The following is a 115343-nucleotide window of genomic DNA, read 5'->3' on the forward strand; positions in this document are numbered from 1 at the left end:
TATGGCTGCATCAAACGCGTGATGACTGATCTAGCCTTTATCGAAATAAAAGACGGCGCATTCCACTTACTTGAACGCGCACCAGGTGTATCGGTTGAAGAAATTATTGCCAAAACGGCCGGTAAATTAATCGTGCCAGAACATGTACCAGAAATGGTGTTCTAAACGCTGATTTATACCTTTGAATGATTTTAAAAGCGTACTTTATTAAAGTGCGCTTTTTTATTACAGATATTTGGATGACCTTTTTATACTGCCACCTATAAAAAAGCCCATCTGGCTTTAAAACTAGATAGGCTTCAATTAATCATCAATAAAAAGGCTATCACTCTTTGGCGGGATCTTTTGATAAAGCGTTGTTCACTAAGCTAGTTTGATATCTCTGCGTTAAACTGATCAATTGTTCGGTCAGTAAACTCATGCTGTAACCCAGCATAGCGCCAATCATTAACGGGGGAACAATAGCCGCGATATCAGCATTCATTGCAAAGGTAATACAACAGCCGATAAATGTGCCTGGAATAAATGCCAATCGTTTATGGCTGGCTTGTAAACACATCAAACTAGTGACAATCCCAGTGAGTGCGTAACTGATAATCGGTGAAACAAAAAAAGTACTGCCAGCGATAATAAGCCAGCCCCAGAAAACACCAGACAAGTTAGTGGCCATTGCCATTAACATGCCTTTAAAGCCACTGTCAGTTTGGGCAAAGAAGGTACTACAACCTAAAAAGCCAATCCAGGTCAGTAGCTGAAATACATCTGCAACACCTGCCCATAAAGCAGCTAATAAACCTGCAGAAAGTGCAATTTGCCAACGATACGGCATAAACGCCCCTAGATTTAGTCATTTTTAAGAATTTATAATCCTTAATTTAACACAATTATATTGGTAAATTGTATTTTTAATGCCAAAAATCAACCTTAGTCGTAATAAATCATGAAATCCAAAGCAAAGCCAACAAGCCGTTGAACGATAATGAATTGAACAGTAATGAAGCGGTCAAGGGTCCTTATTGTTAATTCAGTGCCCCTTTCACCATTTTTGATTATTGAATAAGTAACCCTACCGCTTTCACTAAATTAGGATCATCTGGATTGGAGGTGCGTGTAACCCACACCACATCGCCTTTTCTATCTATAAATATTGTTGTTGGGGTGCCTGTAACATCGTATTGTTTTGCAACAGCATCCCCTAAAATAAGTGTTGGCATACCTATGCCACGGTCAGTTAACGATTGCGCGGGGGTTGCACCGTCATCCTCATTAAAGCTTATCGCCATCATGACCAGATCAGTTTGTTTATTTTCCAGCCTTAAACGTTCTAGTCCGGGTTGTAATTTTTTACAATAAGGACACCAAGTGGCCCAAAAATGTAGCACTATCGGTTTACCTTTATGCTCGCTTAAAGTAAATACCTGCCCTTTTGCATCTTGTAGACTAAAATCATTAGCGGGAGTAGATCCAACCGCCGCCGACATCAGTATCAGAGGTAAAACAATGAATAATTTACCACGCCTTAACCAATTAGAAATCACCGGGATTGGCAAGAATGATCGAACGAATATATTCATAATAATGGCCTTTTCAAAAATAATGCATTTATAAAATCTTGACTGTCACGCTGGGTATATAAAGCATATTAAAAGTGTTTAATACTAGACCGCCAATCTAGTAATTTGTATTCAAGCTATAGCAGCCAATTCTCAACCAAAAAAGAATCAGCGATGGTTTACCACTAATGATTTACTATTAGAATAGCTTAAATTTGCTGAGATGATTTCGGGTATGTTTGCCTGACTTGATTAAGGCCTGTCAGCCATGAAGGAAGTTATGCTTAACCACTATATAGAAGAACTCAATACCCAAAGTCAATGGCCGACACAATGGCATCAAACAGGCTTTTTTTATCAATTTGTCGATACCAAAGGTATTCAAAGACAGATTTATATTAATCAAGCTAAAAGTGATAAACCTTGCCTGTTGTTGATCCATGGGTTTCCGACTAGCAGTTATGACTGGCATGCTCTTTGGCCTAGTTTAACCCAACACTTTAATCTGTTGACGTTAGATTTGATAGGTTATGGTTTATCAGATAAACCCAGCGATATTGATTACTCTTTTGCTTTACAAGCAGACATTATTGAAGCGGTATTGGATTATCTTGGCATTCAACACTTTCACATTCTGGCCCATGATTACGGCGACACAGTCGCACAAGAGTTATTAGCCCGCCATGGGGACACCGGCCTTGATAGCGGTTTCTCAATCGACAGTACGATATTGTTAAATGGCGGGTTATTTCCTGAAACGACTCAGCCTATTTTGATCCAACGTTTATTAATGGGCTCATTTGGATTTGTTATCGCTAAGCTGTTTTCATTTAAAAAGTTTACGCAAAACTTTGCTTATATTTGCTATCAACCGATACCTGAAGCAGAACTGGCAATTCATTGGCAATTGATAACAAAAAATCAGGGTATTAAAGTGATACATAAGATTATTCAATATATTCGCGAACGCAAACTACATCGAGAGCGTTGGGTAAGTGCATTACAGCAATATGAAATGCCGCTGCGGTTTATCAATGGGATTTGTGACCCAATATCAGGTCAAGATACCCTTATTCGTTTTGAACAACTGATTGAGCAAGCAGACACTATAGCATTAGTCGAAACAGGTCATTACCCTCAATTAGAAAAACCGCAAGCCGTTTTGCAGCACTGTACCCATTTTTGGCTACAGCATAAAATCATTGCTTAACACAGCGATAAACTTCCCAGTTAGCATCTGATTTTAAAGCGTTAAATTGATTGTTAAATAATGATGCTTGGTGACACACAAAGCGATTAAATAATTACTGAGTTTTTACTCAAATTAGGTTAATGTAGAAAATATCACCATTAAAAATCAGTTAGCATTAGCTTTTTCTGTTGTATTTATGCAATACGCTAAAGACTAATTGAGTCATAATAAGCACTGACAAGGAACGACCTCATGCCAATTTATCAAGCCCCTATTCGTGACTATCAATTCATTCTTTCTGAGCTACTGAATATTTATCAATATCAAGATTTAACTGGTTTTGATGAAATAGACCCAGAGTTAGTTGATGCTATCTTACAAGGCGTAGCTGACTTCGCTACCGACATAATGTTGCCGTTAAATGCCGTGGGTGATCACCAAGGTTGTAAACTCATTGATGGTAAAGTCACTACACCAGATGGATTTAAAGATGCCTACAAGCAGTATGTTGAGAATGGCTGGGCAACATTAACCTGCGACCCTAAATATGGTGGACAAGGTTTACCTGAGGTGGTTGGCACCTTTGCTACCGAGATGAAAACCGCAACCAATATGGCATTTGCTATGTACCCTGGTCTGACCCATGGTGCATATTCGGCTATTCACGTGCATGGGAGTGAGGCATTAAAGCAAAAATATTTAGCTAAACTCGTTAGCGGTGAGTGGACTGGTACCATGAACCTCACAGAGTCTCATGCGGGTACCGATTTAGCATTACTGCGCACTAAAGCCAAACCATTAGGCAATGACACTTTTGCGATTAGCGGCGAGAAAATCTTTATTTCATCGGGCGATCATGATTTAGCAGAAAACATTGTTCATCTGGTGCTGGCTCGTTTACCCGATGCACCAGAAGGTGTTAAAGGTATTTCACTTTTTGCTGTGCCTAAATTTTTAGTCAATGCTGATGGTAGTTTAGGTAAAGCAAATACCTTAGCGGCGACCGGACTTGAACATAAAATGGGTATTCATGGCAACTCAACTTGTGTGATGCTATTTGATAATGCTGTGGGCGAACTTGTCGGCGCTGCGCATCAAGGTTTACGCGCCATGTTCACCATGATGAACCAAGCCCGTTTAGGGGTGGGAATTCAAGGTTTAGGCGTATCAGACATTGCCTATCAAAATGCCCTAGTGTATGCCAAAGACCGCATTCAAGGCCGTGCTTTAAGTGGGGTAAAACATGCCGATAAAGCTGCCGACTCTATTTTGGTGCATGGTGATGTGCGTCGTATGCTGTTGTCACAAAAATCATTTAATGAAGGCACACGTGCTTTAATGGGCCAGCAAGCGCTTTGGCTTGACCAAGCTGAACGTGAAACCGATCCTGCAAAAGCAAAACAAGCGTCAGCTTTAGCGGCATTATTCACACCTGTAGTGAAAGGTTTTGTTACTGATCAAGGTTTTAAAGCCTGTGTTGATGCACAGCAAGTCTATGGCGGACACGGTTATATTAATGAATGGGGCATGGAGCAATTTGTTCGTGATATTCGTATTGCGATGCTTTATGAAGGAACCAATGGCGTGCAAGCATTAGATTTAGTCGGGCGTAAATTACTCGCAGATAAAGGCGCCACCTTAAACCTTTGGTCTGATATGGTGAAGCAGTTTATTGGTCAACACAGTAGCAATGAGCAAATGAAACCTTTCATTGCTGGATTGATGGATGCAGCTAGCGATCTTGAACGTGCCACTGGCTACATTGCTAAAAGCGCTGCAACCAACCCTGACCTTATTGGTGCAGCCTCTATGGCATATATGCAGTTATTCGGCATCAGTGCATTAGCGTGGATGTGGGCTCGAATTGCAGCAACCTCTTTAGCTGCATTAGAAAAAGGCACCGATGAGGCTAGTTTCTATCAAGCTAAACTGAAAACAGGTGCATTTTATATGGGGTACTGGGTAAGTCAAACCCGCAGTTTACGTAAGCAGATTGAGGCCAGCAGTGAACAAATTGTCGATTTTGATGAAGCTGACTTTTAATCTTAAATGACTCGATAAAAATGACTGAGTTAATTATCTTAGCCAGTTTATTCTAGTAAAATTGACTTAGTACAACATTAATTGAATACACATTGACTAGATACAAAAATGCCGCTGAATTCAGCGGCATTTTTAATGTTAGCACTCGAGCATGTTAAGCATATTCAGCCATAAAATCATCTAAACTGTCATTAACAATTTCAATCTCATCGCCTTCAAATTGGGCAATATGAAATAGCGCTTCACCTTCATTGGTCACAGGTATATTACTGTTACCAATAATAATACCATCGGTCGGAGCACGCAGCGCATAAGGCTCACCACCGTGGGGGTTAACAATATAAGCCAAGATATTGCCTTTATTAACCCGCTCGCCTAATTTCAGTTTAATGTTAATCAAACCATCGGCTTCACTTCTGACCCAATAACTGCGACTAGCATTAACACTGTTACCTTTGATGCGAATACGGCCTTTAATCATTTCTAAGTGACGCATGACATTTAACACGCCATTAAGACCTGATCTAATCGACATTTCGCTAAAGCGTAATGCTTCACCTGCCTCGTATAAAATACAAGGAATACCTTTACCGTTAGCATAACCACGCATCGAACCGGTAACATTTTTTGAGGTCATAATGACAGGTGCACCAAATGCGTTCGCCATGCCAAACATCACTTCATCATCGGTATCGCAACGAATTTGCGGTAAATTATCACGGTGCACTGCACCTGTATGCAAATCAATAATATGTGTTGCTCGGTCAACTAAGGTATGTGACACCAAATGCGCTAAACGACTCGCTAATGCACCTTTTGATGACCCAGGAAAACATCGGTTCAAATCACGACGATCCGGCAAATAACGTGATTGCTGAATAAAACCAAACACGTTAACAATAGGCACAACAAGTATGGTGCCAGTTAACGACTTAGCATTTATTTTGCTGAGCAAACGTCGACAAATTTCAATGCCATTTAGCTCATCACCATGAATAGCTGCACACACAAGTAAAGTCGGGCCCGCTTTTATCCCATGGAAAACCTCAACATGCAACTCCATAGGTGTGTCGTTATAAAGTCTTGCCGCAGGTAGCTTAACGCTCTCTTGCGTGCCAGCTTTAACGCTCACTTCACCTAAAGTGAAAGCTTCGCGTTTTTTTACCATTTAGCCTGTTCCTTTGGTTTTTGCACTGCTTTTTGTCGAGTTCTTTTCAATAAACTGGATAATCTTATCGGCAACATCAATACCCGTGGCTTTTTCAATGCCCTCTAAACCTGGTGAAGAGTTAACTTCCATCACGAGTGGACCATGTTTTGAGCGTAAAATATCAACACCTGCAACATTCAACCCCATGGTTTTAGCAGCTCGAATCGCGGTAGAACGCTCTTCTGGCGTTAACTTAACTACCGTTGCCGTACCACCACGGTGTAAATTAGAACGGAACTCTCCAGCCAATGCTTGACGTTTCATTGCCGCTATCACTTTATCGCCAATCACGAAACAGCGAATATCTGCGCCACCCGCTTCAGCGATATATTCTTGCACCATGATGTTAGCTTTAAGACCCATAAAGGCTTCAATAACGGATTCAGCTGCCTTACGCGTCTCAGCAAGAACAACACCAATACCTTGGGTGCCTTCTAGTAATTTAATCACACACGGCGCGCCGCCAACCATGTCTAATAAATCAGGTACATCCGCTGGCTTATTTGCAAAACCAGTAACAGGTAAGCCAATGTTTTTACGAGACAATAACTGCAAAGAACGCAATTTATCGCGTGAACGACTAATCGCCACTGACTCGTTTAAAGGATGTGTTCCCATCATTTCAAATTGACGTAAAACCGCTGTGCCGTAAAAGGTTACTGAAGCACCAATACGAGGAATAACGGCATCAAATCTTGGCAATTCAACACCGCGGGCATGAATACTCGGTGAATTCATATTGATGTTCATATAACACTTTAATGGGTCGATAACTTTAACTTCATGCCCACGGGCTTCTGCAGCTTCTTTTAAACGGTTGGTGGAATAAAGGTTCTTATTCCGTGACATAATTGCAATGTGCATTTTACTCTCCAGTTATATAAGATGCTGCTGAATCCACTAAAAAACGCCCTTCCAGTGCTCTGCGACCTAACAACATACGAAATTTCATGTTATCTCTATTGGTTAAAGTGAGTTCTATATCGAACTGCTTCCCCCCCATAATAATAGGGGTTTTAATTACATATCGTTTGGTAATATGTCCACCAGAATCACTAACATTACGGCGATCAAAAATGGGGAATTCACATACAACTTCACGATCAGAGTCTTGTTCAGGATGCAACCATACCCGCACCCATTTTTCTTTTTCTTTTTGGAACGGTTTAATTTTAAAAGCATGTAGACATGAGGTTTTAGCCCCCGTATCCACCTTAATTTTGACTTTTTCATTGCCAATTTCAGGAAATGTGCCCCATTCTCGCCAGCCCACAATATCGAGGGTTTGTTTAGTCATGGTCAGTCCTTACGTTTAAAGGAAATAAGTCTTTCTCTAATAAACTTGTCCGATGCTAGTGTTCAAATATTTTATCATCTACTGCATACTCAAGCAGTGAGAAAGTCATTTAAGCATAGCTAATATCAATCAATTTCGGCGCAATATACACTGCATTTTTAATAAAACAAATTTTTTTAACTAGAATTTTTACGTTAGAATGACTAACCATAACACTTTACCAATACGCCCCCTATACACTGATACTAACTCATTAATAATAAAAGAGTTAATTATTAAGGCACAATAATGTTCACAGCGAATAGTTTCCAATTTTTAACCGAACTAAATCAGCATAATAACCGTGATTGGTTTAAAGCGAATCAAGCTCGTTATGAAGCTCAAGTCCGCACGCCTGCATTACAATTTATTGAGGCCATGCAAGGACCTATTCTAGCCTTGTCGCCGCGTTTTAATGCGGTGCCCAAAAAAGTAGGCGGCAGCCTAATGCGCCCCCAAAGAGACAGTCGTTTTAGTAAAAACAAAAGCCCTTATAAAACTAACGTTGGGATTCAATTTAAACATTTTCAGGCTAAAGATGTCCATTCTCCAGGGTTTTATGTGCATTTAGCTAATAACGAATGTTTTATCGCTGCGGGTATTTGGCATCCAGAATCCACAGCCTTAAACGCCATCAGACACTGTATTGATGAAAATCCTAATGGCTATAAAAAAGCATTACAAGCCGTCACAAAAGCAGGTTTTGCTATGACAGGTGACAGCTTAATTAGACCACCTAGAGGATTCGAAAAAGACCACCCGTTACTTGATGAACTTAAAAGAAAAGACTTTATCGCGATCAAAACGCTAACAGAAGAACAAGTTTGCCAAGGTGATTTTGTCAAATACTGCCAAAAGGAGTTTCAACACACTGCACAATTAATGGCCTACTTGTGCTTTGCACTGGAGTTAGATTATTAAGTGACAATGTGTCAAAAAATGGCTATAGAAGTTGTTTAACTGTTTTGCAGCTTTAACGTGTAGAGCCAGATGTATTGATTTGTTGACTTTTAAATAGCTGAAAATTTATCTCAAAAATTCAACAGCACCTATATTAACACTTGTTTCAATGCGGCGATAAAAGTATCAATATCATGGCGTGAAATATCAGCATGGGTGACTAAGCGCCATTTCTTGCTGGGACTCACTTTTATCCCTTTATGCAGTAATGCATGGCTTAGTTGATGTGGGTCAATATGATCCGCTAACGTGGCAAATACCATATTGGTTTGCACTGCTGAAGTATCCACTTCAAATTCGCTTAGTTTGGATAACGCTTCAGCTAAAACTTTAGCATTGTGATGGTCTTCAACTAATCGCTCAACTTGATCGGTTAAAGCCAATTTGGCCGCTGCAGCAATAATACCCGCTTGACGCATTCCACCGCCTAACATTTTACGCCAGCGAGTAGCTTTACCAATAAGCCGCTCATCGCCCAACAAAATAGAGCCTATAGGCGCACACAAACCTTTTGATAAGCAAATAGAAACCGAATCGAAATACTGGGTAATGTCTGCAATGCCAATATTTTGAGCAACCGCAGCATTAGCGACTCTTGCGCCGTCTAAATGAATTTTTAAACCACGATTAAAAGCCAAAGTTTGTGCTTGGGCTAAATACGCTTGCGGTAAGACTTTGCCACCAATAGTATTTTCTAAACTCAACAAGCGGGTTCTAGCAAAATGAACGTCATCAGGTTTAATTGCGGCGTCGATATCAGACAATAAAATACTGCCATCATGTTGATTATTTAAAGGTTGTGGCTGAATACTGCCGAGCACCGCAGCCCCGCCACCTTCAAATTTATAATTGTGCGCTTGTTGACCGCATAAATACTCGTCTCCACGCTCACAATGCGACATTAATGCCAATAAATTCGCTTGAGTACCTGAGCTAACAAATAAGGCCGCATCAAAGCCATACATTTCAGCAGCCATATCTTGTAAGTTGTTGACTGTCGGGTCATCACCATAAACATCATCACCCACAACGGCATTAGCCATTGCTTGACGCATTGCTGTTGTAGGTTGAGTAACAGTATCGCTTCTAAAATCAATCATAATAAATCGTCATTTATCCAAACCATGGCCGACAGTGTAACGGATTAAGATTTAGCTGCAGCAATTTTTGTTAATGCTGCTATCGCCGCATCATAATCAGGGTGGCTACCGACTTCTTTAACAAGCTCTTGGTACTGTAACAGACCATCCGCATCGATAATAAATATCGCCCGCGCCAGTAAGCCACGGTTTTCAATCAATAATCCATATTGGTCAGCAAAGTTACGCCACACTGAGTCAGACAATACTTTAATTTTATCAACGCTTTCAGTTTGACAAAAACGCTTTTGAGCAAAAGGTAAATCTGTGCTGATGGTCAACATAACAACGTCGGCATCAAAGTGAGCAAATTCACTGTTAAAACGTTTTGTTTGCAATGCACATACACCGGTATCTAAGCTTGGTACGGCACTGATTAATACTGTTTTGCCTTTGAAATCACTTAAATTAACCGGATTAAATTTATCATCAACCACTTTAAACTCAGGTGCTGGCATATTATTAGCGGGTAAATCACCTTTTAATGTTACTGGATGCCCACCCATGGTGACTTCAGCAGCTTCTGTAAAGTTAATAAATGCTGGACTGGCAATTAACACCAAGGATAACCCTATATTTAGTAAAGGTTGTTGAAATTTCATTATATTCTCCTGATTAATAATAAAAAACCAGCCTTGTGGCTGGTTTTTGCTATATGCAGTTAATCAAATAATTGATTAACTTGCTGCTAATTCTTTAACATGTAAATCCATTTGTGGAAATGGTATTTCAATCTCAGCGGCATCAAGTGCATTTTTGATTTGCTCTAAAATTTGAAAACGCGCTGGCCAGTAATCACCTGTGCTAACCCATGGGCGAACGACAAAGTTAATTGATGAATCAGCGAGCTCAGCTAAACCAATGGTATAACTTGGATCTTTTAAAACAAGCGGATGGTTATCTAATACTTCAGCTAATACTTTTTTGGTTTTAGCGATATCAGAGGTATAACCCACACCTATTATTAAGTCGATACGACGCTTTTCAAGTGCTGAATAATTGGTAATAGTGCCGTTCATAATCGCTGAATTTGGTGCGGTAATCATTTTATTATCACCCGTACGCAGTTTAGTAGAGAAAATTGTAATTTCATCAACAACACCTGCAACGCCTGCGGCTTCAATATAATCACCAACACGACATGGACGGAATAACACCATTAATACGCCTGATGCAAAATTTGACAGTGAACCTTGTAGCGCCAAACCAACAGCAAGACCTGCAGCACCAATTACAGCGACCAGTGACGCTGTTTGTACACCTATCTGACCTAGTGTCGCCACAATAGTAAATACAAATACAATTGACCACGCCAAGTTTGCCACAAACGACACAACCGTTTGATCAACTTTACGGCTAGTTAATACTTTATCAGTAACGCGTTTTGCCACACCCGCAAAATACTTACCAATAAAAAACATCGCCAAAGCAGCTAATGTTTTAAGCCCATAAGCCATAACAAACTCAGGTGCTTGCTTTATTAACTCTTCTAAACCGTCAAGGTTTTCCATTGTTTTACTCCCTAAAGTGGCAGGTTATTCTGCCGAAATGATAAATTCTACCCGTCGATTGCGTTGACGTCCTTCAGATGTGGCGTTATCCGCAGCAGGTTGTGTGTTACTCATCCCTTTTACAAAGATGTTGTCAGGATTAAAGTTAAAATCGGTGACTAAAATGGCTTTTACGCTGTTTGCCCTTGCTAATGAGAGCGCTTGATTTAACGCATCGCTTCCCAACAAGTCGGCATGTCCAACTAGCTGTAAGGTCACATTATTATTTTGAGCTATTATGTTGTGAATACTATCTAACACAGGTCTTTGCGATAGCATCACCTCTGCTTTGGCAAACTCAAAATAAATAGGTTGTATTACTTGCTGTAAACAATTTACTACGTCATTAGTGCCCAACTGCTCGCAACGGTTAACATATTCTATCGTGTTAATGAGTTCATCAGCAACTGCGGTTGTAGGCGCTTCAATAGTAGGGGCTTCATCAGAATTGAGTTCGGTTAAAACCAAGGCGGGATCTTTACAACCATTAGCCATAACCTCCACACCTTTAGGTGTATCAGCACAGGCATCTTTTTTATCTGGCACACCATCCATGTCGGTATCAACCCATGCCAAGGCAGGGGAACTCAGCAAAAAAAAACATAATATTTGTATCGTAATGAATAAACGCATGTTATCTCCAATCATGTTGTTTTAATGCAGTCAGGCAACACTGTTGAGATTAACACTCGTTCCAGCAACTTTAACTTACACACATTTTAACTTTTAGCGCCAGATTTGCAATCAAGCAAACCTATATTGCTACAAACAAGTTAATGCTTTATGTATTATCGCTCAAAATAGCATCATCTAACACTGTTCAAATCCATCAATATTTATCGGCAATAACCCGACAAACTTAATAGCAGCAACCACAATCCACATATCGCCATTAAAGAAAGGCTTGCCAGCATAATAAACAGGCAAGCCGACTTAATCGATGAGATATGTTTACAAATTAGCAACTAGCAAAGTGCACCTGACACCCGCATAAACATTGACTTAAGCGTTCAGAAAAAGGTATATAAGATGGGATTTTTGATGTTTTAAACAAATTAAACATCAAGTAAATAATATTTATTATAAGAAATGAACAATAAATCGGCCAAGATTGCACAGAAAAAAAGCACAACATCGTATTGATGCAATGCCTAATCGCAATACTCGGCCTAAATTTGCAAACAATTATTCTGTGGTACAACTTGTGCCGCAGCCAATCACAAGCTTTAAGGTGGAAAACTTAATGAGTGAAGCAAAAGCACCAGGAACGATGCTTGGGCATCCGAAAGGATTGTTCCTTCTCTTTACAACTGAATTGTGGGAACGATTCAGTTATTACGCAATGCGTGCCATATTGGTCCTTTATTTGGTTGATAAAGTTCAATCAGATGGCGGCAGTGGTTTAGGTTGGACTCAGGCAGATGCGTTATCTTTGTACGGAACCTTTACCGGTTTAGTTTATTTAACCCCACTAATTGGTGGTTGGTTAGCAGATAATTATCTTGGCCAACGTAAGTCGATTTACATTGGTGGTGCATTAATGGCAATAGGGCAATTTACCCTTGCTGCGCCGCATAGCTGGTTTCCTGGCTTAGAAACCACACTGTTTTATATTGGTTTAGGTACCTTGATATTTGGTAATGGACTGTTTAAACCTAACATCTCTACCATGGTAGGTGACTTATACGAAGAAGGTGATCACCGTCGTGATGGTGCATTTACTATTTTCTATATGGGTATCAACGTTGGTGCTGCACTATCGGGTATTATTGTAGCTTGGGCTTACACCGCTTTTGGTCATAGTGAAGTGGTTGCTGGACAAGAAGTCTTTGTTAATAACTGGCAGGCTGGTTTCTTCTGTGCTGGTGTTGGTATGGTTGCATCGTTAATCATTCAATTCTTTTTTGCTCAAAGATTACTTGGTGATATTGGTACTATCCCTGCTGCACGACTTGAAAAAGAAAGAAATGCACTTAAAGGACAAGTGCGTAGTGAGCCTCTTACTAAAATAGAACGTGATCGCATTAAAGTGATCATGATTATGGGTTTATTTACCATTATTTTCTGGGCTGGTTTTGAGCAAGCCGGTGGATTAATGAATTTATTCACCAATAACTTTACCGACCGTATGATTGGTAGCTGGGAAGTACCAACAACTTATTTCCAATCATTAAATGCTATTTTCATTGTTGTTTTTGCGCCTGTGATAGCGTCAATTTGGATACGTTTAGGTAAAAATGAACCTAACTCACCGGTTAAGTTTGCCCTTGGCTTAGTGTTACTTGGTATCGGCTTCTTATTCATGATTGGTGCTGTGTTACAGATGGATGGTGATGCTTCACTTAAATCAAGCATGTGGTGGTTAGTCGGCGCGTATTTTTTCCATACTATGGGTGAATTATGTTTATCACCTATTGGCTTATCAATGGTCACTAAACTGGCTCCGCTGCGCATTGCATCATTAATGATGGGCGCATGGTTCCTATTTATCGCAATCGCTAACAAAGTAGGTGGTCTTGTTGGCTCACTTATTGGCCATGGCGGCAGCGTTGAAGATCAACTAGCAAATGCAATGTCTATCTTCGCAGGTATCGCTATTACTGCGGCGGCTTCAGGTATTATTCTATACTTCATGGCTGATAAATTAGTAGATTGGATGCACGGTGCTGAAGGCCATAATGATTCTGAAGAAGAAGCATTAGCTGAAGAAATTGCTGTGACAGCTGAACATGAAGCGATTAAGCGTTAATCGCTTGTTTATTATTGAAGTTATCAAGATAACGTCATAAATAAGCTATTTATCATTATGTAGATGATATGAAAATGGGCCTTAGGTGAAAATCTAAGGCCCATTTTGTATATACAATGTTGATTAAATAATCAGTGCGATATGGCCACTAACTAAAATTTATTCGTGTTTCCTAACCATGGTTAACTGATACTTGCCAACCCACTAACTTATCTAATTGCACTTGCAGCGATGGGTGATAGCCAGCCCTTGCTTTAGCATATATCTGTTCGACTTCTTGTTTATATCCAGCGACTAATAACTCGCTATAAAGTGGTTTAACAAACTTAGCTCGTCCGACTGAAGTTAAAAATACCGATAATGGTGCTAGCACTGGGTCATAATGATTGCGAATAGCGACCCTAAACCAATCACAAACAATTTCTGAATTTTTGCTTTGACTAAATAAAAACGTGTCATCTAAATCAAGTAACAGCTGTTGGCTAACAACTTGAGGTAATTGATTTAAAAAATACTGCCAATGATGCACCCGCCAACCACTCACCTTTAACTCGCTCGGCGGTTTTTTATGTTCAATGTGGACAAGCGCCAAATGCACTTTGTCTAGGCTGCGTGACGCTGGAGGCACAAACCAATGGGGCAATCCTTCACCATATACCCACTCTGTTAATTCAACTTCAGTTAACTTATCCGGAAAGTGGGGTAATACATGTTGCAGCATATAAGCCATAAATACTTCGGTAGTAATGGCTTTGAAAGCAAAGTGAGTCACATATTCAAATAGAAAAGCGTCGAAGGCTTCACGGCCAAAGCGGTGTTCTAGCTCATGAACAAACATTGATGCTTTATCATAGGTGAAACGATTAAATGCCAAATTTGGATCTCGTGTTTGTACATTGGCTGGTAAGGTTTGATCTATCAAATCAGTAGACAGCATTTCAGCTTCTAAACGTGTATATTCATTGACCCACTCTAAATCAGCTTGTTCTTTACCGTATATCGCTTCAACGATACGATTCGTAAAGTAAGTGGTAAACCCTTCATTAAGCCATAGATCACGCCATGTCGCATTACTGACCAAGTTTCCGGTCCAAGAATGTGCTAGTTCATGCGCTACCGTAGACACTAAACTTTTATCACCTGCTATTAAGGTTGGTGTCATAAATGCCAGCATAGGGTTTTCCATGCCGCCAAATGGAAAACTGGGTGGCAATACAATCATATCGTACCTCTGCCATGCATAAGGGCCAAGTAATGACTCTGCAACCTTAATCATCGCTTCCGTATCTTCAAACTCTTTAACCGCACTGGCTAACATTGCCGGTTCGGTATAAATGCCACTTCTAGGTCCTGTGGCTTCAAACGCTAAGTCGCCCACTGCCAAAGCCAGTAAATGAGTCGGTATAGGCTTATCCATCACAAAATGAAAAATGCCATCTGGAGGCATCTGCGGATCATTAATCGCGCTCATGACAGCACGCAAACCATTATTGACTTTTATGGTGGCATCAAATGTCACCCGCGCTTTAGGCGTGTCCTGCAAGGGGATCCAGCTTCTAGCGTTAATCGGTTGTGACTGACTGAATAGATAGGGTTGTTGCTTACCTAAAGTTTGTTCGGGGGTTAACCATTGTAGACCTTGTGCCTGTGGTGATGTGGCATAATGAATGGTGACAGCACTAATTGATTGATCAATTTGTATCACCAATTTTTGCCCTAATATATCGCCTACATCAATCAATGAAAAATCTAGTGATTGCCCTTGTAAATCGGTAACACTAAACAAGGTTAGATCTCGGCAATCTAAAATAAGTTGCCCATGGTCACGGTCTGCTCCCTTAGCTAAGGCAAAGTGTAAAGTCACCTGCCCCATTAATTTTTTAGCAATAAAATCGACTTGTAAATTAAGATCTAAATGAGAAACACAAACAATGTCAGTATTAGCACTTGAATGATAATCATGCTGATAATCCCAAGATGAAGTTACAGTGGTAGCCACTTTAGTATCCTTAATTGCTGTTTTAGTTTTGATGGTTCAGCGCGCCTAATAATTGCCCTTAAAGATAACATTTAAAAGGCTTATTTAGTATCTGCCCACCAGAACTTCATCAGGTTTGTAGCCTTGAATAATAGAATAATAAAAATAATTAACTTTCGTTGGAACTTTTATAAAAAACGCCAGTCTGAATATATGAACCGAATTTGATATAGCTACTTTTACTGAACGTTTGAGCTTGTAAATGATTTTGTTCATCATCATCTCCCCACTCGATAGTGAGTTATCCTATCAACAGAATTGCACATTGCAGTTACAGCAACCTTAATAGGTTGCTTTTTTTTAGCTGTTTTTTACGACGGTTTGAGCATTAGGCCGCCACTACGTTTATAGCAATCATTGTTTAACAGTCGTTTTCTAGAAAGCACTTTCTAATAAGCACGTCTAACAATACTAGTGAGATAAACGCTTAGAATAATTATTTTAATTTTTTTATCTTTATTTGGAACTTTTATCAATAAGGCCTGTCTGAATATATGAACCGAATTTTGTACACCCCAATTTATTGAAAGTTTGAGTCTGTAAATGATTTTGTTCATCATCATCTCCCCACTCGATAGTGAGTTATCCTATCAACAGAATTGCACATTGCAGTTACAGCAACCTTAATAGGTTGCTTTTTTTTAGCTGTTTTTTACGACGGTTTGAGCATTAGGCCGCCACTACGTTTATAGCAATCATTGTTTAACAGTCGTTTTCTAGAAAGCACTTTCTAATAAGCACGTCTAACAATACTAGTGAGATAAACGCTTAGAATAATTATTTTAATTTTTTTATCTTTATTTGGAACTTTTATCAATAAGGCCTGTCTGAATATATGAACCGAATTTTGTACACCCCAATTTATTGAAAGTTTGAGTCTGTAAATGATTTTGTTCATCATCATCTCCCCACTCGATAGTGAGTTATCCTATCAACAGAATTGCACATTGCAGTTACAGCAACCTTAATAGGTTGCTTTTTTTTAGCTGTTTTTTACGACGGTTTGAGCATTAGGCCGCCACTACGTTTATAGCAATCATTGTTTAACAGTCGTTTTCTAGAAAGCACTTTCTAATAAGCACGTCTAACAATACTAGTGAGATAAACGCTTAGAATAATTATTTTAATTTTTTTATCTTTATTTGGAACTTTTATCAATAAGGCCTGTCTGAATATATGAACCGAATTTTGTACACCCCAATTTATTGAAAGTTTGAGTCTGTAAATGATTTTGTTCATCATCATCTCCCCACTCGATAGTGAGTTATCCTATCAACAGAATTGCACATTGCAGTTACAGCAACCTTAATAGGTTGCTTTTTTTTTGCTTAAAAATTACATAACGCCAAGCATAAAAAAAGACCTCTCAATGGAGGTCTTTAATTATGCAGTCTAATTTAGGTTAAAGACGGATACCGGCTTTTTCTAAATCTTTGGCTATTACAGTGCGAGGTAATGGTACATAACCATCTTTTTCAACAACTTGCTGACCTTGCTTAGATAATATAAAGCGAATGAATTCACGATCCATTGGCGACAAATCTTTGTTTGGGTGCTTGTTGATGTAAACGTACAAGTAACGAGAAAGTGGGTAAGTTCCATTAGCGGCATTGGCAGCTGATGCTTCGATAAACTTATCGCCTTTCTTAGATACTGCAACCGCTTTTACACCCGCTGTTTTATAACCAATACCTGAGTAACCAATTGCGTTAAGGCCCTGTGATACTGACTGAACAACAGATGCAGAACCTGGTTGTTCGTTCACGTTTGGACGGAAATCGCCTTTACATAAGGCTTTTTCTTTGAAGTAGCCATAGGTACCAGAGACTGAGTTACGACCGTACAATTGCACATCTTTTGCAGTCCAGTTACCGTCTAGGCCTAAGTCACCCCAACGTTCAACTTGCTTCCCGCCACACTTGTTTGTTGAAGAGAAAATACTATCGATTTGCTCGATGCTTAACCCCTTAATTGGGTTATCTTTATGAACAAACACCGCAAGTGCATCAATTGCTACGCGGATAGCAGTTGGTTGGTAACCAAAATGCTTTTCAAATGACTCAACTTCATTAGGCTTCATTTTACGGCTCATTGGACCGAACTGTGAAGTCCCTTCAGTTAATGCTGGTGGCGCTGTAGAAGAGCCTGCAGCTTGAATTTGGATATTAACGTTAGGATATATATGCTTAAATTCTTCAGCCCATAGCGTCATCATATTAGCTAACGTATCAGAACCTACAGAAGACAAGTTACCAGAAACACCACTTGTTTTTTCGTACATAGGTAAGGTTTCATCAATTGCAGCCATAGATGCTGCCGAGAACACACCAGCGGCTGTTAAGGTAATTGCGCCGACAAGTTTTTTCAGTTTCATTGTATTGCTCCAAATTAAGCGTGCTAAGTTTTTAAAACGCAGTCAGTATCAACTCCAATGATGACAAGTCTATGACTATAATGTGACAGTTAAGTGACAGGCGAAGTATATTTGATCATTTATAACCATGACTGAATCCTCACTTAAATGCATAACCTCTATTCGGGTTAATAGATGGGATCAATAAGCTAAATTCAACAAATTTAGCTTATTTCATAGCAAACTTGTCATTTTTTTGAAAACAAGGGGGGTTAACACGTCAATAGCTGGCCTATTGCACGTTAATGAAACGACGTTCGCAATAAAAATAGCTGTTTAGTAAGCGTTTATTATCCCGTTCTGAGGTTAATTAAGTCACAAAAATGAAAATGCCGTCGATATGACGGCATGTGGTATCCCCTAAAAATTAATTTTTCCTATCAATTAAATGGGTAGGAATAATAAAACTGAAAGTACTGCCTTTACCAAGCTCACTCGATACTGCTAGTTCACTGTCATGATGGCTTAATGCATGCTTCACAATCGCCAAACCTAAACCACTGCCACCGGTTTTACTTGAGCGCGCGTTATCTACCCGGTAAAAACGCTCAGTTAAACGGTTGATATGTTGAGAAGCGATGCCTACACCGGTATCGGTCACCGAAAATTTTGCACCACTGGCAACACTTTGCCATGTTATAGACACTTTCCCTCCTGGCGAGGTATAGCGAATCGCATTTGAGATTAAATTAGAACAGGCACTTCTAAGCTGTTGCTCTTGACCATGAATATTTAATCCTGGCTCGCACAAAAATACCAGTTCATATTGTTCAGCCGCTAATGCTTGTGCTTCAACTTTAAGCTGACTGAACATAGTATCCATATTGACAGTATGCGACAGATCAATACTGGCGCCAGCCTCAATACGCGACAATGCCAGTAACTGCTCAACCATAGATTGCATGCGGCTAGTTTGCTGCTGCATCATGTTGAGCGGTTTTTGATTCGGTGAGTTTTCATCTTCCATGGTTTGCATGATCTCTAAATACCCTTGTAACACTGTTAACGGGGTTTTGAGCTCATGGGATACGTTAGCCACAAAGTCTTTACGCATGCTTTCTAATTGATGAATTCGGGTAATATCACGGGCCATTAATAACAGCTGACGATCACCATAGGGCATCAGCCGAATTTCTAGCAAACGTCTTTCTGATACCGGAGATGGGATCTCTAAAGGTTCACTAAAATTATGTTTTCGCAGGTAGGCTGAAAAATCAGGGTGACGAATAAGGTTATCAATTCGCTGGCCGTTATCTTGTGGCCAGACAAAACCTAATATTAATTGAGCCAGTTTATTACACCATAAAATATTGTGCTCTGAATCAAGCACCACCGCGGCATCAGGCAATGCTTCTGCACCCTGCCTGAAACGTCCAAGTAACGATGCTAGCTGACCCACTCGACGACGATTTTTTCCTTGAAGCCGATAAATACCATTAAAAATATCTTCCCAGCTGCCTCGCCCTTGTGGCGGTGTTAACTTTTTATCTTTCCATAGCCAATGGCTTAATCTAGACAATTGACGGTAATGCCAAAACAGTAGTGCCGCAGATCCAAGTAATACCGTTAACATTATGTAGTCAACAATCCAGCCCACCAGCACTAATAGCAGTACCATTAATCCAAGGCGAGAAAGTAGACGAAAGCCTGAATAAGAGTTCAATATACGTTACCTAAATCGCAGTATGGCAGTTAAATTATTCACTAATGATAATTTAACTGCCATACAGTGTGACTTGACATTTGAGTCGCTAGAGTAGCACTTTTTGCCACTGCAAACATCGTGATATGAATATTCAAACAGTGAATACCCATTACATCCTTGTTGAAAATCGGTAACCCGCTCCACGAACCGTTTGGATTAGCTTATCGTGCCCACCTTGCTCTATGGCTTTACGTAAACGTCGAATGTGTACATCGACGGTACGGTCTTCAACATAGACGTTGGTTCCCCAAACATTATCAAGTAATTGTTCACGGCTATAAACACGCTCAGGGTGCGTCATGAAAAAATGCAGCAACCTAAATTCAGTTGGCCCCATATCAAGCACCCCATCACCTGCTGAAACACGATGACTAACAGGGTCTAATTGCAAACCTTGTACATCTATTGTTTCCTCAAGTCTTGTTGGCGCACTGCGTCTTAGTACAGCTTTAATGCGTGCAACAAGCTCTTTAGGGGAAAAGGGTTTAGTGATGTAATCATCTGCGCCCACTTCCAAGCCTTTAACCTTATCTTCCTCTTCGCCACGGGCGGTAAGCATGATAATCGGTATTTGACGGGTAAACTCATCTTGCTTTAACCGTTTAGCTAACTGGATACCACTACCACCAGGGAACATCCAATCCAATATAATTAAGTCTGGATAAGGTTCCGCTAATAACGCAATGGCGGAATCAAAATCTTCAGCTGCAGCGGTTGTAAACCCGTGTTGGTCCATCACAAATGTCAGCATCTCACGGATGGCTGATTCATCTTCTACAATTAAAATCCTTGCTGTCATATTCGCTTCTATCAGTAATTTGCCACGATGACTATTATTGGTCAGTTTTGTTACAGAATTATGATCTTGAAGATATTTAACCATATTCATTGATAAACAGCTTCAAAATGCTTGGCTTAATTGCATATAAAACCTGTTCCAATAACACTTTATAACACAAAGCAAAAAGGAGCCGCAGCTCCTTTTGTGTATTTAAAGCATAAACTTAAAACTTATGCTCTAAACCTAGACCCAAATATGAATCATCAACATCGCCAGAGTCATACATTGCATTAGTCGTGTAATAAGCAAACAACTTAGTTGGCTTAGCCAATGTGTAATCTGCACCCACTGACATTGAATCGCCTTTATTATCCATGTCTTGGTATTGCGCTTTTAATGTCACTGCATCTATGTCATATGCTGCGCTCAATAAGTAACCATTGTCTGTTACGTCAGAGTTAAGCTTTTCTTGCTGCTGATACATACCACCTAGTACGAAACCAGCAATTTTACCTTGCACAGTTGCACGTGCAGTATCATAACCTTTAACTTCAGAGTCATAAGCAATTGCAGCATAAAATGGCGTTGTCTTTAAGCCTGAGTCACCATAAGTCGCGGCCATACTCACGCCTGTGTTTTCGCTTTGCTCTGAATCACCGTCAGCAACATATGTTAAACCGAACTGAAAATCACTAAACATAGGTGTCATATACGTTGCGGTCTGTGCCATACGGTTTTCACCTTTGAACACATTTTTTACATCGCCAACTAAGTCATTAAATTGATCAACTTTACCTTGCGATATCTTTAAAACCGTATCGTTACGACCCACAGACACAAGACCGAAATTGCCCTGCAAACCCACAAACTGGTTACGCGCTTTAAAGTTCTCTTTTACATCATCACCCGTGTCAACTTCATATTCGATAGTATAAAAAGCTTCAAGATCATTACCTAATTCAAAATTACCTTTCACGCCAAAACGTGAAGCATTACTTTGAATCGTTGTTTCAGTTTCACCGGCTACATCGTTAGATTGCGCTGATACATTTAACTTACCATAAACTTGTAATGGGTCAGCGGCGTAGGCTGTTGATATTGTTGCAGCTGTTACAGCGCAAGCCAGTAGAGTTTTAGCAAATAAGTTCATCATTTCATCCTTTCAACGTTTCTAATCATCATGTGTTTACTGCTTGGGAACGAGCCGAAGTTTGCCTTGCTAATGTTTCAGAAATATTTCAGTGATTCAGTAAAAACAAAAACACAAGATTAAGTCACAAGCCAATCAAGAGTTAGCCATTGAATTAAAGCAATAAAGTGAAATTAGATTACTTTATGACAGTTTTGTGAAACCTGTCATGGCAATCAATTGGTCGATTAAAAAGGCCTGTTTACCCAATCAATCAGATGCCGTAAACTGCTTGACCAACTATTTATTCAATAATGAGTGTCTCTTTATGTGGTTTAAAAATCTCACCTTGTACCGTTTCAATAAACCGTTTTCCACCGACACAGAAACGTTAGAACAAGCCTTAGCTGATTTCACCTTTTCTCCTTGTGGTAGCCAAGACATCAGTAAATTTGGTTTTTCAAATGCACTAGGCAAAAAAGGCCAAGCTTTAGTTCATAGTGCCGAAAATCGTCATCTTATTTGCGTCACTAAAGAAGATAAAATATTACCTGGACAGGTTATTAAAGAAGCACTTGATGAAAAAGTGGCGTTAATTGAAGACGCAGAAAACCGCACGGTGACGAAGAAAGAAAAAGACGCCATGAAAGATGACATCACCACCACATTACTGCCAAGAGCCTTCACTCGTCGCAGTCAAACTCGGGCGCTAATTTTGCCAGAGTTAGAAATGATGCTAGTTGACAGTTCAAGTGCCACTAAAGCAGAAGAAATGTTAGCCTTATTGCGTAAAGCTTTAGGCAGTTTACCGGTTATTCCACTGAGTTATACTAAGCCTATTGAGCAAACCTTAACTGAATGGCTGCAAGCGGGTGAAGCACCACAACCTTTTGTAATGCAAGATGAAGCAGAATTAAAGTCTGAGTCGGATGAAGGTGGCATTGTGCGCTTTAAGCAGCAGGTACTTCAAGAAGATGAAGTACTGGCACATTTAGCTACTGGTAAACAGGTACATAAACTCGCACTGCATTTTGCTCAGTCTGTCGCATTTGTGATGCAGTCTGATGCGAGCGTAAAACGGATTAAATTCTCTGAAGAATTTAGAGCGGGTAATGACGAAGTTGGCAATGAAGATCCTATGGCGCGTTTAGATGCTGATTTTGCCTTAATGGGCAGTGAGCTTATCGCCTTTGTGCAAGCCTTGCATGGTGCATTTGGCCCAATGGAACAAAGTATTTAAGCTGAAAAATCTATTTAACCTCTAGTTCATTAGTCGAACTGAGGTGATTAAATATCTTTTTAATAAAGAGAAGGATTGAAAATGAAGCTATATGGAAGTTATACCTCACCGTTTGTGCGCCATTGTAGAATAGCATTGATGGAGTCTGGTCAAGATTTCGAGTTTATCGAAACCGATCATGCCAGTAGTGCCCTGCAATCTCCAACCAAACGAGTGCCATTTCTGCAGCATGGTGAGACTTTTTTAACCGACTCAAGTGCAATCTTGTTTTATATTCGCCAGCAGGCTGGACAGCCGTATTTAAGCACACCAGCTGAGCTGGATATGTTTTGTATGGTAAATACTGCTTTAGACAGCACTATTAATCTATTTTTTTTAGAAAAAGATGGCGTTGATCTTAACGCAGTAACTTACACCCAACGTCAAGCGGCTAGAATCAACTCAAGTATTGCGCAATTTGAGCAACTCACTTTGCGTGATAGCGCTCCCTACAGTGACTCTGAGCTACGTTTAGCGTGCTACTTAGATTGGGGGCTATTCCGTAACCGTATCAATATAGACCAGTGCGCTAATTTGAAAAGTTTTCTCAGTGGTATAGCAAAATATGCGCCTTTTGCTAGCACCAAACCACCGCAGTAAAGATTAATAAAATGCCCATCAAGTTGATGGGCATTTTATGTCTTATTAAGCGACGTCTCTGCTTAAGCTACTTCTCAGCCTTTATATATTGACCTTTTGTATCAAAAGGCCAATCGATACCTAACCATGCTTTTAAGAATGCTTTATGCTCAGCAGTCACCTTTTTAACAGGGGATATCGTTAGCTCACCTTTTGGTTGCTCAGCTAAAGTAAGGCTTCGCTTAACTAGCTGATCATTATTAAATACGGTCAACTCAATAGTGTCACCAGGGTTAAAGTCCGCTAACCGTTTATCCCAACTTGCGGCACTCACTTTAAGCCCGTTTACCGCAACAATTTCATCCCCCGCATTAATGCCCGCTTGCCATGCTGGGCCTTCACGAGTGACAAATAAAATCGTTAAATCATCAAACAGTCCTGTTAATGTTAAACCTGCTGCGACTTGTGTTTTGGCGTCTTTGCCGTACCCCAGTTTTAAACCCGCTTGTAATAACATGGCGTCAAAGTCTAAGGTGACTGGTGAAGTCACATTTTTAGTCCACCACGCTTGATAATCTGTTCCTGATAAACCTTTTAAAATATTTTTAATGTCGCTGACGTTATAGCCCATCGGCACTTTAAAATCTTGATAAAGCTTTCTGTGCACATCACGGAAGGAATGCTTCAACTTAGTTTGTGCAAGTAAATCAAAATCTAATGATAGTGATGTCATATAGCCTTCAGCATAAATGTTCACACTGTGATTAACGGCATAATCTCCCCAGGTACTACTCCACTGCCCTAAACTGGCTTCAGCAATGGATTGAATTTCACGGCCTGGATTATGTTGATTACTGCTAATACGTTTGCTCAGATCATCAAAAAACTCTTCGGCTGTAATAATACCAGCCCGTAATAACAGTTGGTGCTGAAAATAACTGGTTGAACCTTCTGCAATCCACAACAATTCAGTCATATTTTCTGACTGGTAATCATAAGGCACTAAACCTTGTGGACGATATGCTTTAACGTTCCAACTATGGATAAACTCATGTGAAGCGGTGCTGATAAAACGTAGGTAATCACTGCGTTCTCGAAAACTAAAACGCGGTAGTTGGATAACGGTTGAGTTTAAATGCTCTGTTGCACCACTTACACCACTGGTGGCATGTACCATATAAACATAGCGTTCAAATGGATAGTCATCCCAAATAACACTCGCTTGATGACTGATTTTTTCTAAATCGGTAATAATTTGTTTCGTGTCATAATTACCCTCGCCCCAGAATACAACCTCATATTCCCGACCATCCGCATTAAAACTAAAATGCTGATTAATACCGGTTTCTATTGGTGAATCAACTAACACATCATAATTGTCAGCCACAAAGGAATGCGCTTTTTGACCACTGTGCATACCTGAGTAACTGTTCCACTCTTTAGGCACAGACAGATTAACTTTCACAGCTTCATCACGAAATGCTGGGCTATACATAAAGATACCACTGGCATCTAAATAAGCATGACTGCGATCAATATGGCGTAAACGATCGCCAAGCTCATTAGCATAAATTTGATATTCAACGGTAACACTTGAAGGTTTATCTAGCTTAACCTGCCATTCACCACTGGCGGTGCGATGCCAATCTAATATTTTTCCTAGGCTATCTGTTGCTTTAAATAATCTCACCCCATCGGCAACAGGCAAAACTTGATATCGACCAGTGCGCCACACGGGCATATTAACAGTCAAATAACTTGCATCTGTCTGTGGAAAAGTCACCGCCACTTTGGCTAAATGATGCTGTGGCTGCGTTAAATCTATTTGATATTCTACATCGGCTAACGCAGGCGTCGCCCAACTGGCGACAAAAATAGCACTAGTTAACATTATTGCTAAAGAGGTAGGTTTCACTGTGGCATCCTTCTGGTATGATTCTATTATTGTTTTTATCTTGATTTAGTTTTGCTTTATCTGAAAAATTATAACAACCTATTGCCAGAGTCTCAGCAATAAACAACATATGTTTACATATTATTACTCATCATGTTTTTCCGGCGGTTGTCGGCTTATCAAGGAAGGTCTAGCTTTTATGCGACATATTATCGCTTGGTGTTTACTGGTTGTTATTATTTTTTCTGTATCGGCAAATGCTGAAGATCTTGAATTACAGGAAATTACTTTCCGCGAAACCCCACAAGAACTGTACCTTGAACTTAAATCTAGTACTAAATTTCCATTAGTATTTAGCAATAAAAGTCAATTTGATCTAATTGCTAAAAACCTTGACCTGTCACCCGATGACTTGATCCAAAAATTAATATTGCTGACAAGGCTTAACCTTGAATCGAATGTGAATTCAGACACTAAAAATGATGATGCGCTAACGCTCATTAATCAATTAAAAATAGTGGCCAGCACACAGTTAGATAGAGCGGTCATCATTATGCTAGACGGACGCTTAAACGCTCGAAAAACCCAAGATTATAACTATGCTATAACCCAGTATAACGATGCATTAAATAAAATCAGCTCTGACTTATCGCTGCAAGCCACCTTATGTCGATTTTCAATTCATGAGCACTTAAGTGGCTTATATCAAATGGTTTTACAACCATCAGCCAACCTTACTCACTTAAATCGTTATCGTGAAATAGCTTATCAATTGCGTAATGACTATTTCATCGCATTAGCAGAGTTGGAGTTGGGTCGTTATTACAATAGAAGAAATGAACCTGCAAAGTCATTGCAATATTATACTGAAGCATTTCGGGTTGGTAACCGTATTAACTACCCAGGAATTAAAGCACATGCCCAACTTAATTTAGCTCGCACCTATCGCGATTTGGAACAGTGGGATGAAGCACTTAAACACGCCCATGATGCCACAACAAGCTTTCAAACCTTTGATCAAGGTTCATATACAGCTGAAGCCTTGACCGTTATTGCAATGATTTATGCCGCTCAGAAAGAGTGGAATAAAGCCATTGACTATTATCTCAATGCGCTACAAGTGAATGAACGTCTTGATAATGAAATAGGTCAAGGTTTAAACAATCATAATATTGCAGAGGCCTACTTAAACCTTAACAATGGCCCCGCTGCATTGAGTGCGATAATGAGAGCCAACAGTATTTTTACTGCTAAAAATATCACTCATTACTTAGTTTATAACGAAGCCTTGTACACTGAGATCCTTATTAAACAAGCAATGTGGCCAGAAGCCATTGAACATGCTAAAAAGTCACTCGCTCTGGCAACAGAAAAAAACTTAACAGACCAAAAGTTAGAAGCATTAAAATATCTCTCAATAGCTTACCGAAAAGTGGGCGATTTAAATGCTGCCATTGAGGTTGTTGATGAGATTATTGAATTATCCAATATCATCAACACGGTAGAACAAGATAATTCTGATAATTCAGGGCTCACTGAACAAAAATTAAAGTTCGATTTAAGCTTACTGCAAACAAAAGTAAACGAGCAAAAGACAGCGCTTAACGACAATCAGTTGATAACTATTTTATTACTATGCTGTGCGATTCTGATTGTTATTGTATTGCTAGTAACCATCAGTCGTTCTCAGAAAATCATTCGAGCACAACGAGAGTACAAACAACAGTACCTATTAGAACCTATAAGCCAACTGAATGGATTTAGAGCCTGCATACAGCGTTTACAAAATGACACATCATCTGAGATATCAACTTTTGCATTACTTAAAATAGAAGCGCTGACTCATAGCGACACCCAAATGGGTTTAACTGAATCAGCTAAAATTATTCAGGCATTTATTAATGAATTAAGCCAATTGTTAACTGCGGATATCTACGTTATTAAACCGGGACAATTTGCTTGTTGTTTTAATCATACGATTAACCCGCAAGATCTATTATCGACAATAGAAGATTATGTCGCTAAAACAAGATTATTTAATCCCGTAATACCCAGCTTTAATAGAGAAAAAAGATTATCACGTATTTATATCGGTCATATTCATATGCCACTGCTGGCCAATCCTGATGTATCTGTATCTGCAGAACTGCATTTCGAGACCGCGCAATATGCTATTGCAGCCGCCATGACTCAAGCTCAAAATACCTATGTTTCAATCAAAACCCTTAACTTTGCGCCAGCCACTATTTTTAGCAAGCCACTCTATCTTAACCTCACCCAAGCATTGAAAAGGGGCATAATTAAGGCCGACAGTAATCAAATTATTACTGAAGAGTCTTGGCCAAGTTAAATCTTGTACAATTATTCAGCTAACATCTAAAATCAACACTTTTTATGCAGATTTTAGATACCCGTCTACAACGCTTTGTTATAACATTGCTACACTGTAGATATAGTCATGTGTCGTTATAGTTAGCTATTATCCATTTAATCTAAACTTTAGTGACCTGTGTTAATTGGCAATATATAATCATTCTCTTTTTTATTGGTTGAATTTAGCGGAAGCAACAAGGCATTTTATGAACGATTCTGAAATAGCGGTATCACAAATAGCGCTAATGAAACAAAAGCTTCATGCTGCCCGCACTGCTTTAGAGGATATCAATAAAGATCGTAATGATAAGCTTAAAACCTTGATTCAGTTTATTGGCCATTTAAGCTTGGCCTGTAAAGGACAAAACCTGGAACTGGATAATAAATTAGCCAAATTACGTCATCAACTGCATGATTATGAGCAAATTGACGAAGCACTGCCTGAATTAGTGGATATTGAAAGAATTTTGAAAGGTCAGTATCACCACACTATGACTCAGCTTGAAGAAAGCAGACTAGGCCTTGCTAGAGTAATAAGACAGATTCAACGGGTCAATTCAGCACCCGATAAAGTCAAAAAAGAAATCAACTATTTCAAGCAAGATCTCAACAAACCTTTTCACACTGTATGGGAATACATACCTAAAGTTGAAAAGCTTATTGGTTTTTACGAAGAGATTTTACAACAACAATTTACCGATGTAGACAATTACGACATATTACCCCAGCATATTCAACTTGCGCGAGAGCTAGCAATAAAAATATCTGAAATAGAGTTTCGTAAAGATCAACGCGATCAAATTTTGGTCATGAAAGAAGTATTACTAGGTGATATTACCTTAAATACCTTACTTGAATCGTATCAAACTATTTTAAGCTTATTATTAGATAATATTGCCAGAGAGAAATCAGCCTCCCAGGATTTTCTATACGCGCTAAATGATGCTTTAACCGTTGTCCGTGATGTCGTTAATAATTCGTATAATAACAACGAGCGAAGCCATCAACTGAAACAACAGTTAAATAAAGAAATTAACTTAAGAGTGGATAATGCCGGTGGCATTATCACCAAAGTTGACGACCTAAATGATTTAAAAACGCAGCTAACAGTGCAGTTATCCTCTCTTCGTGATGTGTTATCCCGTAAAGAAGCACTGGAACAACGTGAACAAACGATATTACGTAAGTCTATTGACGCTATGCGTAAAGAGCTTAACAGTATTACTCAAGAAGCAAACTGTTATAAAGAGAAACTGTTTGAACACCAAAAGCTTAATCTACTAGACCCTCTGACTCAATTGGCAAATAGAACCGCTCTTGAGGACAGAATGGATCAAGAGTACCGTAATCATATTCGATTTAAGACGCCTTTATGGATTGCAATAACCGATATTGACCATTTTAAATCAGTTAATGATAATTTCGGCCACAGTACAGGTGATAAAACACTGCAAGTTATTGCCATGGCACTTAAAAACTCATTACGCGACAGTGAATTTGTGGCAAGGTATGGTGGAGAAGAGTTTGTGCTGTTACTGCCTGACGTCACCGAAGAGCATATTGCAGCACTACTTAACCGTGTAAGAGAAAAAGTAAAAAACATTCCGTTTAAGTTTAAAAATCAGAGAATTACAGTTACATTATCTATTGGCGCTGCGCAAGTGATGGACAATGAGACCATCGAAGAAGCTTTTGAAAGAGCAGATACTGCACTCTATAAAGCAAAAAATAATGGCAGAGACAGAGTCGTAATAGACATATAAGCAGCACCGCCGCTTAAGTGTCTACACACTTAGGTCTACAGGAGTTGCTTATGATTATACGGATTAGCCCTCGAGGCAGTTTAGATCAACTTTCACAACTGGAAGTCGATCGTTTAAAGCAAGGCGCCAAAAGCGACCTTTATCAATTGTACCGCAGTTGTTCGCTGGCGGTGTTATCCTCAGGCCTTGTCAGTGACGATGCCGAAGCACTCTTCGATAGATTTGATACCTTTAATATCAATGTACTTCAACGTGAACGTGGGATTAAGCTTGAACTGATTAACCCTCCCGAACAAGCCTTTGTCGACGGTGAAATCATTACCGGTATTCAAGAGCATTTATTTGCTGTTTTACGTGACATCATTTATATCACCAATAAATACGATAATCTTAAACACATCAACTTAACAAATGCGAGCCACATTACTAATGTGGTTTTCGATATATTACGAAATGCCCGCGCTATCTCACCGATGAAAGACCCTAATGTCATTGTATGCTGGGGTGGACACAGTATTAATGCCATCGAATACCAATATACTCGAGACGTAGGATACCAGCTAGGCCTTAGGCAACTTGATATTTGCACTGGCTGTGGGCGGGTGCAATGGAAGGCCCAATGAAAGGCGCGGCTATTGGCCACGCAAAACAAAGGGTTAAAAATGCTCGATATATTGGTTTAACAGAACCCAGTATTATTGCCGCTGAGCCTCCAAATCAAATCGTCAATGAACTGGTCATTTTACCCGACATCGAAAAACGGCTAGAAGCCTTTGTTCGTATAGGTCACGGAATTATTATCTTCCCTGGCGGTGCGGGTACTGCTGAAGAGCTATTGTACTTTTTGGGTATTTTATTAAATATAGAAAACGCAGACACCCCTTTTCCATTAGTGCTTACAGGTCCTAAGGAAAGTGCAGAATACTTTGAAGAAATTGATAAGTTTATTGGTGCTACCCTTGGCGAGGAAGCACAAAATAAGTATCAAATTATTATTGATAATCCCGTCAAAGTGGCTCAAATAATGAAGCAAGGTATGGCGGAAGTAAAAACCTACCGCAAAACAAAAGGCGATGCTTATCAATATCAATGGTCGTTAAAAATTGAACCTGAATTTCAATTACCCTTTGATCCCAGCCATGAAGTTATGGCAAATTTAAATCTCTACTTTCAAAATAATAAAGCTGAGCTTGCGGCTAATTTACGTAAAGCCTTTTCTGGCATAGTGGCAGGCAATGTCAAAGGTGAAACCATCAAACGCATTAAAGAACATGGTAAATTTCACATTAAAGGCGACCCCAAGCTAATGAAAATGATGGATAAGCTACTTGATGCATTTGTAAAACAGCAGCGAATGAAACTTCCTGGCAGCGCTTACGAGCCTTGCTATAAAATCATAAAATAAAATAACAATATGAATAAATTACTTATTATTGATGGTCTCAATCTAGTTCGCCGTATACATGCGGTATTACCCGATGAGACTGATATTGACAGCGTTAAGGTTCGCTCTTTAGCCGCTTGTCATAAAATGTTGCAATACCACCAACCTTCCCATGTCATTGTCGTCTGGGACGGCGAGCAAGAGTCTTGGCGTAAGAAGCTTTATGCTGATTATAAAAAAGGTCGCAAACCAATGCCTGAGGCCTTACATAAAGGACTAAAGGGGATTAAATCAGCACTGGCTGCAGAGCATATTCATTCGCTAGATGCCGCATCAGAAGCCGATGATGTCATCGCGACACTCGCGCTTAAAATTACCGACAATAACGGTGAAGCAATTATAGCTTCTACCGATAAGGGGTTTAGTCAATTGCCCCAAAACCAACTTATTTTGTGGGATCATTTTAATCAAAAAGCATTTGATTTAATTGAACATGAACGCAAACTAGGCATAGTGCACAGCCAGTTTTTAGACTTTATTGCCCTAGCTGGTGACAGTGGCAACAAAATACCGGCATAGCAGGCATTGGGCCAAAATCAGCGGCCGATTTACTGAATAAGTTTCGCACATTAGCTAACATATACCGTTCACTTGAAAACCTTGGTCCCAAACAAGCACAAAAATTAGCTGAAGGAAAAGACATTGCGCGAATTAGCTACAAATTGGCTCAGCTACAATGTGACATACCACTCAATATCAACTTAAAACAATTTCGATATCAAGCTGAACTTTCGACACCACAAATGACGAAGTTAGCCGTTAAAAAACCATAAAAATCCATCAAGTTGAAAAATATTATAACTTAACACTACAACATATTCGGGTCTTTAAATGAAAGCTAAAGCAACTTACGTTATCGGTGGGGTTTTTATCGCATACCTCTTTTTTGTGGCTGTAGTGATGTTTGTTTACGAACCGCGACCAGAAGATAGAGAGTGGGATGACAGGCAAGCTTATAATAATCAAAAAATGAGTGAGCTCAGCTTTGGACAACCACGAGAAGCAATTTTAAAGCTATTTGGCAGCGCAGATTTTGTTGAGGCAAAAACAGCTATTGATGGTCAATACCAACTGTTATTTTATCGAACCCATCATGTCTCATCAGATGGGATTACAACTCGCGATGAATGTACGCCATTATTATTTAAAAATAATATCTTAATTGCCTGGGGCGCCGAAACCCTCCAACAATATTTAGCCAGCACTATTTGGGCGAGTAGCTCATCTCAAACTCAACAAGATTAATTCAACTCTTTAATCTGCGACTCATCGATATTAAATCGTTAGCCGCAAATAATGTCAACATTGGCCACATATATCCCATTTATCTAATATGTAATAAAAATGCAGGCCCTTGAGCCTGCATATTTGGGTTAACCTAATATGTATTAGTCAGCTGAATACTCTTGATAAGCTTCACCTTTTTTAAGCCACAATGGCGCTGATTTACCTTGCAAGTAATGATCAAAGTATTCACGCATTTTTATGGTGTAATCCAATTTGTTTGGGTATTTTTTCAAATGATGTGGTTCGCCTTCATACTGAAGAAATACCACATCCTTACCGGCACGGCGCATGGCCAAATACATTTCAATACCTTGCTCCCAAGGTACCGCATCATCAATATCACCAAACATAATCATCATAGGCGTTTGTATACGTTCAACATAAAAAATCGGTGAGTTTTCAATGTATTTCTGTGGTGCTTTGTACAAGCTTTCAGCCATTCTACTTTGGCCCATTTCATACTGAAATTGACGTGCAAGGCCGCTACCATGACGAATGCCGCTATAAGCGCTGGTCATATTAGAAACTGGCGCGCCCGCTACTGCTGCAGCAAACATATTGGTTTGAGTCACAGCATAAGCCGTTTGATAACCGCTCCATGAATGTCCATGCAGACCTATTTTATTAGGATCTGCTATGCCCATTTCAACTATTTTTTGCACACCAGAGGTTAATGCTTTTACCGCAGATATGCCGGGTAGCCAATTTCAAAACGAATATCCGGTAAGAAAATCGCATAACCATTATCGGTATACCAAGCAAAATTAGGTCTGTGGTTAATTTTCATATCTGGAAAAGCATGCAAACGATCGCTCATAAAGCGATAGTAGTACACCATAACAGGATAAGTTTTCCCCTCTTGATAATTGCTTGGTTTAATCAACACACCATCTATAGACTCACCATCAGCGCCGGTCCATTGCACTAGCTCTGCATTGCCCCAAGACAATCCTTGGCGCTGCTTATCAAGTTGCGTTAGCGCTTTAGCACTGCTTAGGGTGTCTAGCGTTGCAGTATAAATATCAGGATATAAGTCAAAACGCTGAGTTGAAAATAATAGCTGTTCACTTTGCTTAGCTCTGGCTAACACAGTTAATTTGCTTTTACTGTTAGTTAGCTTTTTTACCCCAGCAATACCGACCTTTGCTTGGTAAAACTCATCCTCTTTAGTGCGATGACTATAACCTTGTAATAACACCATTTGATCTTGCTTAAGCGTGGCAGGCTGTTTATCTTCAATTAACCCTTTAACGCGAAACTCAATACCTTGTTTACGCCCTTCACCATTAGATAACATGAAGCCGTTATGTGACTTGGTATTAAACTGCCAAGCATCATACTTATCATAAGCAATAAAACCTGAACCATCCGCTAACCATGGACCAAAACCATAACCAGGTGCTTGGCTTGGGTAATCATGATCTTCATCAGAAAATGGCACATCGTATTGACCACTTAAGTTGTAACTGATCGCTTGAGCAATATCATAAATATAAATATTTCCCTGCTGATAGTAACGAAGGTACTGGGCATTAGGTGATAAAGTCGCAACAGCGTCACTAGGTTGCTGTGCTACTACTAAAATTTTTCGCCCAGTGTTCACATCCACCAAATACACATCTTGATAAAAACCTGCCCAGGTAATCATTTTTTGGTAAGGCACATCTGATGTGGCTACCAAATAACGCTTCTGCTCGCCATAATTTACCGTTGGCACAGCTTTATCGGCTAATTGAACCATATGATCAGCTTCAATATGATAAACCGCTAAATAAGTACGCTTTAGCTCGTCTTGATATTCTTTCACTTCATGGGGTTTAATTTTAGGGTCATCACCATGCCAAACCCGTAGGTTTTTATTGTCAGTAATCACACCTTGATCAAATAGTGACTGTTCATCGGTATATTTAGATCGCGTTTGGGGTGCCGTAACTTGCGGTACTCTACCGACAAATAACCGCTCATTATCACGGGAAAACATCACGCTAGCATGTTGATTTAACGTCCATCCATTACTACTCGGTTGACGTTTTTTACCTGACTTAATATCAATAAGGTGTAATTTATATTGACGACTATCGCGCTTACTGGCCAAATTTCCCGTTGTAAATCCAATAAAACGACCATTATTACTTAAAGCCAGTTCGCCGATTTGCTCGTTTATCGCGCTATATATATTACGTTGCGCTTGATCTTTTAAATGAACTAAAGTGACATGGTGTTGATTGTTATCATGATCATTAACCGCAGCAACGAAGTGAATTCCTGACTCATCAAATGCATATTGGGTCACATTCGTCAGTTGGATTGTTTTTTGAGTGGCTAAATGGATTAATGTTAACGAAGTACCTTTATCTGCTTCATCAAGTTTGGGCTTTTTCTCCGAATCAGATTGCTCAGTATTATCTTCTGCTGGCTTACTGTCTGTCGCAGATTTATCTTCTTCAAACCAAATAGCTAAATACTGACCATTATCATTAAAACCAGCAGACTTAACATTTTCAAATGTTTGTTGTGTATTCGTACTCGTGTTAAGCAGTACTAAATTTTGGGTTAATTCGGCCTTCTTTTTAGTTTCTTTATCTAGCAAACTTGCTGGAACAGTGGCTATAACAAATTGGCCATTGGGTGTCACTTCAGGTTGGGTACCATGAGTGATTTCAAAACTTTTACTGCCATCGATTGATTTAACAATAACATCACTCTCACCTCTGTCAGGCTGAGCTTCAACAGCCATCATGCTACCATTATCTGCTAAAACCGGTTGTTGTAAGGTTTTAAAATGCATAATATCGGTCAGGGTTAATGGTTCTGCTGATATCAAGCTCGATGAGAGCGACAGCGCCACCAACACTGAATAGGTGGACAAATAAGATAATTTCACAATCTTCCTCTTTTATAATTATAGGGTATTGTTGACAGCTAACACCCAATTTGAAGTATTTACTTGTAATTGCTCATTTGTAATTGCTCATGAGTCTGTAGCAGCTGCATAAATATCACTATTTTCATTATGCGACTATGGTCGTCTAGTAAATAACCACAATTAATGGACAATATATCCTGCTTTAATCATGTTAACTCTTGCTGAAAAAAGCAGCCTGACTTATCGATTTGTTAATATTGAGTCGAATCGGTCATTTATTGAATTATTTTAATCGAAAACAAATTTAAATGACCTTTAAAAGGTCATTTGATTCACAGTTTTGTGTAAATAAAGATTTTAAATCGTTAAAATAGCATACCGAAACATAGAGTTTCGATCTTCATGCCACCGCTTAATGTAAGCCATATTAAAATCACCTTGCATTGGCGGTCAATATTAATCCGCTGTATTCATTGCAGTCACATCTCAGGTGTAAGGACTTTTCATGTCAAAACGTACAATAACTGTAATTCCAGGTGATGGAATTGGCCCAAGTATTATTGATTCTGCATTAAAAATTCTCGACAAGGCTGGTTGTAATTTTGAATATGAATTTGCCGATGCGGGTCTAACGGCGTTAGAAAAACACGGTGAGTTAATACCACAACGCACCTTAGACCTAATTGAAAAAAACCGCATTACCCTAAAGGGCCCATTAACCACGCCTGTGGGTGAAGGCTTTACTTCAATTAATGTTAGCTTGCGTAAAAAGTTCAGCTTGTATGCCAATGTTCGTCCAGTCAATTCATTCAAGGGCACGCAGGCCCGTTATGAAAACATTGATATTATTACGGTGCGAGAAAACACTGAAGGCATGTACTCTGGTTTGGGCCAAAAAATATCAGATGACGGTGAAACAGCTGAAGCGACCAGTATTATTACCCGCAAAGGCGCTGAGCAAATTGTGACCTTTGCCTATGAATTAGCCCGTAAAGAAAACCGCAAAAAAGTCACCATTGTGCATAAAGCGAATATTATGAAATCGACCTCAGGTTTGTTTTTGAAAGTCGCTCGTGAAGTCAGCTTACGTTATCCCGATCTGATTACGGAAGAAATGATTGTTGATGCCACGTGTATGAAACTGGTCATGAACCCTGAAAACTTTGATGTAATAGTCACAACCAACTTATTTGGCGATATCTTGTCTGATTTATGTGCAGGCCTCGTAGGGGGTTTAGGTATGGCTCCCGGTGCCAATATAGGACGTGACGCGGCTATTTTTGAAGCGGTACATGGCAGTGCACCAGATATTGCAGGTAAAAACTTAGCCAACCCAACATCGGTTATTTTAGCCTCAATTCAAATGCTAGAATATTTAGGCATGTCAGATAAAGCAGTAATGATCCGCAACGCGATAGCGGCAGTGATTGAAGAAGGCGACCGTACTACCCGCGATTTAGGCGGCACTTATGGCACAACTGACTTTACCCAAGCGGTATTAGAACGATTAGATTAATTTTTATAGCTGAAAATTAGAAAATTAACGCTGATAAATATGATGAAACAAAAAAAGCCCTATTATTGATTAGGGCTTTTTGTTTTATCCAGTGTTAACACCTAAAAATGAATGACTTACCTTTCACCCAATACGGCATAATTAACGCCTTTCTCTGGAAATAACCATAAATGCACAGTGACTTCATCACGGTCATGATATAAATGCTTACATTGCATGCGGTATTCAATATTATTTTCTTTAAATATTTCAGCCATAGTATCTAAAATAACCCGCACTTCTTTGTAACGGCTTTTCATTGGTAATTTCAGATTAAAAATCGCTTCTTTAAACCATGCATTAATGGCCCATGCTTCTATCAATTCAGCTACGCGCGAAGGTTTTTCAACCATGTCACACACTAACCAATAAATATTCTTTCTTGGGGGTTCAAATCGAAAACCGTCGGCACGGTAGTGCTTAACTTGGCCGGTTTCCATCAATTTTTCATTCATCGGCCCATTATCAACAGCGGCAACCATCATCCCTCGACGGACTAATTGATAAGTCCAACCACCAGGGCACGCACCCAAATCAACAGCATTTAAGCCACTACGACAGCGCAAATCCTGCTCTTCTCTGGTCAAAAATGCACTAAAGGCTTCGTCTAGTTTTAAACTAGAGCGACTCGGTGCATCAGCAACCATTTTTAAGCGCGGGATACCCATGAAATGGGGTGAACTATTATTGCTAAGAGAATAGCCAACATACGCTTTTCCCGGACCAATAAAACACACATGCACAATAGGACGGCTTTGGCTTTCTTTTGCCAATAAAATACCGGCTTTTTTCAAGCCCTGGCGTAATGGTACAGTAAATTTACGGCAAAATGCTGATAACTCTTTTGCTTCATTGGTGTCAGGTGTTTCTACCCGTAATTCACCACAGCGAGATATTTCACCTAAGGCTTCAACAATTGGACTCATTCTGTCTTGTTCTGGTAAGTCAATTAATAACTCACCAGCGGCAAACATCTGCCAGGTAAAAATGAGCGATCGTAATGCTAATTGCTCGGCTAACTTGTCGGCACCATTGTCTTCAAAACATTGATAAATAACATAAGCGTCATTGTTATTGGTTTTAACGAAACCGCCAATGTTGAGCTCTGCTGCACGTTGTTGAATTTCTGCTGCGCACTCTTTTTCATATCCAGCGCGGCAAAATAAGAATAGGTTTTTCATGTAAAGCCTTAGCAATAATCGATCTTGGAGCCAAATTTTGTCGGATTATAGCAAGAATATGGCGCTATAGCAGATTTAGATTTGATCAGTATTAATCTGTCTACGCCATGCCGCTATGGCAAATAATGCCCAACCTATGAGTAAGCAAAGCCCACCCACAGGAGTGATAGGACCAACCCATTTAGCCCCAATTAAGGCATATAAATACAGTGATCCAGAAAACAGGAATATGCCGATTATAAAGAAGCCCGCTGACCAATTAAGCCACTGAGTTGACAACCATTGAGCCGCAAAAGCCAAACTCACTAATGCGAAGGTGTGATAAAACTGATATTCAACCGCTAATTTAAAAATGTTAACCATTTCCACTGAGGCAATATTTTTTAATCCATGGGCACCAAAAGCCCCTAAAGCAACCGCGATAAAACCACTAATCGCAGCAACAAATAACAAACGATAGTTCATAACACACCTTTAATTGAGTCAGCTGACTTCTCATTTTAAAATAAATTAAGTGACAAATTGAGAAAATTTAACGATTTCTGCCACAGCAAGTTTTAAATTACTGTCCAATGTGGTGCCGGAGGACTTTCTTGGTGTAAAACTATGATCGCCATCAGGAATAGTGACAAAGTTAATTCCATCTCTAAACGTCCATCCTGTGATTTGCCCTGGCAAACCAAATTTATCACGCTCACCCTGTAACACTAAGGTTGGCATGTTCGAATCATTAAGGGGCGGCAATCTTGGCTCTCCGCCCTTGATAGGGACAAAGGGATAACCTAGACATATTTGACCAACAACCTGGCCTAAAATCGCTTGCGCCTCAGCTGCGTCACACGAATGCAGATTTGATGTTAATGTCGCCATCATTCTTGAGCCCATAGATTTACCGATAAACACTATCCGTTTAGCGGTAATGACTCCCTGTTGCTGTTTTTGATAAATATCGTTCAGCACAGTTTCAAGATGCTGCAATAACTTAGGGGCACGATCCGGTGGGCGTTTCTTGCCATCTAGCATATTGGCTTGCATGTATAAAAAATTAAATCGATATACAGCAAAACCTTGTAATACCAAGAGAGCTGCCAATTGCTGCATAAAAGCATGGTGCATATTAGCCCCTGCACCATGGGCAAGAACGATTAAGGTATCACTTTGAATATCGCCTTCTAGCAAGTAATCTGTTGCTAACAAGCTTGCTGGGCCATCTGTAAGCAAAGGACTGACTAGTAAACTATCCTGTGAGTAATTCACTGCGAGACTCCTCTGCAAACATATCGACCATCCATTCACGAAATGCACTGACTTTGCCTAATTCAGAATGATTCTGCTGACACACTAAATAGTAAGCATCTTTACTGACTAATACTTCTGGAAAAGGGCATACTAGACGACCCGCTTTAATATCCGGTCTAGCTAATACACTGTAGCCCAGTGCAACTCCTTGCCCGTGGGCAGCAGCTTGTAACACTAAAGATGAATGGCTAAATATGGGTCCTTGATTGACATTAATATCACTTACCCCACATTGCCTAAACCAGGCCTGCCAGTCGTGACGGCTTGAGTCGTGCAATAAGGTATGATATTTCAAATCACTTGGGGTACTAAGTGGCTTAGGCCCATTTAATAATAATGGGGAACAAACGGGGATCAACACTTCATTGCGAAGTTTATCCGCCCTAAGCCCGCCCAATTACCTTGACCATAATAAATTGCTACATCAACATCATCGGTTAATGAACCAGTATCACTGTCTACGGCCTTAATACGCACATCAATATCAGGATTTTTTTCGCTAAATTTGGCTAACCGCGGTACCAGCCATTGAATCGCAAAACTCGGTGACATACTCACAGTTAACGACCCTACAGCGCTGCGTGCAAGTAAGCGGTCGGTCGCTTCACCCAACTGAATGAAAATATCCTTGATGTCGAGAAAGTAACTTTGGCCTTCTTCGGTTAACAGTAATGATCGATTTTTACGTCTAAAAAGCTTTAACCCTAGAAAATCTTCTAATGCTTTAATCTGATGACTCACCGCAGCCTGAGTCACAAACAACTCTTCTGCAGCCCTAGTAAAGCTGAGGTTTCTCGCTGCCGCTTCAAATGCTTTAACGGCATTTAAGGGCGGTAATCGTCTGGCCATGATGATTAATCTCTTATTTTTTTAATTAGTTTTTCTAATGATTATCTCTATTTTTTACGGTTTGTAAAGAACAGGTTTTTTGATTAGATAAGCATATCGAAATAACATTAGCGGGTGAGTATTGTCCAGGGGGAATTAAGCTTGATAGTGGGGTATTAATCTATCCAAACCTAAGTATGACACTCACACTCACAAGATAGTATTGGCTATTGTTTGGCGATGTTGAAGATTATAATTTTACTTGCAACAAAAAAGGCTTGCACCGTTAAAGATACAAGCCTTTCTCATCGTTTTTTTAACGCTTTATGGGCGATAAACTTTTACATTCTGATAGCCTTGCTCAATTAAATATAAGGCTTGTAATTTACTCATCACACCACGGTCACAATATAATAGGTAAGTTTTGCTCTTATCTAACTCAGCAAATTTTGTCGCTAACTTAAAGAATGGAATAGCTGTAACCTCTACTCCCTCAATCGATAATGGTTTACGCTCTTCTTCTTCAGGGGCACGTACATCTATGACGATTTCGCCAGATGCGATATCAGTTACCGTTTCAGTCTCAGTAATTTGCTGATTCATTTCGGTTTCAATATCTCTAATATCCATCACTTTCGCCGAAGCTACAATGCGTTCAATCAAATCTTCATCAAACTTCAACTCTTCAGCTTCAATCTTAGACAACACCGCTTTTACAGTAGGTTTTTGCGAAATAACACCACAATATTCAGGCATTGTTTTAGCAAAGTCTTCGGTACCAATTAATCGACTTTGATTAATAATATCTTGTTTGTCCATGGCAATCAGTGGACGCATAATTAACATATCAGTACAGCGGTCTATCACATTCAAATTGGTTAATGTTTGACTAGACACCTGACCTAAACTTTCACCCGTGACTAGGCCTTGGATTTTAAATTTATGGGCAATACGTGCAGCAACACGCATCATCACACGTTTTAAAATAACGCCCATTTGGCCATTATCAATACGTTCTAATATTTGCTCTACAACAGGCTCAAACGGCACGGTAATAAAACGTACTTTGTGAGACTCTCCGTAGGTTTTCCATAAATGATAGGCAACTTGCTTAACGCCTATTTCATGCTGCGCGCCACCTAAATTGAAGAAGCAGTAATGGGTACGCGAACCTTTTTTGATAAATTGAAAACTCGATACGCCTGAATCAAAGCCACCAGAGATAAGGGATAACACATCCTCTTGGGTTGCCATTGGAAAGCCGCCTAAGCCTTCAATTCGACGCTCAACCATATACAGTTTGTCACGGTCGATTTCAAGATTAACGGTAACATCAGGATTGTTCAACTTAACGCCTAAGGCGTCGGCATGTTGATTTAACCCGCCACCGACATAACGTTCAACGTCAATAGAATTAAAATCATGGTTACCGGTACGCTTTACCCGTACACAAAATGTTTTACCTGCTATTTCATCACGATAGCGAGGTAGCGCTAATTGATAAATACTATCAATAGTATCAAACGGATACTCACTAACTTGCACCACATGGGCAATACCGGAATACACGCTAAGCGTTGTCCAAATATATCCTGCAACTCTGGTTTATTTTCAGGTACCTTGACGATGATCCGGTCAAATAAGCGCTGTACTTTAGCCTCTTCATCAACTTTTTTAAGTACGTTGCGAATATTCGTTTCTAGCATTTTAGTAAATCGCAATCTTACCGATTTACTTTTCATCATTATTTCAGGGTATAACTTTACAATAAACTTCATAGCGGTTCCGGCAACATTAAGCACTGGCTAAAAACAACAATGAGTTTAACCAACGTTATAGTTAATGATTTGAATTAATAGAATAAAGACTTAATTTTTCGTGGCAAAAAATATCGGCTCAGTTTAAGTGAGTCGAATAAATACATTACGTTACGTCAAACAAGCAGTAATTGACGGATTATATCAAATTTGTCATAGCTTGTAATAGCATTATCCGCTTAATCAAGTACTGCGGTATATTTAATCAAGCGTTAAACGCATAATAAAAAGCGCAATCACTGGATTGCGCTTTAAAAGTCAGTTATTTGTAAGAATTTGGATTGGTCTACGGTTCCTGAATCACTTTAATTTCATCAGATTCTTTCGGCTTGCCCTGTTCAATGGCAATTTCAACGCGACGATTTCGAGCTCGATTTCCGTTACTGTCATTAGGCACCAGTGGATTATTGGACGCCTCTCCCATCACTTTCATCCGTGTTTCATCAAAGCCTGTAACTTTCATCAACTCATGGGCTACCGCCACAGCTCGCTGGCTCGATAAGTCCCAATTTGAACTATAAAGTTCATTACTGATATGAGCACCATCTGTGTGCCCTGATACCGTAATAATACCGGTACATCTTTAAGTAACTCGCCGATTGAACGTACAACCGGTTTAAACTGAGGTTGTAAAAAGCCTGATCCTGAAGAAAATGATCCCTTTTCTCGAATTCGAATAATAATTTGTTGGCCTAATGATTCTAACTCAATGGCACCATCAACAATTTGCTCATTTAATTGTTCAGCCATTTTTTTAAGTTGTTCATTAATATTATCCTGTGAAGATGCCGCATCTTTTTTAACCGCTTCAGCTTCTTTTTGCGCAGTTGCACTGGCATTTCCACCACGTTGAGCGCCAGTTTGTTTTTGTACCCCGCCAGCACTGTCTTCTTCCCCAGCTTGATACTCAATGGTTGGTTGAGTCATTTCATTAGTTTGCTGATTAATTATTTCTATCGGAGTGGGGTCGGGTCTACCTGGGCGAAACTCTAATGCAATGACCGATGTTCCTTTGGGAATGTCTTTTACTTCAACTTTATTTTGCACGCCAAAGGCATATTTCATTGAGCCTGCAATTTGCTTAAACTTCATCACGTCCATTTCAGAGAACGCTAACAATAATACGAAAAAACACATCAACAAAGACATAAGGTCAGCAAAGGTTGCTAACCACATGGGCGCGCCGGCAGGTGGACAGTCACATTTTGCCTTGGCCATGGATTACTCCCCGTCCGTCGTATCTATTTTACGTTGTTTTTCAGCAATATAGTTTTTCAAAAAGCCTTCAATAACACGTGGATTTTGACCATCTTGAATTGCCAGAACAGCATCCATTATTAAATTACGGTTTAATAGCTCTTCATTCATTCTAAGCGATAGTTTATCTGCCATCGGGATCGCTATCATGTTGGCAATTACTGCACCATAAAGTGTGGTCAACAAAGCAACTGCCATTGACGGGCCTATCGATTTAGGGTCATCCATGTTTGATAGCATGGCAACCAAGCCAACAAGCGTACCAATCATTCCCATTGCTGGTGCTACATCCCCCATGGCTTTAAAAATATTAATCCCTGATTTGTGGCGTTCTTCCGTTAAAGCGATATCTTTTTCCAGGGCATTGCGTACCACATCGCCGTCATGACCATCCACTAACATATCGACCGCTTTTTGCATAAAAGTGTTGCTAATTTGCGCTTCTTCTAAGGCTAAAAAGCCGCCTTTTCGGGCAGCGTCGGCCATATTGACCGATTGTTCAATGAGGTCTTCTGGTCTATCAATTTTGAACATAAAAGCTTTTAGACCAATTTTAATCGCACCTAAAAACTGCTTTAAATTAAACTTCATCATAACGACAAATAAAGAGCCTGCGACAACAATCAAAATCGACGGTACGTCGATAAATAAGCCGATACCACCACTGGTAACCATGGCGCCTATGATAAATGCAAAAGCACCAATAATTCCTATCAGGGTTGCTAAATCCACAACGTCTCCTCAAATGCAGTTAAGTCTGCTTGAACATGCTAATGCTAAAATCGTTAAACTTAAACATCATCTTACTATGTTATCGGTCAAAATCATTTCTAGTTTAGCTCGAATTTCAATTTTCTAAACAAATTTCAGTAACAAAGCGTGCTATTGAGCAAATATACAGCGTCTGTATTTGACCCAAAAGCTCGGCTGATATACCTTGTCACACGCTAAACAAAAGGAAATATCAACGTGGCCAAAAAACCTGAAAATCTCAGTTTTGAGCAATCTTTAAATGAGCTTGAAACTATTGTAGCCAGTTTAGAGCAAGGTGAAGTATCCCTTGATGATGCATTAAAGCAGTTTGAACGAGGTATTAATCTCGTGCGCCAAAGTCAGGCTAAACTTGAACAAGCACAGCAAAAAGTATCCATTTTATTGGATGCCAAAGACACCTTAGCCCCATTAGAAATTGAACAATAAACAGCTTTGACAGCATGTTGAGGTAATACTGTGTTAACTGATGCAATAAAAACTTATCAGCAAAGAGTTGATCAAGTATTAGGCCAAAAATTAACTCATTTTGATGAGACGGCACCGACATTAAAAGCGGCCATGATCCATGGTGCGTTATTAGGTGGCAAACGTATCAGACCTTTTTTGGTTTACAGTATTGGACAAATGTTAAATGTCCCTTTAACAATATTGGATAACTTAGCCGCTGCAATTGAATGTATACACGCATATTCACTTATTCATGACGACTTACCGGCAATGGATAATGATAGTCTTCGTCGCGGCCAACCAACAGTTCATATCGCTTTTGATGAAGCCAATGCGATATTGGCCGGCGATGCATTACAAGCTTTAGCGTTTGATATTATCAGTGAGCCTATTGATGGTTTAACACCCTCACAGCAATTAGCCATAGTTAAGTCATTGGCTAAAGCCTCAGGTTATCAGGGTATGTGTGGCGGTCAGGCAATTGATCTTAGCGCAACAGATAAACACATCGAGCTGGCAAAATTAACCGAACTTCATAACAAAAAAACTGGCGCGCTTATCTGCTGTGCAGTAGAAATGGCGTTAATCGCCGCGAATGTCCCTGATAATGAATACCAAGCTTTAATGGTTTACGCTGGTAAAATAGGGTTAGCCTTTCAAGTGCAAGACGATATATTGGATATCGTGGCCAGCACCGAAGAGTTAGGTAAGCCACAGGGCAGCGACGAGCAATCGAATAAAAGCACCTTCCCTAAATTACTAGGATTAGAAGGGGCCAAGCAGACATCACAGCAGCTTGTTGATGATGCTCTATCAGAACTGACTAAATTGCCATACAATAGTCAGTTAATTGCAGACTTTGCTCGGTATATTATCGTGCGAAGAATATAATAAGACAGAATATCTCACTATGAGTTTCGATAATTCTCAATATCCTGTGTTAGCACAAGCTAACACACCAGAAGAACTTAGACAGCTACCTCAGGGTTTATTGCCGCAGGTGTCAGCTGAGCTGCGCCAATTTTTGTTGCAATCGGTAGGCATGTCTAGTGGTCATTTTGCTTCTGGCTTAGGCACGGTTGAATTAACCGTGGCACTTCATTATGTTTATAACACGCCTTTTGACCAATTGGTTTGGGATGTTGGCCATCAAGCTTATCCTCACAAAATTTTAACTGACCGCCGTGATCGCATGCACACCATTCGCCAAAAAAATGGCTTGCATCCTTTTCCTTGGCGTGAAGAAAGTCATTACGACACCTTTAGTGTTGGTCATTCTGGCACTTCTGTCAGTGCTGCTTTAGGCATGGCAATTGCTGCCGAAAAAGAAAATAAAGGCCGTAAAGTCGTTGCTGTTATTGGCGATGGCGCGATGACAGGTGGTATGGTTTTTGAAGCATTAAATCATGCAGGTGATTTACACAACGATATGTTAGTGGTGCTGAATGATAATGAAATGTCGATTTCAGAAAATGTTGGCGCACTGAATAATCACCTTGCTCAACTTATGTCAGGCCGCTTTTACACAACTATCCGTGAAGGCAGTAAAAAAGTACTTAAGGGCATGCCTGCCATAAAGGAAATAGCCAAGCGGACTGAAGAACATTTAAAAGGCATGGTGGTTCCTGGCACATTGTTTGAGGAGCTCGGCTTTAATTATATTGGTCCTATTGATGGCCATGATGTTGATGCCCTAGTTGAAACTATGCGTAATATGCGCAGTTTAAAAGGGCCTCAAATTCTCCACATCATGACTAAAAAAGGTCGTGGTTATGAGCCCGCAGAAAAAGATCCTATTGGTTGGCACGCAGTGCCTAAATTTGACCCAAGCCTGTTTAGAAAACCAGCCACTAAACCTGGGTTACCGACATTTTCACAGGTGTTTGGTAAATGGTTATGTGATGTCGCAGAACTTGACGATAAAGTGATGGGCATTACCCCTGCTATGCGTGAAGGTTCTGGTATGGTCGAGTTTTCACAACGTTTTCCTAAACAGTATTTTGATGCAGCCATCGCTGAGCAGCATGCGGTAACCTTAAGTGCAGGTATGGCAACCCAAGGCTTAAAGCCTGTTGTAGCCATATACTCTACCTTCTTGCAACGTGGTTATGATCAACTCATTCATGATGTGGCATTACAGCGCTTACCTGTGTTATTTGCCATTGACCGTGGTGGCATTGTCGGTGCTGATGGTCCAACTCATCAAGGCGCGTTTGATTTAAGCTTTATGCGTTGTATTCCCAATATGATAATTATGACCCCTTCAGATGAGAATGAATGTCGTCAGATGCTGTACACCGGCTATTGTTATCAAGACGGTCCAACTGCGGTGCGCTACCCAAGAGGTTGCGCAACAGGCGCTGAACAAGTTGAGACCATGACACAATTACCTATCGGCAAAGGCGTAATGAAGCGCCAGGGCAAAAAAATTGCCATCGTTAATTTTGGTACAACTTTACAAGCTGCCTTAATCGCTGCAGAAGCGCTAGATGCTTCCGTTGCCGATATGCGTTTTGTAAAGCCATTAGATACTGAGCTACTCACTGAACTGGCAAACAACCATGATATTATTGTTACCGTTGAAGAAAACGCGATTATGGGCGGCGCCGGTAGTGGGGTAATGGAACTATTACAAAAACTTAAAATCATTATGCCTGTGGTTCAAATCGGCCTGCCAGATGAATTTATCAAACACGGTGCTCCAGATGAAATCATCAATGAATTGAAACTAGATGCACAGGGCATTGAGCAGCAGATCAGAAACTACTTAGCTTAACCAGTTTAGTGGATTATTTATGTTAGCTGACATAAATAATCCAAAAGTTCTAAAAATAACCGACAAAAAAGGGCTGAATTATCAGTAATGCCGTTCACTTAAGGTGAGCGGCATTTTTTATTTTTGCGACTGGGTAGCCATTTTTACTGACTTTTAAGCACCTTGGATAACTTCTTTCTCGTTTTCCTTCCAGCTTAAACTGCTTGGCATTTCTCTCTATATCTAAAATAAACCTCGGAACATTTCCTGGTGCATATAACGGCATATTAGTGAGTTGATTGATAATATGAGATGAAGCATCTCGAAAACTCAGCTGATTTGGAAATACATTTTTAAGCGATTTCGCCATTAAAATCATTTTATAACGTATTAAATTATAAGCTAATAATAGTCCCCATAGCTCTTGATTTATTAACTCTGGAAGATTGCTTCTCAGCGTAAATCGACTTTCTAACATATATTGTTTCATTTCTCGATAACCCAGCTCTATCTCCCAGCGATGTGTATATAAATCAACTATTTCTGCACCCGGATAGGCCATAACATCAAGCATTGAACTCAGAATGTTGACCTGTTTACCTTTTATCTGACGAGTGGTTAATCTGGCTTCTATTGTTAATGGTAATTCAGGGCGTTTCTTTCTCGATTGAGGCGTTGTACTTAACCTGACAAGCTTATCGTGCTTACCTAAACTGCGGATTGTTTCATATTGAGTGCCTTTTTTTAACGGTAATAACCAATGGGTGTTGACGCCTTTAGCCTGCCAATCGTGTAATAAGCCTAGCGAGTAAAAGCCTTTATCAAACAAGGTTAAGCTGTTGTCGGGTACACTTTTGATAAGCTTAGCCGCTAAGTTCATTTCATTTTCAGCCACACTGTCAAAGACGCTATCAACCAGTAAATGACTACTCAGTTCCATCATACAAACCATGCGCACTTGAGGGTAACCAGACTCACTTGATTTGTTTGCTGTGCGCGCAAAAGCTGCACTATTCTCTTTCGTTTCAGGCGTTCTCCAGACTACGCCATCAACGCCAAAGAGGTTCAAACCGCACCAATGAGGATGTTCAGCACGTTGATGCCATGTGGCCGCTGAGCGATGAAATATATCGCGAACCACATCACTGCCAAGCTTTTTTCTGGCCTGTGTGACAGCACTTCTCGCCACATAATCAACCTCTTGTGGCAGCACAATATCAAGCTTGTTAATCAATTGACGAACGGATTCAGTGCGAAATAAAGACATCCCAATAACAGCCCAAACCATAGCGTCCATGGGGAGTTTTCGACGTCTTAATGTGGCAACACCATTGGAGTCTAGACAAGATTGAATAATATCGGGTTCAAGGACATCAGCAAGAGATGAAAATTCGGTGAGTCGGTTAATTGAAGTGCGAGCAAGTGCTTCTGAAAGTTCCATAAAAAAATCCGATAATAAAGATTATCGGATTTTGGCAGACTAAAAGGATCGGTCAATAGATCGGTATATTTTTTATCACTTCAGTTCTTAACTGATCGGCATTATGAATTATCAGCCCTTTTTTATTGATGACTTTGGGAAGGATAAAAGATGACCTTCCTAAGTCATTATGCCTGTGTATCTACACCTGGCCCGCCTTGCGATACCATCACCATAGCGGGACGCAATAAACGGTCATTTAAAATATAACCTTTCTGCATCACTAACATCACAGTATTTTCTGGGTATTCCGCACTTGGCTGCATACCTATTGCTTGATGATTGGCTGGATTAAACACATCACCTAATGGGTTAACTTGAACCACACCAAACTTTTCAACAGAGTTTAGGAACCCTTTCATTGTTAACTCAACACCCTCATAAATCGCTTTAGTGGCTTCATCCTCTGGTGAGGTACCTTGTAAAGCTCGTTCCATGTTGTCGATAACGGGCAGCAGCTCATTAGCAAATTTTTCTAGCGCAAACTTACGCGCTTGTTCTACGTCTTTAGCTGTACGTGTACGAATATTTTGTATTTCAGCCGCCGCACGCACCTCAACCTCTTTACGATCAGCTAATGCAGCTTCAGACGCTGCTAATAACTGCTCTAATTCTTCAATGCGGAAATTGGCTTGGGTTAACTCATCCATTAAGCTTGCTTCGCCAGCTTCAATGACAGTGCCTTCTTCCACTTGATCTTGGGTATCGATATCTTGTGGATCGTAGTTTGACTCGTTGCTCATTTTCACTCCAGCTAAAAAATGCGATGTTTTCAGTAATCTTGATAGAAACATATCAGAAGAAGATTAATTATCATGCTTCTGACACTTTTAATTAGTTTGGGTATATTATGGGGATCAATTTCAGCGTTTCAAGGCTTTTAAGCCTAACAAATATCAATATGAGCAAAAAGTTTAATACTATCGGCCTTATAGGTAAACCGCATCATCATGGCACAAACTTAACCTTGAAGCGTTTGCATCATTGGTTATCAGCACAAGGCTACCAAGTCATTGTTGAGTCACGTATTTCGGCAGAGCTTGGCAATGATATATCATCCATGGACTTACTTGAGATGGGGGCGCATTGTGATCTGGCCATTGTGGTAGGTGGTGATGGCAATATGCTTGGTGCTGCACGGGTATTAGCCCGTTTTGATGTGGCAGTTATTGGCGTTAACCGAGGTAATTTAGGTTTTTTAACCGACTTACCACCAGAAAATTTTGAAGATACGCTCGCAGAAGTGCTTGATGGCAAGTTTGAAACTGAATACCGCTTTTTATTAGAAGCCGAAGTGCATCGCCATGGTAAAATCACCTCAAGTAATACCGCTGTCAATGAAGCGGTATTGCATCCTGGTAAAATTGCTCACATGATCCAATTCGAAGTCTACATAGATGAACAGTTTATGTACAGCCAGCGCGCTGATGGCATGATTGTATCTACACCAACTGGCTCTACTGCATATTCATTATCAGCAGGAGGCGCCATCTTAACCCCTAATTTGCAAGCGCTTATTCTAGTGCCTATGTTCCCCCATACTCTTTCTTGTCGCCCAATTGTGGTTGATGCCTGTAGCACCATCAAATTAGTGGTATCACCCGATAACGGTGAAAACCTTGAAGTGAGCTGTGACGGCCATGTTCATTTAGCCGTATTGCCGGGTGATGAAATTATTATCCGCCGTTCGAGCGAACAATTACGACTAATCCACCCTAAAGGACATAATTATTTTCACGTATTGCGTAATAAACTTGGCTGGGGCAGCAAGCTGTTTTAAGCGCTTGATATTCTTGTTTGTCCTAGACAATCACATGCGTGGACATTTTAACTATCAACGACTAGCTTTAAACTGGGTTACTTTAAATCAAGTTTAAAGTGATGATTTACTTAATAAATATAGTTTTAGAAACAGACTAACATAAAAAATTTTGCCTTAATGCCATCTTTTTTCAGCTTTCTATCGCATACCCAGTTGCAGCATGGAGCCTATGGGTGCGTAAACGGTATGCACCTTAAACCAGTACCACTTATCCAATAGAACTGCTGGATGACAGGCTTATGTTTTAACGGTTGAATTGTAGAAATAAATAAGGAAAATTCAAACTTAGAAACATAAAACAACAAAAAGTCTCTTTATTTTATACCGCAGGCTACACACAACAAGCTAGCAAACCCACTTGCAATGTTTCTGCATTTAATAAGCTTGTGGCGATAATTTCTAACCGCGAATCGTTCGCGTCATCCAGTTCAGTTAAACTCAGCTGTGTATCGACCATGTTAACCCCTAGAATGCCCTCTTCAGTAATCATCACAGCTTTAAGACGTAATATTTCCGCTTGCTTAAATGTTTCAATCCATGCCATTAATAAATCAAAATCAAATATTACGCTTGGACTGATTAACCACCCCACACTGAAACACCCTTCACCTTGATTGATTTTACACACCACTTCCCCCTCATTTAAAGCAGGTAAAGTGGTCTCTTCAACCTGATTAAACCATAGATTTGATTTTGCTGATAAACCACTGTTTAACAAAGCATGTTGTGGCTTAGTCTGTTGAATAGGCTTAATGGTTTTTTCATGAGGTTTATGCAAACTGTTTAGTAAAGTGTCAATAAGCTGCGGTGAGCTAAAATGATCTGCAGCGGTAACAACACTAGGATTAATTTTCAGCTCGTCAAAATAGGCGGTTAACGCGTCAATATCCGACTGTTGGTAAAGTTCACTTTTACTGGCAACGATGACATCGGCTATTAACAATTGCTGAATATATATTTCATGCTGACGATAACGGTTATCTGCAAGTTTTCTGGCATCCACTAAACATAAACATGCCTGTAGATTAATGACTTGTTGGTAATGTGGCTCACTCAAAGTATTGATAATTTGCTGTGGATGACCAATACCGGTCGGTTCAATTAGTAACCTATCAGGCTTTGCCCGTTGAATAATTTGATTTATTGCCACTTGTATCGGTATACCGGCCGCGCAACATAAACAGCCACCAGCAACTTCTTTTATTACCACACCTTCAGCAGGCGAAGTATTAATTAACCCAGCATCAATACCAATTTCACCAAACTCATTCACCAGTACCGCCCAAACCTCATTTTCAGGTTTATGCTTAAGTAACTGTTTAATTAAGCTGGTTTTACCTACACCTAGAAAGCCTGTAATCACATTGGTATTGACGGGTTTGATGATCATATTTTGCTTATTTCAATTATTTTGATTAATTCAGTTATTTCTTCTTACTGTATTTGCCATGGCGTTGTGGTTTGCTTGACTCTTTATCAAATTGACCTGAGCGATTATTGCGATTTGGACGAGCATGCTTTTTAACTGTTTTAGTCGGATCTGATGCCAATTCACGGTAACGCGCAGGAAGCGGTGCACCTTGCTCATAACCTGCAATGCTTGTTAATACTAAACGCTGCTGAATAACCCCTTCAATAGCTTCAAGGCATTCCTGCTCTTGTGGGCTAACCAGTGAAATAGCTTCGCCCGCTAAACCAGCACGACCGGTACGGCCTATACGGTGAACATAATCTTCAGGCTCTTCAGGTAGTTCAAAGTTAATCACCCGTGGTAACGCTTGTATATCTAGCCCTCTGGCGGCTAAATCAGTTGCCACTAATACCCGTAATTTACCAGACTTAAACTCTTCAAGTGCCTTATTACGTGCACCTTGAGATTTATCGCCATGGAATACGGCACTTTTAATCCCGTCTAATGACAATTCTTTTTGGAGATGATCAGCGGTTTCTTTACGGCTGGTGAACACCATCACTTGCTGCCAATTATGTTTGCCGATGAGTTCTGATAATAACTCGGCTTTACGGCGCTGATCGACTTGATAGGCCAGTTGAGTCACTGTTGCTGCAGTGGTTGTGGTTGCCACATTAATGTGCTCAGGTGAAATCAGCATATCATCGGCTAACAATTTAATTTCATCAGAAAAAGTTGCTGAAAACATCATAGTCTGGTGATCGCGATTAATAAGTCGTTTCACTTTTTCAATGTCTTTAACAAAGCCTAAATCAAGCATGCGGTCTGCTTCATCAATGACTAAATACTTTACCGATGAAAGAGATAAGTCGTGCTGACCAACAATATCAAAAAGACGACCTGGGGTAGCGACTAAAATATTAACCCCTTGGTTTATTGCTGTCAGTTGTGGGCGAATACTGGCGCCGCCATAAACCGCGACACTTTTAATAGACGGTAAAAACTGACTAAATTGGACAATATTTTGCTCAATTTGAATCGCTAGTTCACGTGTAGGCGTCATGATTAATACTGTCAAATGAGAAGCACTCAACTTATCGCTATTATCAAAACTATCCTCATCTGCAGAGGTAATCATTTCAATCAACGGCAATGCAAATGCGGCTGTTTTACCTGTTCCAGTTTCAGCATTCGCCAGAATATCTTTACCAGCCTGGATTTTTGGGATCACCGCCAACTGGATTGGTGTTGGGATCACATAACCAATTGCGGTCAGTGCTCGTTGAATTTCAGGCTTTAATCCTAGCGATAAAAATGACATAACAGGCTCTATACAATAAAAGAATTAGCAATCGCACATTATATACTGAATTGACCTGAAAACTTATAAAAAACGCTAATGGCACTCAGGTTTGACGATCATAGATCAAACATCTCAAGTAACATTTTGTATCAACCTGACAATTTTGGTTGAATCAATGGCCTAAAACAGCAACTATGTGACAAAACTTATAACAACTTCATAAAGGAATATATGAAACCTTATTTATTTGCAGCAGTTTTAATCAGTTTAACCGCCTGTGGTGGTTCAGACTCATCCTCAGAAACACCAGCCCTGGATCCGACTCCTAAGCCAACACCTGAGCTAGCGATTAATGTCTGTTATTTAGTAGACACAACTATGGGCGAATTCACCTTAGGTATTGATAACACTAACATGCCGGTCACCTCTGCTAATTTTAGTCGTTATGTTAACGAGAAATTTTATGATGGCACTCTATTTCATCGTATTGCCAATAACTTTGTTAACCAAGGGGGTGGTTTTACCTCTGGTCTCAATGCAAAGTCCACTAATGATCCAATTAAAAATGAATCAAGTGTGGGCCTTAAAAATAATCGCGGCACTATCGCCATGGCGCGTACCCAGGTATTAGATTCAGCGACCAGTCAGTTCTTCATTAACATTCATGATAACGATAACTTAAATTATCCTAGCCAGGGCGGCTATGCTGTGTTTGGTATGGTCGTTGAAGGCATGGAAGTGGTTGATATTATGAATGCTGTTAATACTCAGTCAGTGCAAAAAAATGGACAAATTTTCACTGATGTTCCTGTTGAAGAGATTGTCATTAATTCAATTAGAGAAACAAACTGCCCAGGGTAATAAATTAACCAGACCGTTTACTACTATTAATGAAAAAACGAGTTGAGGTAACATAACAACAAAAACACTAAAAAAGGTGCCAGCGCACCTTTTTTAGTATTTCTCATCGAATATTTGATAGCCTCACAAAGATTGCCCACTGAGATTAGTATGTTCACTACAGATAACATAATCTGTGGAAGTAGCATCATGGCGACAAAGTTTGGCTTTATACACGCGTTTATCGTGACAGATAAATCACTGGTCGCTATTGGTTTAGTCGCTAAGATGGCTGATAAATGACAAACTTAAATATTCAAGTTTCAGAATTTGATGACGTTCAGCCCTACCCTACTTAATAAGCAATGTAGTGGCAAAGTTGGCTTTGTTAACTCAAAAACAATCTGACTTTATTATTTCACTCGGGAATGGTTCACAGCATGACAGTACAAATAGAATCACATTAGTTGCCATTAATACCTCTGCGGCTCCGCAAGTAGAATAACACTTTATTGTATTATCACTGATTAAACACTTCATCATTAAATGGCTATTGTCGCTAAAAAATTTCCCTATGCTATCGTTAAATGCCCCCGAACTCATGCTAGAAAAACCGGCTGTATTTACAGCGGCCACAAGCATAGATGCATTAACACATACTATTGAAGTCTATGCCTCTACTGCTACTAGTCCCATTACAGATGCGTGTGCCATTAAAGCTATCAAATCAATTCGAGAAATTTAATGATTGTAATCAGTAATGGTTAAAATATTGATGTTCGCTAACAAGTGGCCTATGCTCAGTTTTTAGCCTGCATGACCTCAACCATGCAAACTTAGACAACATCCTTTTTACGGCACATCGCCTAGGTGCTCTCTATGACCTACCTCACTGAATGCGTAATGCCATTGTATTACTCTATGCACAAATTTATAACGCCAAAGCAATACCACAGCGTTTGGTCTATATAGCAAAGGTTTTGGGGGAGGGAATATCAGCGGCTAATTCGCTGAAGCAACGATACTAGTCACTGATGCAATTAAGCGCTTATCTGAAACAATTGATAATCCAGCTAAACTTACAAAGATAGATGAAAAAGCCGAAGATATTCCAATCGTGGCAGAAGATGCATTAAAAGATGGCAGTGGTTTGTCCAATCCACAGCAAGCCAGTTTTGAAGCAACATGCCCAATTTATCAATCTGTATTGTAAAAATTAACGCGTGACAACTGCCGATATAGCCTACTTAAAGTGTTATTTCAATTATTATAAGCCTCGCATTTTTACGTGCTTTTTATTAGGTAAATTTTGTTTACCAACAAATGGTTAGTTAATACATTAGTAAAAGCGAACCTAGCTCTCAGATCTGATAATAACGATTGACCCCAATAGAATTTACGGTCTATGATAAATTATCTTACAAAGAAAAGGTGCTCCTAAAATGACAGCGATTACTCATGTCCACAATTACACCGTTCGTTGCCCTCACTACCAACAAAATGACAAACAAGCCTCTTGGCAAAATCATATCGAAGTTAACCATTCTTGCGAAATAGCCTTAGACAGAATCACTAAATGGCATAATAATGCTGGCAGTAAATTATTTGAAATAGATGGCATTACTATTCGTAAAGCTGATAAGGAAGAAGCTTACTTTGCTATGCAGAGTAGCCGTTTAAAAAATGATGGTCACGGTTTAGTCACTTTTAAAGTTTATTTAGATAACTGCTGCCAAGACGCTTCTGTCAATGACATTATGGCCCATCTGATCAATGACTATATGCAACGTTGTGAAAAAATCAGCTAATCAAATAATTATCTACATTACGATCAATAAAAAAGGTTTAGTACCACACTAAGCCTTTTTTATTGTGCCAAAGGGTCATAATAATTTTCCGTAATAACTATCCACAATTTAACTGCATAAAACCACCCGCATGAGTCCCTTGATCAAAAGTTAAACCTTTAAAATGATTATTAAGTAAGGCTTGCTGATGTTGTTGATTATGTGTGCTAATACATAAATATTCCCCGCTACAAAGATGACGGCGTTGCACACTGGGTTTATCCCATAAAACAGATCCTATCGGCTGACAGTCAGGTAAAGCTAACGGCAATAAACCAGTACTATTTCTCAGATAACATCTTAATCCAGCTCCAGCTCGCGCTATAATCGCATCAAAACGCGTTAAGTCGATGCTGATATAAACCATATTAGTAAAAATATGTAGCCCGGAATTCATCATCCGCGTATTGAGGTAATTAAGCATTTCTACTGGATTAAGTAGCTCGCTACTCATCCCCGTCCTAAAACTTTTCAGTTTTTGATTAATAAAGCTACGCAGCAATACACACCCAAAGGCAGCACTGTTGTCTTCAGGTTGGAAGTGAGCCATATACATCACAAGATGATCATCACCAACCATAGTGGAATCTATAAAATAAGCGCTGACATCGCTGTTTTTAAATAAACTGTAATCTATCGCTGCTTGTGGGTATTGAATATGAGAAGCGGGAAAAAGTTGTTGTTGTACGTTTTTGGCTGCTTGTGAGTTTTGTTCAAGTAACAATAAGTTTTCATTTAACTCAAGATACGATAATTCAGCTAATTGACGCTCAAATACATCTGCAGGGTCATAGGTGTTTTTTGTAGTTTGATTAACAGATTGATTTAATGCTTGCTGAATAGCCGCTTCAATAATAAATAAATCGGCTAAGGGTTTAACCAGATAGTCACATGCACCAATTCGTAATGCCTCAACGACATCAGACATGTCATCATTGCCTGAAATAACAATTGCTGGCACGTTTGGATTAATCACCATCATCTGTCTTAACATGGCTAAACCACCTAACTTAGGCATATTTAAATCAGCGATGACAATATCAAATGCACACTCACTGAAAAGCACCAAACCTTGGCGACCATCAGCGGCATGTTTAACCACAGCCCCTTTATTTTGTAAAAAATCTGTCACTAACTGACTAAAAACAGGATCATCTTCAACAATTAAAACGGATATATCTGTTAGTACCATACTACAACTCCACAGATGAAACCTGCCAGAGTTGTACCTCTCTGGCTATTTACTCTAACTCATCCATATATTCATCTAACAGTTCATCATCCTGTTGATTCTGGGGCACATTACCATCATAAACTTTATAATCCATGTGCTGGAAATATGCTTCTTTTACAAATGTATAAGGGTCTAGAGCATTGTCTAGCAGTCTTTCTTGGTCAATAGCTGACGCACGCGTGTGTAACCCTTTTAAAGCCCACTTTAATGCCGATTGCCATAACGTAAACTCTGATAAAGGAAAGTATAGACCATCAACCCAGTCTGTCGCGAGTTCACGCGTCACATAAGGGCCTAAAAAGGGCGCCATAAAATAAGGGCCATTGGGAACACCGTAATATCCAAGTACTTCATTGAAGTCATCATCTTTACGCGGCATCCCCATCATATCGGCAACATCAACAATGCCTAGAAGACCTAGGGTGCTGTTAATTGTGAATCGTCCTCCAGCATTGGCAGACCAACCCCATTTACCCTGTAAAGCGTTATTGACCATTGAGCTAGGCTCTTCAAAATTACGCACGAAATTATCTAAACCGGACTTAACCGGATGAGGGACATAATCATTGTAACCATGTGCTACTGGGCGAAATAAATACTTATCAAAATATAGGTAATTTAAATCCCACATCACGCGGTTAAACCCTTCAAATGGGTCTCGGAGATCATTGTGGAGAACAGTAACAGAAGACGTATTATCATCTAGTTGCGCTAAATCGGCCTCAGGCTCATTAGCGACAACATTACTGACACTTAGTAACAGGAAAGGAAGTAATATTCCTTTAGACATATTCATAATACTCTCTTAAAAACACAACGGCTAAAGCGATAAACAAACTGCTATTTTGTCGTTTTTATTAAAGCAATGATTGTTCAGGTCGATAAATGCTGAGATAGTCAATCTCAGTTTGTAACGCAGGCTAACGAGTCATCACCAAACTGACCGTGAACTCTAAAAAGCCATTAAGCCGCTAAGGATACTTCAGCAGGCATTAATCGCAAACTCAAAATTGTAAAAATAAATTAAATTTGCATCTTTAGTTTTATAATAGAAACATCTAAGGCCATAACATGAAGGCGTCAGACACAAGATTACAACCAACAGTAAATACAAGCTCTGATGGTAAAACTGAGAAAATAAATAAAATCACTGGCTCAGCTAATCAGCATGTACAGACACCTGCTAATAAGTCCCAACTTTTGTCTGATGTTTCCTTACGCGTAAATACCAACAACTCCGCATCAACAGCGGCAACTCAATCAACTTCGGCGACCCTCAATACAATCCCCCAAAGAACGAGTTCAAGCGCAACCAACAGCCCTACTGTTATCAGTGCTGATAAATCACTTATCGCAACCAATAATATTCAACCAGTAATGATATCTACAACTCAAAATAATACCCCATCACAAAATGTGAATGTCACTATCGCAAATCAACAGTATCAACTTAACTTGACCGCAGAACTGCAAAAAATATTTCAAAACAGTGCACAAATTGTTATTACTGCTGATGCAGTGAAAGAGCTTAACCAGCAAAGAGTAGCTGTTATGCATACATTGATGCAAACAGCATTGATAGATGGCTCATCCAAATTGGCGCCTACATCTACGCCTGCACCAAATCAACAAGTGCAAACTCAACTGATATTATTAGCCCAAGCCATTCAAATAACGTTACCTACATCTTTAGTGGCACTGGCTGTTCAAAATGGAGTATCTACAGAGCAATTATCACAATTAGCCTCTAGAGCCCATGGTTATCCATTGCCTAATGCGGTTATTAACCAACAACAACTCACCTTTGTCGATGGGCCGACAATCAAGTTGGATCATGCTCATTTAGCAAAGGGGCAATACCTAGTCAATATTATAAACGTTAATCAGCGATTAGTACTGACACTTACCCCTGTGCAAGCCGAAGTAAAGGTGAGTTTGACTCCAACAACTCAAGCGCCAGATAACCCAGTTACAACTAAGCAAGACGCTATTGTGTTAAGCAAACCAGAGCCTGCACAGATGCTTAATCTGCTATTTAAAAAGCTCGAAACTTCTTTGTTAACCGAAACAACCCTAAGAAATAATCACCAGACTAACGGACAAGCATCTCAACCTGAAACGACGATTAAACAAGATCTATCAAAAGATGGTTCAAATATACCGAGCAAATTAGCTGCTATTCCTGGTCCCAAAATAGATACATCATCGGCACAAAAAATGGCCAAAGACATTGCTGGCGTTTTAAATCAGAACGCTTTAGACCCAGATGCTTTAAACTCGAGTTCAACTAAAGTAAAAGCATCACTAGACATAAATAATACAGCCTCCTCTAATGCAGATAAGCCGACTTTAGGGCCTATTGAAGTATTACAAAAAGCACTGTCTAAAGCTGGCGCCATGCCCATAATGACTAAAACAGCAAGCCAATCCCCTCAAAATCTAGCATTAGAATTGCTAAAGTTACTGCCACAATTAGCACCTCAACCTATGACTACATTGACAGAGCCAAATCAATTATTGGGTGAGTTACACAGTATCAGCGGATTAAATTTAGCTCAAACTACACCCCCCGCAACACAGTCTCAACTTTTTTCAGGTGGTGCAGTATCAACACTATTTCAGCTATTATTAGGCGTTAAAGCTCAAAATAGCGGTAAACAAATCAGCGAAAAATTACAAAACCATTTACAGTTGTTACAACGTTTAACCGCAGGAAAACTCTCTGCAAGTAACGGTTTATTGAGCTTACTGGAAAAAGCAGGCACCTTAGATAGCATGAGTCAGCTAGCCAATAGCTTCCAACTTTATCAGCAAGCCAGCGGTAGTGATCAAACGCTAAATTGGTATTTTGCTTTACCCTATTCCCTCAATCAACGTAACGAACAGTTTGAAGGGCACTTTCAAAAGGAGCCAGATAAGGACACTGAAGATAAAGTGGGTTGGCGTTTACAGTTGAAATTTAATTTATCTCAAGGTGCAATCTTGATTATCGCGCACAAAAAAGGTGAGGTACTCAATTTGCAGTTTAAAGGTAATAACCAACTGTTATTAGATAAAATTTCTAATTTTAATAGCGCATTATCACAAAAAATTAGCCAAATTGGTTTTACACCTGGCGAATTTTCAACTCAAATTGCCAATATTCCTGCAACCCTGTTACCGGGTGACCATTTCTTAGTAAAGACGCGCGCTTAATTAGCTTGGATTGTGAGGTAAATATGCAAAAAAATGATGATGAAAACAAAGTGAAGCATGCTGTCGCCTTAAGTTTTGATGGCAAACACGCACCTAAAATAACCGCGTCAGGCAAAGATTTAGTCGCGGAAGAAATTATCTCGCTGGCGAAAGAAGCCGGAGTGCATATTCATCAAGACCCTCATCTAAGCGAGTTTCTACAACTACTTGAAATTGGTGAAGAGGTTCCTAAAGAGCTTTATCTTTTAATTGCAGAACTCATTGCTTTTATCTATATGCTAGAGGGGAAATTCCCAGAACAATGGAATAATTTACATCAACGTATTCTTACCGAAGTTTAACGACCGGGATGTTCTTCCTCTAACTCAGTAGAAAAAATAACAGGCAGCAAAAATTTTGAAACTGTGTTCGCATGGTCAAATAGCTTGGTGACGTGGTAAACTTCACACCCATTCCCTATTCTAGCAATTGACACTAAAACTCATGACTGACTCTCCATTTACTATCAGCAAAGTGGCCACTTCTAGTGCTGAAAAACGTGCAATAAGTTATGCCAGTACAATTTTCAATTTATTTGATTCTGTACTTTTCACGAAACAGCCTGCAGATCGCATAATAGCCAACTATTTTAGAGAACATAAAAAGCATGGTTCAAAAGATCGCCGCGTGATCAGGGAAAGCTTGTTTAGCTTATTTCGTTGGTGGGGGTGGATAAAACAACTTGGCGACTACCAACAGCAAGCGACTTTCTTTAGCATGCTAGCGAGTGCGGCACAATTAGAAAACCATTCATGGATTGATATTCGTGACGCTTGGTTAAAGTTTGGCAACCATCCTCATTTAGCTACCCCACTGCCATCATCTGAATCTGATAGCGTTGTCGATAAACTTCATCTGTTTAAGCAATTCTCTCAACTGGACAGCTGCACACTTGAACAGCTTTTACCCACTTGGTTTTGGCTGCACTGTAATGTGGATTCTGAAATAGAAAAGCAGGCTTTAATCCAGGCCATGAGTTCACGCCCGCCTATTTGGGCAAGGGCACAGCAGTCTTCGACTCAAAATGTATTGAACCGATTGTCCCAGGACAATATTCAGGCTGTAGGTTCTGAGTATTTTAATGACACGATTAATTTAGGCCATAACAGCATTAATTTAAATCAAGTAGCTGCATACACTGAAGGCTTACTTGAAATTCAAGACATTGCTTCACAGGTGATTGGTCAGACTTGCAATCCTAAGACAGATAGTCAATGGTGGGACGCTTGCTCTGGTGCTGGAGGTAAGAGCCTTCAGCTATTATCATTAATGCAACAGGCGGGTATTGAGGGACATGTAACCGCATCTGACATCAGATTCCCCCCCTCAATGAGCTGCTAAAACGTGCTAAAAGAGCCAACTTTAAACAGATTAGTATTTCACCGTGGAAAACGGAGCTGCTTCCGGTTAAATCAGGCTTTTTTGATGGTGTGCTAGTCGATGCACCTTGCAGTTGTACAGGTACTTGGCGTCGAAACCCTGACATGCGCTGGATAGACGATGTGAGTAGTATAGAAACAAAGCCCGAACTGCAATTAGACATTCTTCAGCGCAGTGCTAATGCGGTAAGAATAGGTGGGGAATTAGTTTACGCAACCTGCTCGCTTGCACAGGCAGAAAATCAGCAGGTAGTAAATGCATTCTTACAAAGTAATGTAAACTTTGAACTGGAATTATTAACTCACCCTTTTGATGGCAGCCAAAGCACTATGTTAACGGTTTGGCCGCAACAGGCCGATAGTGATGGCATGTTTGTCGCTAAAATGCGCCGAATAAAGTAATCATTATTAAACTAAAAACACCATTGCCATTGCAATGGTGTTTTTTTAACTAATACGGTTATTTCTTATGTAATCGTAGTAATAACTCAACTTCTGCTTTAGGCAACTCACACTCTTGCATAAGCTCTTCAATACCTGCGCCAAGAGCTATCATCTTCACAGCCCTCGAGTAAAGTTTAGCTTGTGGGTCTTGTTGGCTAGCTTCATCAATAAGATCTGACTGCTTAGTTAATTTCTTCTCAATCTCAGCAACTTTACGCCCCATACCTATCGTGCCACTGCGCAACTCATTCAGTTCACGTTTAACGGCCTCTCTTTGACGATCGCTTTCTTTTACTAATAATGTTAACGCTTCCACCTTGCTTTTTAATTTGCTCGATTGTTTTTGCAAAAAAAACATTAATCCTAAACAGGCAATGACATATACCAAGGCTGCAATTAAAAATTCATCACCCATGTTTTACTCTCGAAAAAGCTTATAACAAAAAAGCCAGCATACTGAATGAGCTGGCCCGTTGTCACTGAAAAGTTTATTTAAATATCAGTTAACTCTTCCCACTCTTCGTCAGATAACAGTTTATCAAGGTCGACTAAAATCAATAACTCGTTGTCGCGATTGCTTACGCCTTGAATAAACTTAGCACTTTCTTCAGTGCCCACGTTAGGTGCATTATCTATTTCTGAGCGACGTAGATAAACTACCTCTGCAACACTGTCGACTAAAATACCAATAACTTGCTTTTCAGCTTCGATAATCACAATACGTGTTGAATCATCAACATCAGCAGGCTGTAAACCAAAACGTGAACGGGTATCAATAACCGTCACCACGTTGCCTCGCAAATTAATAATGCCTAATACATAATGCGGTGCACCTGGTACTGGGGCAATTTCAGTGTATCGTAATACTTCCTGAACCTGCATTACGTTAATACCATAGGTTTCATTATCTAATTTAAATGTAACCCACTGTAATACTGCATCGTTTGAACCTGCAGCTACAGCTGCTACACTTCTTGAATCACTCATAGTTAACCTCGGTCAATCGAATCCTGACACCCTAAGCCTGCATCAAGCATGTCAATCAAAGCTTGTACATGCAATATGCCACACATTTGTTGTTTTACAACTCCAGCAAGCCAAGGACGCTTACCAGGTTTATCACGCCAATTGACGTGCGATTTATCTATTTTCACAGCGTTGACCAGCGACTCACAAGCCAGTCCCCATCGACTATCTTCCAGCATCACCAAATACTGATAATCTATCGACTCAGCCAGTTCAGGAGAATATTTCTCAGGCATAACCCAAGCACAAGTATCCACTACATTAATTTTTTGTTCTCTATAGGGCTGGACCCCTAAAAACCATTTGGGACGACCAATTAAATGATTTATGCGCTCCACTTTTACAATACCACCTAAACTCACTAAGGGTACTGCTAATGTTAAACCCGCTACCTTAAAAAACAGCACTTGAAACTCATCATCCAGTACTTGCTGAAGATCATGAGTAATACTGGGTGGTACAGCCCCTAATTGTGTTTCAGGCGTTACATCAAGTTGCTCTTCACTCTTTATGATAGCTTTATTTACAGAGCTTGGTATTGTTCCTGTTAAATTTATATCGACTAACGGCTTGATTTCTTTATCAGCATTAACTGTTTTTTGTAGTGAAACCGGACCGACTGTAGTTTTTTTAGTCGATTTCTCAGCTAACAAGCCTAAATGTTGCCTCACCTTATCAGCACTGGCCCTAATTTCCTCTGCTGTCATCGATATTTTAGAAGAGGTTGGCATAACTTCTGGTTTTACTTCAGGCTTTGAAACTGCCGACAATAGCTTTTCAAGCGCTTGCTTATTGATATTTTCATTGGGTTCGGCAAAACCTCTTTCTAATATCGACTTTAATGGTTGTTGATATTTAACTGCTGTATCTGGTTTGTTTAACGGTTCAAAAGAAGCTTTAGAATATTTATCATCAATTTGATGATCTTTTATAACATCAGCCTTATCCACTCTTTTTGAAGTAAAGCTCGACTCAGATGGTTTTTCCGGTTCAATTAGGCCTTTTACTAAACTAGAATCTGGTATAACTTTTATCTCTGCGATTGACTTTTTAGTTACCAAAGCAGGAGTTAACTTATCAGAATTAGTGCGGCTTATTTTGTCTTTAGATATAAGCGTCGTAGGATTTAAAGCTTCAGGTGCAACAATTTCCTGCTTTGCAATATTCGATTGCGCAGTTTGGGTCTCCTCAACACTTTCCGTAGTCGGCTCAGTGAGGAGCAGGGTAAAATAATCAAAAACAGTTTCATCAACCGATTTTGACATGTGCTAGCTCCCGAGAATCAAGATAATTTAACAGTAAATTGTAGGCCTTTACCCCACGGCTAGATGGAGAGTAATGTGATGCAGGTAGATGCGCTAAACTGGCATCTCTAAATTTAGTATCAACGGGGATCACACTATCTGGCCATAGGTTTTTATTATATTTTTCTTGCATATATGACAAGGCTATCGGAGAAGCTTTTGTGCGTTTATCATACATTGTCGGCACGACAGTATAGCTATATCGAGTCTTCTTCGAACGCCCCATCAGCTCCATTGTTTTAATCATTCTGTCTAAACCTTTAATCGCCAAAAATTCAGTTTGAACAGGGATAACAATATGTTGACTCGCCGCCAAAGCATTGACCATTAATACCCCTAGAACGGGCGGACAATCAATAATAGCAATATCATATTTATCTTCTAACAACACCAGTAGATTACGTAGCACCAAGCCCATACCTTCTTGATGTCCCAATGCTCGGTCTAATGTTGCCAGAGCCATGGTTGCAGGCAATAAATCAAGCCCCTCAAGTTGAGTCGGCAAAATATATTGTTGAATAAACTCAGCTGTAAGCGACTTATGATTCACAAATACATCATATAGTGAACCAGGAACCTCTTCAGAATCAATACCTAAATAATAACCTAGTGACGCATGAGGATCTGTGTCTATCATCAACACACGTTGCCCACGTTTAACAATAGCACCAGCCAAACTTGCCACAGTAGTGGTTTTACCCACCCCACCTTTTTGATTTGCTACGGTCCAGACTTTCAAATATTCATTCCTCGGTCTGTTATGATTAGTAAGATTTCATCATGCTAGTGCTGTGATTCAGTTTCTTTAGGTAGTTCGCGTGTCGTCACCCTTATACCACCATGAGGTAAACGGATGACTTTGACACCATCTGAATTTTCAGACATTAAAACATCAGCAGGTGGTTTATCGTGAACCATTTGAGTGACAGACCGCTCAGTTGTAGAGTGCTCTGTTGCTATTTTAGGTCTTAGTAACACTTTTTGCTGGCGGGTACTTTCACCAAGTGCTCCATATGTGTTGCTCTTATCACGGCCTGCAAATTCAATGATCGTTTCAGTTTGTTCCGGATGTTGCGCTAGCCAATTTGCAATGTCTGCCGCTTGCTCATCAGGTACCATAAGTAATACTTGAGAAGCAGTTAACCTTGCTACATCTGCATTTAAAAGGTCGTTTTTCTTAACGGCATCGTAATATAAACTCGCCAGTGTTATCACCGCTAACGTTAATAAGAAAAGTATTAAATTGATACCGACACTGCCACGGTAATACTTAAGTCCAAGACTAACCACGAGAGGTCTCTTTTAGAATTGATTCAGCCATGTTATCTAAGCTAATAGAGTGACTAGCAATACCTGCAGAGACGACAGCTTGCGGCATACCATATACAACACAACTTGCTTCATCTTGCGCCCAAACATTTGCGCCAGCCGCTTTCAGCATTCTTGCGCCTTCACGTCCATCAGCTCCCATACCGGTTAATACTACGGCCAAAATGTCACCGCCATAGGCTTTAGATGCCGACGCAAAGGTAATATCAACACAGGGCTTATAGTTCATATCACTGTTTCCAGCAATGACTTTTAACCGACCCGACATACCCGATTTTTCAACCAACATTTGCATGCCGCCTGGGGCTAAATATGCACACCCTGGCTTAAGTACATCTCCACTAGCAGCTTCTTTGACGTTAATCTGACAAAGACTATCTAAGCGAGCAGCAAAAGCAGGGGTGAATGCCGCTGGCATATGTTGAATAAGCAAAATGGGATGCGGATAATTAGCAGGAAATTGAGTTAACACCTTTTGCAAGGCTACTGGGCCGCCTGTTGATGTACCTATTAGCAACAATTTATATGATTTACCACTGGCACGAATAGCTGAAGGTAAATTCGGAGCTGTCGCTGCAATGCCTAATGTTGATCCTAATGTCGATCTAGCTGAAGTGTCAGCTAAAGACGGCGATGAACTCCGGCGAGACGTTAATGGCCTTGCGGCATTGTTACTGCTTAAATTTGCACTGGATGAGCTTAAGTTACCCGTAAGCGAATTAGAAGATCTATGACCTGTAGGTGCTGATGCTGCTATTCGGCTAACCGGTCGAAATACCCGTCTACGCCCTAACGCTTTTATACGTTGTTGTAATAGAATTATCGCATCATCTTTATTGGTGGCAATATCTTCAAAACGCTTAGGTAAAAAATCAAGTGCACCAGCTTCCAGTGCATCTAAAGTCGATTTAGCCCCATCGTGAGTCAGCGATGAAAACATAAGAATAGGAATAGGATTACTTGCCATAATGGCGCGAACAGCACTTATACCATCCATCACTGGCATTTCAATATCCATAGTGATGACATTAGGGCTAAGATCTGCCGCCATTTTAACAGCTTCTTCGCCATTGACAGCCACACCAACAACTTCGAGTTCAGGATCTTGATTAACAATTTCACTGACTCGACGTCGGAAAAAGCTTGAGTCGTCAACAACTAGTACTTTTATAGCCATTTCATTCCTTAAATAATGGAACTTTTATTTTTTATTTTTGGCGTAATGTTTTAATAAACCTGGTACATCTAAAATTAGCGCAATACCACCATCTGAGGTAATCGTTGCTCCAGCCATCCCTGGCGTACCTTGTAACATACTTCCAAGCGGCTTAATGACCACTTCTTCCTGTCCAATTAATCCATCAACAACAAAACCAATTTGTTTTGTGCCTAATTGAACAATAACAACATGGCCATGTTTCTTATCGCCATGCTTAAACTTGGTTTTATGACTGTGCAACCAATGCTCTAAATAAAATAATGGTACAGCTTTATTACGTACAATAACGGTTAGCTGACCATCTACAACATTGGTTTTGGTTAAATCAAGGTGAAATATTTCATTTACACTAGATAATGGTAAAGCAAACACTTGCTTAGACACATCCACCATTAAGGTCGGCATAATCGCTAACGTTAGCGGTACTTTAATTTCTAAAACGGTGCCTTTACCCTTCAGTGAGTCAATATGTACGCTACCGTTTAACTGAGTAATACGGGTTTTCACTACGTCCATACCGACGCCACGGCCAGAGATGTCGGACACTTCCATTTTAGTTGAAAATCCTGGCGCAAAAATCAAGTTGTATGCTTCAGAATCTGTCATCCTAGACGCTGTATCTTCGTCAAGCACGCCACGTGTAATCGCTATTTCTTTTAGTTTTTGCGGATCCATACCAGCGCCATCATCTTCAATTTTAAGTAAGATGTGATCGCCTTCTTGACTTGCTGATAATGTAATCGTGCCTGTTCGTGGCTTACCATTAGCCTCACGGGTAATAGGCATTTCAATTCCGTGATCAACCGAGTTACGTACTAAATGCACTAATGGGTCGGCTAAAGCTTCAACTAAGTTTTTATCCAGATCGGTTTCTTCACCAATCATGATTAAATCAATTTCTTTATTAAGTGTCCGTGCTAAATCACGTACAACCCGTGGGAAGCGACCAAAAACTTTCTTAATTGGCTGCATACGAGTTTTCATTACTGCGCCTTGTAAATCAGCAGTAACTAAATCTAAGTTTGCCAGTGCTTTAGACATTTCCTCGTCTTCACGGGTAACGCCTAAACTCACTAATCTATTTCGAACTAATACCAACTCCCCGACCATATTCATAATTTGATCAAGTCTAGCAGTATCAACACGAACAGTGGTTTCCCCCTGAGGAACGGATGCTGCCGCTTTTGATGGCGCTTTGTCTTTAATAACTAGGTCAACAGTCTTTGCTGCTGGAACAGGTGCTTTAGGTTGAGGCACCGGAGTTGCAGTTGCTGCGGCCTTTACAGGTTCAACACTTTTAACCGTTGTTGCAGTAAAACTTGATGCTGAAGTATCCACTTTCGCGGGTGAAGAACCTTTACCGTGTAGCTCATCAAGTAACTTTTCAAATTCATCGTCTGTAATATCGTCTGAGTCAACCATTTGAATTGGAGGTTCAACGAATTTAGCTGGTTCAGGTTTATTGACCGCTACATTTAGTTTACTTGAACCATGAAGTTCATCCAGTAAAGCTTCAAATTCGTCATCAGATATTTCATCTGAACCGACTGAAGCCGGTGCAGTTTGTTGAGGAGGTTTAGCCGTTGATGTAGATGTTATTGTAGGACTATTACCTTGACCATGAAGCGCATCTAATAATGCTTCAAATTCTGACTCATTAATTTCGTCGATGTTAGTCTCTGCACCCACTTTGTTTTCAACGAATTCAGATACGCTGTCATCGACGAGTTCAACAGATTCGTCAACAAGCTCTTCACTGTGCCCGCCCATTTCTGACGGCAAAGGTGCGCCAGAACTGAGTAGCTTCAATTTATCAAGTAATTCAACTTCAACAGGATCCTGCTCCTCGCCTTGCTGAGTTTGTGCAAACATAATATTAATAGCATCAACTGCCTGCAAAATAATATCCATCAATTCTGCATTAACACTGCGTTTACCGGTTCTCAATAGGTCGAAGGTATTTTCCGCTTCGTGGCAAACGTCTACCATAGGTTTCAAGCTTAAAAAACCAGCTCCCCCCTTGACAGTATGGAAACCGCGGAAAATAGCATTTAACAAATTACTGTCATCAGGATTATTTTCAAGAGCAACTAACTGCTCTTGAAGAAGCTCTAAAATCTCACCAGCCTCTACCAAAAAGTCCTGGAGTATCTCTTCATCAACATCAAATGACATTCAAGTGACTCCTAATTAGAAACCCAGACTGGATAGCAAGTCATCAACTTCATCTTGACCTGCGACCACGTCATCACGCAGCTCAGCGTGCATAATTGGGCCCTCTGCCTCTATTTTATTCTCTTTTTTAACAGTTTCTGGTTGCGGCGTATAATCGCCAAATACTGTCAACATAGAGACTAGGTTATTTTCGACTTCGCGAACTAGGTCAATAACTCGACGGATCATTTGCCCAGTTAAGTCTTGGAAATCCTGCGCCATCAGTATTTCATTTAGCAGTTGTCGTAAACGGTTTGTATCGTGCTCACTATGTGACATAAGTTGTTGAACATCATGACAAAGCGTTTTGAACTCGCTCAACTCAATATCTCGACGCATTAACTTATCCCACATCGGGGTAACAGATTTTATGTTGGTAATGATTGTATCGGCCAAAGGTAAACATTCTTCAACTGCATCCATAGTTTTATTTGCAGCTTGCTCTGTCATATCAATAACGTAATTTAATCTTTCTTTAGCGTCAGGTATTTCAACCTTAGCTAATTCTGATAAACGATTATCTACCTGAAAGTCTTGAAGAGCGCTGTGAAGTTGACGAGTTAACTTACCTACCTCTTCAAATAACTCACGCTGTATTGGTGTAGCGAGTTCTCTAACAACGTCGTCAGCTTGATCTTGCTCCCCCGCACTAAGCAGTTCTACAAGTTGCTGGGCCTGCTCGAGAGTAATTAACCCCGATGTTATTGGCTGCATAACTTATCCTTGCTTAAGCGAGACGTTCAAAAATTTTATCTAATTTCTCTTTAAGGGTAGCCGCTGTGAAAGGTTTAACAACATATCCATTCACACCTGCTTGGGCGGCAGCAATAATCTGCTCACGCTTAGCTTCTGCTGTAACCATCAAAACAGGTAAATGTTTTAATGAGTCATCAGCTCGAATAGCCTTCAGCAAGTCAATACCTTGCATACCTGGCATATTCCAATCTGTTACAACAAAGTCAAAATCACCTTTTTGCAACATAGGTAAGGCTGTTGAGCCATCATCTGCTTCTTGGGTATTGTTGAACCCCAAGTCTCGCAACAAGTTCTTTATGATACGTCGCATTGTTGAAAAGTCGTCAACAATAAGAATCTTCATATTCTTGTCCAAGGTTTCCTCCGGTGAGCTGACACTCTAGTGCTCTAATTAATAATTATTGTTGTGTCCAATGCTTGAGTTTGCCTTTTAATCTAAGCATAGCCTGACTTAATATCTGACTAACCCTAGATTCGCTTACTTCAAGAATTGCACCGATTTCTTTTAAATTTAACGCTTCGTCATAGTACAGCGAAAGTACTAATGCATCTCTTTCTGGTAAGGTTTTAATTGCTTCCACCAGCGCTGATTTAAACTGCGTTTCAGCTAATGCTTCAAAATTATCATCTGGTATTCCATCATCCGTGACCAGTACATCTTGCGAAATACCTAAATCTTCTATGCCGATGATTTTCCCAACAGAAACATCATTTAAAATATGATGATACTCATTGAGCGACATATCAAGTTTTTCTGCAATTTCTGTGTCACGAGCATCACGCCCTAACCCTTGTTCGAGCTCGTCAATCACTTGTGCTACACGGCGATTATTTCGATGCACTGAACGAGGAACCCAATCTCCACGGCGGATTTCATCAATCATTGCACCACGGATCCGAATGCCTGCAAAGGTTTCAAATTTAGCTCCTTTGGTATCATCAAATTTTGATGATGCTTCAAGTAAACCTATCATGCCAGACTGTAACAAGTCATCGAGTTGCACTGAAGCGGGTAATCGCGCCAACATATGATGTGCAATTCTTTTTACCAGCGGTGCATACTGTTCAACAACGGATGTTTTATTATCGAACTGAGCATACGCGGCGGCTTTATTCACTCATTCTATCCTCTTGTGTTTCTTTACGTTGCACTAGACGTTCAACAAAAAACTCTAAGTGACCACCTGGCTGTTGTGGAACTGGCCAGCTCATTATTTTGTTTGCCAGACCATGATAAGCAATTGCTGATGGCGACTTCGGGTATGCCTCAACCACTAATTTTTGCTTACGTACCGATTTACGTAAATTTTCATCAAATGGTACTGTTGCAACCAGCTCTAAAGCAACATCTAAAAATCGATCAGTCACTTTACTCAGTTTAGCAAACAACTCCATTCCTTCACGTAAACTGCGCACCATGTTGGCTACAATTTTAAAATGAAATACGCCATGTTCGCGGCTTAATATTTTTATCAATGCATAGGCATCTGTAATCGATGTTGGTTCATCGCATACGACAATCAATACATCTTGTGATGCCCGAGAAAAACTCAACACCATATCAGAAATACCTGCAGCAGTATCAACAATTAAGATATCAAATTGTGTTCGCATTTCACTGAAAGCTCGAATTAACCCAGCATGTTGCGCCTGAGTTAATTCAACCATGGCACGGCTTCCTGATGTAGCAGGAACGATACCAATACCTTTAGGGCCTCGCACAATGATATCGTCTAGTTCGGCATCTCCAGATAAAACATGAGATAAATTTTTCTCAGCACGAATACCTAACATCACATCAACGTTAGCTAAACCAAGATCCGCATCTAACACTAAAACACGTTTACCTTTTTCGGCGAGGGCGACCGCTGTGTTAATAGACACACTGGTTTTTCCTACGCCACCTTTTCCACCGGATACGGCAATTACTTTAACTTTTTCGTTGTTTGGTTGATTCATCATACGTAAACCACTTGCTTGATCACGGGTCATATTCTTACTCGAATGCATAAGTCATTTCATTCGACCATGCGCTTGTGTCTTGAGAAATTGTTTGTTCTGTTTCATTTAATGCGGCTAACGCTTGCTTAGCCAGAGCTAACGTATCAGCTACTTTTATGTCTTCAGGAACACGTTGGCCATCAGTCACATAGCTTAATGGTAACTCATTTTGTATCAGAACGCTCAATGCACCTGCAATTGATACAGATTCATCCAGTTTGGTTAAAATCACGCCCGCTAATGGAATGCGTTTAAAATGATTAACCGCGTCTTGCAATACTCTGCGTTGCCCTGTTGCCGACATCACTAAATAGCTGCGAATTGGGATCCTACTGTTTGCCGTCAAATTATCAAGTTGTTGATAAAGACGCATATCTCGTTGCCCCATACCCGCGGTATCTATCAGTACTAATTTACGACTTCTAAATTGATATAAAATTTGCTCAAGCTCTGTCACATCATGTGCTTGCTTCACTGGACAGCCCATTATTTTGCCATAAGTTGCTAATTGCTCATAGGCACCAATACGATAATGATCCGTTGTAATAAGCGCAACTTGATCTGCACCATGTTGTGCAGCAAAACGTGCAGCAATTTTTGCCAGAGATGTCGTTTTGCCAACACCAGTGGGTCCAACAAAAGCAACAACGCCACCACGCTTTACAATATCATCACCTTGGTTATCAAGTAAGTTAGCCAAGCTTTGCGGCAATGAACGCACTAATTCCGCGGGATTATAGTGTTGACTCAAAGATGAAAGTTTAGCTGCTACAGGGGCTGAAAACTCTGCAGCAAGTAACTTACTTTCAAGCATAGCACCCACTGGATCTTTGCGCTTTTTTTGTTCTGTCATCAATGAAGATACTTGATGAGTCAGTAAGTTACGTAATGAAGCCATTTCTTCACGAAGCGCATCCATTTCGGTCGAACTGACCTTATTATTTTTTGATTGTTTATCAAATGCAGCTTGTTGTTGATACTGAGCCTTAGCAGGCTTAGCATCAGCTGTCGCGCCTTGTAATTGGCGCGCCCATTCAGGTAAATCAGAGTCATCTTGTTTAGGTTGCATTTGCTGACTTAAACGACTTTGTTGTTTTTCTAATAACGCTTGTAATGAATCAGCTGCAGGCGGCGGATTAATTTTTGTCTTTGCCTTGATGACAGAGTTAGATGCAAGTGATACACGATCCTCACTTAAATCCATAAAGCCTGGAGTAGGTGCAGCGATTGCAGCACTCGCCTTAGGCTCATCGTAATCAACAGCGGCAACAATTTCGATCCCGCCGGCCACTTTTTTATTTGACATAATGACAGCGTCAGAGCCAAGAGTCTCTTTTACTTGCGCTAATGCTGCGCGCATATCTTTGGCAAAAAATCGTTTAATTTTCACTTACGCACCTCTTATTTCTGACGTTATCACTATTGGCCAACTGATGAAACAATACGTATCTGCTTCTCATCTGGGATTTCTTGATACGAAATCACCCTTAAATTTGGAATAGTGTACTTAACAAATCGTGACAGAGTTGAACGTAGCATACCTGATGTCAATAAAATGGCTGGCTGACCGACCATCTCTTGTTTCTGTGAAGCATCAAGTAATGACTGCTGCATGCGTTCTGCAAGGCCCGGTTCAATATTTGGCCCCTCTCCCCCTGTCGCTTGCATAGACTTATGCAACATCTGTTCCAACTCTGGAGCCAAAGTAATGACGGGGATCTCTAATTCTGGTCCGGATATTTCTTGTACAATCATACGTTTTAACGCTATTCGTACTGCAGCGGTTAACACTTCAGTATCATTGCTTTTCGTACCGTATTCTAGCAAAGTTTGTACTATGGTGCGTAAGTCGCGTACAGACACGCCTTCATTTAATAGATTTTGCATTACTTTAACCACATGACCTAGTGACATGACATCCGGAATAAAGCCATCAACCAGTTTTGGTGATTGCTTGGCAAGCATATCCATTAATTGTTGTACTTCCTCATACCCTAATAACTTAGCAGCATTGTTGCTCAGTAATTGGCTGATATGGGTCGCAACTACGGTCGCAGTGTCTACAACGGTATAGCCTAATGTCTGTGCATGCTCACGTTGCTCTGGTGCAATCCAAACTGCTTCTAAACCAAAAGCAGGATCAGTGGTTTCTATACCATCAAGTTTGCCGTAGACTTGCCCTGGATTAATGGCTAACTCGCAATCATGTCTGACTTCAGCTTCACCGACAACAACACCCATTAAATGAATACGATATGAATTTGGCGATAAATCTAGATTGTCACGAATATGCACTGCTGGTACTAGAAAACCTAATTCTTGTGACAGTTTTTTACGCACACCTTTAATGCGACTTAATAGTTCGCCACCTTGGCCTTTATCGACAAGTGGGATCAGTCTATATCCTACCTCTAAACCGATAGTGTCAACGTGACGAACATCATCCCAACTTAAGTCTTTTGGCTCTTTATCTTTGATATCTGGCGGCCCTTTTTTGATTAATTCTAACGCCACTGATTTTTTTTCATTAATCCGTTTCTGTACTAAATAAGCAGTCGCGGCGGTAATCAAGGCAAAGCTGATAAAGGCAACATGCGGCATACCCGGCACAATCCCCATAACAAATAATAAACCGGCTGCAATAGCTAACGATTTGGGCTTATCAAACATCTGACTCATCATCATCTGGCCCATATCACCAGACTCATTTTGACGAGTCACCATTAACGCCGCTGCGATAGACAGTAATAACCCAGGTATTTGCGCGACTAGACCATCACCTATGGTGAGTAGAGTATAAACTTCAACTGCACTTGAAAAGTCGAGTCCATGTTGGATCATACCAATAATAAATCCGCCTAACATATTGATAACCAATATCATAATACCGGCTATCGCATCCCCTTTAACAAATTTTGATGCACCGTCCATCGCACCATAAAAATCTGCTTCCAGGTCACTTCTTCACGGCGAATACGGGCTTGATCTTGGTTTAAAATACCTGCGTTCAAATCAGCATCAATGGCCATCTGTTTACCGGCATCGCATCCAAAGTAAAACGTGCACTAACCTCAGAAATACGGCCAGCACCTTTAGTTACAACAGCAAAGTTGATAATAATTAAGATTAAAAAGACTACTAAACCAACAGCATAGTTACCACCAATCACTACAGAGCCGAAGGCTTCAATGACTTTACCGGCAGCGTCTCCACCATTATGGCCTTCCAATAATACCACTCGCGTTGAAGCCACGTTTAATGCAAGTCTAAGCAAGGTTGCCACTAAAAGTACCGTTGGAAAAGCGGCAAAGTCGAGGGGTCTGTCGGTATAAATAGCAACAAGCAACACGACCAAGGCCAGTGCAATATTGAATGAAAACAAAATATCTAATAAGAATGGCGGGATCGGTAAAACAATCATCCCTAAAGCCGCCAACACTAATAGTGGCGTACCAATACCTTTAAAGGTTGATGGTCGGATTTGTTTGAACTGCCCGAAAACTGCTTTTACATCCATTCGCGAAAGCCTTTTACTGATGAATTTTTGACGCGTATAGCCAAAACAGCAAGAATTAAGCCAACTACAAACGACTGCATTAATTTTGTATTATAATTTCCCTGCTACGATTGAAAAACAAACAAAAAATACTGTTAATGCTTTAAATCATCGGGAATGGGCTGTTTTAACGGGACTGGTGTTGGGCGACGCCCCTTACCTTTCTGATACTGCTTTAGCTGAAATACGTATGCGAGCACTTGAGCAACCGCAGTAAATAAGCCCTCTGGCACTTGTTGGTCTACTTTAGTTGTATGATAAATCGCCCTTGCTAGGGGCGGTGCTGAAACAATTGCAACGTTATGCTCTCGAGCGATTTCACGGATTTTAAATGCGACATCATCAACCCCTTTAGCAAGTAAAAATGGTGCAGAAGAACGGACGACATCGTATTTAACCGCCACAGCATAATGCTCAGGGTTCACCACTATAACATCGGCATTGGGCACTTCAGCCATCATCCTTCTTTGCGCCATTTCTCGTTGCATTTGTCTGACGCGGCCTTTCACCTCTGGTTGACCTTCTGAATCTTTATATTCGTCTTTAATTTCTTGTTTAGTCATTTTAAGTTGTTTATTGTGGTTCCAGATTTGAAACGGCACATCTATAACTACAATGATGAGCATCGACGAACACAACAGAATAAACATCCACACTAACAAATCTAAAGCATGGTAAACGTTGCCAGGTAAATGGTCGTTAGACAACATTAAAATATCGTAAAAATAGACTTTTAGCAGGAAATAAGCCGCAACGGCTACCACTGAAAATTTAGCAATGCCTTTAGTTAACTCCACCAACGCCTGCATACCAAACATACGCTTAAATCCACTGGCGGGATTCATTTTACTGCCTTTAGGCATAAACGCTTTGACAGAAAAAGACAAACCGCCTAGGGCAATATTTCCAAGAAATGACACAAAAGCAAGTAAAGCAATAAAACTGACCAAAGGCCACGCAAGCTCATTTCCCACCACGCCCCATACTCGGAACATCGAGTTTGTATCAAAAATTTGATCTCGCTCCATGGTAAAAATTTGTTTCATTATACTATACAAACTTTTGGCGATAGCGGGTCCAGTCATGGCAAAGCCAACCGATGCAGCAAGTAATACCGCAGCTGTCCCTAACTCTTTAGAACGAGCAACTTGACCTTTTTCACGCGCCTGCTCAAGGCGCTTACTGGTAGGCTCCTCTGTGCGTTCTTGACCACTATCAGCTTCTGCCATTTACAGTCCTTAAAAAGCTACATCACCATCAATTTGGCATTGCAGCTGTAAAATATCACACATCAATAATTGGGCAGCTAACCATACTTCATCAAAATGCGCCATGATAGGCCCTAATGTTAGCCAAAGTATCAATAAACCGCTAACCATAGTGACCGGAAAACCTATCGAAAAGATGTTTAACTGTGGTGATGCTCGAGTCATTACTCCAAAGGACAAATTGATCAACAATAACGCTACAATCGCTGAAATCGACATGGTTAATGCTGCACCAAACATGTAAGACCCCCACTCAGCTAGACTTTTATAGGTGGTAATATTAATCCCTTCGGTCGAAACGGGGATCGTTTCAAAGCTGGCGACAATCATTCTAAACATCAGCAAGTGACCGTCAACGGCTAAGAATATTAACGTCGCAAGTAACAAGAATATATTACCCACCACTGGAGTTTGTTCCCCAGAGCCTGGATCAACCATAGATGCAAACCCCAAGCTGGTTTGCATACCAATGACTTGCCCTGTCAGCACAAATGTTTGCATCATCATCAAACTGACAAACCCCATCGCGGTGCCAATTAAAAGCTGCTGTAAAGTGATAAAGACGGAGCTAAGTGCAAATAACTCTACATTTTCGACAGGGGGAAGAACCGGAACGATGGCAAAGGTGAAAGCCATTGAGAACAACAATCTGACACGGGAGGGAGTTGTATTAGCACCAAAGACTGTCATGGTCATTAGCATGGCTGAAATACGAAAAAGCGGCCATAGATACATGGCAATTGTCTGACTGATTTCATCAAACAATATTTCCATCGACCTACCCTATCACAACAGGAATAAGATTAATCATCTCGAAGAAGAAGTCCATCATAGTTTGTATAAGCCAATGTCCTAAAAACATCAATGCAAATAGCGTGACAAGCAGTCGAGGTAAAAAACTTAATGTTTGTTCATTAATTGAGGTAGCAGCTTGAAACACAGCCACCACTAAACCAATGCCTAAACCGGGTAAAATGATCGCTGATACAATCAATACAATAATTGACAACGCTTCACGAAAAATATCAATTAAGGACTCGGGAGACATATATTCCCCTAAATGCCAAAGCTATTGGCTAAGGTACCCATCACGAGACTCCAGCCATCGACTAATACAAATAACATGATCTTAAAGGGCAGTGACACAATCATGGGTGACAACATCATCATCCCCATTGCCATCAAAATACTGGCGACCACTAAATCTAATACTAAAAAAGGCACAAATAACATAAAGCCAATCTGAAAAGCCGTTTTTAACTCACTGGTAATAAACGCTGGCACGATGACAACCATTGGAGCCTGCTCAGGAGATTGAATGTCTTTGTAGCCTGAGATCTCAATAAACGTTTTTAAATCTGTGGTTCTTACCTGAGACAGCATAAAAGTTTTAATCGGCTCTTTTCCTACATCATATGCTTGGGAAAGTGTCATTGATTCATTCATATAGGGCTCTACGGCTTCGGCATAAATTTTATCAAATACGGGTGCCATGATAAAAAATGTCATAAACATGCTAAGGCCAATTAACACTTGATTTGATGGTGTTTGTTGTAAGCCTAATGCTTGACGAAGAATAGATAACACCACAATAATGCGGGTAAATGAGGTTAGCATTATCACCATTGCAGGAATAAAGCTCATGGCGGTCATCAGCAATAATATTTGCATGGTAACCGAATACTCTGTGGCACCGTCGGCACCTGTAGTAACAGTTAAGGCTGGCAACACCCCATCTTGCGCCATGGCACCTGATGACCAAACTGTCACGGTCAACATCAGTGACCAGAGTATTGCTTGAAACACTTTACTCATGGTGACTTTCCTTAGCTTGTTGTAGGTTTTGGGCAAATAAATCAGTAGAGGCTGCAATGGGGCTTACAAGTTTATCGATTAAATTAATTTGTTGCGCTGTGATACCGAGTAAATACTGCTGTTGATTAATTTCAACGATCATCAATTTCTCTTTTTGACCAACCTGTGTCATCGCAATCGTCTTTATAATCGCATTCTGACTCGGAACCAGATTGAGTTTCTTAACGATATAAGCAAGCAATATAATAAGCGCAACCACCACTATCAGACCACCGAGCATGTTTGCTAAAGTAGAAACTGTACTGGTGTTATTATTTACCGATGTACTGACATCAGCTACAGGTAATACTTGCGCTGTTGTGATGGCATTAGATAAAGCAACAATTAGGTATGACACGGTGAATCCTTGAGCCATATGTCACTTAAGCGATAACGTTACAATAAATGCTAAACACTTAAGTGACCATTTATGATTAAAGAGCAATATAAAAAGGCTGTAAAAATAAACTCAATAAACATTATCAATGTTATTTTAGTTTTTTAATGCGCTCAGTTTGGCTGATAACATCGGTCAGTCGGATACCAAATTTATCATTAACTACCACCACTTCTCCGTGGGCGATTAAGGTGCCGTTAACCATAACATCTAATGGTTCACCAGCCACTCGGTCTAGCTCAACAACTGAACCTTGGTTAAGTTGAAGTAAGTTACGAATGCTGATAAAACTGCGTCCCACTTCCATTGAGATAGTCACAGGAATATCTAAAATAGAATCTAACTTAGCCGCATCTTCTTTAGAAATCGGCTTTGAATCATCAACTAATTCATCAAGTTTAACTTGTTCAGCCTCTTCAATTGCTTGCTCAGCCATTGCTGCTGCCCAATCATCGCCGGTATCTTCTGTGCTCATTTACTTCACCTTATAATTCTGAAATATCACGCGACTTGCCTTTGCGTGTGACCAATTGCAACTCAGACTTCACTGTTTCGGGTCGTGCGATTTTCTCACTAATTTTTAACGCTAAATTATCGCGTGAACGCCCCAATTTACACCGGTAAGTGGGTAAATCTTCGATACGCATCATAATATGTTCAGGTAGTTCTATCGGAATAATATCACCTGCTTTAAATCCCATCACATCGCGAAGCGTCACTTCGTGCTCAATAATATTGGCATCAAAACCCACTTTGACATCCATTATTTCATCACGTAATGCCTGAGACCAACGCATATCGGTGTCTTGTTTATCACTTTGTACGCCCGCGTCAAGTAATTCACGTATCGGCTCTATCATCGAATAAGGCAACGTGATGTGGAAATCTCCACCACCGCCGTCTACTTCAATATGGAAAGAGTTAATCACCACCACTTCTGTCGGACTAACAATGTTAGCCATCGCGGGGTTAACCTCAGAGTCCAAATATTCGAACTCAACATCCATAACGGGTGCCCAAGCATCCTTGTAATCTTCAAAAATAATTTTCAATAGTAACTGAACAATTCTTCGCTCTGTTGGGGTAAATTCACGACCTTCAATTTTTGCATGGAATCGACCATCGCCACCAAAAAAATTGTCCACTAAGATGAAGACTAAGCGTGCTTCCATGGTAATGAGTGCGGTTCCTTTTAAAGGACTAAAACGCACCATGTTTAAGCTAGTGGGCACAAATAACGTATGTACGTACTCGCCAAACTTTAACATTTGTACACCATTAATAGACACTTCTGCCGCTCGACGCATCATGTTAAACATGCTGATCCGCAGATGGCGAGCAAATCGTTCATTCACAATTTCAAGTGTCGGCATTCGGCCGCGAACGATACGGTCCTGAGACGAGAAGTCATAGGACCGCGCATCTTCGCCACCTATGTCATCGTCATCATCATCAACATCATCAACACCATGTAATAGTGCATCAATCTCGTCTTGACTTAATAAATCACTCACATGTTCACCTTAACTCTATCCATCTGGATTATTGCATTACAAAACCAGTAAATAGCACTTTCTCAACAAGAGGTTTTCCAGTTACAGGTTGCAAGGTATTTTGCACACTTAATAACGCCAATTGACGCACTTCGTCTTTACCCGCTTGTGTACTTAACTTTTGAACATCTGCACCGCTAAATGTAGTTAGTAAAGCATCTTCAATTAATGGAATATGCTTTCTAACAGCTGTTTCATCATCAGATCCACGCACCATTAATTGCACTTTAATTTCCACTAAACGAGCTCTGTCGACCCCAGGTAGATTAAACAAAAATGGTCTTGGCATAGCGACATAATTTGCTTGACGGGTTGGCGCTTGGGAAGATGATTCGACAACCGAACTGACATCCTCACTTTGCGCTGGTGCTGCTGACTCATCAGAACCTAGAAAAAACCATGCCCCAGCCCCAATTAATAATGCAACTACTAACCCTATTACACCGAATAGGATTAGTTTTTTCGGTTTTTCCGGTTCACTACTTGCTTCATTAAGTTCTAATTCTTCAGCCATGGAAATCCCTAAAAAAATTGTACATGTCGATTTTTGCGAATATCGAATAAGGGCAACTTAAAGCGCTTTGTTAGCTTATTACCCCTTAAGATAATAATTATGCTATAGATTACCGACTTAAGCGTAATAATCTATACCTGATTGCAAACTCTCTGGATGATTTTGAAACATTGAATGCTCTACTGCCGAATTTTCATCCACATCTTGCTGTTCTGCATAGCGACTAGATGAATCTTCAGGTTGTCCATCTCGTCCGCCACCACCTTGAGACACCTGACTGTCAGTAAGTTGCAACCCCTCTTGTGCCAGCATATCTCTTAGTCTTGGTATCGCTTGTTCAATCAGTTCACGAGTTTGTGACTGCGCTACGTGAAACTGCACTTGAGTTTGGTCGCCATTTATCTGAATTTTAACCGTCAAGTGACCTAACTCAGGTGGATCAAGGCGAATTTCCGCTTGTTGAATACCATTACTGACCATAGTGATCAATTGTTGCTTCATTACAGGTGAAAAACGTTGGATCATCTCCTGCATTTGAACCTGAGGCTCACCCTGCTGCTTTAAAGATAATTGAAACTGCGGTACTTCACTTTTATGAATAGGGGTAAAACTACTTTGATTCTGAATTGCCTTTATATCAACCGTTTCATCCGAAGTAGTAAATACGTCAATATGTGCTGACTTAACTAATTCACTGTCTATATTCATTGATGCTGTAACAGAAGCAGTTTTAAGCGACTCAGCAGAAGCTTGCATTTTCAAGTCAGCCTGCGCCATAGTCACTGTATCAAGGACGTTATCAGCACTAGCCGTTTTATTGCCTAGAATATTATCGTTATTTAGACTGGTGACACTGTCTTTAGTGACATTTTTTACCATATTGAAGCCTGCGGTAGTAAACGTTGCCATTTGCGCGACTGCTACAGTATCTAATTTAACATCTAAATTTTTATCAGCTAAGTCTACAATAGATTCATCAAGCACCGGAGCTTGTAAATTATAGTCCTCAATCAGGTTTACTAAATCATCATGGCTCAATGCGATGAGCTGTTCTGTTGATAAAGTTGAAAAATTGCTCAACAAATCTTTTTCAGAATGGGATAATGACGCCAAAAATACGTCATTAGGCTCACCTTGAACAGGCAATGGAATAGTATTACTGAAAAGGCCGTTTTCCAATAACGTAATATCATCGCTAATTTCACTATCAACGTCATCAATACTAGATAAAACCTGTGTTATAGCATCAAGATCACTGTCATCTGCTGTTTCACTTTCTGCTTTAACCTCAAATATCGGCAAAATCTTTCCGTCTCCTTTTGACTTATCAAATGCATGCGCCATATCTAGTTGGGCAAAAATAAGCTCAATGTCGGTTTTTTCTAACGGCTCAGATAGGTCAACATCCATAGTTGTTATTACAGGAGATCCAGACGATTGACTGCCACTGACGAGTTTAGTTGGCTTAAAGGAGGATGTTTGGCTTGCTTGGTTAAACTCTTCTAAGAATGATTTACTTTCAGATACTTGCATAGCATCTTTAGTCTGTGGGCCTGTAGACTTACTCGTACCAGTTAAGAGAATATTACTCATCTGTTGCATTATATATGCTCCACAAACTCAATCTAAAAAAGGTAATTAATCATCTTTTGTGCATTTAATCTACCGTTTGATAACACGCTAAACAAAATGTCACTACGCCACTTCAATGACGATTAATTATTACGTAATAGATATTAAGCAATAAAAATGCCAACATAATAATTACAACTAAATTGTCGCCTAATAAAGAAAATTATTTATTTAAACGCTGGCGAATATACTGTTGCATAGCAAATTCATCTGACATTTTTTGTTCGCGTTTCGTTTCTAAAATTTGTGCTTTTTCAGCTTTCTGGGCCAGCAACATTTCAATCGCTTTACGTTTTTGCTGTTTTTCAAGCCAATGGGTTTGACGATAACCAATTTGTAGTTCGGCATCTTGAACCGCAATCACCTGTTGGGTGATTGCGCTATCGACTTGCTTAATAAATTGATGAAATTGATGGTATTGATTGGCACTAATACTTTGCCCTTGCTGGCTTTTCATTTGCTTCATGTAATCGAGACGGTAATTATTTAGTGCGTCCAACTGACCTTGCCGTTTCTGTTTCTCAAACTGCGCTGACTTAAGCTGCATAGCCGCTTGATTTTCTGCTTCGGTCGCTAATTTGAGTACTGTTATTAACGGATCACTTGCCATAGATTACCTCTTAAGCCTACTGATAAGCCTACTGAATAAACCAACAGTATGATAAATCTTAGATTGAATTAATTCTGACATTGAGCCGCTATTTGCGTCATCATGATTGCACTACTGTCAAAACTAATCGCTTCTTTATAACCTTGACGTAAAAAGGCATTCATTGCCGGTTGTAATCTAATGGCATTATCAATCCGCGGGTCACTGCCCTGTGAATATGCCCCAATAGAAATCAAATCTCGATTCTGTTGGTAAAGAGAGTACATTTGTTTAACGCGGCGCATTGCTTCTAAGTGTTCATCACTTATCACCATAGGCGCTACGCGACTAATAGATTGTTCAATATCGATAGCAGGATAATGCCCTGAATCAGCAAGACGTCGCGATAACACTACATGACCATCTAAAATAGCCCGCGACGCATCAGCAATAGGGTCTTGCAGATCATCGCCCTCGGTTAAGACCGTATAAAAGGCTGTAATAGACCCTTGACCTGGACCACCATTACCCGCACGTTCAACTAACCTAGGTAACTTAGCAAACACAGAAGGTGGATAACCTTTTGTTGCAGGTGGCTCACCAATGGCTAAAGCAACTTCACGCTGAGCCTGAGCATAACGGGTTAAACTGTCCATTAATAACAATACGTTGTAGCCTAAATCTCGAAAATATTCTGCTATGCGAGTTGATGTTTCACATGCTCTCAAGCGCATTAAGGGAGAGGTATCTGCAGGTGCTGCTACAACAACTGAGCGAGCACGACCTTCATCACCTAATATCTCTTCTATAAACTCTTTCACTTCACGGCCACGCTCGCCAACTAAGCCAACCACAATAACATCGGCATTTGAACCACGGGTCATCATGCCTAACAATACACTTTTACCCACACCAGAACCGGCAAATAAGCCCATACGCTGCCCCTTACCTACTGTCAACATGGCATTAATGGCGCGTACGCCAACATCTAAAGGTTCGGTTATCGCACGTCGAGATAAAGGGTTGATATAAGGAGGATGACGAGAAGCTTGTTCACTTGTGGTTAATGGCCCGAGTCCATCAAGGGGTTGACCGCTGCCATCTAACACGCGCCCCAACAAACTTAAGCCCACCTTTAAGCCTTCTTGCTCACCTAAAGGTTGCACTCTTGCACCAGGCAATACCCCTCGTAATTCCTCAACAGGCATTAAATATAATAATTTATCATCAAACCCAACAACCTCAGCCGTCAGTTCACCAGCCATGGTTTCTATTGAACACAAACTTCCCACAGGTGCGCGACACCCTGTAGCTTCTAAAGTTAACCCCACTACTCGCACCAGTTGACCACTGGCTATAGGACGTATAGGAGCAACCTTAAGATGGTGCGTTTTTAGTTTATTCAGTAACTGATGTTGGCGGTCTTTCATCAACTTCACCTTGCTCAGTGGTTTGCGCGCCGGCATGTTCAGATGCAGCTATGTCAGCGGCTTCGATAGATTGTGGCTTTGAATGTGATTGCGGTGCTGTTTGTGATTGTAAGGATGCTTTCTCTGAAGTTGTGTTGGTCTGCGGCGCTGCTATTTTAGGATCAGATTTATTTTCATCTATAACAGCTTGTGTTGAATCAGCTGCATTAGTTGGTATTTCAGGTATCACCTCTGGCACATCATCAATTGATGACACAGTGACATCTGACTCTGATAAAGTCGACGATTCATCGCTTAAATTATCACTTTGATGGTTATCGTGAGTACGACTAACATCGGCAGTCGGTGGTAATTCTGAATCTACTTGTGAGGTGGTATAAACACTATCTTTATGTTTTGCCAGTTCAACTTGACGTGCTAGCTGCGTTGATTGCTCATCAAGACTGCCAAATACCTGTAGAATCCGTTGTGATAAACGTAAATCGACATTTGAACGTGTGCTATCAATATACACATCACCTACAGATAAGCTTGGATCACTTTCTAGATGCCAATCATTTTTGGTTAATTGTGACTCACCGTATAAAGACATCACCAAAGCAACATCATCCGGGTGCAATCTTAATTTTACGCGTTGCTCTTTTGTTGGCAGAGCATCGACACCTTGACGAATAGTGGCGGCAATATGTTCTGGGTGCATTTTAAGTTCTTGTTGCACAACGGCCTTGGCAAGCGACAATGTCATCGCTAACACTTCTGATTCAACTTCTGCATCCAAAATAGCTAAAGGTTGTTGGAACTGAGTGATTAACGAAGATAATTGCTCTATCAGTTGTGTCGCTTTAACCATCCCAGCTTCATAGCCCTGCTCTTCTCCCTGAATAAAACCTTCTTCATGACCTTGGGTTAATCCGTCTAACCGTCCTTGTTCAAGGCCTTGTTTAAGTCCATCTTGCTTACCCTGCTCAAATCCTTCGCTTTCAGCATCAGCTCGAATCTCTTCAATTTGAGCCATAGTCGGCATAGACACAAGGTTATCCACCACAGCGACAGAAGACTGATAAGCCCCTTCTTTCTTACCGTACAGGTTTGAAGGTTTAGCTGAAATATCTTCGGTGACATCCGGTAACTGCCAATGGCTGAACTCATGTTCATCCTCAACATTTAACACTTTTTTGGATATTTTTGAGTCAGTCATAGTTTAACCAATGTTATAAAGCATTCCTGCTAATGAGTGTTGATTTGGTATGTTGATTTTCGGGACAAATACAACTTAGAAAGTTCAATGACCTCCTCGCCATCATCAGAAGTATTTATTATAAGAACTCTTCGCCACCGCCGCCGCCCAGTATAATTTCACCACTATCAGATAAGCGTCTGGCTATTGATAAAATTTCTTTTTGTGCGACTTCAACTTCACTGATACGAATTGGCCCCATAGCCTCAAGATCATCACGTAGTAGCTCTGCAGCACGCTTGGACATGTTACGCAAAATCTTCTCTTTTAAGGCATCATCTGCACCTTTAAGTGCTTTCATTAGTACATCTTGTTGTATTTCTCGTAGTAATGCTTGAATACCGCGATCATCAACATCAATAAGGTTTTCAAACACAAACATCATATCTTGAATTTGTTGTGCCATTTCTTCGTCAGATTCACGCATGGTTTCCATGATTTGACTTTCGACACCCGTATCTAAGTAGTTCATGATATTGGCTGCAGCCTTTAGGCCACCCATTTTCGCCGCTTGCGCACCACCCTGTCCAGCAAACTGTTTCTCCATAATATCGTTTAACTCTTGTAATGCAGCTGGCTGAACTTCTTCAAGATTAGCAATGCGCATCATTAAATCAAGGCGAGTATTTTCAGGGAACTGACTGAAAATTTCAGCAGCTTGATCCGGTTCTAGATAGGATAATACAATCGTTTGGATTTGCGGATGTTCATTTTGAATAATGGTCGCGACTTGGCGTGCATCCATCCATTTAAGTGAATCCAACCCTTTCGCACCGCTGCCCATGATGATTTGTTCAATCAAATTGCCAGCTTTGTCTTCACCTAAAGCGGCCGTTAGTGCTTTACGTACGAATTCTGCACTGTTAAAACCAATTGAAGAGAACTTCTGAATTTCTTCTAAAAAAAGCTTATGCACGCCAATGACTTTTTCTTGACCAAAATCGTCCATTGCCGCCATCGCCATCCCCACTTTCTGGACTTGTTTTGGCTCAAGGTGCTTTAAAATTGACGCGGCATCGGCTTCACTTAAACTCAGTAATAAAATTGCCGTTTTTTCAATGCCAGTTATAGAGTCAGAATCAAAACCGCCTTTCTCGCCTTTTTCTTTTTTATCTGTTTTATTATCAGCCATTGTCTTGTAACCAATTTTTTATTACTTGAGTGGAGAGTTCGGGCTCGTTTGCAACCAGTGCTCTAATCGCCTTAATCATATCATCATCTTTATGTAAGTTCGGAATAAGAATTGAACCATCATCAGCATAGCTGTATTCAGCATCTTTAGTATTTAACATACCTAAAGTATCTGCAGCATATTGATCTTCAATTTCAGCGAGTTCATGCCCTAAACGAACATCATCTGGCATATTGACACCCTCAGGATTTACAAGGCGCTTAAGCATAGGACGCACAACGGTAAGAATAAGCACTAAAACCACTAATGCACCTAGCACAAGTTTAATAGCACGCCAAAACCAGGGCTCTTCCCACATATCGGGAGCAGGCAGTTCTTCTAATAGCTGATCCATAAACGGCACGGTTACTACTTCAAGCGCATCACCACGTTGACTGCTAAAACCTACCGCACCTTCTAGTAATCGACGAATGTTGGTTAACTCTTGTTCAGTACGAGCAACGCGACTGATTTGGCCATCTTCACCCGCTTCCCCGGTTTAAAGTCAATTGCCACCGAAACACTGACACGACGAACTTGTCCCACTTGCTGACGGGTATGACTAATTATAGTGTCATGATCAAAATTACGAGTCGCTTCACGATGAGTATCCGATGATTTTGATGATGCTGACGAGCCTCCCCCTGCTTCAATAGGTATATCAGACTCCATTGGAGGTTGGTTAGTTAATGCGCCAGGTATTCCGCCAACACTGCCACCAGATGAATTGCTTTCAATGGTCATCTCACTGCGCAGAGCGGGTAAATCAGGATCATAGCGTTTTGAAGTTTGCTCTATTGCAGTAAAGTCCATACTGACGTCGACCTGAGAAGTGTAGTTTTCAGGACCAAGAATAGGCATTAAAATTGAGTCAATTTTTTTACGGTATTCGGCTTCTTTTTGCTGTACTAATTCAAGTTCACGACGAGCACGAGCTGACACGCCATCTTGGCTACCTGAATTAAGTAATCGTCCATTTGAATCCGTTACTGTCACGCGCGAAGGCTCAAGACCTTGAACTGCAGACCCTACGATATCAACAATTGCATCAACTTCTTCTTGGCCTAGGCCGCCTCGGCGTACATTGACAACAACCGTTGCACTTGGTTTAGACGCATTACGAGCAAATACATTTTCTTTAGGCAGTGCAAGAATAACCTTGGCACGGCTAATACTTTTTAATTCTTCAATCGCACGGGCAAGGTTAAGCTCTTGGCTGTGCTTTAATCGCGCTTGCTCCATACGTTGACTGACACCAAAACCGCTATCTTGGCTTAAGTAGTCATCATTTTTTGTACTACTTTCTACGCCAGCACGACTTAACAGCAGTTTAACGTCTTGGTACTGATCTTCAGGAACTTTAACCACATCAACACTGATCTGATATTTGATATTATTCTTATCAAGTACATCCAATACTTGAATCATTTCAGCGGTTTCCATTTTACCCAATGGGCGATACTCAGGCTCCTGTGCCCACATCATAATAAAAACAGCTAACGCTAAACACACTGCCAACGCCAAAATCATAGTGATTTGACGCATCATGTCTGCCCCGCCCATATTGCTCAACAAGCCAGACTTATTCTCTTGTTGAATACCGGCATCAACTGCCGCATCTGAACCTACCATTATGTCTGTGCTCACAATATGCCCTTACTTTTATGCTGTTTTAAAAACGTCTTACTGATGCAAGTTATACCGGCATACTCATGATTTCTTTATAAGCTTCAACCAGCTTATTCCTCACTTGCACAGTCGCTTCAAATGCTACGCCTGACTTCTCACGCGCAATAACGGTGTCAGATAAGGTCACCGTTGAGTCGCCCATATCAAGACGAGTGGCTAAACTTGAAGATGATTGCTGTAAGCCGCTAACATGACCTACTGCTTGAGATAATAACTGACCGAAATCTGACCCAGAGGTGTTATTTACTTGTTGGATTAAATTAGGGCTAATGCCCGAGCCCATATTCGAACGGCTAGAAGGGGCTATTTCACCACGAAGTGACTGCATTTCTTGTAATAATGGATTGGCGTTGATCTGCATGCTGAAACTCCCATTCGTCGACTATTTGACGATATTAAACTGTCTTAACAGGGATGTAGCAATTTAAGTGCCAAGATGGTGAGTAAAGCTAAAAAGCTACGCAAAATGCGTAGCTTTTATAGAAAGCAGTGCTAAAAAAGCACTGGTATTTGATACAAAATAAGCGCCTATACCGGTAATTGAATGCCTGCATCACGCATTTTAGCCATTTTATAACGCAAAGTGCGTGCACTTATGCCTAACTTCTCAGCGACAAGTTTTCGACTACCCTGACATTGGTTTAGGGTTTCAAGAATAATCACATGCTCTTGCGCTTGTAATTCACCGCCTAGGCCTTCAACTTCAGCTGTTTTTTCAATACTGTGAACGTCAGTGTGCAAAGCGACATCAGCCGAATCAATAATAATATCTTGGCCGTTGATCTCACCACCATTGCTTAAAATAAGCGCCCTTTGAATAACATTATCCAACTCACGTACATTACCTGGCCAACGATGAGCTAATAATCGTCTAGTCGCTGTTTCACCTAAGGTAGGAGTAGGATTTATATTAAATGCTTTAGCATGTTTAATCAGTAAATGTCTGGCTAAAGGTAAAATATCGGCAGGGCGTTGATAAAGTGCCGGCCATGTTAACGGAAACACATTAATTCGATAATACAAGTCTTCTCTAAATTCACCTGAATTGATAATAGCTTTTAAATCACGATTTGAGGTAGCTAATACACGCACATCAAGTTTAATCGTTTTACGACCACCTAATCGTTCCACTTCGCGCTCTTGCAAAACCCGCAATAACTTTGCTTGTAAGCCTATTTCCATTTCTGAAATTTCATCCAACAGTAAAGTACCGCCTTGAGCCTGCTCAAATTTTCCAGGACAGGCTTGGTATGCGCCAGTAAAAGCGCCTTTTTCATAACCAAACAAAGTCGCTTCGAGCATATTTTCAGGAATTGCTGCACAGTTAATAGCAATAAAGGGCGCATCTTTACGACTACTATTTTGGTGGATATAACGGGCTAATACTTCTTTACCTGAACCGCTGGGGCCCAAAATCATCACTGAAGCATCTGATATTGCCACACGTTGAGCGAGCCCTAGTAACGCAAGGCTTTTTTCATCCGCAACAACAGGTTGATCAGTATTCTGTTTTTGTGGCAAATATCTTGATACTTGATTGAGTAATACTTCAGGTGCAAATGGTTTAGCTAAATAGTCAACAGCCCCCAATTTAATTGCACTTACGGCACTGTCAATGGTGGCATAGGCTGTCATCAACAATAGCGGCAACTTAGGCTGAGCTTGCTGTAAATAGGTTAACAAACCCAAGCCGCCAATACCTTCCATTTGAACATCGCTGATCACTAAGTCAAAATGTTGTGCTTTTAACGCTAGAATGGCCTCTTCTGCACAGCTAACATCAACACATTCATAATGCGCCAACAATAATGTATCAAGTAATGCTTCACGTAAATCAGCATCATCTTCAACGAGTAATAGTTTTGCTTCAGACATGATGGTCCCCTTGCGACTGACTATTCAATATCGCATCTTTAGACATCGGAAAACTTAATCGCACCTGACAGCCCATTTGCGGTTTACATGACAATTGAATGTTCCCACCATGATTACGCACCACAGATTGCACCACAGCTAACCCCAATCCAGTCCCCTGTGCTTTAGTGGTAAAAAAAGGCTCAAGTACTTGTTGCTGCATTTGAGGGTCAAGCCCTTTACCATTATCAATCACATCAATAACGATATTACCTTCAATTTCAGAAGCGCAAATTTTAATTTTGTTTGCACCGGCCTCAATACTATTCATCACTAAATTATTCACCGCAGAACTTAACGCATCACGATTAGCGAATAAAGTCGCCTCTGTGGAGCATTGCTGAAATATTTCACAGGATTTTTTGTTGGCAATCACTTCACAATTGGCCATCACAATACTGATAATATCAGATACAGCTACCTCATCGGCTTTAGCATCCTGACGCCCTTTGGCCATCAAAAGCATGTCGTTTACTTGACGCTCTAATTCGTTTAAGCGATCAACCAATTTTGATTGAAAACGAGTTCGGGAAGGCTCTGCTAGTTTAGCAGAGCCTAGATTTGAGGCATAAAGTAACGCAGCTGATAGCGGTGTACGAATTTGATGAGCTAAAGTCGCCACCATTTTGCCAAGCGCCGATAAACGCTGTAAGTGGGATATGTTTTTCTGTAATAAACGGGTTTCAGTGAGATCCGTTAATACAATTAACTGTCCAGGCTCTGGTGTTAATGGCGTAATCGCCAATTTAACTCGACGTCCGTTTTTCAATGACACTTCGTGGCCGTCATCATCTTGAGGAGAGAAAGCACGATTAATAATATCAAACCAACGTAACCCTTGCAGCGGTCGGCCAAGTAGCTCAGCCGCCATAGGATTAGCGAGTGTCACCACGCCATCACCATCAATAATAACCACGCCAGATGGTAGTGCCTGAAGAATGTGCGCCATTTGATTTGACATATTAGCTGCCTCTTTCACATGAGCAAACTGACTTCGGGTCAACTTACTGTCATGAAGATATTCTGCTGAGGTGTCCACTCGCAATGAAGCAACAGCAGATTGTGGCAGCGAATATTGAGTTTGCTGAAAATCTGTTGAATTTTGCTGGGTTACAGCGTGTGCAATTAGCATAGTGACTCCGTCAAAAGAACGACATTTAACGGGTTACTGCATTTAGTATGCCAAAATATATACAAAAAAATAAAGCATACCTTTTGGGGTATGCTTTATCAGTAAACATTGACTGCTTATACAGATAGCTATTCTTTACCCATACCGTACTTTCGCATTTTCTCTACAAGTGTAGTGCGACGAATACCCAGCATTTCAGCGGCTCTAGCAACCACATTATCTTGTAATTCTAACGCCTGACGGATCATATCTATTTCAAGCTCAGCCAGTAAATCTTTAAGGTTAACTCCTTCTGGCGGTAACTCTGTAGGAAAACGTGTGTCAGGAAGCTCAATAGGTTCATCATCACTAAAAATAGATGCTAATGCATCACGCTCTAATTGCTCTTCACTTATCTCAACACAGTATTCTGGTACATCAATATATCGATATTTATGTGGCAAGTCGTTTACATCAACTAATCCACCTGGGAATAAAATAGTCAGTCGTTCAACTAAATTAGATAATTCACGTACGTTTCCAGACCAAGCATGTTCTTTTAATGACTCAATAGCACGCTGGGTAAACCTGACTTTACCTCGGCCTTCATTAAAGACTCGACTGACCAATTCCTGTAATAGCAAAGGCACATCATCACGGCGCTCAGACAATGCCGGCATTTCAATTGGAAATACATTCAAGCGATAATATAAATCTTCACGGAATTCATTTTCTGAAATCATGGTTTCCAAATCGCGATGTGTTGCAGCGACCACACGCACGTCGGTCTTAATGGTTTTACTGCCGCCAACACGCTCAAAAACTCGCTCTTGCAGAACACGTAATAGCTTCACTTGCATTTGTAGTGGCATGTCGCCTATTTCATCCAGAAATAGCGTGCCACCTTCAGCTAATTCAAAACGACCTTTGCGGGATGATATTGCCCTGGTAAAAGATCCCTTCTCATGACCAAATAGCTCACTTTCAAGCAGTTCTGGCGGAATAGCACCACAGTTAACTGGGATAAATGGCCCGTCACGACGTTCAGATATGTAATGAATATTGCGCGCAACCACTTCTTTACCGGTACCAGATTGTCCTAGTACTAAAACCGTAGCATCTGAACTTGCCACTTGGCTAATTAAATGGCGCACATTAGCGATGCCCTGGCTGCGGCCAACAAGGCTTCTAAATAGTTTAGTTTGATTACCACTCGCAGGAGCTTGCTCTTTTTTGGCTTGACCGAATACCTGACAAAAATGCAGTAACTCAGTTAATTGTGGGTAATTAATAGGCTCATCTATTACACCAAGAATGCTGGATGCTTCAATCGCTGTATTGCCTAATAGTAATAAAGGCTGCCAAGGCGCGATTGCTACAATATTCTTAACGCTGTCGAGCCCTATCACATCAGACGCTATAACAATGGCGCGATATCTTGATTCTTCTATTAAAGGTAACAAAGCGTCAACGGTTACAATGTCACATTGTTCACCTAAGAATTCAAAAATGCAGCACAGGCGTGTTACACGCTCAGAGAGGGTACCGACAATTAAAATTCGTTGTTCAATTTGCATCATTCAGAGGGCCAAAGCTTATTATAAGTATAAAAAATCCTAAGTCATTATTACGTGTTTAGTAATAAAACCAAAGGACAAAATCGTCACAATGCGTGACAAATGTTAAACAAATTATCAATTATAACCATAAAATATCTATCCGAGGATTATTTTCTCGTTTACAGGACTAATTGTATCGTTTATGGGATTAATTGTCATTTAGAGTACTAAATATGTATTAACCTAGAACTAGAAGCAAGCGCTTCAATGGCTAAATCATTATCTAACCTCATATTAGAGCACAATTGCTGATAATTCATGCAATACAATGTATTTTTTATATAAAATATAAAAAACGCCATTGAGATTGCCTCAATGGCGTTTCATTCTGTCACAATATGCTTAGGTAGAACTAGCTTGCTTCAGACGTCAGATGATGTTGATTTTGCGGGATAGCATCCCAGCCTTCTTTAATGGTTTTCAAAATACCCGTTACATCATCAATTGCTGCGGCATCATTATTCATATTAGCTTCAGACATACGCCTCAGCATAAAGTCATAAAGCTGAGTTAAATTGCCAGCAACCTGATCATTCGCTTCCATGTTTAAACTGCTGTTTAAACCATTAACAATGCCTATCGCTTTGCCAATATAAAGTCCACGTTGCTCGATGCTACCTTGCTCTATTGCTAATTTAGCTTGAGCTAAACGCTCTAACGCACCCGCTAATAACATTTGAATTATTCTATGGGGTGACGCAACCGCTAACCCACTGTCTACAGAAACTTTTTTATATGATTGCAGTGAACCACGCATAATCTACCTACCTATTTGAATCAATTGACTTATAAATGTTGATTTGCCTTTTATTCGAATTTCCTTTCTGTAATAAAGCCTGCCTTTCATGCATAACTTTATTACTTTGCTTTATCAGTGTTTGGGTAAAATCAAACTGCTGTTCAAGAAACTCTCTATCAGCGTATTGCTTATCAGCCAACAAGCCTTGCAATAACGCTTGGCGCGTTTCAACACTTACCTGCAAATCAGATACCAATTTGTCAACTGACTCATCTTCAGGTGAAGACTTCTGAATATTTGACAGTAATAACATAAGCTTACTGTTTATACTTTCAATGTCAGAAATGAAAGAATTCAATATTGACTCCATAAATACTCATATGTCAGTAAATTGGCACAAATATATATCATTAATTATTTTTACGAACTACGCCAGGTAAAGAGTCTAACCGAGATTGTAACGCATTTGATTGTGAGTTTAAGTTTGCCACCACTAAGTCCATGGCATTAAATTGCTTATATAAACGGTCGCTAAAAGCAGACATTCTTAAATTTAACTGTTCACGACTGTCTGTAATACGGCTAAGTTGCTCGTCCAAAGTGCTATCACGACTTTCCATAATGCCGCCAGACTTGACATAACCATCAATCAACGCCGACATCTTACTAGCAAGACCGGTATTTTCGGTACTGAACATTTCAGCAATAGCGCCTTTGTCAGCGGCAATAACTTCAGTTAATTTAGTAGAATTAACTTCAAGTAACCCTTCGCGAGTAGTCGTTACGCCTAAATTAGCTAGCATTTTATCACCATCAGCTGTGCTAAACTGATTTGATAACATATTACGCAATTGACTTTGAATGCTACGAGGCAGTGCGTCACCTTGTAAAATACCGGCTTTCTCAGTATCAGCATTATAACTGGTCAGATCTTTTATAGTGGTCATCACCGAATTATAGGCAGTAACAAACCCTTCAATAGCCGTTTTAGTCTTTGTGGTATCTTTACTGACAGTTAAGGTAGTGGTTTTATTTATATCTGCAGCGGTTAGTGTTAAAGACACTCCCGTAATAGCCTCACTAATATTGTTTTCTTGCGATACAACTTTAACGCCATCAATATAAGCAATAGCATTTTTAGCAGGCGTCACTTCAGTCATTGTAAAAGTATCTGCCAAGCCAGTATTACCGTCAGTATCTGCAGCAATAACATTAATAGTGTTATCTTCACCCGTTTTTTTAGAACCCAATACTAGCTGCGGTCCAAGTTCACCATTAATAATCGTCGCGGTAACGTCACTGTTATCATCAGAGTTATTAATCTTATTCATAATTTCAGTGAGCGTGTCGGTAGCGACCACATCAATATTAAAGCTATCACCGCTACCAACAGCAATGGTTAGCGATCCTTCACCAATAACAGAGGATTTATCAGCAACAACTGCAGTGCCGACTTTTTGACTTTGCGCAAGTTGCTCCACTTTAACTTGATAACTACCTGATACTGCGGTTTTGTCTACTGTAGCACTTAGATAATCCTTTGTGGACACTGCGACTTTTTGACTGCCAAAGGTTGCTGACTCCGTTAATGTTTTTAACTTGTCTTTAAACTCCGACATAGCACTTTTTAATGATCCAATACCCGATATTTGTGCATTGATTTTACCTTCATTAACATCAAACTTGGCAATTTTACCTGCACTTTCTGCATTGACTAAAGCGGTAACAATACCGCCAATATCAAGGCCTGAACCAATTCCAACTGATGTTAATCCCATAATAACCTCTGCAACTTATCTCTAAAACGAACCAATAATTAACACACCACTGTATTAAACTTCCGTTTTCATTAACAAACCAGCCACTTCATTTAATTTTTTAGCAATATCTAATGCTTCTTCATTTGGGATCTGTCTAATTAAATCACCAGTATTAACATCTATTACTTTCACTACCTGTACACCCGACTCTTCATCAATATTAAATGCTAAACCCTTTTGCATAACATTCATACTTTTAGCAATGTCATTTACCGCCTTTTGAAGATCTTCTGCATCAGCTTTAGAGGTTTGATTGACTTTACTAACCGACCGAGACTGATCTCCTGCGGTTTGGATGCCACTATCTGGTAAAGGTTGCGTTACACTATCCACCTGTTTATCAGCTAAATGCGCTAAACTATCTTTTCGAGCAGATGTTATTGAAGTACTTGAAAAATTAACGTCCATGATACACCCCAATCATTAAAAATAAATAAGCAATTAATAGGCCACTAATTCGCTATCAAAATAACAAGAATGATATTAAAATTGCTTGATTTTAAACAACAAAGGGAGAATCGTTTCCGAATCTCCCTATCGTTTAGTTTATTCGTTACCTCAATTCTATAATATTATAGAAGTGATAAAGCTGTTTGTGGTAACTGATTAGCCTGGGCTAACATTGCTGAAGATGTCTGTGACAAAATCTGCTGCTTAGTTAACTGCGCAGTTTCAGAAGCAAAGTCAACATCTTGAATGCGGCTACGCGCATCTGTTACGTTTGACTGAATATTGCTTAAGTTGCTAATGGTAAAGTTCATTCGATTCTGCACCGCACCTAAGTCTGCGCGTTGGCCATCTATTGATGCTATAGCCGCATCAATAACTGCTAATGCATTTTGAGCGCCATCCGCATCGCCAATATCTACAGTTGAAATAGCATCTAGCGATGAAGCATATGGTGTCGATGCAACTTTAGCCATTGTTGCATCAGCAGAAGAGACTGTAAACGAATCTGTAGAATCAAGCTTCACAATACCTGCAAGTGTAGTTGAGTCAGTAGTACTTGCCGCCGCGCCGCTTAGAGTGATAGCAGTATTAGCCACCCCATCATCCCCTAGTACAGCAAATGTTGCTGTTGCTGTTGTAGTTGCACTTGTAGCAAAATCTTCAATCTTGATGTTATCGCCATCTTTATCTGTTAAAATCAACTCTTTGTTATCATTGATTTTAGCTGAAACACCAGTTGTATCATATGACTTATTAATCTCTTCCGCTAGGCCTGACAAATCGGTTATATCAGTAATGTTTTTCGATACTGTTGTACCGTTTATTTTCATACTTACAGTGCCAGCCTCGCCAATAGTCGCTTTAACTTGCGTAATACCACTAGCAGTTACACCTGTTTTACCGGATTCAGTATTAATTTTATCGGCCATAACTTTTGCGCTTGAATCGGCAGCTACCGTCACAGTCTTAGATACTCTACCATTGATAGTGACAGCCCCGCCTGCAACTCCATTACTTGCTGGAGCCACCCCGGCGGCTGTCGTACCAAAACCTAAACCAGCAGTAGCGGCCTCTAGTTTTACACTGTTATTACCAAGTTTTCCTGCTGAAACATCTTTCAAAGTTAATGAAATTGTTTCATTAGCATTTGAGCCTACTTGAAAGTTTTGAGTGCCATAAGTACCATCTAGTAATTTTTGTCCACCAAACGATGTTGTTTCGGCGATTCGAGTCAATTCAGTTTGTAATGCGGTTACTTCTTTTTGCATTGAGGCCGGTCTTCAGACGAGTTCGAACCGTTAGCTGACTGCAATGATAAGTCACGCATACGCTGCAAAATACTCGTGGATTGCTGCATAGAACCTTCTGCAGTTTGCGCAATCGAAATGCCGTCGTTGGCGTTACGCATGGCAACACCGATACCGTTAATCTGACTAGTCATACGGTTAGAAATCTGCAAGCCTGCAGCATCATCTTTAGCACTATTAATACGCAAACCTGACGATAGACGCTCCATAGATGTTTTAAGACCATTATTGGCACCATTTAAACTATTTTGTGCCTTCATTGAAGTGACGTTGGTGTTTACTGAAATAGCCATGATTATTGCCCTCTACCTAACTTGAATAGTGCCTGTCATTTGTGTCAGGCAAAGTTTATTTTCTACATACACTGTAACGGCAGGGGTAAAAAAAGCTTTAGGAAATATTTTAAATAATTGTTCACAAAAGATACATTAAAAATAAAAAACAATAAATACAGCAAGTAATAATTAGTTTCACATATAAAAAAACAGACCAGAGTCTGTTTTTTTATATGTGAAACTAGTTTAGTGCATTCCTTATCCCAACAACGATAACGCCGTTTGCGGTAACTGATTAGCTTGAGCTAACATCGCCGAAGAGGTTTGCGACAAAATCTGCTGCTTGGTTAACTCAGCTGTTTCAGATGCGAAATCTACATCTTGAATACGACTACGCGCATCGGTTACGTTAGACTGAATATTGCTTAAGTTGCTAATGGTAAAGTTCATTCGATTCTGTACTGCACCTAAATCAGATCTACTTCCATCAATTGACGCTATTGCGGCATCTATTGCCTCCAGAGCGTTTTGAGCACCGTCAGCATCACCGATATCAATTGAAGCTACATCAACCAGTGATGAAGCATATGGTGTCGATGCAACTTTAGCCATTGTTGCATCAGCAGAAGAGACTGTAAACGAATCTGTAGAATCAAGCTTCACAATACCTGCAAGTGTAGTTGAGTCAGTAGTACTTGCCGCCGCGCCGCTTAGAGTGATAGCAGTATTAGCCACCCCATCATCCCCTAGTACAGCAAATGTTGCTGTTGCTGTTGTAGTTGCACTTGTAGCAAAATCTTCAATCTTGATGTTATCGCCATCTTTATCTGTTAAAATCAACTCTTTGTTATCGTTGATTTTAGCTGAAACACCAGTTGTATCATATGACTTATTAATCTCTTCCGCTAGGCCTGACAAATCGGTTATATCAGTAATGTTTTTCGATACTGTTGTACCGTTTATTTTCATACTTACAGTGCCAGCCTCGCCAATAGTCGCTTTAACTTGCGTAATACCACTAGCAGTTACACCTGTTTTACCGGATTCAGTATTAATTTTATCGGCCATAACTTTTGCGCTTGAATCGGCAGCTACCGTCACAGTCTTAGATACTCTACCATTGATAGTGACAGCCCCGCCTGCAACTCCATTACTTGCTGGAGCCACCCGGCGGCTGTCGTACCAAAACCTAAACCAGCAGTAGCGGCCTCTAGTTTTACACTGTTATTACCAAGTTTTCCTGCTGAAACATCTTTCAAAGTTAATGAAATTGTTTCATTAGCATTTGAGCCTACTTGAAAGTTTTGAGTGCCATAAGTACCATCTAGTAATTTTTGTCCACCAAACGATGTTGTTTCAGCAATACGGGTCAATTCTGATTGCAATGCAGACACCTCTTTTTGCATCGCAGCTCGGTCTTCAGACGAGTTCGAACCGTTAGCTGACTGCAATGACAAGTCACGCATACGCTGGAGGATATTGGTCGATTCTTGCATAGCGCCTTCAGCGGTTTGCGCAATCGAAATACCATCATTAGCATTACGCACTGCCACACCAATACCATTAATTTGACTTGTGAAACGATTTGAAATTTGTAAACCTGCCGCATCGTCTTTGGCGCTATTGATGCGAAGACCTGTAGATAAACGTTCCATAGACATAGAAAGTTTGCCATTAGCGCCATTTAAACTATTCTGCGCTTTCATTGATGTGACGTTGGTATTAACTGAAATAGCCATATGTAAATTCCTCTTCTTAGTTGAACGCCAAGACTCGGAGCTTGGCTAAACGGTTAATCATTAAACTGTTACTTTTTGTAAGAGCCTTTTTATAAAAGACCTTATATCGATTCAAACTTAAAACGTTTTATATATAGTCAAACAAACTGGTCGAACCGACTTTACTGAACACACTCGATATTGCGTTGAGCGCTAATTGCTGTTTTTCAAATTCGGTTACTGCCGAGGCGAAATCTAAGTCTTCTAACTTTGATAGCGCCGAGGTGTTAATCAATTTTTCATCAGAGTGATTATCGCTATACTGTTGCAACACTTTTAAACTGTTGCCGGTTAAGCTACGTTGCTGACTCATTTGATTGACGCCACTATCAATGTTATTCAATAGTTGTGCCAACTCTGACTGACCCGCAGGTGTTTGTGCATCGTTGGCGCTTTCGAATAATGCGATAGCCTTGCTGAAAGTGTCGAAAATACTGACCTGTGGCAGTTCTGCCATGGTAAATGTGTCACCGATTTTAGGCTCGCCTTTAAGCTGCACTTCAATGCTGTTAAACCTAACCGGCAACGCCGCGTCAAAAGGACTGGCTGCATTGGTGGGGACAAGGTTTGCCGGTACGGCACTATCTGTCACCTGTAAATTAACGCCACCTAAGCCGTCATCAACAAAGTTAAAAGTATAGGTATCAGCCACATGAGTTGTTGTATCAGTTATCTTGGCGCTAGTAACCACAAAGTCGCCTTGCTGTGATGGCAAATAATTGACGCCATAATCACCCATTGCATGGGGCGCTTTCATAAAGGCGGCATCTCCAGGTACATTGGTATTCACCTGTATCCCTTCTGCAATAATACTTTTACGAATACCTGCATCACCGCTGTAAAGCACTTTACCAGCGTTATCAAAAGCAAAAGGCGCGTTGTTAGTTTTATTACCCGCAAAAATATAATTGCCTGATTCATCTTTGGTGTTAGCTATGGACATTAACTGTTCAAGACTTTGACGCATGTCAGCGGCAATCACTTGCCGTTCGGCGGAAGTCATACTGCCGTTAGCGCCGCGCAGCATAGATTCTTTCATACTACCCACTAACGTATCTGCTTGGCCTAGTTGATTTTCAGCTTGTTGAATATGGTTAGTGGCGTAATCGATGTTTCTAATAAACTGATCTACCAAGGCATTTTTTTGTTTCAGGTTATCAATGCCAATCGCTGCAACAGGATCTTCTCCGGCGGTATTGACTTTTTTTCTGCTAGAAAGTTGTTCCATAATTTTGTTTGTCGCTGTTTGCTTTTGCAAAATACTGCTGGTGTTTTGATTAAACATTTGTCCGGTAGAAATTCTCATGATTTACCTCCTAACGAACCGAGCTTAATAAAGAATCGAAAATAGTTTGTGCTGTTGTCATTATTCTGGCGGATGCTTGATAAGCTTGCTGAAAACGCATTAAATTAACGGCTTCTTCGTCAAGGTTTACGCCTGATTCACTTTGAACACGGTTATAAGCTTGCTGAAAAATGGCATCAGCTGAACCCGCTCTCACTTCGGCGGCTTTGGTTTTACTGCCAATATCTAACTTGGTGTTTTCAAATACGCCACCTAGCGTGGTTGTTCCACCGTTCATCAGTTTGGCATCGGACATCTCCGCCATTGCAACGGCATTACTGTTATCACCTTCTGCAAAAGATAAGTCGAATGTGAAACTGTCAGTAACACCAGCAGTAGATGTGTCATCTATTTCAATGCTGAAGCCAAAACCGGTATTAATTTGTGGCGGTGTAAAAGCGCTTGGCTTCGGCTAAAGAAGTGCCTGATGAATTAAAAACTTCAAAGGTATTGGCTGCACTATCTACACGAACAGTAAGTTCACTTCCTGTAAGCGGAAAACCTGCTGTAGTGCGAGTAACAGCACTAACCTTTACTTCCATGTCACCTGAATTTATAGCATCTGCTGTAATTTTAGGAGCTGCGGCAGCAATACCTTTAGGGTCAGTCATAATCATGGCTAAGCCTGCTGCTGCGCCTGATGTAGGACGAATTTCAAACTTGTCGCCATCATTCATAGCACCCGTACTGATATTGATGCTAAAACCATCACCACCGACTAATTCTCCGGTGGGTTCAATGTCAACGGGCTCACTTTACCTGTCTGGGTATCTGTTAGTTTATAGGTTGCTGGCGCGATGAAAGATAACTCATACCCACCGCCACTTAACATGCCGACGTCATCAATATTGACGCTCAGTTTTGCATTACCCGTGTTAGTAGAGAATTCACCTACCCGACCAGATGACATTAATGGATCATTAATGTCACGAAATAGGTTTTGGCCAACATTGCCATTTAAGTCGAATCCTTTTGATTGCATTTCATTAAACGCATCTGCAATACCTAGAGCCAATTGACCGAGTTCTTGGCTTGCAGGAATTAAGGTTTCTGAGCGAAAATCAAATAGCGCACCTAATTGACCACCTAGCTTGGATGGATTCATAATCAGTGACTGATTACCTGTGCTTGCGGTGATACGAAGTTCATTTGGATAAGGATCGCCAGTGGTTACGCCTACCGACATAGACACTTCACCCGAAACCAACATAACAGAACCGCCTAACATAATAGACTTAGCCCCAGTGTCTAATGGGATCACATTCACTTGGGCATACTGGCTAAGTTCTTGAATTAGGGCATCTTGCTTATCTAATATTTGGCTATCATTACCACTAGACTTCATTAGTTCTAAGTTGAGATTACCCAGCTCTTTGCTAATTTCATTGATGCGCACAGTCATTGACTCAATTTGGCCATTAGTTTGCTTGGTTTGGTTATCTAAATGTGATTGCATTTGATTCATGGTTTTGGCTAACTGCTCAGCAGAACTTAATGCGCTGCTGCGGATCCCTAGGTCTGTAGGTAAGTCAGCAACACTATTAATACTGGCGAAAAAATTATTCAACCCTGAAGGCACCATTTTGCCGATTTGTGAATACAATTGATCTAATTCACTCATCTTTGAATAGGTCGCCTCTGCACCACTTAAGCTGGTTTGGCCAATACGTAACTCACGGGCGGCAAATTCGTTATACACTCTTTTGACATCAGTAACATAAGTGCCAGTGCCATAAAAACTATTGCCTAGTCGTTGTGACTCATTACTTGCTTGGTTTACCACCTGACGGTGATAGCCTTGGGTATTAGCGTTGGCAATATTATTACTGGTAACTGCCAATTGTGATTGCGATGCCTGTACACCTGTACGAGCAATATTCAGTAGATCGATAGCCATTACTTAGTCTCCCCAGGTATTACGGACTTAAGTCCTTCAGTTACAGACTGCATCACACTGATCACTTTTTTGGCATACTGCGGATCGGTGGCGTAACCGGCTTTTTGCAAAGCGTGAATAAATTGACGCGGCTCACTGGCGACTTTACGTGCATCTTGATAGCGATCGTTTTGAGAAATAAACGACACAAAGTCATTAAAACTTTGTTCTAAGTTTTCATACATTCGAAAGTCTGCACGTTGCTGAACAGGAATACCTTTTTCAAATTCAAGCGTATTCACTGTGGTTTTATCACCTTGCCAACGCTTATCTGCTTTAATGTTAAATAGGTTGTTACTCATGCTGCCATCTTGTTTTCGAATAACTTTTTGACCCCAACCCGTTTCAAGTGCCGATTGAGCGATTAACACTTCTGGTGTGGTACCTAATTGTTTAGCCGCTTTTTCAGCATGGGGATACAACACTGATATAAAGTGTTGTGGATCATTAAATCGATTCACCACCTCACTCATTGAAGGTGCTGATGCACTATTCAATAACGGTTTGCTGGCTTGCTTTGAGCTTATTGCAGGCTTATCTTCCACTGTAGAAGCAACCATAGTAGGCAATACTTTGCCGTTATGATGGTTAGTACCGCTTGGCGATACCTTGCCGGCTAAAATTGAATCCATGGTTTGTTTAGCTGTAATAGACGACACAGGAGTAGCCATTAGAATGTCGCTTTCACCTGCTAAAGTCTGCGAACTACCCACATTACTGTTTGCAGTCCAAGATGGTGATAAAGAAGAGGTATTGAGCTCGCTTGCGTCATTCACAACCATGGCAGGAATAACTCGACCGTCAATATTGCCACGCAATACTGATGCTGGTGTCATCGGGCTATCGTCAGGAGAAAGCTGCTGAACCATTAACTCTGCAAGGCCCAGCATGCCTTTATTTGATAAGTCCATCGACATTTGTTGATCACGCATTTGCTCATAAAAAGCTGTGGCATCACTATTAAAAGGGCTGTCTGACTTAAACGCCTCGTTGGCATCTCGCATGCTTTTCATCAGCATTTGAATAAAAATACCCTCGAACTGTTTGGCCACTTCTTTAAGCGCGCCTTTCTCGTCTTTCTGGGCTTGAACACGAAGTGAATCTAGTCCTCCTAGATCCAGAAAGTGCGAAGAATTTGACAGCTTTTCCATAGTAGTCCCGTAACAGAGGTCGGTCTTATTTAAACAGCCACTTTAATAATAAGTGCCAATATTTAAATGATGATAAGTTCACCATGCAAAGCGCCTGCCATCTTTAATGCTTCTAAAATTGCTAATACATCTGAAGGAGCTGCACCGACTAAATTAACCGCACGGACTAATTCATCTAAGGTCGTTCCAGGGTTAAACATAAACATACGTCTATCATCTTGATTTACATCAATAGTACTATTGGTTGTCACCACCGTTTGGCCGCCCGCCAACGCATTAGGTTGAGATACCTGTGTTGCTTCAGCAATAGTCACTGTCAGCCCCCCGTGCGTAACTGCAGCTGGTAGTAATTGCACATTTTTACCTACGACTATGGTGCCAGTTCTAGAGTTCACTATCACTTTGGCTGATTCATCAGCTGGCTCAACTTGTACATTCTCTAAGGTTGCTAGAAATGATACTCGTTGTGAGGCATCTCTTGGAGCGCTGACTTGAATCGAGCTAGCATCTAACGCGCGTGCCATGCCAGGACCTAATAAATCATTGATGGCATCTGCGGTTCTTTTGGCGGTAGAGAAATCGGCTCGGCGTAAATTAAAAGTTAAGTGATCACCACTTGCAAAGGGGGATAACACACTTCGTTCTACAATTGCACCACCTGGTATACGTCCAACAGTTGGCGTATTTTGGATGACTTGCGAACCATCTAAACCTTCAGCACTAAAGCCGCTTACCACTAAACTGCCCTGGGCAATAGCGTACACATTACCGTCCACTCCTTTCATAAAGGTTTGCACCAAGGTTCCACCACGTAAACTTTTAGCTTCACCAATACTTGATACGGTGACATCCAATGTTTGACCCGGTTTAATAAAAGCTGGCATGTCAGCGTGAACCGCGACCACTGCAACGTTTTTCACTTTAGGTCTAACTGAATCAGGTAAATTTATACCAAAGTTTTTTAACATGGTTTTAAAAGTTTGTTCGGTATAACGGGTTTTCTCGCCTGTACCTGGTAACCCTACAACAAGTCCGTATCCAATCAATTGGTTACTACGAACACCTTGCACATTAGCAATATCTTTAAGACGTTGTGCTTCTGTGGGTGTGGTGATAACCATACATGCTGTGAAAAGCATGACTAAAATAGGTTTAATATTCATGTTCTACCCCTTAAAAAGGCCACCACTCACCCATAAAGAATGAGCTTAACCAGCCCACTTTTTGGGTGTCGGCAAACGTGCCGGTTCCGCTATATTGAATACGAGCATTGGCAACTCGCGTTGATTCTATGGTGTTATCTGGTGTGATATCTTGGCTACGCACAATACCCGTCACTCGAATAAATTCATCGCCATTATTAATGGAAATCCATTTTTCGCCTCGAATAACCAAGTTTCCATTACTTAACACTTGCATTACGTTGGCAGAAATACTGCCATCTAAACTATTCGATTGATCGGCATCAGCTTCACGTTTGGTATTCATACTGTCGGAATAACGCAAATCTAACGGCACTCCTTTAATAGAGACATTACCGCCGCCTGCATAGATGGGTTCAACACTTAGGCCGGTATTTTTCTTCATTTCATTGTTAGCACTTTTGGTTGCCTGAGTAGACTCTTTCAACACAACAGTAATGATGTCACCCACTTTGTGGGCACGAAGGTCAGAATACAAACTTGAAGCTTGTGAATCTAAATATATAGAGCCAGTGGCCATCACTTGAGTCGAAGGCTCTTCTGGATAAACAGGTGCATAGAATGGATCATCAGGGATCGGCTTTTTCTGAGTAGAACTGCAACCGACTAACAGCATAGCTGTTGTAGCTATAACAAGAAGTTTACTCATCACTGCCCCCTAAAGGTTTTGATTAACATAAGACAGCATCTGATCTACCGCTGAAATAACTTTCGAGTTCATTTCATAGATCCGCTGGCTTTGAATTAAATTAACCAACTCTTCTGTCACATTAACATTCGATGTTTCTAATGCACCTTGGCGAATTGCACCTAAACCATCTTGTGAAGCCGTCCCTTGAATAGGTGTACCACTGGCGCCGGTTTCGGTATAAAGGTTCTGTCCAAGTGGATCGAGTCCTGACGGATTAATAAAATCTGTCATGGTAAGTTGACCGATTGTCTGACTTTCTGTTCCACCAGCTAATTTAACTGACACTTCTCCCTCTGCTGACACTGTGATACTCATGGCATCTTCTGGAATAGTAATCGGCGGTTGCAATACATAGCCTGAACCAGGAGTAACGATTTGCCCCGTATCATCTAAGCTAAATTGACCATTACGGGTATAAGCAGCTGTACCATCAGGCATTTGCACTTCAAAAAAACCAGGACCTTCAATCATTAAATCTAATGAATTGTCGGTTGTGAGCATATTGCCCTGAGTAAACATTTTTTGGGTGGCAACCACTTTGGTACCCGCACCTAAATTTAAACCATTAGGTAACTTGGTATTGTCGGCACTGATCCCACCGGCTTGATTAATGGTTTGATAGAGTAAATCTTCAAATACCGCACGGCTTTTCTTGTAGCCTATGGTGCTAGCATTGGCGACGTTATTTGAAATAACCGCAATATCTGTTTGTTGGGCGTCTAAACCCGTTTTACTAATCCACAGAGCTGGATGCATAATAAATACTCCTAACCAATTCTTAGTAACGATGCAGATGAACGATCTGCTTCTTCTGCATTTTTCATCATTTTGACTTGCATTTCGTACTGACGCTGAATGTCTATCATCGCCACCATTTCGTGTACGGGATTAACATTACTGCCCTCAATTGCACCACTTTCAACTTGTACCATCGGGTCTTTAGGGGCGGGTAACCCAGACATTAGGCGAAATAAACCATCTTCACCGCGCATCATTTGATCGTTACCTGGATTAACAAATTTAATTCTGGCAACTTCTTCAATCACTTCAGCGGTAGCCCCCTGAGGACGAATTGAAATGATACCTTCAGGTGAAATTTGGACTTTATCGATTGGCAGTGGCAAAACGATTGGGCCTGCATCGCCCATAATGGGGGTATTACGGCTATTCACCAGTAGACCTGTGTTATCGAATTTCAAATGCCCTGCGCGGGTATACGCCTCTGAGCCGTCTGCCGCTTGCACTGCAATCCAGCCATCACCTTTAATGGCAATATCTAAATCACGGCCAGTGGTTTTTAATGGGCCAGATGAAAAGTTAGAACCAGGGCTTTCAATCATTGAAAACACTCTTGTGGGCAAACCTTCACCAAACGCCTGCATTGATCTCGCTTGGGTCATATCGGATTTAAAGCCATCGGTATTGGCATTGGCTAAGTTGTTCGCACGCACGGCCAAGGCATTCATTCCTTGCTTTGCACCGCTCATTGCAACATACAAAAATTTGTCCATTTGCCGCTCCGTCAATAATTCTTTAAATAAAGATACTAATTAGACAAAGCAAAGGACATGCCAACAATTGAAACAAACATAAGCTAATGATTTTACTAAGAGGTTATAAGGTTAGAAGCTGGTATTGACGTAATAAAGTGTCAAAAAAACACCGATAACAGGGCATGAAATTAAATAGAAGGGATAAATGGCAAGGTGTTGCCGCTATGGACAACACCTTATTAGGGGTTTGTTGAGTTTTGTTCGAGTTACAAACGTTTTAATTGAGGCGAATGGATTGATGTCTAGTCATCTAAGCAACTCTTTATTCACAAAGATGCATTCAACAAAGAGTAAAACATTTTTAGTCGACCCCTTCGGGCAGCGTTTGTCGGCTATTTTTACAGCGTTATCGACTTTTTATGTAGAATAACGACACCACAAAGTCTCTGCTTTGTACAAGTGGCCAACAATTCGCTGCAAAAACAACCTTTAAAGATCAACAGATCTTATATCAACACAATTCGCACTAACATAATTAGTGCAGTAAAAAAGTTATTATCTGATCTGTAATATCGTCTGATTCAAAGTATTATTCACTTCGAGCGTACGAGAGTTGGCTTGGAAGTTACGTTGCGCGGAAATCAAATCGACTAATTCAGTGGTTAAATCGACATTTGATTGCTCAAGCGATGAAGATCGAATACTGCCAAAGGTGCCACTATTCGCTTCACCAGCTAACGCGGGGCCTGACTCTAAGCTCGCCTTCCAAGCGGTATTCCCTACCTGAGTTAATCCTTGCTCATTTGCAAAACGAACTAAAGCAACTCTAGATAAGGGTACGGTTGAACCATTACTATAGCTAGCTGAAACCATACCATCGGCACCAATACCTACGTTAGTTAATCTACCCACAGTGGTACCATCTTGAGTTAACTCAGTCACTTCAAATGGTGAAGCATATTGAGTTGGTTTGTTAAAGTTAACCGCCACTGCTTGAGTACCGTCGGCACCAGGACCTAATACATTTGCACCGCTGACACCCAGAGTTTGAGTTTTAATTATCGCAGGATCTGTCCCAGTATAAGCACCTGCATCATTAAACCTCATCACAGACCCAGTCCAGCCACCTGCAGTTTGAGCATTTCTTATCCCATCAGGAATTCCGTCACCAGTAGTATCAACACTATACTGTCCAGCTGGGCCCTCTAAATTAACAGGTTTACCGTCAACAGCGTAATAAGCCACCCAGTTACTTTCACCAGTATAGGCACCATTTTCTGGCTTAATAAAATAGGTCGTCATAATATGTGACTCACCCAATGAGTCATAAATAGTCACTGAAGTAGAATTATTAAAGGTATCAGGATCGTTAGGGTCAAATGCTGCAGGGTCAACTGCTGCTTCGCCAACGTTAAGGTTCATCTGTAACCCTACACTTCCTGACATAACTGGACGACCTGCGGTATCAGGAATTTTAATTGCCTGAGTCGTGGTTAAACTCACTGATGTAGAGTTACCATTTTTATCTACTGGAAAGCCCTGCAAGAAGTTACCTGCTGAGTCAACCATATAGTTATTTGAATCAACTTTAAACGCACCAGCTCGGGTAAATGATTGGTCACGAGTGCCAAGCTCAGATGAGGTTACAAAAAATCCCCCCCGCTTATCGCCATATCTAAAGAGTTATTAGTAAGTTGCAAGCTACCCTGATGGAATTGTTGTGCAACTTGAGTAGTGGCTACGCCACCACCGACTGCCGTTTTGCTATTAGAAAAAATAGAGTTGGCATACACATCTGCAAATTCAGCACGAGACTCCTTAAAGCCTATAGTATTGACGTTTGCTATGTTATTAGCTGTAGTATTTAGATCTTTTTGAGCGGCTGCGATACCACTTAATGCGATGTTAAAAGACATATTTCACCTCGAGTAATCAGGTTTTCTTTAATGACAATTTCTTGTCACAAGTTTTATTAAATTTAAGATTCAGACACCGCAAGTACATCGGTTAACTTAATACCACCAATACCGCGAAGGTTAAGAATCGCCCCAGTTGCTGCTGTACCTAGTGAAACACTCGTCACATGTGCATAAGTAGAAACAGGTAAATCTTGAGATTGTCCGTCCACTTTACCGCTAGCTTTGATGGCATAAGTACCTTCAACTACCGGTTTACCATTTTTATCTAAACCATCCCATGCAACATCGACGTTTCCGCCTGCACGGCCATCAATATCAAAGGTTTTAATTAGCTGTCCAGCCTCATCTTCAATACGGATGGTGATCTTATCAATCGACTCCGGTGTACTAACCACCCCTTTAATCTCAGGGCTTGCTGGGGTAATAGCGCCAGTATCAGATGGGATCAACACTTTGCGTCCCACTAAACTTGAGGCTTGTAATGCTTGGCTTGAACTCATTACACCATTAAGATTTAGAATTTCTTTATTTAAGTTTGAAATACCATCAACCGTTGAAAACGAAGCCATTTGAGCAATCATTTGATCATTATCAACGGGCTTAAAAGGATCTTGCATCGAAAGCTGCTGACTGAGCAGAGCAAAAAAATCTTCTTGCTTAAGCATTTGATCTTTTGCAGCAGGTGTTTCAGGCGCATCAGGTAAACGAATACCGTCTAAAAAAGGATTACCCGTTGTGGTCGTTGTCGAATTAGACTGAACAGTATTTTTACTGACAGTGCTGCTATTAGATGATGTCGATGCCTGTTGTGGCAAAGACTGGCTACTATAGGGATTAACGAGGCTCATAATTTACCTCCTGCAATTCTCATGTTATTTACCCATTCGAAGTGTTTGTTGCAACATGGTTTTAGCTGCATCTGCGACTTGAACATTCATTTGATAAGAGCGAGAAGCTGAAATCATGTCAGCCATTTCTTCCATAACATTTACATTTGGCTTGTAAATAAATCCATCACCATCCGCCATAGGATGATCTGGCGAATATTCTTTTATCAATGGCTTATCACTTTCAACAATACCGCTTACATTAACGCGATGAGCACCTGACTGCTGATTATTGGCCTTTGACATTTCAGCCTCAAATACAGGGTGTCTAGCACGATAAGTTTTATCTATACTACTAGAGACCGAGTCCGCATTCGCAATATTACTCGCTGTGGTATTTAAACGGACAGACTGTGCTGTCATACCTGAGCCGGCGACATTGAATATATTAAATAAGCTCATAATTAATCACCTCGTAGTGCTTTACGCATACCTGAAAACTTACTTTCTAAGAACCCCAATGACATTTGGTATTCAATAGAGTTTTGCATAAAGGCTGATTGTTCTTGTTGCATATCAACCGTATTTCCATCGCCAGTATCTGGCTGATTGGGGACGCGGAATTTGACATGTTGTTGACTGAGCGCTGTTAAATCAAAATGCTTTTCATTAGTGGCACTCATCGTTAACCCTTTCTGACGAGAGCTAGCTGCTTGCATTGCTGAGGAAAAGTCAACATCACGCGCCTTATACCCTGGAGTATTCGCATTCGCTATGTTACTGGATAGCACTTCAGCGCGTTGCGCTCTAACACCAAGGGAGTATTGATGTACTCCAAGTGCATTATCAAAATTAATCGCCATAAAATTGCCTCCATCAGCTAACTGATAGTTATAAAGCAAAGGTTATGCCAATTATTTAATCGATGGGAGTATATATAGAAAGGCAAGCATGTGTTTAAAGTAACACATGCTTTTCAATGGGTTAAATCAGTTTTTCTTTTGGTAGTAGATACCTGGGTTGCAGCGAACCATGTCAAACTCTTCGGTTAATCCGGAAATAGATTCTGACGCACCAAGAAATAAAATCCCTTTTGGGTTTAAAGCGGCAGCAAATTGCCGCAAAATTTTAGCCTTTGCCTCTGGAGCAAAATAAATCAACACATTACGACAAAAAATAATATCGTATTTACCCAAAAGAGTATAACTTTCAAGTAAGTTATGTGCTCTAAAGTTCACCAATCGCTTAACGTTATCTTTGACTTTCATATTGCCATTAGGCAAAGCATCAAAAAACTGACGTTTACGCTCTTCTGATAATCCACGCGCCAATGCTAAGCCATCATATTCTGCATTTTTACAGCGCTCTAACATAGAAGGCGACAAATCTGTCGCTTGAATAGTCACGCCACCAGGTAACGCACCAGGCTTGCGCTGTTGGTATTCTAATGCAGTCATTGCCAATGAGTACGGCTCTTGACCTGAAGAACATGCTGCAGACCAAATACGTAATGAACGACCTAGCTTAGAATATTCAGGTAACAAAGTGTTATACAATAAATCAAATGGATAACGGTCTCGAAACCACAATGTTTCATTAGTTGTCATCGCATCAATCACTTCCGTACGCAACTGACGCTCAGTAGGCTTCATTGAATGCTTAACCACCTCTGATAACGAGGGTAGATTGTACTTGCCCATTAATGGTGCTAAACGGCTTCGCACTAAATATTGCTTGTTTTCACCTAAAACAATGCCGCTGTGTTGCTCTAGAAACAACCTAAATTGATTATATTCTGCTTCTGCGAGTGATTTATCTGTCACTTTCACATCCTAATATAATGAGTGATGTTTACCCTACCATTAGGGCTTTTACGCATAATTAACATTCATGAATTTTCCATGCCAGCCTACTGCGTTCAATAGACAAAATATTACAAACTTAAATGTTTATTTACTGCAGCAGCTAATTCATCTGGATTAAATTTAGCAATAAAGTCATTTGCGCCTACTTTTTGTACCATTGCCTGGTTAAATACCCCGCTTAAAGAGGTGTGTAGCACAACCTTAATATTTTTTAACTTCGGGTCATCTCTAATTTCAGCAGTAAGGGTATATCCGTCCATTTCTGGCATTTCAATATCGGAGATAATCAATGGAATTTCCAACGATACATCGTCCATTTCTTTCGCTATAGCCTTGAGTTTATTCAGTGCTTCTCGACCATCTTTAGCGGTATCAATTTGCAAATTTAAAGACTCAAGCGAGCGAATAATTTGCTTACGGGCAACAGCAGAATCATCTATCACCATTACATGATAATTCTGTTCACGGTCAATTGTTAACTGTTCACTAACTTCTTGGCTAATGGCCGTTTTAACCGGTGAAATTTCATCTAGAATTTTTTCTACGTCTAAAATTTCAACTAATTCACCTTCAATTTCAGTAACAGCTGTCAGATAAGAATAACGTCCAGCGCCTTTAGGTGGAGGCAAAATGGCAGCCCAATTCATGTTGATAATACGCTCAACAGAGCTGACCAAAAAACCTTGAACACTGCGATTGTATTCTGAAATAATAATGAAGCAATTCTCAGTTGAAGCCAGCGGACGTCCACCTGTCGCAGCGCTTAAATCAATAACTGAAATAGTCGCGCCACGAATGTGTGCAACTCCTTTAACAAACGGGCTCAGTTTAGGTAACTTAGTTAAAGGAGGGCATTGAAGCACCTCTTTAACTTTAAACACGTTAATACCAAAACGTTGACGACCATTAAGTTTAAACAACAGTAACTCTAATCGGTTTTGGCCAACTAATTGAGTACGTTTGTTGACTGATTCCATGATACTCGACATAACACTGCCTTTTTTATTAAATATCCGAATTAATAGATACTAGCTTGTTTTACCTAAAAACATAAATCGAATAATGATTTGCAATACTTTAAAGGAATTTAATTTACCCCCTCAACTACTGATTATTCAATTATGCACTGGGCCATGCCATATTTTACCATGGGCATGATTCTTGCTTTAATATTATATCAACCACATTAGACGAATAAATAACTAGAGAAGTCAATATATTGTCACTACAGCTTAGACTATTATGGGTAATTTCATTTCCACTACCTTTATACATAAGCGCTATCTGTAGTATTTAACGACTCTGAATCAATTTATTCTCTGTATTTTTTATAGAATTAAGTATAGGTGCATTCTGGCTAAACAAGCTAGTATCTTCATTATGAAAGTAAATTTTTTATTATTTTTTTATTTATTGTTCAATTCATTAGCTGTTTTTGCGAATGAAGAAGCTAGCATACCTTCTGTATCGACCATAAGTGAAATGGCTGAAGAGGCTGTTAGAAAAAAGATTCAATTAACACCGGATGCTAAGTTACTTATAACCCCTCAAAATTTAGAAGGTCGCTTAACGCCTCCTCGCTGCTATAAACCATTAACAATCGAGCTCGCAAGTGATCGGGATATTGGCAGAAATAATACGGTTAAAATAAGCTGCAACAGCCCTGATTATGATTATCCTTGGCAAATATTTTTATCCGTTAGAGTCGAGATAATGTATCCCGTTGTGGTTGCCAGCGAAATTATCTCACCAGGCATCGCATTATCAGCACAACAGGTACACATAGAATATATTGATCAGTACAGTCTTAGGGGGCAATTTTATTCTGATATAGAAGCCGTTTTAGGCAGTAAAACTAAAAGACGTATAAGTAAAAGCGCACCTATTTTGAATAGCCACTTATGCTTTGTGTGTAAAGGTGATGCTGTGTCTATATACGCCAGAAGCGAAAACATCCAAATTAAAACATTAGGTGAAGCAATGCATGACGGTAGTATAGGCGAATCAATTAGAGTTAAGAATGCAAATTCAAGCAGAGAAATAGAAGCGCGGGTAATTGGTGTTGGTGAAGTAGAAGTAAGAATGTAAAATAAGCTAAAGTTTTTTTTCGCTAGGTCGATAGCCTATTTGGAAAACCAAAATTAACGCTGGAGCCACACATGGCAATTGACATCAACAAACTTAAAACAACCACAACTACGCCAATGCAAACGGCACGTGATGCTAAAACGACTGGCAATGCAGCTCAAGCGGCGCCTAAAGCAGCCACTGCGGCAATAAAAACAGATTCTGTTAGCATTACGCCTCAAGCGCAAGTATTACAAAGTGTACAGTCAAAAATGGCGAGTTTGCCTGAAATTGATCAAAAGAAAGTCGCTGATATTAAACAAGCTATTTCTGAAGGTCGATATAAAGTAGACCCTGAAAAACTTGCAACAAATATTGCAAGCTTTGAATTACAACTAAGTGGGCTTAAGTTTCAAGAAGACTAGTGAAGCGTTAAATCTTGCTGTCAGCAGGAATGTTTGCTTTAGTCTATTCTTCTGAAAAATCAGAATATAGGTGCCTAATGGCGCTATAGATAATTATTTTTAAAGCAAAACAATTCGAGTAATAGTATGACAGAACTTTCTACACTGCTTTCCCACCAGCACGGAATTTTAACGTCGCTGAAGTTACTTATATCTGCAGAAAAGCAAGCATTGCAAGAGCAAAATGCTGATAAGTTATTAAAACTTGCCCAAGAAAAGCAGCAATGTTTAATTGCATTGCAAGCTAACGACCAATCAATGGCTAACCACCCAGAGCATACACGACTAACCTCAGACCCAGAACTTGCCGAAAAAGTCACCTTATCGAAAAATCTTCTCGCTGAATGTAAAGATATTAATCAGCAAAACTCCAGCTTAATAGAACTGAATATCGCCAGCTTAAATCGATTTTCACAGGCATTACAGGCCAGCCGAAATGCA

The 115343-nt window shown here is 40.3% G+C and carries 95 protein-coding genes and 12 pseudogenes (2 of these 107 running past the window's edge); 28 read left to right on the plus strand and 79 right to left on the minus strand.

What is annotated here, in order from left to right:
• Positions 1-165, plus strand: partial view of a 3-oxoacid CoA-transferase subunit B gene (locus L0B17_RS14100; protein WP_235085653.1) — the final stretch only. 492 nt of this gene lie to the left of the window's left edge; the window shows 165 of its 657 coding nt (coding positions 493-657); its start codon lies off the left edge, out of view; its stop codon occupies positions 163-165.
• Positions 166-325: 160 nt separating this feature from the next.
• Here the strand turns inward: L0B17_RS14100 and L0B17_RS14105 are convergent, their stop codons facing one another.
• Both L0B17_RS14105 and L0B17_RS14110 read right to left on the minus strand, forming a co-directional pair.
• Positions 326-829, minus strand: a complete 504-nt coding sequence (locus tag L0B17_RS14105; RefSeq protein WP_235085654.1) for a DUF1097 domain-containing protein — start codon at positions 827-829, stop codon at positions 326-328.
• Between the two features lie 220 nt (positions 830-1049).
• The gene (locus L0B17_RS14110) at positions 1050-1574 is read right to left on the minus strand and encodes a TlpA disulfide reductase family protein (RefSeq protein WP_235085655.1); all 525 of its coding nucleotides are present in this window, start codon (positions 1572-1574) and stop codon (positions 1050-1052) included.
• Positions 1575-1821: 247 nt separating this feature from the next.
• On the opposite strand from L0B17_RS14110, the gene L0B17_RS14115 reads away from it, so the two are divergent.
• The gene (locus L0B17_RS14115) at positions 1822-2763 is read left to right on the plus strand and encodes an alpha/beta fold hydrolase (RefSeq protein ID WP_235085657.1); all 942 of its coding nucleotides are present in this window, start codon (positions 1822-1824) and stop codon (positions 2761-2763) included.
• Between the two features lie 234 nt (positions 2764-2997).
• On the plus strand, positions 2998-4788 hold the full coding sequence (locus L0B17_RS14120) for an acyl-CoA dehydrogenase C-terminal domain-containing protein (protein WP_235085659.1): 1791 nt from the start codon (positions 2998-3000) through the stop codon (positions 4786-4788).
• A gap of 154 nt (positions 4789-4942) precedes the next feature.
• Here L0B17_RS14120 and L0B17_RS14125 read toward each other — a convergent pair whose 3' ends face one another.
• From L0B17_RS14125 to L0B17_RS14135, 3 genes are read right to left on the minus strand one after another with little or no spacing between them, the layout of a single operon-like run.
• On the minus strand, positions 4943-5956 hold the full coding sequence (locus tag L0B17_RS14125) for a succinylglutamate desuccinylase/aspartoacylase family protein (RefSeq protein ID WP_235085660.1): 1014 nt from the start codon (positions 5954-5956) through the stop codon (positions 4943-4945).
• Complete coding sequence (rimK, locus tag L0B17_RS14130) at positions 5957-6862, minus strand: 30S ribosomal protein S6--L-glutamate ligase (RefSeq protein ID WP_235085662.1); 906 nt, start codon at positions 6860-6862, stop codon at positions 5957-5959.
• A gap of 1 nt (position 6863) precedes the next feature.
• Complete coding sequence (locus tag L0B17_RS14135) at positions 6864-7295, minus strand: ATP-dependent zinc protease family protein (RefSeq protein WP_235085664.1); 432 nt, start codon at positions 7293-7295, stop codon at positions 6864-6866.
• A 288-nt stretch (positions 7296-7583) separates the two neighbouring features.
• On the opposite strand from L0B17_RS14135, the gene L0B17_RS14140 reads away from it, so the two are divergent.
• Positions 7584-8255, plus strand: a complete 672-nt coding sequence (locus L0B17_RS14140) for a DUF2461 domain-containing protein (protein WP_235085666.1) — start codon at positions 7584-7586, stop codon at positions 8253-8255.
• A 128-nt stretch (positions 8256-8383) separates the two neighbouring features.
• On the opposite strand, the gene ltaE is transcribed toward L0B17_RS14140, so the two are convergent.
• From ltaE to L0B17_RS14160, 4 genes are all read right to left on the minus strand, one after another.
• A complete protein-coding gene (gene ltaE / locus L0B17_RS14145; RefSeq protein WP_235085667.1) occupies positions 8384-9394 on the minus strand; it encodes a low-specificity L-threonine aldolase in 1011 nt (336 codons plus the stop codon).
• A 44-nt stretch (positions 9395-9438) separates the two neighbouring features.
• Positions 9439-10035, minus strand: a complete 597-nt coding sequence (gene tpx, locus L0B17_RS14150) for a thiol peroxidase (RefSeq protein ID WP_235085669.1) — start codon at positions 10033-10035, stop codon at positions 9439-9441.
• Between the two features lie 75 nt (positions 10036-10110).
• Positions 10111-10944 carry a mechanosensitive ion channel family protein gene (locus L0B17_RS14155; protein WP_235085671.1) on the minus strand — a complete coding sequence of 278 codons (834 nt, stop codon included), beginning with the start codon at positions 10942-10944 and terminating at the stop codon, positions 10111-10113.
• Between the two features lie 24 nt (positions 10945-10968).
• Complete coding sequence (locus tag L0B17_RS14160; RefSeq protein ID WP_235085673.1) at positions 10969-11616, minus strand: OmpA family protein; 648 nt, start codon at positions 11614-11616, stop codon at positions 10969-10971.
• 610 nt (positions 11617-12226) lie between these two features.
• Here L0B17_RS14160 and L0B17_RS14165 point away from each other — a divergent pair.
• A complete protein-coding gene (locus L0B17_RS14165) occupies positions 12227-13732 on the plus strand; it encodes a peptide MFS transporter (RefSeq protein WP_235089837.1) in 1506 nt (501 codons plus the stop codon).
• A 172-nt stretch (positions 13733-13904) separates the two neighbouring features.
• Here L0B17_RS14165 and L0B17_RS14170 read toward each other — a convergent pair whose 3' ends face one another.
• The 5 genes from L0B17_RS14170 to L0B17_RS14190 form a co-directional block, all read right to left on the minus strand.
• The gene (locus tag L0B17_RS14170; RefSeq protein ID WP_235085676.1) at positions 13905-15731 is read right to left on the minus strand and encodes a M1 family metallopeptidase; all 1827 of its coding nucleotides are present in this window, start codon (positions 15729-15731) and stop codon (positions 13905-13907) included.
• Between the two features lie 1441 nt (positions 15732-17172).
• A complete protein-coding gene (locus tag L0B17_RS14175) occupies positions 17173-18144 on the minus strand; it encodes a PstS family phosphate ABC transporter substrate-binding protein (protein ID WP_235085677.1) in 972 nt (323 codons plus the stop codon).
• 406 nt (positions 18145-18550) lie between these two features.
• Positions 18551-19849, minus strand: coding sequence for a phosphate regulon sensor histidine kinase PhoR (gene phoR, locus L0B17_RS14180; RefSeq protein WP_235089839.1), 1299 nt, complete (start codon positions 19847-19849; stop codon positions 18551-18553).
• Between the two features lie 148 nt (positions 19850-19997).
• Positions 19998-20687 carry a phosphate regulon transcriptional regulator PhoB gene (gene phoB / locus L0B17_RS14185; protein ID WP_235089841.1) on the minus strand — a complete coding sequence of 230 codons (690 nt, stop codon included), beginning with the start codon at positions 20685-20687 and terminating at the stop codon, positions 19998-20000.
• Between the two features lie 205 nt (positions 20688-20892).
• On the minus strand, positions 20893-21822 hold the full coding sequence (locus tag L0B17_RS14190; RefSeq protein ID WP_235085678.1) for a porin: 930 nt from the start codon (positions 21820-21822) through the stop codon (positions 20893-20895).
• A gap of 304 nt (positions 21823-22126) precedes the next feature.
• On the opposite strand from L0B17_RS14190, the gene rdgC reads away from it, so the two are divergent.
• Together rdgC and L0B17_RS14200 are read left to right on the plus strand one after the other, a co-directional pair.
• Positions 22127-23038, plus strand: coding sequence for a recombination-associated protein RdgC (gene rdgC / locus L0B17_RS14195; RefSeq protein WP_235085680.1), 912 nt, complete (start codon positions 22127-22129; stop codon positions 23036-23038).
• A gap of 81 nt (positions 23039-23119) precedes the next feature.
• On the plus strand, positions 23120-23677 hold the full coding sequence (locus L0B17_RS14200) for a glutathione S-transferase (RefSeq protein ID WP_235085681.1): 558 nt from the start codon (positions 23120-23122) through the stop codon (positions 23675-23677).
• 67 nt (positions 23678-23744) lie between these two features.
• On the opposite strand, the gene L0B17_RS14205 is transcribed toward L0B17_RS14200, so the two are convergent.
• Entirely contained in the window at positions 23745-25571 is a 1827-nt protein-coding gene (locus L0B17_RS14205) for a M61 family metallopeptidase (protein ID WP_235085683.1), read from the minus strand.
• 178 nt (positions 25572-25749) lie between these two features.
• Here L0B17_RS14205 and L0B17_RS14210 point away from each other — a divergent pair, with 178 nt between their 5' ends.
• The 5 genes and pseudogenes from L0B17_RS14210 to L0B17_RS14230 all read left to right on the plus strand — a co-directional run bounded on the left by L0B17_RS14210 (position 25750) and on the right by L0B17_RS14230 (position 32375).
• Entirely contained in the window at positions 25750-27900 is a 2151-nt protein-coding gene (locus L0B17_RS14210; protein WP_235085685.1) for a tetratricopeptide repeat protein, read from the plus strand.
• Positions 27901-28129: 229 nt separating this feature from the next.
• Positions 28130-29686, plus strand: a complete 1557-nt coding sequence (locus L0B17_RS14215) for a GGDEF domain-containing protein (protein ID WP_235085687.1) — start codon at positions 28130-28132, stop codon at positions 29684-29686.
• Positions 29687-29736: 50 nt separating this feature from the next.
• Positions 29737-31091 (plus strand): annotated as a pseudogene (gene ppnN / locus L0B17_RS14220) (nucleotide 5'-monophosphate nucleosidase PpnN).
• A 9-nt stretch (positions 31092-31100) separates the two neighbouring features.
• A pseudogene (xni, locus tag L0B17_RS14225) lies at positions 31101-31903 on the plus strand (flap endonuclease Xni).
• A gap of 58 nt (positions 31904-31961) precedes the next feature.
• Positions 31962-32375 carry a DUF3192 domain-containing protein gene (locus L0B17_RS14230; protein ID WP_235085689.1) on the plus strand — a complete coding sequence of 138 codons (414 nt, stop codon included), beginning with the start codon at positions 31962-31964 and terminating at the stop codon, positions 32373-32375.
• Positions 32376-32518: 143 nt separating this feature from the next.
• Here the strand turns inward: L0B17_RS14230 and L0B17_RS14235 are convergent.
• Positions 32519-35205, minus strand: a pseudogene (locus L0B17_RS14235) (alpha/beta hydrolase family protein).
• Positions 35206-35788: 583 nt separating this feature from the next.
• Here L0B17_RS14235 and L0B17_RS14240 point away from each other — a divergent pair.
• Entirely contained in the window at positions 35789-36799 is a 1011-nt protein-coding gene (locus L0B17_RS14240; RefSeq protein WP_235085690.1) for an isocitrate dehydrogenase, read from the plus strand.
• 116 nt (positions 36800-36915) lie between these two features.
• On the opposite strand, the gene rlmM is transcribed toward L0B17_RS14240, so the two are convergent.
• The 7 genes and pseudogenes from rlmM to pomA all read right to left on the minus strand — a co-directional run bounded on the left by rlmM (position 36916) and on the right by pomA (position 43952).
• Positions 36916-38019, minus strand: a complete 1104-nt coding sequence (gene rlmM / locus L0B17_RS14245) for a 23S rRNA (cytidine(2498)-2'-O)-methyltransferase RlmM (protein ID WP_235085692.1) — start codon at positions 38017-38019, stop codon at positions 36916-36918.
• 75 nt (positions 38020-38094) lie between these two features.
• The gene (locus L0B17_RS14250) at positions 38095-38484 is read right to left on the minus strand and encodes a DUF423 domain-containing protein (protein ID WP_235085694.1); all 390 of its coding nucleotides are present in this window, start codon (positions 38482-38484) and stop codon (positions 38095-38097) included.
• Positions 38485-38529: 45 nt separating this feature from the next.
• A complete protein-coding gene (locus L0B17_RS14255; protein ID WP_235089842.1) occupies positions 38530-39216 on the minus strand; it encodes an alpha/beta family hydrolase in 687 nt (228 codons plus the stop codon).
• 40 nt (positions 39217-39256) lie between these two features.
• Positions 39257-40167, minus strand: a pseudogene (locus tag L0B17_RS14260) (transcriptional regulator GcvA).
• Between the two features lie 303 nt (positions 40168-40470).
• A pseudogene (thiI, locus tag L0B17_RS14265) lies at positions 40471-41924 on the minus strand (tRNA uracil 4-sulfurtransferase ThiI).
• A gap of 325 nt (positions 41925-42249) precedes the next feature.
• Positions 42250-43181 (minus strand): annotated as a pseudogene (locus L0B17_RS14270) (flagellar motor protein MotB).
• A gap of 3 nt (positions 43182-43184) precedes the next feature.
• Positions 43185-43952, minus strand: a complete 768-nt coding sequence (pomA, locus tag L0B17_RS14275; RefSeq protein ID WP_235085696.1) for a flagellar motor protein PomA — start codon at positions 43950-43952, stop codon at positions 43185-43187.
• A gap of 237 nt (positions 43953-44189) precedes the next feature.
• Between pomA and L0B17_RS14280 the strand changes: the two genes are divergently transcribed.
• From L0B17_RS14280 to dxs, 3 genes are read left to right on the plus strand one after another with little or no spacing between them, the layout of a single operon-like run.
• Positions 44190-44420: an exodeoxyribonuclease VII small subunit gene (locus L0B17_RS14280; RefSeq protein ID WP_235085697.1), complete on the plus strand. Its 231-nt coding sequence runs from the start codon at positions 44190-44192 to the stop codon at positions 44418-44420.
• Positions 44421-44450: 30 nt separating this feature from the next.
• Complete coding sequence (gene ispA, locus L0B17_RS14285; RefSeq protein ID WP_235085699.1) at positions 44451-45332, plus strand: (2E,6E)-farnesyl diphosphate synthase; 882 nt, start codon at positions 44451-44453, stop codon at positions 45330-45332.
• A gap of 19 nt (positions 45333-45351) precedes the next feature.
• Positions 45352-47217, plus strand: a complete 1866-nt coding sequence (gene dxs, locus L0B17_RS14290) for a 1-deoxy-D-xylulose-5-phosphate synthase (protein ID WP_235085701.1) — start codon at positions 45352-45354, stop codon at positions 47215-47217.
• A gap of 94 nt (positions 47218-47311) precedes the next feature.
• Here the strand turns inward: dxs and L0B17_RS14295 are convergent, their stop codons facing one another.
• Together L0B17_RS14295 and grpE are read right to left on the minus strand one after the other, a co-directional pair.
• Complete coding sequence (locus tag L0B17_RS14295) at positions 47312-48637, minus strand: IS4 family transposase (RefSeq protein ID WP_235085703.1); 1326 nt, start codon at positions 48635-48637, stop codon at positions 47312-47314.
• 167 nt (positions 48638-48804) lie between these two features.
• The gene (gene grpE, locus L0B17_RS14300; protein WP_235085704.1) at positions 48805-49419 is read right to left on the minus strand and encodes a nucleotide exchange factor GrpE; all 615 of its coding nucleotides are present in this window, start codon (positions 49417-49419) and stop codon (positions 48805-48807) included.
• A gap of 158 nt (positions 49420-49577) precedes the next feature.
• On the opposite strand from grpE, the gene nadK reads away from it, so the two are divergent.
• On the plus strand, positions 49578-50456 hold the full coding sequence (nadK, locus tag L0B17_RS14305; RefSeq protein WP_235085705.1) for an NAD(+) kinase: 879 nt from the start codon (positions 49578-49580) through the stop codon (positions 50454-50456).
• 373 nt (positions 50457-50829) lie between these two features.
• Here nadK and L0B17_RS14310 read toward each other — a convergent pair whose 3' ends face one another.
• Positions 50830-51888 (minus strand): CobW family GTP-binding protein, encoded by a 1059-nt coding sequence (locus L0B17_RS14310; protein WP_235085707.1) that lies wholly within the window; start codon positions 51886-51888, stop codon positions 50830-50832.
• 34 nt (positions 51889-51922) lie between these two features.
• Positions 51923-53230: a DEAD/DEAH box helicase gene (locus L0B17_RS14315; protein ID WP_235085709.1), complete on the minus strand. Its 1308-nt coding sequence runs from the start codon at positions 53228-53230 to the stop codon at positions 51923-51925.
• A 213-nt stretch (positions 53231-53443) separates the two neighbouring features.
• Here L0B17_RS14315 and L0B17_RS14320 point away from each other — a divergent pair, with 213 nt between their 5' ends.
• The 4 genes from L0B17_RS14320 (at position 53444) to L0B17_RS14325 (ending at position 55860) form a co-directional block, all read left to right on the plus strand.
• Positions 53444-54073: a peptidylprolyl isomerase gene (locus L0B17_RS14320; RefSeq protein ID WP_235085711.1), complete on the plus strand. Its 630-nt coding sequence runs from the start codon at positions 53444-53446 to the stop codon at positions 54071-54073.
• Positions 54074-54653: 580 nt separating this feature from the next.
• Complete coding sequence (locus L0B17_RS18305) at positions 54654-54797, plus strand: hypothetical protein (RefSeq protein ID WP_443019954.1); 144 nt, start codon at positions 54654-54656, stop codon at positions 54795-54797.
• Between the two features lie 342 nt (positions 54798-55139).
• Positions 55140-55265 (plus strand): hypothetical protein, encoded by a 126-nt coding sequence (locus L0B17_RS18310; RefSeq protein WP_443019955.1) that lies wholly within the window; start codon positions 55140-55142, stop codon positions 55263-55265.
• Positions 55266-55494: 229 nt separating this feature from the next.
• A complete protein-coding gene (locus tag L0B17_RS14325; protein WP_235085712.1) occupies positions 55495-55860 on the plus strand; it encodes a cytoplasmic protein in 366 nt (121 codons plus the stop codon).
• Positions 55861-55957: 97 nt separating this feature from the next.
• Here the strand turns inward: L0B17_RS14325 and L0B17_RS14330 are convergent, their stop codons facing one another.
• A complete protein-coding gene (locus L0B17_RS14330) occupies positions 55958-57091 on the minus strand; it encodes a response regulator (protein ID WP_235085714.1) in 1134 nt (377 codons plus the stop codon).
• Positions 57092-57140: 49 nt separating this feature from the next.
• Positions 57141-57929 carry an MlaA family lipoprotein gene (locus L0B17_RS14335; protein ID WP_235085716.1) on the minus strand — a complete coding sequence of 263 codons (789 nt, stop codon included), beginning with the start codon at positions 57927-57929 and terminating at the stop codon, positions 57141-57143.
• 275 nt (positions 57930-58204) lie between these two features.
• Between L0B17_RS14335 and L0B17_RS14340 the strand changes: the two genes are divergently transcribed.
• The 4 genes from L0B17_RS14340 to L0B17_RS18225 all read left to right on the plus strand — a co-directional run bounded on the left by L0B17_RS14340 (position 58205) and on the right by L0B17_RS18225 (position 62148).
• A complete protein-coding gene (locus L0B17_RS14340; RefSeq protein WP_235085717.1) occupies positions 58205-60328 on the plus strand; it encodes a hypothetical protein in 2124 nt (707 codons plus the stop codon).
• Positions 60329-60351: 23 nt separating this feature from the next.
• Positions 60352-60669 (plus strand): EscU/YscU/HrcU family type III secretion system export apparatus switch protein, encoded by a 318-nt coding sequence (locus L0B17_RS14345; protein ID WP_235085719.1) that lies wholly within the window; start codon positions 60352-60354, stop codon positions 60667-60669.
• 142 nt (positions 60670-60811) lie between these two features.
• Positions 60812-61708, plus strand: a complete 897-nt coding sequence (locus tag L0B17_RS14350; RefSeq protein ID WP_336246470.1) for a hypothetical protein — start codon at positions 60812-60814, stop codon at positions 61706-61708.
• A 56-nt stretch (positions 61709-61764) separates the two neighbouring features.
• Positions 61765-62148, plus strand: coding sequence for a hypothetical protein (locus L0B17_RS18225; protein ID WP_336246504.1), 384 nt, complete (start codon positions 61765-61767; stop codon positions 62146-62148).
• A 58-nt stretch (positions 62149-62206) separates the two neighbouring features.
• Here L0B17_RS18225 and L0B17_RS14355 read toward each other — a convergent pair whose 3' ends face one another.
• The 50 genes and pseudogenes from L0B17_RS14355 to L0B17_RS14620 all read right to left on the minus strand — a co-directional run bounded on the left by L0B17_RS14355 (position 62207) and on the right by L0B17_RS14620 (position 113360).
• The gene (locus tag L0B17_RS14355; protein ID WP_235085721.1) at positions 62207-62605 is read right to left on the minus strand and encodes a DUF2802 domain-containing protein; all 399 of its coding nucleotides are present in this window, start codon (positions 62603-62605) and stop codon (positions 62207-62209) included.
• Positions 62606-62682: 77 nt separating this feature from the next.
• Positions 62683-63177 (minus strand): chemotaxis protein CheW, encoded by a 495-nt coding sequence (locus L0B17_RS14360; protein ID WP_235085723.1) that lies wholly within the window; start codon positions 63175-63177, stop codon positions 62683-62685.
• Between the two features lie 2 nt (positions 63178-63179).
• Positions 63180-64481, minus strand: coding sequence for a chemotaxis protein CheW (locus L0B17_RS14365; protein WP_235085724.1), 1302 nt, complete (start codon positions 64479-64481; stop codon positions 63180-63182).
• Positions 64465-65259 carry a ParA family protein gene (locus tag L0B17_RS14370; RefSeq protein ID WP_235085725.1) on the minus strand — a complete coding sequence of 265 codons (795 nt, stop codon included), beginning with the start codon at positions 65257-65259 and terminating at the stop codon, positions 64465-64467. Before L0B17_RS14370 ends, L0B17_RS14365 begins: the two co-directional genes overlap by 17 nt.
• 44 nt (positions 65260-65303) lie before the next feature.
• Positions 65304-65735, minus strand: coding sequence for a membrane anchored protein in chemotaxis locus (locus tag L0B17_RS14375; RefSeq protein ID WP_443019956.1), 432 nt, complete (start codon positions 65733-65735; stop codon positions 65304-65306).
• 67 nt (positions 65736-65802) lie between these two features.
• Positions 65803-67026, minus strand: coding sequence for a protein-glutamate methylesterase/protein-glutamine glutaminase (locus tag L0B17_RS14380; protein WP_235085728.1), 1224 nt, complete (start codon positions 67024-67026; stop codon positions 65803-65805).
• A gap of 24 nt (positions 67027-67050) precedes the next feature.
• Positions 67051-69243, minus strand: coding sequence for a chemotaxis protein CheA (locus tag L0B17_RS14385; RefSeq protein WP_235085730.1), 2193 nt, complete (start codon positions 69241-69243; stop codon positions 67051-67053).
• 15 nt (positions 69244-69258) lie between these two features.
• A complete protein-coding gene (locus L0B17_RS14390) occupies positions 69259-69996 on the minus strand; it encodes a protein phosphatase CheZ (RefSeq protein ID WP_235085732.1) in 738 nt (245 codons plus the stop codon).
• Between the two features lie 13 nt (positions 69997-70009).
• Positions 70010-70393: a chemotaxis response regulator CheY gene (cheY, locus tag L0B17_RS14395; protein WP_007649667.1), complete on the minus strand. Its 384-nt coding sequence runs from the start codon at positions 70391-70393 to the stop codon at positions 70010-70012.
• Between the two features lie 43 nt (positions 70394-70436).
• Positions 70437-71156 (minus strand): RNA polymerase sigma factor FliA, encoded by a 720-nt coding sequence (locus L0B17_RS14400; RefSeq protein ID WP_235085733.1) that lies wholly within the window; start codon positions 71154-71156, stop codon positions 70437-70439.
• Positions 71149-72030: a MinD/ParA family protein gene (locus tag L0B17_RS14405; RefSeq protein WP_235085735.1), complete on the minus strand. Its 882-nt coding sequence runs from the start codon at positions 72028-72030 to the stop codon at positions 71149-71151. The genes L0B17_RS14400 and L0B17_RS14405 overlap by 8 nt, the downstream gene beginning before the upstream one ends.
• A 4-nt stretch (positions 72031-72034) precedes the next feature.
• Positions 72035-73429 (minus strand): flagellar biosynthesis protein FlhF, encoded by a 1395-nt coding sequence (gene flhF / locus L0B17_RS14410; RefSeq protein WP_235085737.1) that lies wholly within the window; start codon positions 73427-73429, stop codon positions 72035-72037.
• Positions 73430-73458: 29 nt separating this feature from the next.
• Positions 73459-75556: pseudogene (gene flhA, locus L0B17_RS14415) on the minus strand (flagellar biosynthesis protein FlhA).
• Between the two features lie 134 nt (positions 75557-75690).
• Positions 75691-76824: a flagellar biosynthesis protein FlhB gene (gene flhB / locus L0B17_RS14420; protein ID WP_235085739.1), complete on the minus strand. Its 1134-nt coding sequence runs from the start codon at positions 76822-76824 to the stop codon at positions 75691-75693.
• A gap of 9 nt (positions 76825-76833) precedes the next feature.
• A complete protein-coding gene (gene fliR / locus L0B17_RS14425) occupies positions 76834-77637 on the minus strand; it encodes a flagellar biosynthetic protein FliR (RefSeq protein WP_235085741.1) in 804 nt (267 codons plus the stop codon).
• A 4-nt stretch (positions 77638-77641) separates the two neighbouring features.
• Positions 77642-77911, minus strand: a complete 270-nt coding sequence (gene fliQ / locus L0B17_RS14430) for a flagellar biosynthesis protein FliQ (RefSeq protein WP_235085743.1) — start codon at positions 77909-77911, stop codon at positions 77642-77644.
• Between the two features lie 8 nt (positions 77912-77919).
• A complete protein-coding gene (fliP, locus tag L0B17_RS14435) occupies positions 77920-78642 on the minus strand; it encodes a flagellar type III secretion system pore protein FliP (protein ID WP_235089844.1) in 723 nt (240 codons plus the stop codon).
• 28 nt (positions 78643-78670) lie between these two features.
• Positions 78671-79075, minus strand: a complete 405-nt coding sequence (gene fliO, locus L0B17_RS14440) for a flagellar biosynthetic protein FliO (protein ID WP_235085745.1) — start codon at positions 79073-79075, stop codon at positions 78671-78673.
• Positions 79076-79205: 130 nt separating this feature from the next.
• Positions 79206-79589: a flagellar motor switch protein FliN gene (fliN, locus tag L0B17_RS14445; protein ID WP_235085747.1), complete on the minus strand. Its 384-nt coding sequence runs from the start codon at positions 79587-79589 to the stop codon at positions 79206-79208.
• Positions 79590-79599: 10 nt separating this feature from the next.
• The gene (gene fliM, locus L0B17_RS14450; RefSeq protein ID WP_235085748.1) at positions 79600-80628 is read right to left on the minus strand and encodes a flagellar motor switch protein FliM; all 1029 of its coding nucleotides are present in this window, start codon (positions 80626-80628) and stop codon (positions 79600-79602) included.
• 28 nt (positions 80629-80656) lie between these two features.
• Entirely contained in the window at positions 80657-81187 is a 531-nt protein-coding gene (gene fliL / locus L0B17_RS14455) for a flagellar basal body-associated protein FliL (protein WP_235089847.1), read from the minus strand.
• A 111-nt stretch (positions 81188-81298) separates the two neighbouring features.
• Complete coding sequence (locus tag L0B17_RS14460) at positions 81299-82774, minus strand: flagellar hook-length control protein FliK (protein WP_235085750.1); 1476 nt, start codon at positions 82772-82774, stop codon at positions 81299-81301.
• Positions 82775-82976: 202 nt separating this feature from the next.
• The gene (gene fliJ / locus L0B17_RS14465) at positions 82977-83423 is read right to left on the minus strand and encodes a flagellar export protein FliJ (protein ID WP_235085751.1); all 447 of its coding nucleotides are present in this window, start codon (positions 83421-83423) and stop codon (positions 82977-82979) included.
• A gap of 68 nt (positions 83424-83491) precedes the next feature.
• Positions 83492-84832, minus strand: a complete 1341-nt coding sequence (fliI, locus tag L0B17_RS14470) for a flagellar protein export ATPase FliI (RefSeq protein ID WP_235085753.1) — start codon at positions 84830-84832, stop codon at positions 83492-83494.
• Positions 84801-86030 carry a flagellar assembly protein FliH gene (fliH, locus tag L0B17_RS14475; RefSeq protein WP_235085755.1) on the minus strand — a complete coding sequence of 410 codons (1230 nt, stop codon included), beginning with the start codon at positions 86028-86030 and terminating at the stop codon, positions 84801-84803. The genes fliI and fliH overlap by 32 nt, the downstream gene beginning before the upstream one ends.
• 118 nt (positions 86031-86148) lie before the next feature.
• Positions 86149-87201: a flagellar motor switch protein FliG gene (fliG, locus tag L0B17_RS14480; protein WP_235085756.1), complete on the minus strand. Its 1053-nt coding sequence runs from the start codon at positions 87199-87201 to the stop codon at positions 86149-86151.
• Positions 87194-88872: pseudogene (gene fliF / locus L0B17_RS14485) on the minus strand (flagellar basal-body MS-ring/collar protein FliF). Before fliF ends, fliG begins: the two are co-directional and overlap by 8 nt.
• A gap of 64 nt (positions 88873-88936) precedes the next feature.
• Positions 88937-89290, minus strand: coding sequence for a flagellar hook-basal body complex protein FliE (gene fliE / locus L0B17_RS14490; RefSeq protein ID WP_235085758.1), 354 nt, complete (start codon positions 89288-89290; stop codon positions 88937-88939).
• 167 nt (positions 89291-89457) lie between these two features.
• A complete protein-coding gene (locus L0B17_RS14495) occupies positions 89458-90804 on the minus strand; it encodes a sigma-54-dependent transcriptional regulator (RefSeq protein WP_235085760.1) in 1347 nt (448 codons plus the stop codon).
• Positions 90797-91975, minus strand: coding sequence for a sensor histidine kinase (locus L0B17_RS14500; protein WP_235085762.1), 1179 nt, complete (start codon positions 91973-91975; stop codon positions 90797-90799). The genes L0B17_RS14495 and L0B17_RS14500 overlap by 8 nt, the downstream gene beginning before the upstream one ends.
• A 128-nt stretch (positions 91976-92103) precedes the next feature.
• On the minus strand, positions 92104-93534 hold the full coding sequence (locus L0B17_RS14505; RefSeq protein ID WP_235085764.1) for a sigma-54 dependent transcriptional regulator: 1431 nt from the start codon (positions 93532-93534) through the stop codon (positions 92104-92106).
• Between the two features lie 391 nt (positions 93535-93925).
• Entirely contained in the window at positions 93926-94330 is a 405-nt protein-coding gene (fliS, locus tag L0B17_RS14510) for a flagellar export chaperone FliS (RefSeq protein ID WP_235085765.1), read from the minus strand.
• Positions 94331-94337: 7 nt separating this feature from the next.
• Complete coding sequence (locus L0B17_RS14515) at positions 94338-94670, minus strand: flagella biosynthesis chaperone for FliD, FliT (RefSeq protein WP_235085767.1); 333 nt, start codon at positions 94668-94670, stop codon at positions 94338-94340.
• 52 nt (positions 94671-94722) lie between these two features.
• The gene (gene fliD, locus L0B17_RS14520; RefSeq protein ID WP_235085769.1) at positions 94723-96090 is read right to left on the minus strand and encodes a flagellar filament capping protein FliD; all 1368 of its coding nucleotides are present in this window, start codon (positions 96088-96090) and stop codon (positions 94723-94725) included.
• Between the two features lie 54 nt (positions 96091-96144).
• On the minus strand, positions 96145-96540 hold the full coding sequence (locus tag L0B17_RS14525) for a flagellar protein FlaG (protein WP_235085770.1): 396 nt from the start codon (positions 96538-96540) through the stop codon (positions 96145-96147).
• Between the two features lie 164 nt (positions 96541-96704).
• A pseudogene (locus tag L0B17_RS18175) lies at positions 96705-98182 on the minus strand (flagellin).
• A 240-nt stretch (positions 98183-98422) separates the two neighbouring features.
• Positions 98423-99903: pseudogene (locus L0B17_RS18315) on the minus strand (flagellin).
• A gap of 127 nt (positions 99904-100030) precedes the next feature.
• Entirely contained in the window at positions 100031-101248 is a 1218-nt protein-coding gene (gene flgL, locus L0B17_RS14555; RefSeq protein ID WP_235085774.1) for a flagellar hook-associated protein FlgL, read from the minus strand.
• Positions 101249-101258: 10 nt separating this feature from the next.
• Positions 101259-103184, minus strand: a pseudogene (flgK, locus tag L0B17_RS14560) (flagellar hook-associated protein FlgK).
• Complete coding sequence (gene flgJ, locus L0B17_RS14565; RefSeq protein ID WP_235085775.1) at positions 103184-104374, minus strand: flagellar assembly peptidoglycan hydrolase FlgJ; 1191 nt, start codon at positions 104372-104374, stop codon at positions 103184-103186. The pseudogene flgK and the gene flgJ overlap by 1 nt, the downstream one beginning before the upstream one ends.
• Positions 104375-104436: 62 nt before the next feature.
• Entirely contained in the window at positions 104437-105513 is a 1077-nt protein-coding gene (locus L0B17_RS14570) for a flagellar basal body P-ring protein FlgI (protein ID WP_235089849.1), read from the minus strand.
• Positions 105514-105547: 34 nt separating this feature from the next.
• Complete coding sequence (gene flgH, locus L0B17_RS14575; protein WP_235085777.1) at positions 105548-106225, minus strand: flagellar basal body L-ring protein FlgH; 678 nt, start codon at positions 106223-106225, stop codon at positions 105548-105550.
• A 9-nt stretch (positions 106226-106234) separates the two neighbouring features.
• Positions 106235-107023 carry a flagellar basal-body rod protein FlgG gene (flgG, locus tag L0B17_RS14580; RefSeq protein ID WP_235085779.1) on the minus strand — a complete coding sequence of 263 codons (789 nt, stop codon included), beginning with the start codon at positions 107021-107023 and terminating at the stop codon, positions 106235-106237.
• Positions 107024-107034: 11 nt separating this feature from the next.
• Positions 107035-107778 (minus strand): flagellar basal-body rod protein FlgF, encoded by a 744-nt coding sequence (flgF, locus tag L0B17_RS14585; RefSeq protein WP_235085781.1) that lies wholly within the window; start codon positions 107776-107778, stop codon positions 107035-107037.
• 537 nt (positions 107779-108315) lie between these two features.
• Positions 108316-109676 (minus strand): annotated as a pseudogene (flgE, locus tag L0B17_RS14595) (flagellar hook protein FlgE).
• Positions 109677-109738: 62 nt separating this feature from the next.
• Positions 109739-110527, minus strand: coding sequence for a flagellar hook assembly protein FlgD (gene flgD / locus L0B17_RS14600; protein WP_235085783.1), 789 nt, complete (start codon positions 110525-110527; stop codon positions 109739-109741).
• Between the two features lie 24 nt (positions 110528-110551).
• Positions 110552-110968: a flagellar basal body rod protein FlgC gene (gene flgC / locus L0B17_RS14605; RefSeq protein WP_235085785.1), complete on the minus strand. Its 417-nt coding sequence runs from the start codon at positions 110966-110968 to the stop codon at positions 110552-110554.
• A gap of 2 nt (positions 110969-110970) precedes the next feature.
• A complete protein-coding gene (gene flgB / locus L0B17_RS14610; RefSeq protein ID WP_235085786.1) occupies positions 110971-111369 on the minus strand; it encodes a flagellar basal body rod protein FlgB in 399 nt (132 codons plus the stop codon).
• Positions 111370-111495: 126 nt separating this feature from the next.
• Positions 111496-112335, minus strand: coding sequence for a CheR family methyltransferase (locus L0B17_RS14615; RefSeq protein WP_235085788.1), 840 nt, complete (start codon positions 112333-112335; stop codon positions 111496-111498).
• A gap of 104 nt (positions 112336-112439) precedes the next feature.
• Entirely contained in the window at positions 112440-113360 is a 921-nt protein-coding gene (locus L0B17_RS14620; protein ID WP_235085790.1) for a chemotaxis protein CheV, read from the minus strand.
• Between the two features lie 391 nt (positions 113361-113751).
• On the opposite strand from L0B17_RS14620, the gene flgA reads away from it, so the two are divergent.
• The 3 genes from flgA to L0B17_RS14635 form a co-directional block, all read left to right on the plus strand.
• Positions 113752-114459, plus strand: coding sequence for a flagellar basal body P-ring formation chaperone FlgA (gene flgA, locus L0B17_RS14625; protein ID WP_235085791.1), 708 nt, complete (start codon positions 113752-113754; stop codon positions 114457-114459).
• Positions 114460-114530: 71 nt separating this feature from the next.
• Positions 114531-114863: a flagellar biosynthesis anti-sigma factor FlgM gene (gene flgM / locus L0B17_RS14630; RefSeq protein ID WP_235085793.1), complete on the plus strand. Its 333-nt coding sequence runs from the start codon at positions 114531-114533 to the stop codon at positions 114861-114863.
• Positions 114864-114989: 126 nt separating this feature from the next.
• Positions 114990-115343, plus strand: the 5' portion of a protein-coding gene (locus L0B17_RS14635) for a flagella synthesis protein FlgN (RefSeq protein ID WP_235085795.1). 72 nt of this gene lie beyond the right edge of the window; the window shows 354 of its 426 coding nt (coding positions 1-354); its start codon is at positions 114990-114992; the stop codon falls past the right edge of the window.

This window comes from Shewanella sp. OMA3-2 (assembly GCF_021513195.1).
Taxonomy (GTDB): Bacteria; Pseudomonadota; Gammaproteobacteria; order Enterobacterales; family Shewanellaceae; genus Shewanella.

What these genes read in the sequence shown, in the direction of transcription:
- L0B17_RS14315 (WP_235085709.1), bottom strand. Translation starts at nt 53,230, where the DNA reads ATGTCATTTTTATCGCTAGGATTAAAGCCTGAAATTCAACGAGCACTG.
- L0B17_RS14340 (WP_235085717.1), top strand. Translation starts at nt 58,205, where the DNA reads ATGAAGGCGTCAGACACAAGATTACAACCAACAGTAAATACAAGCTCT.
- fliE (WP_235085758.1), bottom strand. Translation starts at nt 89,290, where the DNA reads ATGCAGATCAACGCCAATCCATTATTACAAGAAATGCAGTCACTTCGT.
- L0B17_RS14365 (WP_235085724.1), bottom strand. Translation starts at nt 64,481, where the DNA reads ATGTCAAAATCGGTTGATGAAACTGTTTTTGATTATTTTACCCTGCTC.
- flgA (WP_235085791.1), top strand. Translation starts at nt 113,752, where the DNA reads ATGAAAGTAAATTTTTTATTATTTTTTTATTTATTGTTCAATTCATTA.
- L0B17_RS14165 (WP_235089837.1), top strand. Translation starts at nt 12,227, where the DNA reads ATGAGTGAAGCAAAAGCACCAGGAACGATGCTTGGGCATCCGAAAGGA.
- flgJ (WP_235085775.1), bottom strand. Translation starts at nt 104,374, where the DNA reads ATGGAAAAGCTGTCAAATTCTTCGCACTTTCTGGATCTAGGAGGACTA.
- L0B17_RS14390 (WP_235085732.1), bottom strand. Translation starts at nt 69,996, where the DNA reads ATGCAGCCAATAACATCGGGGTTAATTACTCTCGAGCAGGCCCAGCAA.
- L0B17_RS14310 (WP_235085707.1), bottom strand. Translation starts at nt 51,888, where the DNA reads ATGATCATCAAACCCGTCAATACCAATGTGATTACAGGCTTTCTAGGT.
- flgF (WP_235085781.1), bottom strand. Translation starts at nt 107,778, where the DNA reads ATGGACAAATTTTTGTATGTTGCAATGAGCGGTGCAAAGCAAGGAATG.
- fliS (WP_235085765.1), bottom strand. Translation starts at nt 94,330, where the DNA reads ATGCGTGGTTCACTGCAATCATATAAAAAAGTTTCTGTAGACAGTGGG.
- L0B17_RS14620 (WP_235085790.1), bottom strand. Translation starts at nt 113,360, where the DNA reads ATGTCGAGTATCATGGAATCAGTCAACAAACGTACTCAATTAGTTGGC.
- phoB (WP_235089841.1), bottom strand. Translation starts at nt 20,687, where the DNA reads ATGACAGCAAGGATTTTAATTGTAGAAGATGAATCAGCCATCCGTGAG.
- L0B17_RS14210 (WP_235085685.1), top strand. Translation starts at nt 25,750, where the DNA reads ATGCGACATATTATCGCTTGGTGTTTACTGGTTGTTATTATTTTTTCT.
- L0B17_RS14115 (WP_235085657.1), top strand. Translation starts at nt 1,822, where the DNA reads ATGAAGGAAGTTATGCTTAACCACTATATAGAAGAACTCAATACCCAA.
- L0B17_RS14250 (WP_235085694.1), bottom strand. Translation starts at nt 38,484, where the DNA reads ATGAACTATCGTTTGTTATTTGTTGCTGCGATTAGTGGTTTTATCGCG.
- fliH (WP_235085755.1), bottom strand. Translation starts at nt 86,030, where the DNA reads ATGACTGACTCAAAAATATCCAAAAAAGTGTTAAATGTTGAGGATGAA.
- L0B17_RS14360 (WP_235085723.1), bottom strand. Translation starts at nt 63,177, where the DNA reads ATGAGTGATTCAAGAAGTGTAGCAGCTGTAGCTGCAGGTTCAAACGAT.
- fliJ (WP_235085751.1), bottom strand. Translation starts at nt 83,423, where the DNA reads ATGGCAAGTGATCCGTTAATAACAGTACTCAAATTAGCGACCGAAGCA.
- L0B17_RS14330 (WP_235085714.1), bottom strand. Translation starts at nt 57,091, where the DNA reads ATGGTACTAACAGATATATCCGTTTTAATTGTTGAAGATGATCCTGTT.
- L0B17_RS14345 (WP_235085719.1), top strand. Translation starts at nt 60,352, where the DNA reads ATGCAAAAAAATGATGATGAAAACAAAGTGAAGCATGCTGTCGCCTTA.
- L0B17_RS18305 (WP_443019954.1), top strand. Translation starts at nt 54,654, where the DNA reads ATGCTAGAAAAACCGGCTGTATTTACAGCGGCCACAAGCATAGATGCA.
- L0B17_RS14230 (WP_235085689.1), top strand. Translation starts at nt 31,962, where the DNA reads ATGAAAGCTAAAGCAACTTACGTTATCGGTGGGGTTTTTATCGCATAC.
- L0B17_RS14350 (WP_336246470.1), top strand. Translation starts at nt 60,812, where the DNA reads ATGACTGACTCTCCATTTACTATCAGCAAAGTGGCCACTTCTAGTGCT.
- fliR (WP_235085741.1), bottom strand. Translation starts at nt 77,637, where the DNA reads ATGGAAATATTGTTTGATGAAATCAGTCAGACAATTGCCATGTATCTA.
- fliI (WP_235085753.1), bottom strand. Translation starts at nt 84,832, where the DNA reads ATGAAAGACCGCCAACATCAGTTACTGAATAAACTAAAAACGCACCAT.
- L0B17_RS14505 (WP_235085764.1), bottom strand. Translation starts at nt 93,534, where the DNA reads ATGATGCAAATTGAACAACGAATTTTAATTGTCGGTACCCTCTCTGAG.
- flgM (WP_235085793.1), top strand. Translation starts at nt 114,531, where the DNA reads ATGGCAATTGACATCAACAAACTTAAAACAACCACAACTACGCCAATG.
- rlmM (WP_235085692.1), bottom strand. Translation starts at nt 38,019, where the DNA reads ATGAAAAACCTATTCTTATTTTGCCGCGCTGGATATGAAAAAGAGTGC.
- L0B17_RS14385 (WP_235085730.1), bottom strand. Translation starts at nt 69,243, where the DNA reads ATGTCATTTGATGTTGATGAAGAGATACTCCAGGACTTTTTGGTAGAG.
- fliP (WP_235089844.1), bottom strand. Translation starts at nt 78,642, where the DNA reads ATGTTGACCGTGACAGTTTGGTCATCAGGTGCCATGGCGCAAGATGGG.
- L0B17_RS14200 (WP_235085681.1), top strand. Translation starts at nt 23,120, where the DNA reads ATGAAGCTATATGGAAGTTATACCTCACCGTTTGTGCGCCATTGTAGA.
- L0B17_RS14460 (WP_235085750.1), bottom strand. Translation starts at nt 82,774, where the DNA reads ATGAGTAATATTCTCTTAACTGGTACGAGTAAGTCTACAGGCCCACAG.
- fliG (WP_235085756.1), bottom strand. Translation starts at nt 87,201, where the DNA reads ATGGCTGATAATAAAACAGATAAAAAAGAAAAAGGCGAGAAAGGCGGT.
- L0B17_RS14160 (WP_235085673.1), bottom strand. Translation starts at nt 11,616, where the DNA reads ATGCGTTTATTCATTACGATACAAATATTATGTTTTTTTTTGCTGAGT.
- L0B17_RS14495 (WP_235085760.1), bottom strand. Translation starts at nt 90,804, where the DNA reads ATGTCTGAAGCAAAACTATTACTCGTTGAAGATGATGCTGATTTACGT.
- flgL (WP_235085774.1), bottom strand. Translation starts at nt 101,248, where the DNA reads ATGAGAATTTCTACCGGACAAATGTTTAATCAAAACACCAGCAGTATT.
- flgH (WP_235085777.1), bottom strand. Translation starts at nt 106,225, where the DNA reads ATGAGTAAACTTCTTGTTATAGCTACAACAGCTATGCTGTTAGTCGGT.
- ltaE (WP_235085667.1), bottom strand. Translation starts at nt 9,394, where the DNA reads ATGATTGATTTTAGAAGCGATACTGTTACTCAACCTACAACAGCAATG.
- L0B17_RS14380 (WP_235085728.1), bottom strand. Translation starts at nt 67,026, where the DNA reads ATGGCTATAAAAGTACTAGTTGTTGACGACTCAAGCTTTTTCCGACGT.
- L0B17_RS14405 (WP_235085735.1), bottom strand. Translation starts at nt 72,030, where the DNA reads ATGACCCGTGATCAAGCAAGTGGTTTACGTATGATGAATCAACCAAAC.
- rimK (WP_235085662.1), bottom strand. Translation starts at nt 6,862, where the DNA reads ATGCACATTGCAATTATGTCACGGAATAAGAACCTTTATTCCACCAAC.
- L0B17_RS14135 (WP_235085664.1), bottom strand. Translation starts at nt 7,295, where the DNA reads ATGACTAAACAAACCCTCGATATTGTGGGCTGGCGAGAATGGGGCACA.
- L0B17_RS14175 (WP_235085677.1), bottom strand. Translation starts at nt 18,144, where the DNA reads ATGAAACTGAAAAAACTTGTCGGCGCAATTACCTTAACAGCCGCTGGT.
- L0B17_RS14295 (WP_235085703.1), bottom strand. Translation starts at nt 48,637, where the DNA reads ATGGAACTTTCAGAAGCACTTGCTCGCACTTCAATTAACCGACTCACC.
- L0B17_RS14140 (WP_235085666.1), top strand. Translation starts at nt 7,584, where the DNA reads ATGTTCACAGCGAATAGTTTCCAATTTTTAACCGAACTAAATCAGCAT.
- L0B17_RS14325 (WP_235085712.1), top strand. Translation starts at nt 55,495, where the DNA reads ATGACAGCGATTACTCATGTCCACAATTACACCGTTCGTTGCCCTCAC.
- L0B17_RS14335 (WP_235085716.1), bottom strand. Translation starts at nt 57,929, where the DNA reads ATGAATATGTCTAAAGGAATATTACTTCCTTTCCTGTTACTAAGTGTC.
- fliQ (WP_235085743.1), bottom strand. Translation starts at nt 77,911, where the DNA reads ATGTCTCCCGAGTCCTTAATTGATATTTTTCGTGAAGCGTTGTCAATT.
- L0B17_RS14125 (WP_235085660.1), bottom strand. Translation starts at nt 5,956, where the DNA reads ATGGTAAAAAAACGCGAAGCTTTCACTTTAGGTGAAGTGAGCGTTAAA.
- L0B17_RS14320 (WP_235085711.1), top strand. Translation starts at nt 53,444, where the DNA reads ATGAAACCTTATTTATTTGCAGCAGTTTTAATCAGTTTAACCGCCTGT.
- L0B17_RS14215 (WP_235085687.1), top strand. Translation starts at nt 28,130, where the DNA reads ATGAACGATTCTGAAATAGCGGTATCACAAATAGCGCTAATGAAACAA.
- flgG (WP_235085779.1), bottom strand. Translation starts at nt 107,023, where the DNA reads ATGCATCCAGCTCTGTGGATTAGTAAAACGGGTTTAGACGCCCAACAA.
- tpx (WP_235085669.1), bottom strand. Translation starts at nt 10,035, where the DNA reads ATGAAATTTCAACAACCTTTACTAAATATAGGGTTATCCTTGGTGTTA.
- flgC (WP_235085785.1), bottom strand. Translation starts at nt 110,968, where the DNA reads ATGAGCTTATTTAATATATTCAATGTCGCCGGCTCAGGTATGACAGCA.
- L0B17_RS14500 (WP_235085762.1), bottom strand. Translation starts at nt 91,975, where the DNA reads ATGCTAATTGCACACGCTGTAACCCAGCAAAATTCAACAGATTTTCAG.
- L0B17_RS14120 (WP_235085659.1), top strand. Translation starts at nt 2,998, where the DNA reads ATGCCAATTTATCAAGCCCCTATTCGTGACTATCAATTCATTCTTTCT.
- rdgC (WP_235085680.1), top strand. Translation starts at nt 22,127, where the DNA reads ATGTGGTTTAAAAATCTCACCTTGTACCGTTTCAATAAACCGTTTTCC.
- fliD (WP_235085769.1), bottom strand. Translation starts at nt 96,090, where the DNA reads ATGGGATTAACATCAGTTGGAATTGGTTCAGGCCTTGATATTGGCGGT.
- L0B17_RS14190 (WP_235085678.1), bottom strand. Translation starts at nt 21,822, where the DNA reads ATGATGAACTTATTTGCTAAAACTCTACTGGCTTGCGCTGTAACAGCT.
- L0B17_RS14355 (WP_235085721.1), bottom strand. Translation starts at nt 62,605, where the DNA reads ATGGGTGATGAATTTTTAATTGCAGCCTTGGTATATGTCATTGCCTGT.
- L0B17_RS14525 (WP_235085770.1), bottom strand. Translation starts at nt 96,540, where the DNA reads ATGGACGTTAATTTTTCAAGTACTTCAATAACATCTGCTCGAAAAGAT.
- flhB (WP_235085739.1), bottom strand. Translation starts at nt 76,824, where the DNA reads ATGGCAGAAGCTGATAGTGGTCAAGAACGCACAGAGGAGCCTACCAGT.
- flgB (WP_235085786.1), bottom strand. Translation starts at nt 111,369, where the DNA reads ATGGCGATTAATTTTGATAATGCACTTGGAGTACATCAATACTCCCTT.
- nadK (WP_235085705.1), top strand. Translation starts at nt 49,578, where the DNA reads ATGAGCAAAAAGTTTAATACTATCGGCCTTATAGGTAAACCGCATCAT.
- L0B17_RS14570 (WP_235089849.1), bottom strand. Translation starts at nt 105,513, where the DNA reads ATGCTTTTCACAGCATGTATGGTTATCACCACACCCACAGAAGCACAA.
- L0B17_RS14240 (WP_235085690.1), top strand. Translation starts at nt 35,789, where the DNA reads ATGTCAAAACGTACAATAACTGTAATTCCAGGTGATGGAATTGGCCCA.
- L0B17_RS14110 (WP_235085655.1), bottom strand. Translation starts at nt 1,574, where the DNA reads ATGAATATATTCGTTCGATCATTCTTGCCAATCCCGGTGATTTCTAAT.
- grpE (WP_235085704.1), bottom strand. Translation starts at nt 49,419, where the DNA reads ATGAGCAACGAGTCAAACTACGATCCACAAGATATCGATACCCAAGAT.
- dxs (WP_235085701.1), top strand. Translation starts at nt 45,352, where the DNA reads ATGAGTTTCGATAATTCTCAATATCCTGTGTTAGCACAAGCTAACACA.
- fliN (WP_235085747.1), bottom strand. Translation starts at nt 79,589, where the DNA reads ATGAGCACAGAAGATACCGGCGATGATTGGGCAGCAGCAATGGCTGAG.
- L0B17_RS14105 (WP_235085654.1), bottom strand. Translation starts at nt 829, where the DNA reads ATGCCGTATCGTTGGCAAATTGCACTTTCTGCAGGTTTATTAGCTGCT.
- L0B17_RS14155 (WP_235085671.1), bottom strand. Translation starts at nt 10,944, where the DNA reads ATGGAAAACCTTGACGGTTTAGAAGAGTTAATAAAGCAAGCACCTGAG.
- flgD (WP_235085783.1), bottom strand. Translation starts at nt 110,527, where the DNA reads ATGAGCCTCGTTAATCCCTATAGTAGCCAGTCTTTGCCACAACAGGCA.